This is a genomic window from Microbacterium sp. TPD7012 (genome assembly GCF_003075395.1).
Taxonomy (GTDB): domain Bacteria; phylum Actinomycetota; class Actinomycetes; order Actinomycetales; family Microbacteriaceae; genus Microbacterium.
The window spans coordinates 391,524-503,236 of the sequence record NZ_QDFV01000003.1; the positions used below are offsets into that span (position 1 = coordinate 391,524).

The 111,713-nt window shown below is 69.2% G+C and carries 114 protein-coding genes, 1 tRNA gene, 1 other RNA gene and 1 riboswitch (2 of these 117 cut by a window edge); of the genes, 35 read left to right on the forward strand and 81 right to left on the reverse strand.

The features are described 5' to 3' along the window. Positions 1 to 409: the start of an MFS transporter gene (locus tag DC434_RS10005; RefSeq protein ID WP_116635127.1), read on the reverse strand. It extends 1,127 nt beyond the left edge of the window; only the first 409 of its 1,536 coding nucleotides appear in the window; it begins with the start codon at positions 407 to 409; its stop codon lies off the left edge, out of view. Positions 410 to 472: 63 nt separating this feature from the next. Here DC434_RS10005 and DC434_RS10010 point away from each other — a divergent pair, with 63 nt between their 5' ends. Beyond that, a complete protein-coding gene (locus tag DC434_RS10010) occupies positions 473 to 1,015 on the forward strand; it encodes a TetR/AcrR family transcriptional regulator (RefSeq protein ID WP_116635128.1) in 543 nt (180 codons plus the stop codon). A gap of 66 nt (positions 1,016 to 1,081) precedes the next feature. On the opposite strand, the gene serA is transcribed toward DC434_RS10010, so the two are convergent. From serA to DC434_RS10025, 3 genes are all read right to left on the reverse strand, one after another. Continuing rightward, positions 1,082 to 2,686 (reverse strand): phosphoglycerate dehydrogenase, encoded by a 1,605-nt coding sequence (gene serA / locus DC434_RS10015; RefSeq protein ID WP_116635129.1) that lies wholly within the window; start codon positions 2,684 to 2,686, stop codon positions 1,082 to 1,084. Positions 2,687 to 2,800: 114 nt separating this feature from the next. Then, a complete protein-coding gene (locus DC434_RS10020) occupies positions 2,801 to 3,133 on the reverse strand; it encodes a hypothetical protein (protein ID WP_116635130.1) in 333 nt (110 codons plus the stop codon). Continuing rightward, positions 3,130 to 3,594, reverse strand: a complete 465-nt coding sequence (locus DC434_RS10025; RefSeq protein ID WP_116635131.1) for a hypothetical protein — start codon at positions 3,592 to 3,594, stop codon at positions 3,130 to 3,132. The genes DC434_RS10020 and DC434_RS10025 overlap by 4 nt, the downstream gene beginning before the upstream one ends. An 80-nt stretch (positions 3,595 to 3,674) precedes the next feature. On the opposite strand from DC434_RS10025, the gene DC434_RS10030 reads away from it, so the two are divergent. Then, positions 3,675 to 4,613, forward strand: coding sequence for a hypothetical protein (locus tag DC434_RS10030; RefSeq protein ID WP_116635132.1), 939 nt, complete (start codon positions 3,675 to 3,677; stop codon positions 4,611 to 4,613). 17 nt (positions 4,614 to 4,630) lie between these two features. Here DC434_RS10030 and DC434_RS10035 read toward each other — a convergent pair whose 3' ends face one another. Further along, a complete protein-coding gene (locus DC434_RS10035) occupies positions 4,631 to 5,287 on the reverse strand; it encodes a GntR family transcriptional regulator (protein WP_116635133.1) in 657 nt (218 codons plus the stop codon). 74 nt (positions 5,288 to 5,361) lie between these two features. Between DC434_RS10035 and DC434_RS10040 the strand changes: the two genes are divergently transcribed. Next, positions 5,362 to 8,196: an FAD-binding and (Fe-S)-binding domain-containing protein gene (locus DC434_RS10040; RefSeq protein ID WP_116635134.1), complete on the forward strand. Its 2,835-nt coding sequence runs from the start codon at positions 5,362 to 5,364 to the stop codon at positions 8,194 to 8,196. 65 nt (positions 8,197 to 8,261) lie between these two features. Here the strand turns inward: DC434_RS10040 and ilvC are convergent, their stop codons facing one another. From ilvC to DC434_RS10075, 7 genes are all read right to left on the reverse strand, one after another. Next, on the reverse strand, positions 8,262 to 9,290 hold the full coding sequence (gene ilvC, locus DC434_RS10045; RefSeq protein ID WP_243408881.1) for a ketol-acid reductoisomerase: 1,029 nt from the start codon (positions 9,288 to 9,290) through the stop codon (positions 8,262 to 8,264). An 83-nt stretch (positions 9,291 to 9,373) separates the two neighbouring features. After that, positions 9,374 to 9,886: an acetolactate synthase small subunit gene (ilvN, locus tag DC434_RS10050; RefSeq protein WP_116635136.1), complete on the reverse strand. Its 513-nt coding sequence runs from the start codon at positions 9,884 to 9,886 to the stop codon at positions 9,374 to 9,376. Between the two features lie 3 nt (positions 9,887 to 9,889). Beyond that, positions 9,890 to 11,692 carry an acetolactate synthase large subunit gene (locus DC434_RS10055; protein ID WP_116635137.1) on the reverse strand — a complete coding sequence of 601 codons (1,803 nt, stop codon included), beginning with the start codon at positions 11,690 to 11,692 and terminating at the stop codon, positions 9,890 to 9,892. Positions 11,693 to 11,764: 72 nt separating this feature from the next. Then, on the reverse strand, positions 11,765 to 13,483 hold the full coding sequence (gene ilvD, locus DC434_RS10060; RefSeq protein ID WP_116635138.1) for a dihydroxy-acid dehydratase: 1,719 nt from the start codon (positions 13,481 to 13,483) through the stop codon (positions 11,765 to 11,767). Positions 13,484 to 13,492: 9 nt separating this feature from the next. After that, positions 13,493 to 14,326 (reverse strand): trehalose-phosphatase, encoded by an 834-nt coding sequence (gene otsB, locus DC434_RS10065; RefSeq protein ID WP_165808046.1) that lies wholly within the window; start codon positions 14,324 to 14,326, stop codon positions 13,493 to 13,495. Next, positions 14,316 to 15,746: a trehalose-6-phosphate synthase gene (locus DC434_RS10070; RefSeq protein ID WP_116635139.1), complete on the reverse strand. Its 1,431-nt coding sequence runs from the start codon at positions 15,744 to 15,746 to the stop codon at positions 14,316 to 14,318. Before DC434_RS10070 ends, otsB begins: the two co-directional genes overlap by 11 nt. Before the next feature lie 71 nt (positions 15,747 to 15,817). Continuing rightward, entirely contained in the window at positions 15,818 to 17,083 is a 1,266-nt protein-coding gene (locus DC434_RS10075) for an MFS transporter (protein ID WP_116635140.1), read from the reverse strand. 219 nt (positions 17,084 to 17,302) lie between these two features. Here DC434_RS10075 and DC434_RS10080 point away from each other — a divergent pair, with 219 nt between their 5' ends. Beyond that, positions 17,303 to 18,508: a PLP-dependent aminotransferase family protein gene (locus tag DC434_RS10080; RefSeq protein WP_243408882.1), complete on the forward strand. Its 1,206-nt coding sequence runs from the start codon at positions 17,303 to 17,305 to the stop codon at positions 18,506 to 18,508. Positions 18,509 to 18,517: 9 nt separating this feature from the next. Next, the gene (locus DC434_RS10085) at positions 18,518 to 18,817 is read left to right on the forward strand and encodes a hypothetical protein (RefSeq protein WP_116635141.1); all 300 of its coding nucleotides are present in this window, start codon (positions 18,518 to 18,520) and stop codon (positions 18,815 to 18,817) included. A 23-nt stretch (positions 18,818 to 18,840) separates the two neighbouring features. Here the strand turns inward: DC434_RS10085 and DC434_RS10090 are convergent, their stop codons facing one another. Genes DC434_RS10090 through DC434_RS10100 form a run of 3 tightly spaced genes read right to left on the reverse strand, consistent with a single transcriptional unit; the run spans position 18,841 to position 21,491 of the window. Beyond that, positions 18,841 to 20,040, reverse strand: coding sequence for an acetyl-CoA C-acetyltransferase (locus DC434_RS10090; RefSeq protein WP_116635142.1), 1,200 nt, complete (start codon positions 20,038 to 20,040; stop codon positions 18,841 to 18,843). Then, entirely contained in the window at positions 20,033 to 20,701 is a 669-nt protein-coding gene (locus DC434_RS10095; RefSeq protein WP_207769944.1) for a 3-oxoacid CoA-transferase subunit B, read from the reverse strand. The genes DC434_RS10090 and DC434_RS10095 overlap by 8 nt, the downstream gene beginning before the upstream one ends. Before the next feature lies 1 nt (position 20,702). Then, positions 20,703 to 21,491: a CoA transferase subunit A gene (locus DC434_RS10100; RefSeq protein ID WP_116635143.1), complete on the reverse strand. Its 789-nt coding sequence runs from the start codon at positions 21,489 to 21,491 to the stop codon at positions 20,703 to 20,705. Positions 21,492 to 21,596: 105 nt separating this feature from the next. On the opposite strand from DC434_RS10100, the gene DC434_RS10105 reads away from it, so the two are divergent. Genes DC434_RS10105 through DC434_RS10120 form a run of 4 tightly spaced genes read left to right on the forward strand, consistent with a single transcriptional unit; the run spans position 21,597 to position 24,600 of the window. Continuing rightward, positions 21,597 to 22,385 carry an IclR family transcriptional regulator gene (locus tag DC434_RS10105; protein ID WP_116635144.1) on the forward strand — a complete coding sequence of 263 codons (789 nt, stop codon included), beginning with the start codon at positions 21,597 to 21,599 and terminating at the stop codon, positions 22,383 to 22,385. 37 nt (positions 22,386 to 22,422) lie between these two features. After that, positions 22,423 to 22,860, forward strand: coding sequence for a MarR family transcriptional regulator (locus tag DC434_RS10110; protein WP_116635145.1), 438 nt, complete (start codon positions 22,423 to 22,425; stop codon positions 22,858 to 22,860). Next, positions 22,857 to 24,086: an MFS transporter gene (locus DC434_RS10115; RefSeq protein ID WP_116635146.1), complete on the forward strand. Its 1,230-nt coding sequence runs from the start codon at positions 22,857 to 22,859 to the stop codon at positions 24,084 to 24,086. The genes DC434_RS10110 and DC434_RS10115 overlap by 4 nt, the downstream gene beginning before the upstream one ends. A gap of 31 nt (positions 24,087 to 24,117) precedes the next feature. Continuing rightward, positions 24,118 to 24,600 (forward strand): YbaK/EbsC family protein, encoded by a 483-nt coding sequence (locus DC434_RS10120; RefSeq protein ID WP_116635419.1) that lies wholly within the window; start codon positions 24,118 to 24,120, stop codon positions 24,598 to 24,600. A gap of 1 nt (position 24,601) precedes the next feature. Here the strand turns inward: DC434_RS10120 and DC434_RS10125 are convergent, their stop codons facing one another. The 3 genes from DC434_RS10125 to DC434_RS10135 all read right to left on the reverse strand — a co-directional run bounded on the left by DC434_RS10125 (position 24,602) and on the right by DC434_RS10135 (position 25,571). Continuing rightward, positions 24,602 to 25,012 (reverse strand): protease inhibitor I42 family protein, encoded by a 411-nt coding sequence (locus DC434_RS10125; RefSeq protein ID WP_133192792.1) that lies wholly within the window; start codon positions 25,010 to 25,012, stop codon positions 24,602 to 24,604. 44 nt (positions 25,013 to 25,056) lie between these two features. Beyond that, positions 25,057 to 25,425, reverse strand: coding sequence for a hypothetical protein (locus DC434_RS10130; protein WP_116635148.1), 369 nt, complete (start codon positions 25,423 to 25,425; stop codon positions 25,057 to 25,059). Positions 25,426 to 25,498: 73 nt separating this feature from the next. Then, positions 25,499 to 25,571: transfer RNA gene (locus tag DC434_RS10135), tRNA-Lys, on the reverse strand. Positions 25,572 to 25,725: 154 nt separating this feature from the next. On the opposite strand from DC434_RS10135, the gene hisN reads away from it, so the two are divergent. Both hisN and DC434_RS10145 read left to right on the forward strand, forming a co-directional pair. Further along, positions 25,726 to 26,523: a histidinol-phosphatase gene (gene hisN, locus DC434_RS10140; protein WP_243408883.1), complete on the forward strand. Its 798-nt coding sequence runs from the start codon at positions 25,726 to 25,728 to the stop codon at positions 26,521 to 26,523. A 19-nt stretch (positions 26,524 to 26,542) separates the two neighbouring features. Beyond that, positions 26,543 to 27,112 (forward strand): hypothetical protein, encoded by a 570-nt coding sequence (locus DC434_RS10145; RefSeq protein ID WP_116635150.1) that lies wholly within the window; start codon positions 26,543 to 26,545, stop codon positions 27,110 to 27,112. A 19-nt stretch (positions 27,113 to 27,131) separates the two neighbouring features. On the opposite strand, the gene DC434_RS10150 is transcribed toward DC434_RS10145, so the two are convergent. From DC434_RS10150 to DC434_RS10165, 4 genes are read right to left on the reverse strand one after another with little or no spacing between them, the layout of a single operon-like run. Next, complete coding sequence (locus DC434_RS10150) at positions 27,132 to 27,944, reverse strand: ABC transporter ATP-binding protein (protein WP_116635151.1); 813 nt, start codon at positions 27,942 to 27,944, stop codon at positions 27,132 to 27,134. Then, positions 27,941 to 28,984, reverse strand: coding sequence for an iron chelate uptake ABC transporter family permease subunit (locus DC434_RS10155; RefSeq protein ID WP_243408884.1), 1,044 nt, complete (start codon positions 28,982 to 28,984; stop codon positions 27,941 to 27,943). Before DC434_RS10155 ends, DC434_RS10150 begins: the two co-directional genes overlap by 4 nt. Next, a complete protein-coding gene (locus DC434_RS10160) occupies positions 28,981 to 30,024 on the reverse strand; it encodes an iron chelate uptake ABC transporter family permease subunit (protein ID WP_116635152.1) in 1,044 nt (347 codons plus the stop codon). Before DC434_RS10160 ends, DC434_RS10155 begins: the two co-directional genes overlap by 4 nt. 3 nt (positions 30,025 to 30,027) lie before the next feature. Continuing rightward, positions 30,028 to 31,074 (reverse strand): ABC transporter substrate-binding protein, encoded by a 1,047-nt coding sequence (locus DC434_RS10165; protein ID WP_165808047.1) that lies wholly within the window; start codon positions 31,072 to 31,074, stop codon positions 30,028 to 30,030. 326 nt (positions 31,075 to 31,400) lie between these two features. On the opposite strand from DC434_RS10165, the gene DC434_RS10170 reads away from it, so the two are divergent. Both DC434_RS10170 and DC434_RS10175 read left to right on the forward strand, forming a co-directional pair. Beyond that, entirely contained in the window at positions 31,401 to 32,048 is a 648-nt protein-coding gene (locus DC434_RS10170) for an AraC family transcriptional regulator (protein ID WP_133192793.1), read from the forward strand. A gap of 12 nt (positions 32,049 to 32,060) precedes the next feature. Beyond that, positions 32,061 to 32,573 carry a GNAT family N-acetyltransferase gene (locus tag DC434_RS10175; protein WP_116635155.1) on the forward strand — a complete coding sequence of 171 codons (513 nt, stop codon included), beginning with the start codon at positions 32,061 to 32,063 and terminating at the stop codon, positions 32,571 to 32,573. A 24-nt stretch (positions 32,574 to 32,597) separates the two neighbouring features. Here DC434_RS10175 and DC434_RS10180 read toward each other — a convergent pair whose 3' ends face one another. From DC434_RS10180 to DC434_RS10190, 3 genes are all read right to left on the reverse strand, one after another. Continuing rightward, the gene (locus DC434_RS10180) at positions 32,598 to 33,683 is read right to left on the reverse strand and encodes an ATP-binding protein (protein ID WP_116635156.1); all 1,086 of its coding nucleotides are present in this window, start codon (positions 33,681 to 33,683) and stop codon (positions 32,598 to 32,600) included. A 68-nt stretch (positions 33,684 to 33,751) separates the two neighbouring features. Further along, entirely contained in the window at positions 33,752 to 34,036 is a 285-nt protein-coding gene (locus DC434_RS10185; RefSeq protein WP_116635157.1) for a hypothetical protein, read from the reverse strand. A 108-nt stretch (positions 34,037 to 34,144) separates the two neighbouring features. Beyond that, positions 34,145 to 34,573: an Hsp20/alpha crystallin family protein gene (locus tag DC434_RS10190; protein ID WP_116635158.1), complete on the reverse strand. Its 429-nt coding sequence runs from the start codon at positions 34,571 to 34,573 to the stop codon at positions 34,145 to 34,147. 471 nt (positions 34,574 to 35,044) lie between these two features. On the opposite strand from DC434_RS10190, the gene DC434_RS10195 reads away from it, so the two are divergent. Continuing rightward, entirely contained in the window at positions 35,045 to 35,332 is a 288-nt protein-coding gene (locus tag DC434_RS10195) for a MerR family transcriptional regulator (RefSeq protein ID WP_116635159.1), read from the forward strand. A gap of 116 nt (positions 35,333 to 35,448) precedes the next feature. On the opposite strand, the gene ssrA is transcribed toward DC434_RS10195, so the two are convergent. Next, positions 35,449 to 35,818, reverse strand: a transfer-messenger RNA (tmRNA) gene (ssrA, locus tag DC434_RS10200). A 140-nt stretch (positions 35,819 to 35,958) separates the two neighbouring features. Between ssrA and DC434_RS10205 the strand changes: the two genes are divergently transcribed. Further along, complete coding sequence (locus DC434_RS10205) at positions 35,959 to 36,621, forward strand: SIMPL domain-containing protein (RefSeq protein ID WP_116635160.1); 663 nt, start codon at positions 35,959 to 35,961, stop codon at positions 36,619 to 36,621. Positions 36,622 to 36,633: 12 nt separating this feature from the next. Here the strand turns inward: DC434_RS10205 and hflX are convergent, their stop codons facing one another. Further along, on the reverse strand, positions 36,634 to 38,139 hold the full coding sequence (hflX, locus tag DC434_RS10210) for a GTPase HflX (protein ID WP_116635161.1): 1,506 nt from the start codon (positions 38,137 to 38,139) through the stop codon (positions 36,634 to 36,636). 67 nt (positions 38,140 to 38,206) lie between these two features. Between hflX and DC434_RS10215 the strand changes: the two genes are divergently transcribed. After that, positions 38,207 to 38,848 carry a methyltransferase gene (locus DC434_RS10215; protein WP_116635162.1) on the forward strand — a complete coding sequence of 214 codons (642 nt, stop codon included), beginning with the start codon at positions 38,207 to 38,209 and terminating at the stop codon, positions 38,846 to 38,848. Between the two features lie 38 nt (positions 38,849 to 38,886). Here the strand turns inward: DC434_RS10215 and dapF are convergent, their stop codons facing one another. The 18 genes from dapF to DC434_RS10305 all read right to left on the reverse strand — a co-directional run bounded on the left by dapF (position 38,887) and on the right by DC434_RS10305 (position 55,434). After that, a complete protein-coding gene (dapF, locus tag DC434_RS10220; RefSeq protein ID WP_116635163.1) occupies positions 38,887 to 39,759 on the reverse strand; it encodes a diaminopimelate epimerase in 873 nt (290 codons plus the stop codon). Positions 39,760 to 39,804: 45 nt separating this feature from the next. Continuing rightward, the gene (locus DC434_RS10225; RefSeq protein ID WP_116635164.1) at positions 39,805 to 40,332 is read right to left on the reverse strand and encodes a dihydrofolate reductase family protein; all 528 of its coding nucleotides are present in this window, start codon (positions 40,330 to 40,332) and stop codon (positions 39,805 to 39,807) included. A 37-nt stretch (positions 40,333 to 40,369) separates the two neighbouring features. Further along, positions 40,370 to 41,284: a tRNA (adenosine(37)-N6)-dimethylallyltransferase MiaA gene (miaA, locus tag DC434_RS10230; RefSeq protein WP_116635165.1), complete on the reverse strand. Its 915-nt coding sequence runs from the start codon at positions 41,282 to 41,284 to the stop codon at positions 40,370 to 40,372. Then, on the reverse strand, positions 41,281 to 42,828 hold the full coding sequence (miaB, locus tag DC434_RS10235; protein WP_116635166.1) for a tRNA (N6-isopentenyl adenosine(37)-C2)-methylthiotransferase MiaB: 1,548 nt from the start codon (positions 42,826 to 42,828) through the stop codon (positions 41,281 to 41,283). Before miaB ends, miaA begins: the two co-directional genes overlap by 4 nt. 48 nt (positions 42,829 to 42,876) lie before the next feature. Then, a complete protein-coding gene (locus tag DC434_RS10240; RefSeq protein WP_116635167.1) occupies positions 42,877 to 43,791 on the reverse strand; it encodes a regulatory protein RecX in 915 nt (304 codons plus the stop codon). After that, the gene (gene recA, locus DC434_RS10245; protein WP_116635168.1) at positions 43,791 to 44,840 is read right to left on the reverse strand and encodes a recombinase RecA; all 1,050 of its coding nucleotides are present in this window, start codon (positions 44,838 to 44,840) and stop codon (positions 43,791 to 43,793) included. Before recA ends, DC434_RS10240 begins: the two co-directional genes overlap by 1 nt. Positions 44,841 to 45,109: 269 nt before the next feature. Next, entirely contained in the window at positions 45,110 to 45,334 is a 225-nt protein-coding gene (locus DC434_RS10250; RefSeq protein WP_116635169.1) for a DUF3046 domain-containing protein, read from the reverse strand. A gap of 23 nt (positions 45,335 to 45,357) precedes the next feature. Beyond that, a complete protein-coding gene (locus tag DC434_RS10255; RefSeq protein WP_060925763.1) occupies positions 45,358 to 45,666 on the reverse strand; it encodes a helix-turn-helix transcriptional regulator in 309 nt (102 codons plus the stop codon). Between the two features lie 141 nt (positions 45,667 to 45,807). Next, positions 45,808 to 46,296, reverse strand: coding sequence for a nicotinamide-nucleotide amidohydrolase family protein (locus DC434_RS10260; protein ID WP_116635170.1), 489 nt, complete (start codon positions 46,294 to 46,296; stop codon positions 45,808 to 45,810). Further along, a complete protein-coding gene (gene pgsA, locus DC434_RS10265) occupies positions 46,293 to 46,868 on the reverse strand; it encodes a CDP-diacylglycerol--glycerol-3-phosphate 3-phosphatidyltransferase (protein ID WP_116635171.1) in 576 nt (191 codons plus the stop codon). Before pgsA ends, DC434_RS10260 begins: the two co-directional genes overlap by 4 nt. Then, entirely contained in the window at positions 46,868 to 49,576 is a 2,709-nt protein-coding gene (locus DC434_RS10270; protein WP_116635172.1) for a DNA translocase FtsK, read from the reverse strand. The genes pgsA and DC434_RS10270 overlap by 1 nt, the downstream gene beginning before the upstream one ends. Positions 49,577 to 49,649: 73 nt before the next feature. Continuing rightward, complete coding sequence (locus DC434_RS10275) at positions 49,650 to 50,144, reverse strand: GNAT family N-acetyltransferase (protein ID WP_116635173.1); 495 nt, start codon at positions 50,142 to 50,144, stop codon at positions 49,650 to 49,652. A gap of 74 nt (positions 50,145 to 50,218) precedes the next feature. After that, positions 50,219 to 51,895 (reverse strand): ribonuclease J, encoded by a 1,677-nt coding sequence (locus DC434_RS10280; RefSeq protein ID WP_116635174.1) that lies wholly within the window; start codon positions 51,893 to 51,895, stop codon positions 50,219 to 50,221. A gap of 53 nt (positions 51,896 to 51,948) precedes the next feature. Continuing rightward, the gene (gene dapA, locus DC434_RS10285) at positions 51,949 to 52,926 is read right to left on the reverse strand and encodes a 4-hydroxy-tetrahydrodipicolinate synthase (RefSeq protein ID WP_116635175.1); all 978 of its coding nucleotides are present in this window, start codon (positions 52,924 to 52,926) and stop codon (positions 51,949 to 51,951) included. A 28-nt stretch (positions 52,927 to 52,954) separates the two neighbouring features. Next, positions 52,955 to 53,377: an EF-Tu/IF-2/RF-3 family GTPase gene (locus DC434_RS10290; RefSeq protein WP_165808048.1), complete on the reverse strand. Its 423-nt coding sequence runs from the start codon at positions 53,375 to 53,377 to the stop codon at positions 52,955 to 52,957. A gap of 13 nt (positions 53,378 to 53,390) precedes the next feature. After that, on the reverse strand, positions 53,391 to 54,152 hold the full coding sequence (locus DC434_RS10295) for an SDR family oxidoreductase (RefSeq protein ID WP_116635177.1): 762 nt from the start codon (positions 54,150 to 54,152) through the stop codon (positions 53,391 to 53,393). Continuing rightward, a complete protein-coding gene (locus tag DC434_RS10300) occupies positions 54,152 to 54,628 on the reverse strand; it encodes a dihydrofolate reductase (RefSeq protein ID WP_116635178.1) in 477 nt (158 codons plus the stop codon). Before DC434_RS10300 ends, DC434_RS10295 begins: the two co-directional genes overlap by 1 nt. Beyond that, entirely contained in the window at positions 54,625 to 55,434 is an 810-nt protein-coding gene (locus tag DC434_RS10305; RefSeq protein ID WP_116635179.1) for a thymidylate synthase, read from the reverse strand. Before DC434_RS10305 ends, DC434_RS10300 begins: the two co-directional genes overlap by 4 nt. Positions 55,435 to 55,552: 118 nt before the next feature. On the opposite strand from DC434_RS10305, the gene DC434_RS10310 reads away from it, so the two are divergent. From DC434_RS10310 to DC434_RS10320, 3 genes are all read left to right on the forward strand, one after another. Further along, positions 55,553 to 55,966, forward strand: coding sequence for a thioredoxin family protein (locus DC434_RS10310; protein WP_116635180.1), 414 nt, complete (start codon positions 55,553 to 55,555; stop codon positions 55,964 to 55,966). Positions 55,967 to 55,988: 22 nt separating this feature from the next. Continuing rightward, the gene (locus DC434_RS10315) at positions 55,989 to 56,555 is read left to right on the forward strand and encodes a DUF4395 domain-containing protein (protein WP_116635181.1); all 567 of its coding nucleotides are present in this window, start codon (positions 55,989 to 55,991) and stop codon (positions 56,553 to 56,555) included. Positions 56,556 to 56,640: 85 nt separating this feature from the next. Continuing rightward, entirely contained in the window at positions 56,641 to 57,066 is a 426-nt protein-coding gene (locus DC434_RS10320; RefSeq protein ID WP_116635182.1) for an OsmC family peroxiredoxin, read from the forward strand. Positions 57,067 to 57,091: 25 nt separating this feature from the next. Here the strand turns inward: DC434_RS10320 and DC434_RS10325 are convergent, their stop codons facing one another. The 5 genes from DC434_RS10325 to DC434_RS10345 all read right to left on the reverse strand — a co-directional run bounded on the left by DC434_RS10325 (position 57,092) and on the right by DC434_RS10345 (position 62,526). Then, a complete protein-coding gene (locus tag DC434_RS10325; protein ID WP_243408885.1) occupies positions 57,092 to 57,529 on the reverse strand; it encodes a hypothetical protein in 438 nt (145 codons plus the stop codon). Then, a complete protein-coding gene (gene dapB, locus DC434_RS10330) occupies positions 57,526 to 58,266 on the reverse strand; it encodes a 4-hydroxy-tetrahydrodipicolinate reductase (protein ID WP_116635184.1) in 741 nt (246 codons plus the stop codon). Before dapB ends, DC434_RS10325 begins: the two co-directional genes overlap by 4 nt. A 52-nt stretch (positions 58,267 to 58,318) precedes the next feature. Beyond that, a complete protein-coding gene (locus DC434_RS10335; RefSeq protein ID WP_116635185.1) occupies positions 58,319 to 58,921 on the reverse strand; it encodes a histidine phosphatase family protein in 603 nt (200 codons plus the stop codon). Between the two features lie 70 nt (positions 58,922 to 58,991). After that, the gene (locus DC434_RS10340; protein ID WP_243408886.1) at positions 58,992 to 59,921 is read right to left on the reverse strand and encodes an aldo/keto reductase; all 930 of its coding nucleotides are present in this window, start codon (positions 59,919 to 59,921) and stop codon (positions 58,992 to 58,994) included. A gap of 328 nt (positions 59,922 to 60,249) precedes the next feature. Next, positions 60,250 to 62,526, reverse strand: coding sequence for a polyribonucleotide nucleotidyltransferase (locus DC434_RS10345; protein ID WP_116635187.1), 2,277 nt, complete (start codon positions 62,524 to 62,526; stop codon positions 60,250 to 60,252). A gap of 366 nt (positions 62,527 to 62,892) precedes the next feature. On the opposite strand from DC434_RS10345, the gene DC434_RS10350 reads away from it, so the two are divergent. Further along, complete coding sequence (locus DC434_RS10350; protein WP_116635421.1) at positions 62,893 to 64,203, forward strand: UDP-glucose/GDP-mannose dehydrogenase family protein; 1,311 nt, start codon at positions 62,893 to 62,895, stop codon at positions 64,201 to 64,203. 24 nt (positions 64,204 to 64,227) lie between these two features. Here the strand turns inward: DC434_RS10350 and DC434_RS10355 are convergent, their stop codons facing one another. Further along, complete coding sequence (locus tag DC434_RS10355; protein WP_116635188.1) at positions 64,228 to 66,171, reverse strand: GDSL-type esterase/lipase family protein; 1,944 nt, start codon at positions 66,169 to 66,171, stop codon at positions 64,228 to 64,230. A gap of 139 nt (positions 66,172 to 66,310) precedes the next feature. On the opposite strand from DC434_RS10355, the gene DC434_RS10360 reads away from it, so the two are divergent. After that, complete coding sequence (locus tag DC434_RS10360; RefSeq protein ID WP_243408887.1) at positions 66,311 to 66,895, forward strand: VTT domain-containing protein; 585 nt, start codon at positions 66,311 to 66,313, stop codon at positions 66,893 to 66,895. Between the two features lie 37 nt (positions 66,896 to 66,932). Then, entirely contained in the window at positions 66,933 to 67,109 is a 177-nt protein-coding gene (locus DC434_RS20125) for a DUF5302 domain-containing protein (protein WP_165808049.1), read from the forward strand. 78 nt (positions 67,110 to 67,187) lie between these two features. Here DC434_RS20125 and DC434_RS10365 read toward each other — a convergent pair whose 3' ends face one another. Then, positions 67,188 to 68,624: a cation:dicarboxylase symporter family transporter gene (locus DC434_RS10365; RefSeq protein WP_116635190.1), complete on the reverse strand. Its 1,437-nt coding sequence runs from the start codon at positions 68,622 to 68,624 to the stop codon at positions 67,188 to 67,190. A 147-nt stretch (positions 68,625 to 68,771) separates the two neighbouring features. Between DC434_RS10365 and DC434_RS10370 the strand changes: the two genes are divergently transcribed. Both DC434_RS10370 and DC434_RS10375 read left to right on the forward strand, forming a co-directional pair. Then, complete coding sequence (locus DC434_RS10370) at positions 68,772 to 70,055, forward strand: ATP-binding protein (protein ID WP_116635191.1); 1,284 nt, start codon at positions 68,772 to 68,774, stop codon at positions 70,053 to 70,055. Then, positions 70,052 to 70,744 carry a response regulator gene (locus DC434_RS10375; protein WP_116635192.1) on the forward strand — a complete coding sequence of 231 codons (693 nt, stop codon included), beginning with the start codon at positions 70,052 to 70,054 and terminating at the stop codon, positions 70,742 to 70,744. Before DC434_RS10370 ends, DC434_RS10375 begins: the two co-directional genes overlap by 4 nt. A gap of 4 nt (positions 70,745 to 70,748) precedes the next feature. Here DC434_RS10375 and DC434_RS10380 read toward each other — a convergent pair whose 3' ends face one another. After that, positions 70,749 to 72,101, reverse strand: coding sequence for an FAD-binding protein (locus DC434_RS10380; protein WP_116635193.1), 1,353 nt, complete (start codon positions 72,099 to 72,101; stop codon positions 70,749 to 70,751). Between the two features lie 58 nt (positions 72,102 to 72,159). Next, positions 72,160 to 72,303, forward strand: a riboswitch (FMN riboswitch). A gap of 13 nt (positions 72,304 to 72,316) precedes the next feature. On the opposite strand from DC434_RS10380, the gene DC434_RS10385 reads away from it, so the two are divergent. After that, on the forward strand, positions 72,317 to 72,751 hold the full coding sequence (locus tag DC434_RS10385; RefSeq protein ID WP_116635194.1) for a 6,7-dimethyl-8-ribityllumazine synthase: 435 nt from the start codon (positions 72,317 to 72,319) through the stop codon (positions 72,749 to 72,751). A gap of 25 nt (positions 72,752 to 72,776) precedes the next feature. Here the strand turns inward: DC434_RS10385 and DC434_RS10390 are convergent, their stop codons facing one another. Further along, entirely contained in the window at positions 72,777 to 73,421 is a 645-nt protein-coding gene (locus DC434_RS10390; RefSeq protein WP_116635195.1) for an FMN reductase, read from the reverse strand. 1 nt (position 73,422) lies between these two features. Further along, on the reverse strand, positions 73,423 to 74,649 hold the full coding sequence (locus DC434_RS10395; RefSeq protein ID WP_116635196.1) for an LLM class flavin-dependent oxidoreductase: 1,227 nt from the start codon (positions 74,647 to 74,649) through the stop codon (positions 73,423 to 73,425). A 111-nt stretch (positions 74,650 to 74,760) separates the two neighbouring features. Between DC434_RS10395 and DC434_RS10400 the strand changes: the two genes are divergently transcribed. Then, positions 74,761 to 75,891 carry an acyltransferase family protein gene (locus tag DC434_RS10400; RefSeq protein WP_116635197.1) on the forward strand — a complete coding sequence of 377 codons (1,131 nt, stop codon included), beginning with the start codon at positions 74,761 to 74,763 and terminating at the stop codon, positions 75,889 to 75,891. 9 nt (positions 75,892 to 75,900) lie between these two features. Then, positions 75,901 to 76,764, forward strand: coding sequence for a serine hydrolase (locus DC434_RS10405; RefSeq protein WP_116635198.1), 864 nt, complete (start codon positions 75,901 to 75,903; stop codon positions 76,762 to 76,764). A 4-nt stretch (positions 76,765 to 76,768) separates the two neighbouring features. On the opposite strand, the gene efeB is transcribed toward DC434_RS10405, so the two are convergent. Genes efeB through efeU form a run of 3 tightly spaced genes read right to left on the reverse strand, consistent with a single transcriptional unit; the run spans position 76,769 to position 80,279 of the window. Further along, a complete protein-coding gene (gene efeB / locus DC434_RS10410; protein WP_116635199.1) occupies positions 76,769 to 78,046 on the reverse strand; it encodes an iron uptake transporter deferrochelatase/peroxidase subunit in 1,278 nt (425 codons plus the stop codon). Positions 78,047 to 78,105: 59 nt separating this feature from the next. Beyond that, a complete protein-coding gene (efeO, locus tag DC434_RS10415; protein WP_116635200.1) occupies positions 78,106 to 79,338 on the reverse strand; it encodes an iron uptake system protein EfeO in 1,233 nt (410 codons plus the stop codon). Next, positions 79,335 to 80,279, reverse strand: a complete 945-nt coding sequence (gene efeU / locus DC434_RS10420) for an iron uptake transporter permease EfeU (RefSeq protein WP_116635201.1) — start codon at positions 80,277 to 80,279, stop codon at positions 79,335 to 79,337. The genes efeO and efeU overlap by 4 nt, the downstream gene beginning before the upstream one ends. A 121-nt stretch (positions 80,280 to 80,400) precedes the next feature. Here efeU and DC434_RS10425 point away from each other — a divergent pair, with 121 nt between their 5' ends. After that, entirely contained in the window at positions 80,401 to 81,405 is a 1,005-nt protein-coding gene (locus DC434_RS10425; protein ID WP_116635202.1) for a 2-oxoglutarate and iron-dependent oxygenase domain-containing protein, read from the forward strand. Between the two features lie 24 nt (positions 81,406 to 81,429). Here DC434_RS10425 and DC434_RS10430 read toward each other — a convergent pair whose 3' ends face one another. The 3 genes from DC434_RS10430 to rpsO form a co-directional block, all read right to left on the reverse strand. Further along, positions 81,430 to 81,771 carry a transcriptional regulator gene (locus DC434_RS10430; RefSeq protein ID WP_243408888.1) on the reverse strand — a complete coding sequence of 114 codons (342 nt, stop codon included), beginning with the start codon at positions 81,769 to 81,771 and terminating at the stop codon, positions 81,430 to 81,432. Beyond that, entirely contained in the window at positions 81,768 to 82,655 is an 888-nt protein-coding gene (locus DC434_RS10435; protein ID WP_116635204.1) for a hypothetical protein, read from the reverse strand. Before DC434_RS10435 ends, DC434_RS10430 begins: the two co-directional genes overlap by 4 nt. Positions 82,656 to 82,818: 163 nt before the next feature. Beyond that, positions 82,819 to 83,088 carry a 30S ribosomal protein S15 gene (gene rpsO / locus DC434_RS10440; protein WP_055993247.1) on the reverse strand — a complete coding sequence of 90 codons (270 nt, stop codon included), beginning with the start codon at positions 83,086 to 83,088 and terminating at the stop codon, positions 82,819 to 82,821. A 187-nt stretch (positions 83,089 to 83,275) separates the two neighbouring features. Here rpsO and DC434_RS10445 point away from each other — a divergent pair, with 187 nt between their 5' ends. Beyond that, positions 83,276 to 84,568: an MFS transporter gene (locus DC434_RS10445; RefSeq protein ID WP_116635205.1), complete on the forward strand. Its 1,293-nt coding sequence runs from the start codon at positions 83,276 to 83,278 to the stop codon at positions 84,566 to 84,568. Positions 84,569 to 84,601: 33 nt separating this feature from the next. On the opposite strand, the gene DC434_RS10450 is transcribed toward DC434_RS10445, so the two are convergent. Both DC434_RS10450 and DC434_RS10455 read right to left on the reverse strand, forming a co-directional pair. Beyond that, on the reverse strand, positions 84,602 to 85,156 hold the full coding sequence (locus tag DC434_RS10450) for a YceI family protein (RefSeq protein WP_116635206.1): 555 nt from the start codon (positions 85,154 to 85,156) through the stop codon (positions 84,602 to 84,604). A gap of 179 nt (positions 85,157 to 85,335) precedes the next feature. Next, positions 85,336 to 85,704 (reverse strand): FKBP-type peptidyl-prolyl cis-trans isomerase, encoded by a 369-nt coding sequence (locus DC434_RS10455; protein ID WP_116635207.1) that lies wholly within the window; start codon positions 85,702 to 85,704, stop codon positions 85,336 to 85,338. A gap of 99 nt (positions 85,705 to 85,803) precedes the next feature. Here DC434_RS10455 and DC434_RS10460 point away from each other — a divergent pair, with 99 nt between their 5' ends. Both DC434_RS10460 and DC434_RS10465 read left to right on the forward strand, forming a co-directional pair. Next, positions 85,804 to 86,607: a GntR family transcriptional regulator gene (locus tag DC434_RS10460; protein WP_116635208.1), complete on the forward strand. Its 804-nt coding sequence runs from the start codon at positions 85,804 to 85,806 to the stop codon at positions 86,605 to 86,607. Between the two features lie 31 nt (positions 86,608 to 86,638). Beyond that, positions 86,639 to 87,358, forward strand: coding sequence for a cache domain-containing protein (locus tag DC434_RS10465; protein WP_116635209.1), 720 nt, complete (start codon positions 86,639 to 86,641; stop codon positions 87,356 to 87,358). 92 nt (positions 87,359 to 87,450) lie between these two features. Here DC434_RS10465 and DC434_RS10470 read toward each other — a convergent pair whose 3' ends face one another. Together DC434_RS10470 and DC434_RS10475 are read right to left on the reverse strand one after the other, a co-directional pair. Further along, positions 87,451 to 88,140, reverse strand: a complete 690-nt coding sequence (locus DC434_RS10470) for an alpha/beta hydrolase (RefSeq protein WP_116635210.1) — start codon at positions 88,138 to 88,140, stop codon at positions 87,451 to 87,453. 40 nt (positions 88,141 to 88,180) lie between these two features. Further along, entirely contained in the window at positions 88,181 to 89,500 is a 1,320-nt protein-coding gene (locus DC434_RS10475; protein WP_116635211.1) for a PrsW family intramembrane metalloprotease, read from the reverse strand. Between the two features lie 89 nt (positions 89,501 to 89,589). Here DC434_RS10475 and DC434_RS10480 point away from each other — a divergent pair, with 89 nt between their 5' ends. Next, complete coding sequence (locus DC434_RS10480) at positions 89,590 to 90,459, forward strand: fumarylacetoacetate hydrolase family protein (RefSeq protein WP_116635212.1); 870 nt, start codon at positions 89,590 to 89,592, stop codon at positions 90,457 to 90,459. Positions 90,460 to 90,526: 67 nt separating this feature from the next. Here the strand turns inward: DC434_RS10480 and DC434_RS10485 are convergent, their stop codons facing one another. Then, positions 90,527 to 91,987 carry an aspartate ammonia-lyase gene (locus DC434_RS10485; protein ID WP_116635213.1) on the reverse strand — a complete coding sequence of 487 codons (1,461 nt, stop codon included), beginning with the start codon at positions 91,985 to 91,987 and terminating at the stop codon, positions 90,527 to 90,529. Positions 91,988 to 92,047: 60 nt separating this feature from the next. Further along, positions 92,048 to 92,968, reverse strand: coding sequence for a phosphodiesterase (locus DC434_RS10490; RefSeq protein ID WP_116635214.1), 921 nt, complete (start codon positions 92,966 to 92,968; stop codon positions 92,048 to 92,050). A gap of 62 nt (positions 92,969 to 93,030) precedes the next feature. Between DC434_RS10490 and DC434_RS10495 the strand changes: the two genes are divergently transcribed. Then, positions 93,031 to 93,597: a TetR/AcrR family transcriptional regulator gene (locus DC434_RS10495; protein WP_116635215.1), complete on the forward strand. Its 567-nt coding sequence runs from the start codon at positions 93,031 to 93,033 to the stop codon at positions 93,595 to 93,597. Between the two features lie 15 nt (positions 93,598 to 93,612). Here DC434_RS10495 and DC434_RS10500 read toward each other — a convergent pair whose 3' ends face one another. Together DC434_RS10500 and DC434_RS10505 are read right to left on the reverse strand one after the other, a co-directional pair. Beyond that, entirely contained in the window at positions 93,613 to 93,948 is a 336-nt protein-coding gene (locus DC434_RS10500) for a peptidase (protein ID WP_116635216.1), read from the reverse strand. Then, positions 93,945 to 95,303 carry an inorganic phosphate transporter gene (locus tag DC434_RS10505; RefSeq protein ID WP_116635217.1) on the reverse strand — a complete coding sequence of 453 codons (1,359 nt, stop codon included), beginning with the start codon at positions 95,301 to 95,303 and terminating at the stop codon, positions 93,945 to 93,947. The genes DC434_RS10500 and DC434_RS10505 overlap by 4 nt, the downstream gene beginning before the upstream one ends. 158 nt (positions 95,304 to 95,461) lie before the next feature. Here DC434_RS10505 and DC434_RS10510 point away from each other — a divergent pair, with 158 nt between their 5' ends. After that, on the forward strand, positions 95,462 to 97,588 hold the full coding sequence (locus tag DC434_RS10510) for a S9 family peptidase (protein ID WP_116635218.1): 2,127 nt from the start codon (positions 95,462 to 95,464) through the stop codon (positions 97,586 to 97,588). On the opposite strand, the gene DC434_RS10515 is transcribed toward DC434_RS10510, so the two are convergent. The 7 genes from DC434_RS10515 to DC434_RS10545 all read right to left on the reverse strand — a co-directional run bounded on the left by DC434_RS10515 (position 97,558) and on the right by DC434_RS10545 (position 104,554). Further along, positions 97,558 to 98,586 (reverse strand): 6-phosphofructokinase, encoded by a 1,029-nt coding sequence (locus tag DC434_RS10515; protein ID WP_116635219.1) that lies wholly within the window; start codon positions 98,584 to 98,586, stop codon positions 97,558 to 97,560. The genes DC434_RS10510 and DC434_RS10515 overlap by 31 nt on opposite strands. 201 nt (positions 98,587 to 98,787) lie before the next feature. Further along, positions 98,788 to 100,953, reverse strand: a complete 2,166-nt coding sequence (locus DC434_RS10520; RefSeq protein ID WP_116635220.1) for a DEAD/DEAH box helicase — start codon at positions 100,951 to 100,953, stop codon at positions 98,788 to 98,790. 210 nt (positions 100,954 to 101,163) lie between these two features. Next, on the reverse strand, positions 101,164 to 102,117 hold the full coding sequence (locus tag DC434_RS10525) for a bifunctional riboflavin kinase/FAD synthetase (RefSeq protein ID WP_116635221.1): 954 nt from the start codon (positions 102,115 to 102,117) through the stop codon (positions 101,164 to 101,166). Beyond that, positions 102,114 to 102,551: a hypothetical protein gene (locus DC434_RS10530; protein ID WP_243408889.1), complete on the reverse strand. Its 438-nt coding sequence runs from the start codon at positions 102,549 to 102,551 to the stop codon at positions 102,114 to 102,116. Before DC434_RS10530 ends, DC434_RS10525 begins: the two co-directional genes overlap by 4 nt. A 57-nt stretch (positions 102,552 to 102,608) precedes the next feature. Continuing rightward, on the reverse strand, positions 102,609 to 102,977 hold the full coding sequence (locus DC434_RS10535; RefSeq protein ID WP_116635223.1) for a hypothetical protein: 369 nt from the start codon (positions 102,975 to 102,977) through the stop codon (positions 102,609 to 102,611). Further along, positions 102,974 to 103,867, reverse strand: coding sequence for a tRNA pseudouridine(55) synthase TruB (truB, locus tag DC434_RS10540; protein WP_116635224.1), 894 nt, complete (start codon positions 103,865 to 103,867; stop codon positions 102,974 to 102,976). Before truB ends, DC434_RS10535 begins: the two co-directional genes overlap by 4 nt. Positions 103,868 to 103,912: 45 nt before the next feature. Beyond that, on the reverse strand, positions 103,913 to 104,554 hold the full coding sequence (locus DC434_RS10545) for a hypothetical protein (RefSeq protein ID WP_116635225.1): 642 nt from the start codon (positions 104,552 to 104,554) through the stop codon (positions 103,913 to 103,915). A gap of 83 nt (positions 104,555 to 104,637) precedes the next feature. On the opposite strand from DC434_RS10545, the gene DC434_RS10550 reads away from it, so the two are divergent. Continuing rightward, positions 104,638 to 105,507 carry an A/G-specific adenine glycosylase gene (locus tag DC434_RS10550; protein ID WP_243408904.1) on the forward strand — a complete coding sequence of 290 codons (870 nt, stop codon included), beginning with the start codon at positions 104,638 to 104,640 and terminating at the stop codon, positions 105,505 to 105,507. A gap of 16 nt (positions 105,508 to 105,523) precedes the next feature. On the opposite strand, the gene DC434_RS10555 is transcribed toward DC434_RS10550, so the two are convergent. The 5 genes from DC434_RS10555 to nusA form a co-directional block, all read right to left on the reverse strand. Then, entirely contained in the window at positions 105,524 to 107,596 is a 2,073-nt protein-coding gene (locus DC434_RS10555; RefSeq protein WP_116635226.1) for a helix-turn-helix transcriptional regulator, read from the reverse strand. Positions 107,597 to 107,836: 240 nt separating this feature from the next. Then, complete coding sequence (gene rbfA, locus DC434_RS10560) at positions 107,837 to 108,262, reverse strand: 30S ribosome-binding factor RbfA (RefSeq protein WP_116635227.1); 426 nt, start codon at positions 108,260 to 108,262, stop codon at positions 107,837 to 107,839. A 113-nt stretch (positions 108,263 to 108,375) separates the two neighbouring features. Next, the gene (infB, locus tag DC434_RS10565; RefSeq protein ID WP_116635228.1) at positions 108,376 to 111,114 is read right to left on the reverse strand and encodes a translation initiation factor IF-2; all 2,739 of its coding nucleotides are present in this window, start codon (positions 111,112 to 111,114) and stop codon (positions 108,376 to 108,378) included. 94 nt (positions 111,115 to 111,208) lie between these two features. Continuing rightward, complete coding sequence (locus tag DC434_RS10570; protein ID WP_116635229.1) at positions 111,209 to 111,463, reverse strand: YlxR family protein; 255 nt, start codon at positions 111,461 to 111,463, stop codon at positions 111,209 to 111,211. A 59-nt stretch (positions 111,464 to 111,522) separates the two neighbouring features. Next, positions 111,523 to 111,713 carry the final stretch of a transcription termination factor NusA gene (nusA, locus tag DC434_RS10575; RefSeq protein ID WP_116635230.1) on the reverse strand. Its footprint extends 796 nt past the window's final position, so 191 of the gene's 987 nt are visible here — the last part of the coding sequence; the start codon falls outside the window, past its right edge; the stop codon is at positions 111,523 to 111,525.

A 111,713-nucleotide genomic window follows, 5' to 3' on the forward strand; every position in this document is an offset into this window, starting at 1 on the left:
GCAGCAGCGAGAGGGTCGACGGCATGAGCATCGCACCGAAGAAACCGAGCAGCGCCCTGGCCGCGATCAGCAGCCCCGCGGTCGGCGCGAACGCGGCCAGTGCCGAGACGGCGGCGAAGCCGACGGCACCGATCAGCAGCATGCGACGCCGGCCGAACCGGTCGCCGAGGGTGCCCATCGTCACGAGGAGACCGGCGAGCACCAGCGGGTAGACGTCGATGATCCACAGCTGCTCGGCACCGGAGGGCGCGAGCGCGATGGAGATCTCGGGGAGCGCGAAGCTCAGCACCGTGTTGTCCACCGAGACGAGCAGCACCGGCAGCATGAGGACGACGAGCGCCGCCCAGCCGCGGGCCCCGACACGGGGAGCATCCGTCTCTGTCGTCGGGATCGACGCAGTACGGGTCATGGAACACCTCTCAGGATTTTGGCGGCCTCGTTAGTGAACCGTCCAGCTGGTATAGTAACAGATATGCCCCGCCCTCCCCTCGCACGTGAGAAGGTGCTCGACGCCTTCGAGTCCATCGTCATCGCCGACGGCGAGCGGGCGGCGACGCTCGACGCCACGGCCAGAGCAGCCGGTGTCTCCAAAGGCGGGCTGCTCTACCACTTCGGATCGAAGGAAGAGCTCGCGGCCGGGCTCCTGGAGCGGCTCGATACGCTGACCACTGCAGACCTCGAGGTCATGGCGGCAGCCGAGGAGGGGCCGGTCGCCTACTACATCCGCACCTCGGTCATGGAGGACGACGCCCTCGATCGCGCACTGATCGCCGCGTCGCGTCTCGCCCAGGGCGGCTCGGTCGCCGCGGCGGAGGGCCTGCGCAACAACCGGCGCCGCTGGGAGGACGCGATCCGTCCGCATGTGCGCGACCGGACGAGCCTCGACCTCGTGATGCTGCTCAGCGACGGCCTGTACTTCAACAATTCGCTCGACGTGCACGGGCCGGAGCGCCTCGTTCCCCATCACGACGAGCTCGCGGCCCTCATCGCCCTGGTCCTGAAGACCACCTCGTAGCCCCGAGCCGCCGAACGCGATGAGGGCGGAGAGGCTCTCGCCTCCCCGCCCTCATCGCACGGTGATTCAGACCTCGGTGATCTCGATCTGACGGAACAGGTCGGCGTCGATCGCGGCGCTGACGTCTTCCAGCAGCTCCTCGGACACCGGCGAGTCGAGCGTCAGCACGCTGAGCGCCTGCGCGCCGGCCGCCTGACGAGCGATCTGCATTCCGGCGATGTTGATGCCCGCTTCGCCGAATTTCTGGCCGTACACTGCGACGATGCCGGGGCGGTCGGTGTAGAGCATGACGACGTGGTGCTTCTCGATCGGCAGCTCGAGAGTGTGGTCGTTGATCCCGACCAGCTTCTCGGCCTGCTTCGGACCGGTGAGCGTTCCGGAGACCGAGAGCTGCGAGCCGTCGGAGAGCGCACCGCTGAGCGTGATCACGTTGCGGTACTCGTCGCTCACGTCGTCCTTGAGCAGACGCACCGCGATGCCGCGCTGCTCGGCGAGCAGAGGCGCGTTCACGTAGGACACGGTCTCGCTCACGATGTTCGTGAAGACGCCCTTGAGGGCGGCGAGCTTGAGCACGCTCACGTCGTAGTCGTTGAGCTCGCCGTGCACCTCGACGTCGAGGCTCGTGAGCGGCGAGGTCGCGAGCGACGCGAAGATCTGGCCGAGCTTCTCGACGAGCGAGATGCCGGGGCGGACGTACGGGTCGATGACGCCGCCGGCGACGTTGACGGCATCCGGCACGAGGTCTCCCCCGAGCGCGAGCCGCACGGACTTGGCGACCGAGACGCCCGCCTTCTCCTGCGCCTCTTCCGTGCTCGCTCCGAGGTGGGGAGTGACGACGACGTTCGGCAGGTCGAGCAGCGGCCGTGCCGATCCGCCCTCTGCGGGCGGCTCGGAGGTGAAGACATCGAGTCCGGCACCGGCGATCTCGCCGGCGACGAGCGCTTCGTGCAGAGCCTCCTCGTCGATGAGGCCACCACGCGCGACGTTCACGACGAACGCGGTCGGCTTCATCGCGGCGAACTGCTCCGCGCCGATCATGCCGGTGGTCTCCGGCGTCTTCGGCATGTGGATGGTGAGGAAGTCGGCCTCGGCGACGAGCTCGTCGAGCGACAGCAGCTGCACGCCGAGCTGCTGCGCGCGGGCGGAGGTGACGTAGGGGTCGTAGGCGACGACGCGCATGTCGAAGGCGGCGAGGCGCGCGGCGACGAGCGCCCCGATCCGGCCGAGGCCGACGATGCCGACGGTCTTCTCGAAGAGCTCGGCGCCGGTGAACGAGCTGCGCTTCCACTGCCCGGCGGCGAGCGATGCGTGCGCAGCCGGAATGCGGCGGGCGAGGCTGAGGATGTGCCCGACCGTGAGCTCGGCGGCCGAGACGATGTTGGACGTGGGCGCGTTCACGACCATGACACCGGCAGCCGTGGCGGCCTTGATGTCGACGTTGTCGAGCCCGACGCCGGCACGGGCGACGACCTTCAGCTTCGGCGCGTGGGCCAGGGCCTCTTCGTCGATGCGGGTGGCCGAGCGGATGAGCACCGCGTCCGCCTCGGCCAGCGAGGCGAAGAGCGCCTCGCGGTCGGTGCCGTCGACGTCACGGACGTCGAAGTCGGGGCCCAGAGCCTCGATCGTGGCGGGAGAGAGCACTTCGGCGATGAGCACAACGGGCTTCGGCACAGAGAATCCTTCGGGGCAGCGCGACAGGCGGGAGGGGCCGATGCGCCGCACACCATGGGGGCGCGATCACCTCAACTGTACCCGAGCGCTCGCGACGCTCCGTGCGTGTGACGCTCAGGCGCTGGGCAGGGTCAGGCTCAACGCGATCAGGCTCATCCAGAAGACGGCGACGATCCCGAGCCCTGCCAGCAGGGACAGGGCCAACTCCCCCACACGACGTCGCCGGCCGATGAGGAACGCGAAGACGAAGACGATCACGGGGAAGACCACCCCGAACAGCAGCGTGATCCAGCCGGTTCCGGTCAGGCCGGTCCGCGCCATGTTGATCAGATGCGCGACCGCGTTCCAGACCGCGTAAGCGTAGAGGAGTCCGGCGAAGCCGAGGACGACCCCGACGAGCCAGCGCGGGGAACCGGCCGCGATGGGTGCGCTCTGCGCATCGGTCATGATCCGATCACCCCCACGGTGACGAAGGGCCAGGGCACGAGGAGGACGACGCCGGCGAGCAGGAAGGCGACTCTGACCCAGGCCGCTCTCCCCCGCGTCAGCACCCACGTCGCCAGGAACCAGAGGGCGGGGGCGGCGATGGCGAGCACGAACCACGGCAGGAACATCGCATCGTCGACGAGGAACGAGGCGAGCGGCTTGAGCCGCAGCCCGCCGACCACCCAGCCGATCGTGTACAGCAGGTAGACGCCGCCGACGACGCCGAGGATGAGGAGCATCGCCGTGCTCAGCCCGGCGCGCTCCGGCTCCTCCGCCGGCGTGACGGATCCGTCGTCCTCGATCCGGCCGACATCGGCGCTGCCCTTCCCCACGGCGTTCCATCCGCGCGGCAGCGCCGGATCCTCGGGCGTCCGCGCCTCGTCGCCGTCCCAGCGGAGGGCGTCGTCGGAATCGGAAGTCATGTCCCCAGAGTAGGACACGCGGTCCACTATGCTCGGGGGCATCGGGCCGCGGAGGCCTTCGGCAGGGGGAAAGGACCGCTGTGGCTGAGAAGAAGAAGGTCGATCGCACGGAGCAGGTCGCGACGAACGCCGGCACCGGAGAACCCCCCGCTGGCTGGGTGCCGACGGCTGCCGCCAAGCAGAAGGCGACGACATTCCGCTGGATCGCCGGGGTCCTCTGGGCGATCGCGATCGCGGGCGAGGCGGTCGGCATCTTCTGGCTGCTCCGTCAGCGGGTCTTCGTCGGCGAGGACGGCACGCTCGTGCGCGACCCCGACACCGGCCTCCTCCAGGAGCAGGGCGTCACGGCGCAGTTCCCGCAGTGGGCGTTCATCGCCCTCCTCGTCCTGCTCGTCGTCATCGCCGCACTGTCGATCACCGGCTCGGTGCTCTGGAAGAAGGCGAACCGCCTGGACCCTGCGCGCAAGTCCGAGACGGTCAGGTTCTTCGTCCAGAACCAGCTCGGAGCGATCATCGCCATCGTGGCGTTCCTCCCGCTCATCATCCTGATCTTCCTGAACAAGGACATGGACAAGGGGCAGAAGACGACGGCGGGCATCGTCGGCATCGCCCTCGCGGCGCTCGCGGTCGTCCTGGGCATCGACTTCAACCCGCCGTCCGTCGAGCAGTACACCGCGGATCAGTCCGCCGTGATCCAGCTCCTCGGCCAGGACGAGGTCGTCTGGGTCGACGGCGGAGCGGTCTACCACGTCTGCGACCAGGTGTCCGCGATCCAGACGGGCAGCGAGATCCGCACCGGAACCACGGCCGAGGCCGTCGAGGCCGGCAAGATCCGCCTCACGCTGCAGTTCGCCTCCGAGCTCCGCGCCTGCGACCTGGCCGTGCCGGAGAACGCCGACGAGATCACCGAGGCCCTCCGCGCGATCCAGGCGGGGCAGGTCGACACGCTGCTGCCCGCTCCGGTCTGGGCCGATCCCGCCGACGCCCCGATCCAGGTCGAGGAGGCGCCGGCCGAGTGACGGCCGGCTGAGCGGCGTCAGTCGGCGACGACGGCCTCGACCAGTCGCTCTTCGGCCGAGGAGAGATGCGCGGCGAGGAGTGCGGCGGCACGGTCGCCCTCGCCTGCGGCGACCGCTTCGAGCATCTCGGCGTGCTGGGCGGCGATCACCGCGGCGTCCAGCAGGCGGCGGCCCTGCACCTGCGCCATGCAGAGTCGCGCCTCGTCGAGGACGCTGCGATACATCCGTGCCGTCCGCTCGCTGCCGAGCGCGTCGATGAGAGCGGTGTGGAATCGCAGATCGGGGTCGACGGTCGCCGCATCGGGACCGGGCGGCATCGCCAGGATCTCGGCGTTCGCCTCGACCGCCGACGCGGGCACGGCGCGGGTGATCGCCAGTTCGCGGAGCGCGGCGCTCTCCAGTCGGGACCGCGTGCGGTAGACGTCGCGAACGGTCTCCGGATCGATTCCCACGACGCGTGCCGAGCGGTGCGCCGTGCGGACCAGCAGACCGGTGGCGACCAGCTGCTCGATCGCCGCCTTCGCGCTGGGCCTCGCCACGCCGAACGCCTGGGACACCGCAGCCTCGGTGAGCGGCTCGCCGGAGCGGATGTCACCGCTCAGGATGCGCTCGCGGAGTCGGAGGGTGACGGCGTCGACCACGCCGACGATTCCCAGTGCAGCGTCCGTCGTCATCCGAGCAGTCTATCCAGACCTCCGCGAGTCAGTACACTTGTCAGACAATCCCTCGAGCGGAGCAGAGGAGCACCGTGCCGACCACACTCGCAGAACCGCTGGACCCCGCCCTGCTCGGGTCGTCGACCGAGGTCCACTCCCGTTCGATCGATCGATTCGCGCGAGCGCACGATGCCTCGCACTACCTCCTGATCCCCGACGCCGTCCTCTCCCCCGCGGATGCCGAGGGCGTCGCCCGGGCGTTCGGCGCCGTGCGCGCCGCGGGCCGGTCGATGACCTTCCGCTCCGGCGGCACGAGCCTCTCCGGGCAGGGCGTGAGCGGCGACATCCTCGTCGACACCCGCAGTCACTTCCGCGAGATCGCCGTCGAGGACGGTGGCGCATCGGTGCGCGTGGGACCGGGCGCCACCGTCCGCCAGGTCAACACGCGACTCGCGCGCTATCGCCGCAAGCTCGGCCCCGACCCGGCCAGCGAGATCGCGTGCACCATCGGCGGCGTGGTCGCCAACAACTCCAGCGGCATGGCCTGCGGCATCACCGAGAACTCGTACCAGACGATCGAGTCGATGCGGATCGTCCTCCCGAGCGGCACGATCCTCGACACCGGCGATCCTGAGGCGGGCGCCCTGCTCCGCGCCGCCGAACCCGCTGTCGTCGACGGGCTGCTGGCGCTCCGGGAGCGGCTCCTCGCCTCGCCGGAGCACGTCGCGTTCCTCCGGCAGCAGTTCTCCATGAAGAACACGATGGGCTACGGGCTCAACGCCCTCCTCGACTTCGACGACCCGGTGCGGATCCTCGAGCACCTCATCATCGGCTCGGAGGGCACTCTCGCCTTCGTCGCCGAAGCCCGTTTCCGGACGATCGAGATCCGGCCCGCGATCGCCACCGGATTGCTGGTGTTCGAGACGCTCTCGGCCGCGATGACGGTGCTGCCCGCTCTCGCGGACCTCGGCCTCGCCACGATCGAGTTGCTGGACGCCGCATCGCTGCGGGTCGCGCAGAGCCTGAGCGATGTGCCGGCCACGATCGCCGAGATCGATGTGCAGGGGCACGCCGCTCTCCTCGTCGAGGTCCATGCCTCCGACGACGCCGGGCTCGCGGCGGCGAGCATCTCAGCGCAGTCCCATTTCGAGTCGCTGCCGCTGGCCATCGCGCCGCGCCTCACGACGGATGCCGCGGAGCGGGCAGCGCTCTGGCACGTCAGGAAGGGCCTGTACACCGCCGTCGCCGGCGCGCGTCCCTCCGGCACGACCGCGCTCCTCGAGGACATCGTCGTGCCGGTCCCCCGCCTGCTCGCCACCTGCGAGCGGCTCATCGAGCTCTTCGCGGAGCACGGGTACGAAGGGTCCGTCATCTTCGGTCACGCGAAGGACGGGAACGTGCACTTCCTGCTCAACGAGCGCTTCGACGACCCCGCGAGCGTCGCGCGCTACCGGCGCTTCACCGACGATCTGGTCGCCCTGGTGCTGTCGCAGCAGGGATCGCTCAAGGCCGAGCACGGCACCGGACGCATCATGGCCCCGTTCGTGCGGCGCCAATACGGCGACGAGCTGACCGACATGATGTGGGAGATCAAGAGGCTCCTCGATCCCGACCTCATCCTCAACCCCGGCGTGGTCCTCTCCGACGACCCCGACTCCTACCTCGACGATCTCAAGCGGGTGCCGACCGTCGAGAGCGAGGTCGACCGCTGCGTCGAATGCGGCTACTGCGAGCCGACGTGCCCGAGCAAGAGCATCACCCTCACGCCGCGCCAGCGCATCGTGATCCGGCGGGACATGGCCTGGGCCGAGGAGCAGGGCGACACCGCGCTGCTGCAGGATCTGAAGGCCGACTACGACTACGACGGTGTGCAGACCTGCGCGGTCGACGGCATGTGCGGCGTCGCGTGCCCTGTCGACATCAACACGGGCGATCTGGTCCGACGCCTGCGCGCCGAGGAGTCATCGAAGATCGAGGACACGGTCTGGGACGCCGCCGCCAAGGGCTGGGGGGCCGTGACACGCGTCGGCGGCACCGCTCTGACCTTCGCCGCCGCGATGCCCGCTCCCCTCGTGAAAGGCGTGACCCGGGTGGGTCGCGCGATCCTCGGCGACGACACCGTGCCGCTCTACGACGGCGGGCTCCCCCGCGGCGGCACGAAGGCTCCGGCGGCGCAGAACCCTGCAGATGCCCGTGCGGTGTTCTTCGGCGCGTGCATCGGCACGATGTTCGGCGCGGAGGGCCACGGAGAGGGCTCCCGCGACGCGGTCCGCGCTCTGCTCGACCGCGCGGGCATCGCGGTCGTCATCCCGGAGGACACCGGCGGCATGTGCTGCGGCACACCCTGGAAGTCGAAGGGACATCTCGCGGGCTACGACCGGATGACGGAGCGGGTGCTCTCGTCGCTCTGGGAGGCCAGCCGGCACGGTGAGCTCCCGGTCGTGTGCGACGCGGCATCCTGCACCGAGGGACTGCACACGATGCTCGCGAAGTCCGTCGCCGAGTACCCGGAGTACGCGAAGCTCGTGATCGAGGACGCCACGACCTACATCGCGAGGGAGGTGCTCCCCCGCGTGACGGTGTCGGCGAAGCTCGACAGCGTGGCGGTGCATCCGACCTGCTCGACGACCGCGCTGGGCGCGACGGGAGCGCTCACCGAGATCGCCGCGGCCGTCGCCACCGAGGTGTTCGTCCCCGACGGATGGGGATGCTGCGCCTTCGCCGGCGACCGCGGCATGCTGCACCCCGAGCTCACCGCCAGCGCGACGGCCGTCGAATCGGCGGAGGTCCGTGCGGCGGATGCCGACCGCGGCGGATTCGATGCCTTCGTCTCGGCGAACCGCACATGCGAGATCGGTATGACCCGCGCGACCGGCCAGCCGTACCGCCACGTGGTCGAGGTGCTCGAGGAGCTCACCCGCGGCTGAGACCAGGCCGGACGATGAAAGAACGGGCGCCCCCGCAAAGAGGCGCCCGTTCTTCGTGGATCAGATCAGCGCGCAGCGCTGCCGTCGACGTAGTCCTCGTCCTGCTGCTTCCAGGCGAAGAGCGAGCGCAGCTCCTTGCCGGTGACCTCGATCGGGTGCGTCTCCTCCTTGGCGCGCAGCGCCAGGAACTCCTCGGCCCCGTTGTCCTGGTCGTCGATGAAGCGCTTGGCGAAGGCACCGGACTGGATGTCGGCGAGGACGCCCTGCATGCTCTCCTTGACGCGGGCGTCGATGACGCGGGGGCCGGAGACGTAGTCGCCGAACTCGGCGGTGTCGGAGATCGACCAGCGCTGCTTGGCGATGCCGCCCTCCCACATGAGGTCGACGATGAGCTTCAGCTCGTGCAGCACCTCGAAGTAGGCGATCTGCGGCTGGTAGCCCGCCTCGGTGAGGGTCTCGAAGCCGGCCTGCACGAGGTGGCTGACGCCACCGCAGAGCACGGCCTGCTCGCCGAACAGGTCGGTCTCGGTCTCCTCGGTGAAGGTCGTCTTGATGACGCCGGCACGCGTGCCGCCGATGGCCTTCGCGTACGAGAGGGCGACGTCCCAGGCCTGGCCCGATGCGTCGCGCTCGACGGCGATGATGTCCGGGATGCCACGGCCGGCGACGAACTCGCGGCGGACCGTGTGACCCGGCGCCTTCGGGGCGACGAGGATCACGTCGACGCCCTCGGGAGCGTCGATGTAGCCGAAGCGGATGTTGAAGCCGTGCGCGAACGCGAGGGTCTTGCCCGCGGTCAGGTTCGGCGCGATGGACTCGCTGTAGATGATGCGCTGGTGCTGGTCCGGCGCGAGGATCATGATGAGGTCGGCCCACTCGGTGGCCTCGGCGACGGTCTTGACCGCGAAGCCGGCCTCCTCGGCCTTCGCGGCGGACTTGGAGCCCTCCTTGAGGGCGATGGCGACCTCGACACCCGAGTCGCGCAGGTTCTGCGCGTGGGCGTGGCCCTGCGAGCCGTAGCCGACGATCGCGACCTTCTTGCCCTGGATGAGGGACAGGTCGGCGTCGGCGTCGTAGAAGATCTCGGTGCTCACGGTGTGTTTCTCCTTGTTCATTGCGTTTCGTCTCGCTCCGCTCGCTCAACGAGCGGCGAAACCTTTGGGATATGTGATGTCTGTCAGCCGCGCAGGACGCGCTCGGTGATGCTCTTGCCACCGCGGCCGATCGCGAGAAGGCCCGACTGGGCGATCTCCTTGATGCCGAAGGGCTCGAGCGCCTTGAGCAGGGCCTCGACCTTGCCCTTGTCGCCCGTGACCTCGACCACGAGCGCGTCGGGCGCGTAGTCGACGACCGAGGCGCGGAACAGGTTCACGACCTCGATCACGTTGGAGCGCGAGGCGTTGTCGGTGCGCACCTTGACGAGCATGTGCTCGCGCTGCACCGACGAGGCGGGGTCCAGCTCCACGATCTTGATGACGTTGATCAGCTTGTTGAGCTGCTTGGTCACCTGCTCGAGAGGAAGCTGCTCCTCCACGTCGACGACGACCGTGATCCGGGAGATCCCCGGAACCTCGGTCACGCCGACCGCGAGGGATTCGATGTTGAAGCTGCGACGGGCGAACAGCCCGGCGACACGGGTCAGAAGGCCGGGACGGTCTTCCACCAACAGGCTCAGCACGTGGGTCGACATGGATCAGTCCTCTTCGTCGAAGCTCGGCGCGTGGTCGCGCGCGTACTGGACATAGCTGTTGCTGACTCCCTGCGGGACCATCGGCCACACCATGGAGTCGGCGCTCACGACGAAGTCGATCACGACCGGACGGTCGTTGGTCTCGAGGGCGAGCTTGATGGCGGCATCCACCTCGTCCTCCTTCTCCACGCGGATCGCGAGGCAGCCGTACGCCTCGGCGAGCTTGACGAAATCGGGGATGCGGATGGTGCCGTGACCCGTGTTGAGGTCGGTGTTGGAGTGGCGACCGTCGTAGAACAGCGTCTGCCACTGCCGCACCATGCCCAGCGACGAGTTGTTGATGATCGCGACCTTGATCGGGATGTCGTTGATCGCGCAGGTCGCGAGCTCCTGATTGGTCATCTGGAAGCAGCCGTCGCCGTCGATCGCCCAGACCGGGCGGTGCGGTTCGGCGACCTTGGCGCCCATCGCGGCCGGAACCGCGTAGCCCATCGTTCCGGCGCCGCCGGAGTTCAGCCAGGCGTTGGGACGCTCGTACTTGATGAACTGCGCCGCCCACATCTGGTGCTGGCCCACGCCCGACGCGTACACGCCCTCCGGTCCGGTGAGCTCGCCGATCCGCTGGATCACGTGCTGCGGTGCGAGGAGCCCGTCGGTCGGCGGGGTGTAGCCGAGAGGGAACTCGGTGCGCAGTCCGTCGAGGTACGACCACCACTCCTCGGTGTCGGGCTGGGAGCCCGCCGTCGCACCGCGGTAGGCGGCGTCGAGGTCGGTGAGCACATCGCGCACGTCGCCCACGATCGGCACGTCGGCCGTGCGGATCTTGGAGATCTCGGCCGGGTCGATGTCGACGTGGACGACCTTCGCGTGCGGAGCGAACAGCGCGGCCTTGCCGGTCACACGGTCGTCGAAGCGGGCGCCGAGCGAGATGAGCAGGTCGGCCTCCTGCAGCGCGAGCACCGCCGGGACCGTGCCGTGCATGCCGGGCATGCCGAGGTGCTGCGGGTGCGAGTCGGGGAAGGCGCCGCGCGCCATCAGGGTGGTGACCACGGGGGCGCCCGTCGTCTCGGCGAGTGCCAGGAGTTCGGCCGACGCGCGTCCGCGGATCACTCCGCCGCCGACGTACAGCACCGGCTTCTTGGCCTCGGCGAGCAGCGCGGCCGCGGCCTGGATCTGCTTGCCGTGGGCCTTGGTCACCGGGCGGTAGCCGGGGAGGTCGACCTTGGGCGGCCAGACGAACGGCGCCATGGCCTGCTGCGCGTCCTTCGTGATGTCGACGAGCACGGGGCCGGGGCGGCCGGTCGAGGCGATCTCGTAGGCGGCGGCCAGCGCACCGGGGATATCGGCCGCGTCCTTCACGAGGAAGGAGTGCTTCGTCACCGGCATCGTGATGCCGACGATGTCGGCCTCCTGGAACGCGTCGGTCCCCATCAGCGTCGAGAACACCTGACCGGTGATCGCGAGCAGCGGGACGGAGTCCATGTAGGCGTCGGCGATCGCCGTGACGAGGTTCGTGGCTCCGGGGCCCGACGTCGCGATGCAGACGCCGACCTTGCCGGACGCCGAAGCGTATCCCTCGGCCGCGTGGCCGGCACCCTGCTCGTGGCGCACGAGGATGTGGCGGAGCTCGGACGCGTCCATCAGCGGGTCGTAGACGGGGAGGATCGCACCTCCGGGGATGCCGAAGACGTCTTTGATCCCGAGCATCTCGAGCGAGCGGACGACAGCTTCGGCGCCGGAGATCTCCGGCGCTGAAGCCTGGCGGGCGGGCGGCCTCGGCACGGCCGAGACGGAGTCAGCAGTCATGACATTCCTTCTGGTGATCTGAAGAGGAATCCGGTCCTTCGACGGGCTCAGGAACCCATCGAACGAATCGGATCAACCGGTGGTCGCTCCCTCGGCGGCGGACCGCACGAGGCGCGAGTACTTGGCGAGAACGCCTCGGGTGTAGCGCGGGGGAAGCGGCTCCCAGCCAGAGCGGCGGGAGGCGAGCTCAGCGTCGTCGACGAGTAGGTCGAGAGAGCGAGCTGCGATATCGACCCGTATCAGATCACCATCGCGCACGAAGGCGATCGGACCTGCGTCCACCGCTTCGGGTGCTATGTGGCCGATGCACAGGCCGGTTGTGCCGCCTGAGAATCGTCCGTCTGTCAAGAGTAGTACATCTTTTCCGAGGCCAGCGCCCTTGATGGCCGCGGTGATGGCCAGCATCTCCCGCATGCCGGGACCGCCCTTGGGTCCTTCGTAGCGGATGACGATGACGGTTCCCGGTTCGATCTCGCCCTCGGCGACGGCATCCATCGCCGCGCGCTCGCGCTCGAACACCCGCGCCGGTCCCTCGAAGACCGCGGCATCGAAGCCGGCCGTCTTGACGACCGCGCCCTCGGGAGCGAGCGAGCCGTGCAGGATCGTCAGACCGCCGGTGGCGTGGATCGGGTTGGCGAACGTGTGGATCACGGTGCCGTCGATCGGCTGCGGATCGAGCTCGGCGAGGTTCTCGGCAAGCGTCTTGCCCGTCACGGTGAGCGCGTCGCCGTGCAGCAGGCCTTCGTCGAGCATGGCCTTCATGATCACCGGGATGCCGCCGTGGCGGTCGACGTCGTTCATGACGTACTTGCCGAACGGCTTCATGTCGGCGACGTGCGGCACCTTGTCGCCGATGCGGTTGAAGTCGTGCAGGTTCAGGTCGACATCCGCCTCGCGGGCGATCGCGAGCAGGTGCAGCACGACGTTGGTCGAGCCGCCGAGCGCCATCGCCAGTGCGATCGCGTTCTCGAAGGCTTCCTTGGTGAGGATGTCGCGGGTGGTGATGCCCTGACGGAGCAGGTTGACCACGGCCTCGCCGGAGCGGTGCGCGTAGTAGTCCCGGCGCCGGTCGGCCGCGGGCGGTGCGGCGGAACCGGGGAGGCTGAGGCCGAGAGCCTCGGCGACGGACGCCATGGTGTTCGCGGTGTACATGCCGCCGCAGGCGCCTTCACCCGGGGCGATGGCACACTCGATGCGCTTCAGATCCTCTTCGCTCATGAGACCGGCTCGGCACGCGCCGACCGCCTCGAACGAGTCGATGATGGTGACGTCCTTCTCGGTGCCGTCCGACAGCTTCACCCATCCGGGGGCGATGGAGCCCGCGTACAGGAACACGCTCGAGAGATCGAGGCGGGCGCTGGCCATGAGCATGCCCGGGATCGACTTGTCGCAGCCGGCGAGCAGCACGGAACCGTCGAGGCGCTCGGCCATCATCACGGTCTCGACCGAGTCGGCGATGACCTCGCGCGAGACGAGCGAGAAGTGCATCCCCTCGTGGCCCATCGAGATGCCGTCCGAGACCGAGATCGTGCCGAACTGCAGCGGGTACCCGCCGCCCGAGTGCACGCCCTCCTTCGCGCCCTGGGCGAGCCGGTCGAGGCTCAGGTTGCAGGGCGTGATCTCGTTCCAGCTGGAGGCGATGCCGATCTGCGGCTTCTCCCAGTCGGCGTCGCCCATGCCGACGGCACGGAGCATGCCACGGGAGGTCGTCGCCTCGATGCCGTCGGTGACGACGCGGCTGCGGGGCTTGATGTCGATGGACGCGCGGGGATCAGGATCGAGCGAGGACATGACGGAAGTCTATTCCCGCCGCGCGGAGCGCTCGTCCGCGAGGGCCTCCAGAAGCCGGCCCATCTCTTGTGGGTTCTCCACACGCAGGATCGCGGCGCTCTCCCCCGGTCCCACACGCACGCCGAGATCGCCGTCCTGCAGCACGCCGATGGCATCCTCGTCGGTCACGTCGTCGCCCGCGAACAGGATGCCGGTGGCGTCGAAGCGCTCGCGCAGGGCGGCGACCGCGGCATCCTTCCCCTCGGTGCGCGACGAGAACTCCAGCACACGGTGTCCCGCGCGACGGCGCCAGTGCGGGAACCGCTCGGCGACGAGAGCGTCGATCTCCGCGAAGACGCGCTCCTCCGTCTCGCGGTCCGCGCGTCGGGTGTGCACGCCCATCCCGAACGTCTTGGGCTCGAACTCGGCCCCCTCGTAGCGCTCGATGATGGGCTTGGCCGCCGCCCACAGCTCCTCGCGCGCGCCGTCCTCGGTCGCCTCACCCGTCGACGCGGCTTCGCCCTCGCCCGGGAACCAGTACTGGGCGCCGTGCGACCCGGCCAGCGCGATGACGGAGTCGTCGTCGTGCTCGGTGATCACCCGGAGGTCGTGCATGCTGCGTCCGGAGACATAGGCGACCACGGTGTCGGGCAGGGCGGCGAGTCTGGCCACCTGCGTCGCGACCTCGGGGAGTGCCCGTGCCGCCATGGGATCGGGCACGAGGGGCGACGCGGTGCCGTCGAAGTCGAGGGCGACCACCAGACGGGGCGTCGCGGCGAGGGCCGACAGGTCGGCGTCGGGGGCTCCGGGGGTCCAGGCGCGGGTCACGTGCTCTCCGTTCGAGGTCAGGGTGTCAGCGTGCATCGCGCGCTGCGGTGAGGGCCGACAGGAAGGAGTCGGACCAGGCGTTCACATCGTGGTCGAGCACGCGGCGGCGCATCGACCGCATCCGCCGGGACTGCTCGCGCGGAGGCATCTCGACGGCGCGCATGATCGCCTCCTTGAGGCCCTCGATGTCATGCGGGTTCACCAGGATCGCGCTGCCCAGTTCGTCGGCGGCCCCGGCGAACTCGCTCAGCACGAGCGCGCCTCGGTTGTCGGTGCGGGTGGCGACGTACTCCTTCGCCACGAGGTTCATGCCGTCGCGCAGCGCGGTCACGAGCATCACATCGGCGGCGAGGTAGAGGGCGACCATCTCCTCGCGCGGGAAACCCTGGTGCAGGTACCGGATGGCGGTGTGCCCCATGGTGTCGGTGTCGCCGTTGATGCGGCTGACGGCGAGCTCGATCTCGTCGCGCAGGTTGGCGTAGGCGTCGACGCGCTCACGGCTCGGGCTCGCCACCTGCACGAGGGTGACGTCCTCGACCGAGAGCTGACCGGACGCCAGCAGCTCGCCGTACGCCTTGACGCGGTGGCCGATGCCCTTCGTGTAGTCGAGGCGATCGACACCGAGCAGGATCCGCTTCGGATTGCCCAGGCTCTCCCTGATCTCGGCGGCACGGGCCTGGATGTCGGGGCGCGCGGCGAGTTCCAGGTACGGCACCGTGTCGATCGAGATCGGGAAGGCCTTCACCAGAGCGCGATGCGACTCTCCCCTGTCGTCGACCTCGCCGTTGCCCGACGGCACCGTGACGGTCGAGGACTTGATCTCGTACTTCAGCCGTCGCCGGATCGCGTTGAGGAAGTTGGTGGCGTCGGTGGCACGCTGGAAGCCGATCACGTCGGCGCCCAGGAGTCCCCGCAGCACCTGTCCCCGCCACGGCAGCTGGGCGTAGAGCCCGTGCGTGGGGAACGGGATGTGGTGGAAGTACCCGATGGTCACGTCGGGGCGCAGCGCCCGGACCATCTGCGGGACGAGCTGCAGCTGGTAGTCGTGCACCCACACCGTCCCGTCCTGCGCCACGGCGGCTGCCGCGGCGTCGGCGAAGCGGCGGTTCACGGCGACGTAGGCGTCCCACCACTCGCGGTGGTACTGGGGCGGCGCGATGACGTCGTGGTAGAGCGGCCAGATCGTGTCGTTGGAGAAGCCCTCGTAGTACTCGGCGATCTCCTGCTCGCTCAGCGCGATCGGGATCAGCCGGAGGCCGCCGGACGTGAACGGCTTGAGCTCGAGATCAGCCTGCCCGGGCCAGCCGACCCAGGCGCCGTTGACGCCCTGCATCACGGGCTCGAGAGCGGCGACCAGACCGCCGGGAGACGTACGCCACACCTCTTCGCCATCGGGACCGGGGACACGGTCGACGGGAAGCCTGTTGGCGACCACGACGAAATCTGCGGCGGCCATGCGGACTCCTCACGACAGGGGAACGGATGTCCCCAGGCTACCGAGGTTGCGAGGCTGCTTCCGCCACGGCGTCAGGCGGCGACGCGCACGGCACGCGGCGTCGTGCGACTGAGGAACCAGTTGGCGAGTCCGGCGGCGAACACGAGGGCCGCCGCGATCATCGGGATCAGCAGGGCCGGGGCCGTGCCGACCCCCTCGGCGATCTCCCCGGTCGTCGCGGCACCCAGGGACTGCCCCACGACGACCCCGGAGCCGAGCATCGTCATGACGGTCGCCGAGCGGCCGAGCGGGCTGCGGGCGGCGCCGAAGCTGTATTGGGTGACGAGTGTCGGTCCGATGCCGATCCCCATGATGGCGAGCGCGACCATCATCGTGCCCGGCGAATCCACGAACACGAGCAGCACGGTGCCGGCGAGCAGGATGCCGGAGAACACCAGCCACCGCGCGCGCAGGGTGAACGCGGGCGGCAGCCAGGCGACGCCGAGCGCGAGGATCGCGGAGCCGACGCCCATCACGCCGTACAGGAGTCCGGCCTGCTCCGGCGCGCCGCGGTCGGCCATGAAGGACGTGAGCGCGGTCAGCATCGCGCCGAAGAAGACCCCCACTCCGAGGATGCCGAGCACGACGATGAGGAGCTGCGGACGGAAGAGCTCCGAGACGGCGGACGGCGCCTTGCCGTCGGCGTCGCGCTCCTGCGAGACGTGGCGGCCGCTCGGATGCAGGGCGAACGCGCCGACGAACAGCACGGTGAGGGCCGCGGCTCCGGCCAGGGGCGCCCAGGGCGCGAGCGCCGAGGCGAGGACGCCGACAAGGAAGGGCCCGAAGACGAAGACGGTCTCGTCCGCCGCGGACTCGTAGGCCATCGTGCCGGAGAGGGTGCGCGCCTGCCGGGCATCCGGCATCCGCTCGCGGATGATCGTGACCAGACGTGAGCGGGACAGCGGCGCGACCTGCGGTGCCGTCGCGCCGATGCCCGCCGCCGCCAACAGCACGAAGCCGTCCGCCGCGCTGCCGTAGACGACCAGGGTGAAGACCACGAGCATCGCGCCGTTCGCCAGCGCGAGCGCGAGGAGCACGCCGCGCTGCCCCCAGCGGTCGGCCGCCGCTCCGAGCAGCGGGCCGAAGCACGCCGTCCCGAGCCCCACGGCGGCGGAGGTGAGCCCGCCGAGCGAGAGCGACCCCCGCGCCGAGACGACGACGGTGAGCACCCCGACGACCATCATCGCGAACGGCAGTCGCGCGATGAAGGCGATCAGGAAGTACGGGAGCCCTGCCAGGCGGAAGAGGCTGGGCTCGTCGGAACGGAGCGTCGTGGTGTGCGGTGATGCGTGTGTCATGGCTCTCGCGCGTCGATGACGCGATGTCGGGTGCCGCCGCTGTCCGCGGGAATGCCCGCGGCCGGTAGTTACACGGTCTGTGCGGCCGCGGACGAGCCGCGACACCCCCATGGTATCGGGTCGCACTGGACAGCGGCAGGGAGGGCACGGACTCCGCGGCACGCGGGGCACCGCTAGTCTGGTCGACACTCCGTCGCACTCCCCTTCCAGGAGGAACCGTTGTCCGCTGCCCCGCAGACCTCCATGCCCACCCGTGCGCTCCCGGACCGCTCGCAGCGCGCGGGTTCCGCGAAGACCTCACCGGTGCGCGACCTGCTCGCGCTCACCGAGCGTCCCGAGGTCATCTCCTTCGCGGGCGGACTGCCGGCCCCCGAGCTCTTCGACCTCGACGGGATCCGCGCGTCCTTCGACGCCGTGCTGTCGTCACCCGCAGTCCTCCAGTACTCGACCTCGGAAGGCAGCACCGCTCTCCGCGAGGAGGTCGCCCGGCGCTACACCGAGGACGGCCTGGAGACCGCGGCATCCGATCTGATCGTCACCACCGGGTCGCAGCAGGGGCTCGGGCTGCTCGCGACCTCGCTGATCGACCCGGGAGACACGATCCTCGTCGAGGAGCCGTGCTACCTCGCGGCGCTGCAGACCTTCGCTCTCGCCGGGGCGCGTGTCGTCGGCGTCCCCTACGCCGGCGACCGCCTCGACCTCGACGCCCTGGAGCGTCTCGCCGCCGACACGGCGCCGAAGTTCTTCTACACCGTGCCGACGTTCCAGAACCCCACCGGTCGCACTCACGATCGGGAGGCGCGGGTGCGGATCGCCGAGATCGCGCAGCGGCACGGCATCCGGATCATCGAGGACGAGCCGTACCGTCAACTCCGCTACTCCGGTGATGCGCTGCCGTCTCTGGCGGCGTTCGCACCCGACCACGTCCTGAGCCTCGGCAGCTTCTCGAAGGTGATCGCCCCGGGGCTCAGGATCGGATGGATCCGCACGACCCCGGATGTGCGCCCGACGGTCACGATCGCGAAGCAGGCGGCAGATCTGCACACGTCGACGATCGATCAGGCCGCCGCGGCGCACTACCTCCTCTCCGGACGGGGAGAGCCGGCGCTCGACCGCATCCGCTCCGCCTACGCGGAGCGACGGAACGCCATGCTCGATGCGCTTCCCGACGTCCTTCCCTCCGGAAGCGAGTGGAACAGGCCGGACGGCGGCATGTTCGTGTGGGTGCGCCTGCCGGAGGGGATGGATGCCGCGGCCTCGCTCGGCGCCGCCCTCGCGCAGGACGTCGCCTACGTCCCCGGGGCGTCGTTCTTCTCCGGGACTCCCGATGTGCGCACTCTCCGCCTCTCCTTCACCACCTACCCTCCTGCCAGCATCAGGGAGGGGTTGTCAAGGCTCGGGACGGCCTGGGCGGCGGGCGGGTAGCGTAGGAGCATGCGCTACCTCTTCAGCACAGGACTCGTCGCCGCGATCTCCGCGGGGATCTCGCTGCTGCGCGGCACCCGCCAGGAACCCATCACCTGGCGTGCCGCCCTGTCGTGGGTGAGCTGGGGCATCACCATGGCGCTCGCAGTCGGAGCGGTCGTCGACATGAATCGCGAACGTCGCGGCGTGCTCGTCGACGCGGACTCCCCGCAGTCGGTCAAGAAGTCGAAGAAGGCGCAGCGCCTGCAGTTCCGCTCGCAGAAGGCACTCGCCGACGCGCAGGACCACGCCAAGGACCGTCGCAGCTGAGACGACCCTTGGCGCACTCCGCTCTAGCGTGTGAGGATGAGCGCCTCGCCCTGACCCCCGCCGCCGCACAGCCCGACGGCTGCGGTTCCGCCGCCTCGACGGGCCAGCTCATGGGCCAGGTGCACCACGAGCCTGTTGCCCGAAGCGCCGATCGGGTGTCCGATCGCGATGCCGCCGCCGTGGATGTTGACGATCTCGCTGTCCAGCCCGAGCTCGACCTGTGAGCGGGCGACCACAGCGCCGAACGCCTCGTTGATCTCGACGAGATCGAGGTCTGCGGGTGAGATCCCCTGCTTCTCACAAGCCCGCTCGATCGCACGAGCCGGCTGAGCCTGCAGCGAGTTGTCGGGGCCGGCCGTCTGTCCGCTCGCGCCGACGGTCACGAGCACCGGCCAGCCCTTGGACTGGGCGACCCTGCGAGACGTGACGATGACGGCGGATGCACCGTCCGAGATCTGCGAGGAGTTCCCCGCGGTGATCGAGCCGCCTTCGGCGAACGCCGCACGCAGACCGGCGAGCGTCTCGACGGTGGTCTCCGGGCGGACGCCCTCATCCTTCGTCACCAGAAGCGGCTCGCCTCTGCGCTGCGGCACCGAGACGGTCACCAGCTCGGCGTCGAAAGCACCGGCCTCCTGCGCGGCGGCCGCGCGCTGATGCGAGAGCGCGGCGACGGCATCCTGCGCCTCGCGCGTCAGCTCGTACCGCGCGTTGTGCCGCTCGGTCGACGCGCCCATGCTCTCGCGGTCGTAGGCATCCGTCAGCCCGTCGTAGGCCATGTGGTCGAGCACCTCGACGCTGCCGTAGGTCCACCCGTCGCGGGAGCCCATCAGCAGGTGCGGGGCACGTGTCATCGACTCCATGCCCGCCGCCACGACGACCTCCGCGTCGCCCGTGCGGATCATCCGCCCGGCGTCGATGATCGCGGTCAGTCCCGAGAGGCAGACCTTGTTCACCGAGTGCGCCGGCACGTCCCAGCCGATCCCGGCGCCGATCGCTGCCTGACGGGCGGCGTTCTGCCCCGACCCCGCGGCGAGCACCTGGCCGACGATGACCGCATCGATTTCGGCCGGATCGACGGACCCCTGCTCCAGTGCGCCGCGGATGGCGAAGGCGCCGAGCTGCGGCGCCGTGAAGGCGGCCAGCTGCCCCTTGAGGCGTCCCTGCGGGGTGCGCGCTGCGGCGACGATGACGATGTCGTCCTCCGCCCCGTTGCGTTCAGCCATGTTCTTCGATCCTTCCGTCGGTGAGAGCGTCCGCGATGATGAGAGGCGGCTCGGTCGCCGCGACGACCTCGTCCACGGTCACGCCGGGGGCGAGCTCCACGAGAACGAGGCCCTGTTCAGTGATGTCGATGACCGCCAGGTCTGTGATGATCCGGTCGACGACCCCTCGTCCGGTGAGCGGGAGCGAGCAGCTGTCGACGATCTTCGCGCTCCCGTCACGAGCGACGTGCTCCATCAGCACGATCACGCGGCCGGCCCCGTGCACCAGGTCCATGGCTCCGCCCGGCCCCTTGACCATCTTGCCCGGGATCATCCAGTTGGCGAGATCGCCGGATGCCGACACCTGCATCGCGCCGAGGATCGCGGCGTCGATCTTCCCGCCGCGGATCATGCCGAAGCTCGCCGCAGAGTCGAAGAACGCGGATCCCGGCAGGACCGTGACGGTCTCCTTGCCGGCGTTGATGAGGTCGGGGTCGACCGCCTCCTCGCGAGGGTAGGGACCGACGCCGAGGATGCCGTTCTCCGACTGCAGCACGACGGTGACATCGCCGGGCACGTGGTTCGGCACGAGCGTGGGAAGGCCGATGCCGAGGTTGACATAGGCGCCGTCCTCGAGCTCGGCGGCGGCCCGTGCGGCCATCTGGTCTCGGGTGAGCGCCATGTCAGGCTCCTTCCACGGCGGCAGCAGGATCGAAGACCGTGCGCCGCTCGATGCGCTTGGGGATGTCGGGGCCGACCTCGACGATGCGATGCACGTAGACGCCCGGCAGATGGATGCTGTCCGGGTCGAGGTCGCCCGGTTCCACGAGTCGCTCGACCTGCGCGATGCATACGCGACCGGCCATCGCGGCGAGCGGGTTGAAGTTGCGCGCCGCCTTGTTGAAGACGAGGTTGCCGTGGCGGTCGCCGGCGGCGGCGTGCACGAGGGAGAAGTCAGTCGTGATGGCCTCCTCGAGGACGAACTCCTTCGGCACGCCGTCCACGTCGAACGTGCGGACGTCCTTCACCGGGGAGGCCACGGCGATCGATCCGTCCGCGTTGTACCTCCGGGGCAGCCCTCCCTCGGCGACCTGCGTGCCGACCCCGGTCTGGGTGAAGAACGCGGCGATGCCGGAGCCGCCGGCCCGGAGCTTCTCGGCGAGCGTGCCCTGCGGGGTCAGTTCGAGTTCGAGCTCGCCCGAGAGGAACTGCCGCTCGAACTCCTTGTTCTCGCCGACGTACGACGAGGTCATCTTGCGGATGCGCTGTGCCGCAAGCAGGACCCCGAGGCCCCAGTCGTCCACGCCGCAGTTGTTGCTGACGACGCTGAGCCCTTTCGTCCCCTGCGCGAGCAGAGCCTCGATGAGGGCGATCGGGTTGCCGGAGAGACCGAACCCTCCGACCGCGAGAGATGAACCGTCTGTGATGTCGGAGACGGCCGCAGCCGCCGATTCCCACTGTTTGTCGATCACGCCTGCTCCTTCGAATACGCGTCCTCGTCCAGCATCCGCCTTTCTCCCCCGACGAGGGAACAACAGTCTTGCGATGTGGGCGATCTCGGAGATAGCGTCCACATTATGGAACCGGCATCCCGCACCGTCCCGGGCGCTCAGGCCATCGCCAGAGCCGCCTCCCTGCTGCGCCTCGTCACGGCGGCCGGCGCCGAGGGAGCTTCTCTGCAGGACCTGGCCCGCGCGGCGGATCTCTCGAGATCGACCGCGCACCGCCTGCTCAGCGCGCTGAAGGCCGAGGGACTGGTCGATCGAGACGGCGAGAGCACCCGCTGGATGCCGGGGCCCGAGCTCTTCCTCATGGGGTCGGTGGCGGCGGCGAGATACGACGTCACCGGGCTCGCGCGCGACATCGTTCGCTCGCTGGCCGTCAAGACCGAGGAGAGCGCGTTCTTCTCCGTGCGGCGCGCCGACGAGACGGTGTGCCTGCTGCGCGAGGAGGGATCGTTCCCGATCCGCTCGTTCGTGCTCAGTGAGGGCGTGCGGTTCCCCCTGGGTGTCGCGAGCGCGGGTCTCGCCATCCTGGCCTTCCTCCCTGACCACGATGTGGATGCGTACCTCGAACGCCATCCGGAGCTGGAGAGCAGCTGGGGCCGCGCGCACGGAGACCTCCCGCTGCGCACACGGCTGACCGAGACGAAGGAGCGCGGCTACGCCGTGAATCCGGGCTTGATCGTGGAGGGCAGCTGGGGCATGGGGGCCGCCGTATTCGATCGCGCAGGTCGCCCGGAATGGGCGCTCAGCCTCACCGGTGTGGAGTTCCGCTTCGGCCACGATCGCATCGCCGAACTCGGCCGCACGCTGCTGTCTCACGCGCACCAGCTGTCGGCGCGCATCGCGACCGCTCGGCGGTGAGAACCCGATACATACCAACAGGTATATACTTGCTGGTATGAATCGTTCGGAAGTGATCCCTTCGCTCGTGCTCTCCGGCTACGCGCTCGGGCGCATCGCCGCGCAGGATGCCGGCAACGATGCACCGGCCGCCCAGTGGCGCGTGCTGAGTCTCCTGGAACAGGCGGGAGCACAGCGCGTCGGCACTCTCGCTTCCGCCGCGCGCACGACGCAGCCCGGCATGACGCGCCTGATCGGCGGACTCGAGCGGGACGGACTCGTGCGACGCTCCCCCGACCCGGACGATTCACGGGCCATCGTCGTCGACATCACGGTGCACGGCGCCGACACGCTCTCCGCGTGGCGTCGGGAGTTCCGCGAGACGCTCGCTCCGCGCTTCGCGGGCCTGAGCGACGACGACTGGAGCGCCCTCAGCCGAGCGGCCGAGATCCTCGCCGCGCACACCACCCCCGACTCGACAGGAGAAGCACGGTGAACACCCCCGCCACCACCTCGGTATGGAAGCAGCCCGCGCAGGTCTGGGCCGTCGCGTTCGCCTGCGTCGTCGCCTTCATGGGCATCGGGCTCGTCGACCCGATCCTCCCGGCGATCGCCGAGTCCCTCAAGGCCTCGCCGGTCGAGACCGAGCTACTCTTCACGAGCTACCTGCTGGTGACGGGGCTGGCGATGCTCGTGACGAGCTGGATCTCCAGCCGGATCGGCGCCAAGGCCACACTCCTGATCGGGCTGGCGCTGATCGTCGCCTTCTCGCTCCTCTGCGCGCTCAGCGGCAGCGTCGATGCCGTCATCGGGTTCCGTGCGGGTTGGGGACTCGGCAACGCGCTCTTCATCTCCACGGCCCTCGCCACGATCGTCGGGGCGGCATCCGGCGGCAGCAGCGCGGCCATCATCCTGTATGAGGCCGCCCTCGGACTCGGCATCGCGATCGGTCCACTCCTCGGCGGCATCCTCGGCGAGCAGAGCTGGCGCGGGCCGTTCTTCGGCGTCGTCGCGCTCATGGCCATCGCCTTCGTCGCCGTGCTGGTGCTCCTGCGCGGTCCCGGTGAGAAGCGTCAGCCGGTGCCCTTCTCGGCGCCGTTCACCGCGTTGCGTCGGCCCGCGCTCGCGATCCTCGCGGTCGCCGCCCTGTTCTACAACATCGGATTCTTCGTCCTCCTGGCGTTCTCGCCGTTCCCGCTCGGATTCGGAGCGCTCGGCATCGGGTTCACGTTCTTCGGCTGGGGTGTCGCCCTCGCGGTCACGAGCGTCTGGGTCGCTCCCGTCCTGATGCGTCGGATGCCGCGGACCCGCATCATCCTCATCGTGCTGCCGCTGCTCGCGCTCGATCTCGTGGCCGCCGGGCTCGTCGTCGGAAGCGCCGGCGCCCTGGTCGCCTGCATCGTGATCGGCGGGCTGCTGCTCGGTGTGATGAACACCGTCCTGACGGAGGCCGTGATGGAGGCGACCGACCTCCCCCGCTCCGTGGCGTCGTCGGCCTACTCGGCCGTCCGCTTCCTGGGCGGCGCCATGGCTCCGCCGATCGCCGCGCTGCTGTGGCACGCGTTCAACGCGACGGTGCCGTATCTCTTCGCCGCCGTGTCCGTGCTGCTCGCCGCCCTCACGGTGTTCCTCGGGCGGCGCGTGCTCGCGCACATCGATGACGAGCCATCAGATGCGGCTGCCGAAGACGCCGAGGCGATCCTGATCGGTGATGCCGCCTGAGACGCTCGTCGGGCTTCGCTACGGTGGAGCGATGAGCGATGCCTCCTCCCTCCCCGAACGCAGCGTCATCGTGCACCGTCACCTGACGGATGCCGGCGTGGACACCGAGATCCGCGTCCTCCCCGACTCTGCTCGCACCGCGGTCGAAGCCGCGTCCGCGATCGGCTGCGAGGTCGCCGCGATCGCCAACAGCCTCGTGTTCCTCGCCGACGGCGCACCGGTACTGGTGATGACGAGCGGCGGACACCGTGCCGATCTCGTGGTGCTGGCCCGGAACATCGGCGCCGCGGAGATCGTGATGGCACCGGCATCCGTCGTCCGGTCTGCCACGGGCCAGGCGATCGGCGGAGTCGCTCCGGTGGGTCACCCTGCCGCTCTGCGCACCTTCGTCGACGAGGACCTGCAGCGGTTCGACGTGATCTGGGCCGCAGCCGGACACCCGCACACGGTCATGCCGCTGACCTTCGACGAACTCCGTCGGATCACCGACGGTCAGGTCATCACGGTCGTGTGAGTCACTTCACCGTGACTTCGATCTTCGCCGTCTTCTGATCTTCCGGGTCCTCCGGGATCTCCCCACGGAAGCGGTACTCGAACTCGATCACGGTCGTCCCCTCCCCCGCCGGCGCGAATCGGTACGTGACCTCGCTGGGCGCACCGGTCATGCCGTCCTCGCCGAGATAGCGCGAGCGCTCCTCCCCGCGGCCGAGTACAGCGGCATCGGGCTCCTGCGTGATCTCCCAGTCCTCACCCACCGAGGAGTTGACCTCGCCGAAGTCGATGACGAGCGCCTCACCCGGGGCGAGAGTGACGGAGTCCGCCGTGTGGTCGATGACCTTCTCAGCCGCGCCGGCGCAGGACGCGAGTCCCGCTGCAACGGCGATCGCGCCGACCAGGATCACTGCGGACCGAATGAATCCGTGCATCGCACTCCCCCTCCGAGATGAGGATCACGGTATCGCATGTCGCGTCAGAGGAGCGGCGCGAACGATGCGGGGACCGTCACGTTCGGCGGGACCCCGATGAACAGGGGCGCGACCTGTTCCGGCGTGTAACCGGCGATGCCGCAGCCGACCGGTGTGAGCAGGAACCGCAGTTCCGGGTGCACCGACGCATAGGCGATGAAGGCGCGCGCCTCGCTCTCGAGCACGTCCAGCCCGCTCATCGTGTCGATCGCGTAGGTCTGACCGTGGCGCCCGTTGCCCTCACCCCACACCGCGCCGAACCTCTCATGGGCGATGCGCGCCGCGCCGCCGCCATGCAGGCCTCCCGCATTCGAACCGAACACGAAGACCTCATCCGGACGCAGCTCGGAGATGCGCTCAGGGGTGGTTTCCATAGCGGAACACTACGCCGCAGCCGCGAAAGCAGAAAAGCCCCGGAAACTGGCGAGAGTTTCCGAGGCTGATCCGTGCACCCCCTCGGACTTGAACCGAGAACCCACTGATTAAGAGTCAGTTGCTCTGCCGATTGAGCTAGAGGTGCGTGGCCCGGGATGACCCCGACCGAGGAATTACATTACCAGCCGATGGGCCCGAGGCGAAATCGAGGTCACCCCGGGCGTGGCAGACGCCGGACGGGCCCGAAACCTGGCGGAACGTCCCTCTGGCCGCCTCGCACGAACGACTATTCTGGGACCGTGACCGCCTCCCCCAGCGACGACCTCCTCACCCGCGACCTCGAGCTCGCGCTCCGCCTCGCGGATGCCGCCGATGCCCAGTCGCTCCCGCGTTTCGACTCCGCGGACCTCGAGATCTCGACGAAGGCCGACAACTCGCACGTGACCGACGCCGACCTCGCGACCGAGCGCGCGATCCGCGGCATCCTCGAGGCCGAGCGCCCCGACGACGGCATCTTCGGCGAGGAGTTCGGAGCGCAGGGCAGCACGCAGCGCCAGTGGATCATCGACCCGATCGACGGCACGGCGAACTTCCTCCGTGGCGTCCCGCTGTGGGGCACGATGATCGCCCTCGCGATCGACGGAGTCCCCCAGGTCGGGGTCGTGAGCATGCCGGCGTTCGGGCGACGCTGGTGGGCGTCCACGGGCAACGGCGCATGGACGTCGACCCCCGAAGGGCCCCGACGGATCCAGGCGTCCTCAGTGGCCGCACTGGACGATGCCAGCGTCAGCTTCCAGAGCATCGCGCAGTGGTCGCGCGCCGGACACCGCGATGCGCTCCTCACGCTCGCGGATCACGTCTGGCGCGATCGCGCGTACGGCGACGTCTACGCCTACATGCTCCTGGCCGAGGGCCGCATCGACATGGTCGCCGAGTTCGACGTCAAGGAGTACGACATCGCGGCAGCCGTCCCGATCGTCCGGGAAGCGGGCGGACGCATGACGTCGTTCGACGGCGAGGACACGATCTCCGCCCGCTCGACCCTCGCCACCAACGGCGTCCTCCACGATGCCTTCCTGACGCTCCTGCACGACTGATCGGACTGCGAGGCCCGCCATGCTCCGCCGCATCATCTCCGCCGTCGCCGGTGGGCTGGTGGCGCTCGGCGCACTGGCAGCCTGTGCGGCGCCGTCGGATCCGCCGGCCTCCTCGCCCTCCGCGTCGACGGCGAGGACACCTGACACGGACGGTGGTCCGACGGGCTCCCCCTCCGCGACCGCACCGGGCGAGGAGATCTCCTGCGAGACGATGATCTCGCCGGGAACGGTGGACGCGCTCTCGGCGGCCGGATGGACCGCGCAGCCGAAGGAGTTCGTGATCGGCGGCGTCGAACTCACCGCCGGAATGCTGTGCTTCTGGGCGGACTACTCGGTCGGCTCCGACCACGGACAGCTCTACGGGTGGTCGCCGATCACCGCCGACCAGGCCGCCGAGGCCCAGGAGGCACTGGCTGCCGGCAAGTGGCGCCGTGAGGAGGGCCCGCAGGGCGTGTACTTCACCGAGGACCCCGAGTACTCGATGGGCACCGACGACGACGGCTACGGCATGACCTACCTGTTCGGCGACGGCTGGGTGAAGGTGTCCGACACCCGGCAGGGTCTCATCCTCGTCACCTGGTCCGGCTGAACCGAACGCCTCCGTGCGCTCAGCGATCCTCCGCGGAGCGCACACGACCGATCGGCACGACACTGGGCTTGCCGGTGATCGGATCGGGCACGACCACGCACGGGAGGCCGAAGACCTCCTCGACGAGCTCAGCGGTCACGATGTCGGACGGGCGTCCCTCCGCCACCACCTCGCCGTCCTTCATCGCGATGAGGTGCGTGGCATAGCGGGCGGCGTGATTCAGATCGTGCAGGACCGCGACCAGCGTGCTCCCTCCCTCGTGCAGGTCGGTCAGCAGCTCGAGGAGCTCGATCTGATGTGCGATGTCGAGGAACGTCGTCGGCTCATCGAGGAGCAGGAGCGGCGTCTGCTGCGCGAGGACCATCGCGACCCAGACCCGCTGGCGCTGTCCTCCCGAGAGCTCGTCGACGAGTCGTGCGGAGAGCTCCGTGATCCCGGTCGCCGCCATCGCCTCGTCGACCGCGGTCTGATCGTCGTCCGACCACGGTCGCATCAACGTCTGGTGGGGATATCGACCTCGCGCCACGAGGTCCGACACGCGGATGCCGTCCGGGGCGAGCGAACTCTGCGGGAGGAGACCGACCCGGCGCGCGACCTCCTTGGCGCGGTAGCTGTGGATCTCCTTCCCGTCGAGGACCACATCGCCCTTCTCCGGCCGGATGAGGCGCGAGAGCGCACGCAGCAGCGTGGACTTGCCGCAGGCATTGGGACCGACGATCACCGTGAAGGAGCCGTCGGGAATCGCGACGGTCAGGTCGGTGGAGATCGTCCTGCGGTCGTAGCCGATCGTCACCCCTTCGGCGTGCAGACGGGTCGAGGGCTTTCCGGTCATCGACGGAATCCTTCCTTGATGAGCAGCCAGGCGAAGTAGCCGCCGCCCAGCACCACGGTGACGAGACCCACGGTGATCTCGAAGCGCTGGCCGATGAAGTCCGCGGCGAGGAGCAGCACCGCACCGGTCAGGCCCGCGCTCACCATGTCGAGTCCGGGAGACCGGACGAGTCTCCGGGCGACCTGAGGGGCGACGAGAGCGACGAACGAGATGGGCCCGGCGGCCGCCGTCACGATCGCAGTGAGCGATACGCCGAGCACCGTCATGATCAATCGTGATCGCTCGAGGCCGACGCCGAGCGCTCTGGCAGCGTCGTCCCCGAGCTCGAGCTGGGCGAATCCGCGCCGCACCATCGCGACGAGCGGAAGGACGACGACCAGCACGAGAGCGAACGGCAGCAGCTGCTCGGCTCCGAGGGCCGAGAAAGAGCCGAAGCCCCAGGCGATCGCGGCTCGTGCCTCCTGGGCGCCGGTGCTGATCAGCAGGTAGCTGTTGATGCCGACGAGGAAGGCCGAGAGCCCGATGCCGACGATGATGAAGCGGAATCCCTGGATACCGCCGCGATAGGCCAGAACGTAGACGAGCAGCGCCGTGACCACCCCGCCGAGAACGGCGCCGGTGGCGATCAGCGTGTAGGAGACGCTGCCGAGAACGAGCATGACGACGAGCGCGCCGGTGTACGACCCGGCGTCGAAGCCGATGACATCCGGGCTGCCGAGAGGATTGCGAGTCAGAGATTGGAAGATCGCGCCGCTCACCCCCAGTGCGATCCCCCCGAGCACGGCGAAGAGAACCCGGGGCAGACGCCACTCGAGGACCAGCTTGCGGACGTTGCCCTCCCCGGATCCGGTCAGCGCGGAGAGGACCTGCGCGAGATCGAGCTGGAACGTTCCGATGGCGAGGGCCGCCATACCGAGTACGACGAGCACGAGGACGAGGACGATGCGCACGACGAGGGTGCGCATCTCGATGCGCCAGATCGCCCCGCCCATCCGGACGGAGAGCACGCGCGGCGGTGCGTCGACGGTGAGCGCGCTCACAACCCGCTCACCTTCTTGCGTCGTGCGAGGGCGATCAGCACGGGCGCCCCGACGATGGCGGTGACGATGCTCACCTGCAGCTCGCCCGAGGGGAGCACGACACGACCGATGACATCGGAGAACAGGAGCATGCTCGGCGCGACCACGGCGGAGAAGGGGATGATCCAGCGCTGATCCGGGCCGGTGAACCATCGCACGGCGTGCGGCACCATGAGTCCGATGAACGCGATGGGGCCGGCGACGGCGGTGGCTCCGCCGGCCAGGACGGTCACTCCCACCACGGACAGGATCCTGGTGCGCACGAGGCGGGCGCCCAGCGTGCGCCCCAGGTCGTCACCGAGCGCGATCGCATTCAGCGGACGGGCGAGGAGGAAGGACAGCAGGAGGCCCGCCCCGATCAGGGGTGCGATGACCGCGAGTGCGCTCTCATCGCGCCCTCCGAGGCTGCCGAGGCCCCAGAAGCGCAAGGTGCTGAACACCTCCATGTTCTTCAGGATCACGATCGAGGTGATCCCGCTGAGGACGGCGCCGATCGCGACTCCGGCCAGCGTCATCCGGCCGGGAGAGGGACCGCCCCGACCGGCGGCGCCGATCAGATAGACGACGAGCGTCACGACGAGCGCCCCGCCCAGAGCGAACCACACGTACGCGCTCGGACCGCGGACTCCGAGCAGGCCGATGCCCATGGTGACCGCGAACGTCGCACCGGCGTTGACCCCGAGGATGCCCGGATCAGCCAGCGGATTACGGGTGAAGGCCTGGATCAGGGCACCGCACACTCCGAGCGCGGGACCGACGACGAGTCCCACGATCGTGCGCGGCAGACGCGAGTCGCGGACGATCGCCTGGGCATCCGACCCGTCGAAGTCCACGAGCGCGCCGATGGCCGTCGCGGGCGGGAGCGCCTTCGCGCCGACCATCAGGCTCAGCAGCACCGCGATGAGGAGGACGATGATCGCGAGAGCGAGACCGCCCGCTCGAGATGCCGCGCCGCGGGACGTCGGAAGACGTTCCGCGGCGCGGCTCGACACGGCGGTCATCGATCAGTTCGACGAGGGGACGCCCGAGGAGAGCGCGTCTGCGAGGTCATCGATGGTCGCCGGGATGCTGAGCACGCTCGGTGCCGTGGTCGCCCATCCGAGTCGTTGGTCCTGGAAGAAGTAGTACGAGCCGTCTGCGATCGGCGCCCAGCGAGCGAGCAGCGGATCCTCGACGGTGTGCGCGACCTCGTCCGGAGTGTTCGCCCACCCGACGTGGAACTGCGACTCGATGTCGCCGACCTCTTCCAGGCTGACGTTCGCGAAGAACTCCTCGGTGCTGTCCTCGAGCGCGGCCACGTCGGGCGACGACACGAAGCCGAGCTGTTCGAGCAGCGGCACCCGCGGGTCGCGCGGCAGGTAGAGGCCGATCGAGGTCTCGCCTTCGGCGACGAACCAGCCATAGGTGAACACCACGTCCTGGAACTCCGGGTGCGCCTCGGCGGCGGCGGCGATCGCGGCGTCGGCCTCGTCGAGCAGGACCTGTGCTTCCTCCTCCTTGTCGAGAATCGATCCGATCGTGAGGGTGAGCTCTTCGCGATCCGACGCCCACATCGATTCGGCGAATCCGACGGTCGGGGCGATCTCGGAGAGACGCTCGTAATCGGTCTCGGTGATCCCCGAGTGGTTCGCGAGGATCACATCCGGTCCGAGGGCGAGGATCTGCTCGAAGTCGTATTCCGCGGCGTCGGTGAAGGAGATGATCTCGGGCAGCTCTCCGCCCAGCTCCTCGACCTTGTCGGCGAACCACGGCAGGTACGTGTCGACGTTCCCCCAGCTGAAGTCCTCGACGCCGACGGGCACCTCGCCGAGGGCGGCCACCACATCCTGCGAGTACCAGCCGAGGGTGACGATGCGCTCCGGCTTCTCGTCGATCGTCGTCTCCCCGTACGCGTGCTCGACGGTCAGGGGGTACACCCCGGAGCCACCGGATGATGCGGCATCCCCCTGGGACGAGTCGGCCCCCGCACAGGCGGAGAGGGCGGATGCGGCGACGATGAGCGCGGTGAGCGCGACGAGCGCTCGCGGGGCGCGCCGGAGGGGGCGGGACATGGGACTCCTCGGGTGGAAGGCAGGGATGACGCGCTCCAACATAGTGAAGGCTTACCTTATTTGCTATCGTCCTGAGAGGACTCCTATCTGCTTCGAACTCCCGTGGCCTGTCCGCTGGAGACGATCCATGGCCGTTGCGAACGGCAGAAGGGCGGGATGCTGTGCTTGGAACGACATCCGAGAATCTGGAGGCGCATCGGGAGAGAGTCGCGTCCGATCAGTATTTCGAGCCGCATCTGCACGACACGGACCAGTTGGCGTGGATCCCGGGCGGTGCTCGCGTCGTCATCGGTCGATCGCGATGGCACCTTCACGCCGATCATCTCGTGTGGATCCCCGCCCTCACCGAGCATGAGATGCGGATGGTCGGCGCGGGCGAAATGTTCAGCATCTACCTCGATCAGTCCCTGCGCCTCCCCCAGGACCGCTGGGACCGTCCGCTCGTCCTCCCCGTCGACACCGTCGGCGTGGCGATCATGCAGGACCTGTGCGCGCACGCCACCGAGGATCGTCGTCTGCAGGCGTCGGTCGCGCTCCTGCTCGAGATCCTGTCGGCCACGGACGAGAGCTACGACGCCCTGACGGTGCCCTCCGATTCCCGCGCGCGGACCGTGGCCGACGCCATCCTGCACGAGCCCCACATCGACCGGGACCTCGGCGCATGGGCTCGCGACCTCGGAATCAGCACGAAGACCCTGCACCGGGCGTTCCTGGCAGACACCGGGCTCTCCTTCAGCGAGTGGCGCACTCGCGCGCGGGTGTACGCCGCCGAGCGGCTGCTCGTCGACGGCCTGCCCGTCACGGACGCCGCGGAGATGGTCGGATACCGCACAGCCACCGGCTTCATCAAGGCGTTCCGGCAGGTCTTCGGATCGACCCCCGCTGCGTACATCCGCGCGAAGCGCAGAGCGCGCAGCGCCGGTGCTCCACGGATCTCGGGGAACTCCCGGCCGCGGAATGTCCCTGCCCCGTGACAGGCTGACGACGTGGAATCCCTCTCGCTTCGGCCCTGGCACGACGACGACCTGCCTCTGCTCCGCCGCGCGAACACGCCGGAGATGACGTCGCATCTCAACGGCCCGGAGACCGACGAACAGGTGGCCGATCGCCATGCGCGCTACCTGCGGTATGCGCAGACCGGCGAGGCGCGGATGTTCGCGATCCTGCTCGACGCGGAGCCCGTCGGCTCGATCGGCTACTGGAGGCTGCGCTGGAAGGAGCAGGAGGTGTGGGAGACCGGGTGGTTCGTCCTCCCGGAGGCGCAGGGGCATCGTGTCGCCGCGCGCGCTCTCGGGCTCCTGATCGACGACGCCCGCCGCCACCCCGAGAGGCGTGGCAAACTGGTCGCGTTCCCGTCGGTGGAGAATCCGCCGTCCAACGCCGTGTGCCGGCGCGCCGGCTTCGTCCTGACGGGATCGGAGACGGAGACGTTCCGCGGGACACAGCTGACGATGAACGAGTGGGAGTTCGATCTCACCGCGCCGCCCATCACCGTCTAGCGGGCGACGCATCCGCGCACCGCATCAGCTCCGCAGTGGCACCCGGACGTCTCCCCCGGACTCCTGGGTGAGCCGCTCCCCCATCTGCACGAAGGTCGGCGACGCGATGAATCCGCCGGCGAAGAGAGCCTGACCCTGCGCGAACGTCTGCGCGCGGCGGATCACCTCGTCCGATGCGAAGCCGAAGACCTCCGCGAGCTCGGCCAGATCGCGCGGCGCGTTCACCCGCATCAGCGCCAGGTTGTCGCACTGGGAGAGCACGTTCGGATGGATCTTGGTCGGCCGCTGTGTCGACAGGAGGAGCCAGAGCCCGAACTTCCTGCCCTCAGCGGCGATCTGGACGAGCTTCGCCGTCAGCTCCCTCTCCACAGCGGTGGAGGGTTCCGGCGAGCAGAGGTTGTGCGCCTCGTCGATGACGATGAGCACGGGTCGACGTTCCTCGCGTCGCGCCCAGAGGTGCTCCAGCACCGCGAGGGCGGCGACCTTTGGCTCCGCCGGATGGTCGAAGCCGCCGAGGTCGAGAACGGTGGCACGGGGCCGCTCCTGGACGTCGTCGACGACGGATGCCGCACCGCGGGACCAGAGATCCCACTCGAGCACCTGCAGGTTCTCCATGCGGTTCGCCAGACGCGCCTGCATCGGGTCTCCGCTCGCACGGAGGCCTCGGATCATCTGTGCTGTATCGAAGGTCTCGGAGACCATCTCCAGGTGCAGGAGGATGTTGTACTCCTCGGCGTCCGCGATGGGATCGATCTGCAGTACGGCAGCCTTCGATGCCGGGGAGAGGTCGACGTATCGCACCCGCAGCGGGTCTCCGTCGGCATGACCCGAGCGGAACACCCGCACATCGAGCCCGGAGATGCGGCTCGCCTCGGCCTCTCCGGCGGATGAGCGCACTTCGCGCAGGCGCACGAAATCGGCATTGGGGTCCAGGATGAGCAAGGGCAGGTCGGTGTGGAGCAGCAGCTGCTCGAGCACGACACCGAGCGCGTACGTCTTGCCGCTGCCGCTCTGACCGCACCAGAACGTGTGCCGATTGAACCTCCGCGGATCCAGTTGCACCTGCGCGGCGTCATCGTCGATCGCTGCGCCGATCGTCAGCTCCGGCATACGGGGACCTCCTCCTGCTCCTCCCCAGAGTGCACCCTCCGCCGCGCGCAGGGAAGAGGCGATCCTCGTCAGGCAGACAGGAGCGGCGGACGGTGCGGAATCGGGACCGGCCGGGTGGCGCGGCTGCGGCTCTCCATCCGTCGGACCTCTTCGAAAGCATCGATCGGGGACATGTAGCGGCTGGCGAGCGGGATCCGACGCATCCACATGACCTCGACCTCGTACTCGTCGACCTCGTAGACGCAGCCGACGGTGCGTCGAGGGTCCTCGGCTCCGTACCTGTGGTCGAGGATCAGCCATTCTCTTTCCGCTACTTTTCGGAGTTCGAACCGCGCGTCAGCCAGTTCGGTCATCTCTTCCTCCTGTGGGGGTTCGTGATGGGGCAGCGAGAGCGTGGGCGGTCGAGGGAGAACCGGATTCGACCGCCCACGCTCGGACCGGGCGCAGAGTCCCGAATCAGGTCAGGCGGTCACAGCCCTCGCGCTGTGAGATCCCGCAGACTCGATCCGGACCTTGCGTGGCTTCGCGCGCTCGGCGACGGGGATCATCACGCTGAGCACGCCGTTGTCGTACGTGGCGCTGATTCCCTGCGCGTCCACATCGTCGCCGATGGTGAAGCGACGCACGTACGAGCCGAATGGTCGCTCCTGCGCCAGCCATCGGGAGTTGTCACGATTCGCCTCCGTCCGCTCCGCGCGGATCGTGAGGAGATGGCCGTCCACATCCACATCGACCGACCCCGGATCCACTCCGGGGAGGTCGGCGTTGAGAACGTATCGATCGCCTTCACGGAACAGGTCCACGGGCATCAGGCGGGGCTGCCTGCTGGTATCGAAGACGCTCTGAGCGATCCGGTCCAACTGGCTGAAGGGATCAAACGACATCGACATGGTGAAAGAGTCTCCTTCCGATGAACGACGGCGTGACATGCCGTCAGAGATTCTGATCGACGAAGATGGCCGCGCGCGGCCGGATCTGACGGAGGTGCGCGCACCCTCTCCGCGAGCGCGTACTCCCACAGCGTGCGAGTCGGCGACGTCATCCGCCGGATCCGGGGGCCGCGCCCTTCTCGGAATCGGGGGGTCACGACAGCCGTTCTCACGGGCGAGAGCCCGGAGACGATCCGGTCGAATTCCGCCCGGACCCATTCCGTATCCGCGCAGAGGATGTCCGCGAACTCGGCGCTCGCGTCATCTACCGCGCTTCGCACTCCCACGGCAATCACCTCCATACCTGTCATCGCCAACTGTCGCGGTACCGGCGGGCTCGGCACCTCGACCCTGAGAGATCTGGATTACTTGATGCATATTTTGTACACCCAGATGTTGACGAAATGCAAGTGCAGCGAGCAGAATTCATGCATGGAGTCGTCATCCCGCACCCGACCGGTGTACACGATGAGCATCGCGGCCGAGCTGCTCGACCTGCCTCCCGCGACCCTGCGGCTGTACGAGCGGAAGGGCCTCGTGGATCCCGCGCGCACCGACGGCGGAACACGCCGCTACAGCGCGGACGACATCGATCGAATGCGCCGTATCGCCGATCTCCAGACGGACGGAGTGAATCTCGCCGGCATCGGGAAGGTGATGGGGCTGCAGGACGAGAACGCTGAGCTCAAGGCCACTCTCGACAGCCGGACGCGCGAATAGCCCGCGAGCGTGTTACGCGTGCGCATCGCGTACCGGCGGACGCGTGTTCCACGGACGCGAAAGGCCCGCCTCCTCGGTCTCCCGGGGAGGCGGGCCTTTCACCCGCGACAACGGCTTGGTGGAGCTGGGGGGAATCGAACCCCCGTCCAACGCTGCTAATCCACGCCTTCTCCGGGCGCAGTCTGCGAAGACGTTCTGCTCGGCTCCGACCTTTGTCACAGACACCTAAGTCGACGAGCCCAGCCTGGGAAGAGTCCCGCGTGACGTCCAGACGCCATCACACAGCAAGATTCCTAGATGACGCCAGGGTCCGTGTCGGAATCACACACGGTCTGACGGACTATCGGGCTCGCTTATGCAGCGAGGGCGAAGTCGTTGCGCTTGGTTTCGGCAACTATTTTTTTGCAGAGAGCGTTTACGAGATAACTCTGCATCCTCGGCCCGCTTCTCGTGGATACACAGGCGCTGTCGAAACCGATCAGCCCCGTGGTCCTTCTCTCGAAGGAGCCGTTGTCGCACTGTGGAATTTTCGCCCGGGTGCGGAACACCCGAGCATCTCAGACTACAACGTCCGGAGCGTCTTCGCCATTCCGCGGAGGCCCGACCCGCTGGCGTAGAGTCACCCCATGAGCGAAGTCACGGTCACCGTCCGCGGCGAGCACGAGGCGCGTGTCGCGCCCGAGCGCGCAACCATCCGCGTCAGCGTGCGAGCGGAGGGGCCTGAGCGCACTTCCGTCGTCGAGCAGGTGATGCGTCTCGCCGAACCGGTGCGCGGAAGCATCACCGAACGAGCGGATGCCGGCAGCGTCGTCGATTGGACGAGCAAGCGGCTGTCCGTGCGCGCGGAGCGCCCCTGGAACAACGAGGGCAAGCGCCTCGCACCCGTCTACTACGCCAGCATCGACTTCACCGCGACCTTCGTCGAGGCATCCGAGCTCTCCATCTGGGTGTCGGACATCTCCCCCTGGGACGGCGTCGAGGTCGGCTGGGTCAACTGGCATCTCACGCCGGAGACCAGCGCGCGGATCGAACGCGAGGTCGCAGCGCAGGCCGTCGGCGTCGCCGTCACGCGCGCCGAGACCTATGCCCACGCGCTCGGAATCGAAGGTGTCACTCCGCTCGAGATCGCCGACGTCGGACTCATCTCGAGCGGCCAGCCCGCGCCTCCCGCCCCGATGATGAAGGTGCGCGGTGCGGCGTTCGCCGCGGACTCGGCGCCCGCGATGGAATACGAGCCGGAGGACATCGTGATCTCCGCAACGGTCGAGGCGCGCTTCCTCGCCCGGTGACGGGGGTCCGCCTCAGCGGGTGAAGGGCTCCAGCTCCGCAGCGAGACGCTCGGAGACGCGCGCGTGCACGGCGGTCCCGTCCTCCTGGTGATCGACCGAGAGCAGCATGCCCGTCTCGTGGATCGCCGCGATCAGATCGCCGCGGTCGTACGGGACGACCGCGCGAACCTCGACGGCCGGCTTCGGGAGGGCCTCCTCGATCGCGGCGCGGAGTTCGGCGATGCCCTCGCCGGACCGCGACGAGACGAAGTGCGCGTGCGGCTGCAGGCCCCGCAGCACCAGGCGCTCGTCCTCGCCGATGAGGTCGGCCTTGTTGAAGACCACGATCTCCGGCAGGTCGCGGACGCCGACATCGCCCATCACATCGCGCACGGTCTGCAGCTGGCCCGCAGGATCGGGGTGTGATCCGTCGACGACGTGCAGCACGACGTCGGCCTGCCCGACCTCTTCCAGCGTCGAGCGGAACGCCTCCACCAGCTGATGCGGGAGGTTTCGGACGAATCCGACGGTGTCGGTGATCGTGTAGACGCGGCCGTCCTCGGTCTCCGACCGGCGGACGGTGGCATCGAGGGTGGCGAACAGTGCGTTCTCGACCAGCACACCGGCGCTCGTCAGGGCGTTGAGGAGACTAGACTTCCCGGCGTTCGTGTAGCCGGCGATCGCGACGGACGGGATCGTGTTGCGTTTGCGCTCAGCGCGCTTGGCTTCGCGAGCCGGACCGAAGTCGCGGATCTGCTTGCGCAGCAGCGCCATCTTCGTGCGGATGCGACGTCGGTCGAGCTCGATCTTGGTCTCACCGGGGCCACGCGAACCCATACCGGCACCACCGGCGCCGACCTGGCCGCCGGCCTGACGGCTCATCGAGTCACCCCAGCCGCGGAGACGGGGAAGGAGATACTCGAGCTGCGCGAGCTCGACCTGCGCCTTGCCCTCTCGGCTCTTCGCATGCTGGCTGAAGATGTCGAGGATCACCGTGGTGCGATCGATGACCTTGACCTTGACGACGTCTTCCAGTGCACGCCGCTGGCTCGGGGCCAGCTCGGTGTCGGCGATCACGGTGTCGGCGCCGACGGCTGCGACGATGTCCTTGAGCTCCTGCGCCTTGCCCCGGCCGAGGTACGTGGCGGCATCCGGATGAGGACGGCGCTGGAGCACACCGTCGAGCACGACGGCGCCGGCGGTCTCGGCGAGAGCGGCGAGCTCGCGCAGCGAGTTCTCGGCATCCTCCTGAGCACCCTGCGGGTAGACGCCCACCAGCACGACGTTCTCCAGCCGGAGCTGCCGGTACTCGACCTCGGTGACGTCCTCGAGCTCGGTCGAGAGCCCGCCGACACGGCGCAGCGCGTGGCGATCCTCGAGATCCCACTGATTGCCGTCCGTCGTGGAGTGCGTCGCCGTCGATTCGTCCTGCAGCGCCTGCGCGGCACCGAAGACACGCACCTCGGATCGCTTCTCTGCGTTCGCGAGCACGCGGTCGAGCGCCTCGTCATCGGTGGAGTGGGTCGTGGTCTCCGTCATCCGTTCCTGATCTCTGCTTTCGTTGCGAGCCTTAACCTTAGCCCGGGCGGTCCGGTACGCTCACCGTATGGGGTCTGAACATTACTTCACTGCGGCCCCGGCAAGCCCCGAGAATCTGCGCTCGATCCGTGTGTCGCTCGCAGGCCGTGAGCTGGATGTCACCACCGCGGGTGGAGTCTTCAGCCCGGATCGGCTGGATGCCGGCACCGCCGTGCTACTCGCCAACATGCCCCCGGTACCTCCGGGCGGCAACCTGCTCGACCTCGGCAGCGGCTGGGGACCGATCAGTCTCTCGATGGCCCTCGCCGCTCCGCACGCGACGGTCTGGGCCGTCGACGTGAACGAGCGAGCCCTCAATCTCGTCCGCCGCAATGCCGCGGCTCTCGGGCTCACCAATGTCAACGCCTCGCTGCCCGACGATGTTCCCGGCGACGTCACATTCCGCACGATCCGCTCGAACCCCCCGATCCGTGTGGGCAAGAACGAACTGCACGGCCTGCTGGAGCGCTGGATCCCCCGACTCGACGACCGCAGCGACGCCTGGCTCGTGGTGCAGCGGAACCTCGGTGCGGATTCGCTCCAGCGATGGATCGGCGCGACCTTCCATCCCGGCTACAGCGTCTTCCGCACCGCCACGGGCAAGGGCTATCGCATCCTCAAGGTGCGCAAGCACGGCAGCCCGCCGACCGAGCCCATCGCCGTCGCCTGACGCCGTATTCGCCTGGCGCGGCGCTCGCCTGAGGCCCGTCAGACGAGGTCGACCTCGCCCTGGAACACCAGCTGCGCGGGGCCGGCCAGTCCGACGTGCTCGCCGTCTTCCGCCGGGAACATGCGCACGCTCAGCGTGCCGCCGGGAACCTCGACCTGCCAGTTGTTCGGGGCCTGCTCGCCGGCCCAGTAGCGCACCGCGAGTGCCGTCGCAGCGATTCCGGTGCCGCAGCTGAGGGTCTCGCCGACACCACGCTCGAAGACGCGCATGCGCACGTGTCCGATCCCGTCGCGGACCAGCGGCTCGCCCGGCACGACGAACTCGATATTGGCGCCGGCCGGCAGCGCAGGCTCCAGGTCCGGAGCACGGTGCAGCTCCACCGAGGCGAGCTCGGCCTCCGAGGCGAGAGCGACGACCACGTGGGGGTTGCCGACGTCGATGCCGAGGCCGGGACGTGTGACGGGGAGCCCGTCCACACGCACCAGGGGGTCGTCGCCGGAGAGCTTCCACAGGCCGAGATCGACCTGATACCCGGTCGCGCTCCGCGTCACATCGCGCACGCCCGCGCGCGTTCCGATCGGCAGCGTCGAACCCTGCTCGATCGTGGCGAGTCCCGCGCGCACGAGGAAGTGGGCGAACACCCGGATGCCGTTGCCGCACATCTCGGCGATCGAGCCGTCAGCGTTGCGGTAGTCCATGAACCACTCGGCGTCGGGCTCTTCCGCGAGTGCGGCCGCCCCCTCGGCGATCGCGGAGGACCGCACGACCCGAAGGATTCCGTCGGCACCGATTCCGAAGTGCCGATCGCAGAGGACGGCGACCTGCTCGACGGTCAGATCGAGCTCCCCGTCGGGGTCGGCGATGATGATGAAGTCATTGCCCGTGCCGTGTCCTTTGGTGAATGCGACCATGAGCCCAGTCTAGGGATTGCACGAGGGCGGCTCGCTCCACGCCTCTCAGGCGCGCAGCACGCGGTACCGTCCGCAGAGGAAGCTGCGATTGCGCGCGACGTCGAGGAGTTCGAGATCGAGTTCGCGCGGGAGCAGCGGAGCGCCGGAGCCGAGCGTCACCGGCGCGTACTGCACCCAGACCTCGTCGAGCAGTCCGGCATCGGCGAACTGTCCGGCGAGGTCTCCGCCGCCGATGACCCAGAGATCCTTGCCACCGGCGGCCTCGACCATCTCGGCGTGCACCTCGGAGATCTCGCCCTGGGTCAGACGGATGTCGGCCCCGTCGGGAACCTCGAGGTGACGGTGGGTGAACACCCACGCCGGCTGGGCGTATCCCCAGCGGCCTTCCTCGTGCCGCATGACCCATTCATAGGTCGACGCCCCCATGGCGAGCGCGCCGATCGTCTTCTCGAAGCCCTGATAGGCCATCGGCCCCTCGGGGTCGATGTCCTGCTTCAGGAGCCAGTCGAGCGAGTGCTCGGACGTCGCGATGAATCCGTCGAGGCTGGACGCCGTGAAGAAGTGTGTCGTCATTCCGACAGCGTCGCATCGACCTCCGACATCGTGCCCGTCAGACGCCGACGATCCCGTCGAGGCCGGCGGGCGCTTCCCGCCACTCCACCTCGCGGTACCGCTTGAACCAGGAGACCTGTCTTCGGGCGTAGCGTCGCGTGAGCGCCTGCGTCTCGGCGATCGCCTCCCCTTCGGACAGGCGTCCGTCGAGCTGTCCGAGCGCCTGCGCATAGCCGATGGCGCGACTCGCGGTCACCCCCTGCTCGAGACCCTGACGGCGGAGCTCGGCGACCTCGTCGACGAGCCCCGCCTCCCACATCCTCTCGACGCGCGCATCGAGGCGCTCGACCAGTGCCGGGCGATCGACGTGCAGGCCGATGATGCGGGTCTGCGGGTGCCAGAGGGTCGGATGCTCCGGGAGCGCCGCCCCGTGGGTGCTGCCGCCCTGCTCGAGCACTTCGAGCGCACGGACGACACGTCGACCGTTCCGAGGGTCGATGCGTCGAGCGGTGATCGGGTCGCGGGCCCGGAGCCGTTCGAGGAGGGCGTCCGGTCCGTCGGCCTCCAGTTCCCTCTCGAGGCGTTCACGGATGGCCGGGTCGCGCGGAGGGAAGTGGAACTCGTAGACCACGCTCGAGACGTAGAGACCTGAGCCCCCGACGAGGATCGCGTCTCCGCCGCGTCCGTGGATCGCGCCGATCGCCGTCCGCGCCTGCGGCTGGTACCAGGCGACAGCGGCCTCCTGATCGACCTCGCGCACATCGAAGAGGTGATGCGGGATCCCTCTCCGCTCCGCGAGCGGCAGCTTGGCCGTACCGATGTCCATGCCGCGATAGAGCTGCATGGCATCCGCGTTGACGATCTCGGCGGGATTGCCTTTCGAGCGCAGCGCCTCAGCGAGGTCGAGGGCGAGGTCGCTCTTGCCGGTGCCGGTCGCCCCGACGACGGCCCAGAGTCGCGGGCCGTCGGTCACACGCCGACGCGCAGTGTCGGAAGGCCGAGCGACACGGCCCGCGGGCCGCCATCCGCGCTCGGGGCCGGCACAGCGCACGACTCGGACTGCGCGCGATCCCACGCATCTCCGCCGCGCGTCCGCCGGATCCGCAGCGGCGCACCCGTGGGGTCGTCGGCGAGCAGGTGGAAGGGCGCCGCATGCGTGACCGTCACGGTGACGACGTCGCCCGGTCGCGGAAGGTCCGATCCGGGGGTCACCTCGAAGTGCACGAGACGGTTGTCCTCCCCTCGGCCGGTGAGACGGTGCGTCTCGGCATCCTTCTTCCCCTCGCCGGTCGAGACGAGCACGTGGATCTCGCGACCGATCTGCTTCTGGTTCTCCTCCAGCGAGATGCGCTCCTGCAGGGCGATCAGACGGTTGTACCGGGCCTGGACGATATCTTTCGGGACCTGATCCTCCATCGTGGCGGCGGGTGTGCCCTCACGGATCGAGTACTGGAACGTGAAAGCCCCCGAGAAGCGCGCCTGCTCCACGACGCGCATCGTGTCCTCGAAGTCCTCCTCGGTCTCGCCCGGGAAGCCGACGATGATGTCGGTCGTGATCGCGGCATGCGGGATGCGGTCGCGGACCCGGTCGAGGATGCCGAGGAACCGCTCGCTGCGGTACGAGCGGCGCATCGCCTTGAGGATGCGGTCGCTTCCGGATTGCAGCGGCATGTGGAGCTGGGGCATCACGCTCGGCGTCTCGGCCATGGCGTCGATCACATCGTCGGTGAAGGCGGCGGGATGAGGGCTCGTGAACCGGATGCGCTCGAGGCCCTCGATCTCTCCCGCCGCTCGCAGCAGCTTTCCGAACGCCTGACGGTCGCCGAACTCGACACCGTACGAGTTCACGTTCTGTCCGAGCAGGGTGACCTCGATCGCACCGTCGTCGACGAGCAGCCGGATCTCGTTCAGGATGTCGCCGGGACGACGATCCTTCTCCTTGCCGCGCAGGCTCGGCACGATGCAGAAGGTGCAGGTGTTGTTGCAGCCCACGGAGATCGAGACCCAGCCGCTGTGCGCGGAATCGCGCTTGGTCGGCAGCGTGGACGGGAAGACCTCGAGAGACTCGAGGATCTCGAGCTCGGCATCGCCGTTGTGGCGTGCACGCTCGAGAAGACCGGGCAGCGAGCCCATGTTGTGCGTGCCGAACACGACGTCCACCCACGGCGCCTTGTCGAGCACGGCCTGCTTGTCCATCTGCGCGAGGCAGCCGCCCACGGCGATCTGCATGCCGTCCTTGCGGCGCTTCACGGAGGCGAGGTGCCCGAGCGTGCCGTACAGCTTGCCGGCAGCGTTGTCGCGCACCGCGCACGTGTTGATGATGACCACATCGGCCTCTGCGCCCTCGGACGCGCGCACGTACCCCGCGCTCTCCAGCGACCCGGACAGACGCTCCGAGTCGTGGACGTTCATCTGGCACCCGAAGGTGCGCACTTCATAGGAACGCTGTCGGCCGTCGACATCGATGGCTGCCGACGACGCGCTGATGATCGTCGGTTCACTGCGCGGGATAGTCATGATCCTCCCATTGTACGAGCGGATCAGGGACGGGAGGAGCGTCGCAGCTCAGTCGGAATCCACGAATCGGACGCCGGACGTCGACCCTCCGGACGAGACCTCGCGCAATGCCGCCTTCGCCGCGTTCATCGCCACCGCGCCGTTGTATCCGCGACGCGAGAGCTGCCCCACCAGGCGACGTACGGCGGTGTCGTTGTCGAGTCTGGCCATCGACCGCGCCTTGGAGCGCGCGTAATCGAGAGCGCGCTCGGCGTCGTCGTCCGGCAGCTCATCGAGGGCCGCGTCGATGACGTCGCGGGACAGTCCGCGCTGAGACAGAGCCCGCGAGAGCGCGACCCGCCCCTGCCCCTTGCGCTCGACTCCGGATGTGACGAGCAGACCGGCGAGAACGGCGTCATCGAGATACCGTCGCCGGCAGAAGTCGTCGATCACGTCTTCGATCTGCCCGGAGTCGAGATCATGCCCCTTGAGCACGAGCCTGGCCTCCGAGATCGACAGCGACTTCGCGCGGAGTTTGCGCAGCAGCGCCTCTTCGGCCGTCGCGCGGATCTCACCCGGAGATCGCACCAGCTCCGCGCTGTCGCGATCACCATCGTCCTGGAGGTCGTGCAACGCGCGAAGACGCGGCGCCGATCTCTCCGGAGCGCGCTCCTCCAGCGCACCCGAGTCGAGGTCGCCGCTGTTCGATGCCGCCGTCCTCGCCGCTGTTCCTCTGGCGGGATGGCGATCGCTGGGCGTGCCTGCGTCGCGAGCGTCGTCGAAGCGCGACGGCTCGGGCTGCGCATCCCAGGTCGAACGCCAGAGACCCGCATCGCCGGTACGACGCGGGACCACCTTCTCCGCGCGATCAGCGTCATCGTCAGAGACCTTCGCCGGCACCGCCTTGCGACCCCCGGCCTTGCTGCCGAAGAGAGGGATGATGGGGGCGATCCGCTCGGAATCGCCCCCATGCGTGTCAGTCATCAGGCCGGACGACGCTCGGCGAGCTCGTCAGCAGCCGCGGGGGCCGCGGACTGCCCGCCGATGCCGAGCTTCTGCTTGATCTGCGTCTCGATCGCCAGCGCGATGTCGGGGTTGTTGAGCAGGAACGTACGCGCGTTCTCCTTGCCCTGACCCAGCTGGTCGCCGTCGTAGGTGTACCACGAACCGGACTTCTTCACGATGGCGTGCTCGACCCCGAAGTCGATCAGGCTGCCTTCGCGCGAGATGCCGACACCGTAGAGGATGTCGAACTCGGCCTGCTTGAAGGGCGGGGCCATCTTGTTCTTCACGACCTTGACCCTGGTGCGGTTGCCCACCGCGTCAGTGCCGTCCTTCAGCGTCTCGATCCGGCGGATGTCCATGCGGACCGAGGCGTAGAACTTCAGCGCCTTACCACCCGCCGTGGTCTCGGGCGAGCCGAAGAAGACGCCGATCTTCTCACGCAGCTGGTTGATGAAGATCATCGTGGTGTTCGTCTGGTTGAGACCACCGGTGAGCTTTCGCAGAGCCTGCGACATCAGTCGCGCCTGCAGACCCACGTGCGAGTCACCCATCTCACCCTCGATCTCGGCGCGGGGCACGAGTGCCGCCACGGAGTCGATCACGATGAGGTCGATCGCACCCGAGCGCACGAGCATGTCGGCGATCTCGAGTGCCTGCTCACCCGTGTCGGGCTGGGAGACGAGGAGCGCGTCGATGTCGACGCCGAGCTTGGCGGCGTAGTCGGGGTCGAGCGCGTGCTCGGCATCGATGAAGGCGGCGATGCCACCCGCGCGCTGTGCGTTCGCGATCGCGTGCAGGGTGAGGGTCGTCTTACCGGACGACTCCGGGCCGTAGATCTCGACGATGCGACCACGCGGGAGACCGCCGACGCCGAGGGCGACGTCGAGGGCGATGGAGCCGGTCGGGATGACCGCCACGGGGGCGCGCTCATCGCTGCCCAGCCGCATGACGGAGCCCTTGCCGAACTGACGGTCGATCTGGGCGAGTGCTGTCTCGAGGGACTTCTCGCGGTCGGCGGGTGATGGCATGGTCTGCTCCTTCTGCTCGCGTGGTGCCGCCTGTAGGCTGCCGCGGCGCTCCCGATTGGGAGCAACTCTCCGACAAGGCGTATGGCTCTGGGCCTGTTCTTCACCGTACGAGGAGCCACCGACATTGCGTCGAAGCATCCGCGAACCGTGTGGAACGAAACTCAGAGACCACTTGTGCAGAAGACTACGCCCGCTTCGAACAGATCTTCGACGACACGCCGTCATCGGCGTGTCGGATACCGCACGACTCGAACGAGCTGCCGCCGACGTCAGCGACGCCGCGGCTCCTGACGCCCGACGCCGTGTCGCCGGTTCTCCGGCACGTCCATCTCGGCGCAGAGCGCCAGCCAGATGTCGCGGGGCGGCGCGCCGTCCGCGAGCGCCTCCACGGCCGTCCGATTGCCGAGCGCGCCGAGCACGAGGTCATTGACCAGCGATGACGCGCGGGCCTGGAACTCCGTCTCGACGGCGCGAAGGAACTCGCTGCGACGCATCCTGTCTCCGAGCCGGCAGAAGGTCAGTGCAGGGAGAGCTCGGGCTCGATCGACGCCACGAGGTCGTCGGGGACGACATCCGGGAAGACCTGGATGCCCTCGAGCACGGAGATGCGATCGCCGACCTCGCGCATGATCGTCGAGATGGGCACATCGAGCGCATCGGCGACCGAGGCGAGAATCTCGCTCGATGCCTCCTTCTGACCCCGCTCGACCTCACTGAGGTATCCGAGCGCGACCGAAGCCTTGCTTGCGACCTGCCGGAGGGTGCGCCCCTTCTGCAGGCGGAAGTCCCTCAGCACATCGCCGATTTCCTGTCGTACAAGAATCATCGGAACCTCCTCCCCGTTCGATCCATCGAGTTCCCCCTCGATGAGACAGCCAGTCTAGTCCCCCTGGCTTGCACAGAATCTACCCCTGCACTCTGTGGTTTCAATGTGAGCACATCGGAGATAACCGCGGAATGCGCGCAACTATTCCTGGAGGATCTCGAGAAGGAAATCGAGTGCGGCCGCGACCGAACCTGCCCGGATCGCGGCGCGGTCGCCGCCGAGGTGCAGCTCTCGCGTCTGCGAGGCGATCGGGGTGACGACGCCGATGTGCACCGTGCCGACCGGTTGCCCGTCCGGCGAATCCGGACCGGCGATCCCGGTCGTCGACACTCCGACATCAGCCGGTCGCCCACCGACGCCGACGGCACGTCGCACGCCGTCGGCCATCTGCCGCGCGACGTCCGGAAACACGGGTCCGTGCTGCGCCAGCGTCGCGGCGTCGACACCGAGAACGGTGTGCTTGACGGGCGTCGCGTAGGCGACCACTCCCCCGAGCAGGACCGCGGACGCACCGGGCACCGAGACCAGCTCGGCGCAGAGCGCTCCGCCGGTGAGGGATTCCGCCACGCCCAGCGTCCAGCCCCGGCTCTTCAGCGCGGACAGCACGGCGGCCGCCGGGGAATCGCTCACGACTTCTGCCGTACCCCTCTGACCTGCGCGACGATGTAGTCGATCCCGCTGGCCACCGTGAGCACCAGGACGACGATCATCAGCAGGAAGGTCACCAGCGTCCACGGACCGAGGCCGATGACGACATGGAGCGGCAGCAGAGCCCAGCCCAGGGCCACGCCCTGGAAGGCGGTCTTGATCTTGCCCATCCACGCGGCGGCGACCACATGCTCGCTGGCCACCATGAGCCGGTGCACCGTGATGCCCCACTCTCGGATGAGGATGACGGCGACGATCCACCAGTCGACCTCACCGAGGATCGCGAGCCCGATGAAGCCCGCGCCGGTGAGCATCTTGTCGGCGATCGGATCCCAGAGCTTTCCGAAGTCGCTGACGATCTCGTACTTGCGGGCGAGGTAGCCGTCGACCCAGTCCGTGGAGATGCCCACGATGAACAGGATCGCGGCGGTCCAGCGCAGCGCAGGATCGGGGAGGCCGTAGGTGCCGCCGAGCAGCAGCAGGATGAAGAAGACGACGGCCAGGGGGATGCGGGCGATCGTGATGGCGTTGGGCAGCTGCCGCGGAATGGCCATCAGTCGCGACCCGTCAGGCCCCAGGCGTCTTCGTCGCCCTCGGCCTCCACCACCGGAAGCCCGCTGTACTGCGCCTCGACCGGATCATGCGCGGGAGCCGCGGACGCGGCCGATGTCACGGGAGGCGCCGGAGCCGCGGCGGGAGCGTCTTCGCCGCGGAGCTTGGCCATCACCTGCGGAAGCTGTTCGGCCGTCGCGAGCACGTCGCGCGCCTTCGAACCCTCCGACGGGCCGACGATCTCCCGCGACTCCAGCAGATCCATCAGACGACCGGCCTTCGCGAAGCCGACGCGCAGCTTGCGCTGCAGCATCGACGTGGAGCCGAACTGGGACGACACGATGAGCTCGGCGGCCGCGAGCAGCAGTTCGAGGTCGTCGCCGATGTCCTCGTCGACCTCCTTCTTCTTCGTGGGCTCGAGGGCCTCCTGCACGTCGGGACGGTAGTCCGGGCGCGCCTGGCGCGTGACGTGCTTGACGACCGCGTCGATCTCCTTCTCGTCGACCCAGGCGCCCTGCAGGCGGAAGGGCTTGGAGGATCCCATCGGAGAGAACAGGGCGTCACCCTGACCGATGAGCTTGTCGGCGCCGGGGCTGTCGAGGATCACGCGGCTGTCCGTGACGCTGGTGACGGCGAAGGCGAGCCGCGAGGGCACGTTCGCCTTGATCAGGCCGGTCACGACGTCGACGCTGGGTCGCTGCGTGGCGAGGACGAGGTGGATGCCCGAGGCACGGGCGAGCTGGGTGATGCGCACGATCGAATCCTCGACGTCGCGCGGCGCGACCATCATCAGGTCGGCCAGCTCGTCGACGACGACCAGGAGGTACGGGTAGGGCTTGAGAACGCGCTCGCTCCCGACCGGAAGCTCGACCTCACCGGCGCGCACGGCGCGGTTGAAGTCGTCGATGTGGCGGTACCCGAACGACGCGAGGTCGTCGTACCGCATGTCCATCTCCTTCACGACCCACTGCAGCGCCTCGGCCGCCTTCTTCGGGTTCGTGATGATGGGCGTGATCAGGTGCGGCACGCCCGCGTAGCTCGTGAGCTCCACGCGCTTGGGGTCGATCAGGACCATGCGCACGTCGGCCGGCCGTGCCCGCATCAGCAGGCTCGTGATCATCGAGTTCACGAAGCTGGACTTACCCGAGCCGGTCGAACCGGCCACGAGGAGGTGGGGCATCTTCGCGAGGTTGGCGATCACGATGTTGCCGCCGACGTCCTTGCCGACGCCGATCGTCATCGGGTGCGTGCTCTTCAGCGCCGCAGGAGAGCGCAGCACGTCGCCGAGCGCGACCATCTCCTTGTCGGCGTTCGGGATCTCGATGCCGATGGCGCTCTTGCCGGGGATCGGCGAGAGGATGCGGACGTCGTTCGACGCCACGGCGTAGGCGAAGTTGTTGCTCAGCTGCAGGATCTTCTCGACCTTGACGCCGTGACCGACCTCGACCTCGTACTGCGTGACCGTCGGACCGCGCGAGAAGCCCGTCACCTTCGCATCGACCTTGAACTGCGTGAGGACGCTCGTGATCTGCTCGATGACCTTGTCGGTCGCCTCGGAGCGCATGACCGGCGCCGGGCCCTCGACCAGCAGACCGGGCGACGGAAGGATGTACGGGGCCACAGGCGCCTGCGGCCCACGGTCCCCCGGTCCCTCGGTGCCGAATCCGTCGAGGCCGGGCAGCTCGGGCATCTCGCCCGTGTCGGACTCGTCGTCGAGCAGCGCCGTGGCCTGCTGCTCCGCGAGCGAGTCGGTGACGGAGCGGACATCGGTCAGCACTTCTGTGGCCGCGTCGTAGGGGTTCTCCACCACCACGGCCTGATCGTATGCGGGGGTCGGCTCGGCGGTGTTCAGCAGAGCGGTGATGTCGTCGGAGCCGAGGGTTCCCTCGTCGGGATCCTCTTCCCTGCCCGTCTTGTTCCTTCGCCACCACGGCAGAACGTCCGGGTCGTCGACCTTGTCGGCCTCGTCGATCGCCGCCGCATCCTTCGCGGGCTTCTCGGCGCGCTCCGCGTCGAACATCCAGGCGTAGAGGTCGCCGAGGCGGGCCCCGATGCGGTTCGGCGGGGTCTTGGTGAGGATCAGGACGCTCAGCGCGGCGAGAAGCGCCAGCACGATGTAGGCGGGGATGTCGGTGAGGTAGGTCAACGGTTGACCCAGCATCCATCCGAAGAGCCCACCCGACTCGCTGAGCGCGAGCATGCCCTCCTTGGGCTGCGGGCGGGCTCCGGCGACGTGGCAGATGCCTGCGAGCGTCAGCACGAACAGGCCGAAGCCGATCCCGATGCGCCCGTTGTCGTGCACGGACGATGGATGCCGGAACAGCCAGCCCGCGAGCAGGAGCAGCAGCACCGGCATGACGAAGGCGACGCGTCCGATCAGTCCTCCGACCGAGAACGCACTGATGTTCGCGGCGACGTCGTTGCCGATGAAGAACCATTCGTTGACGGCACCGGCGACCGCGAGCAGCACCAGCAGGAACGGGAAGCCGTCGCGACGGTCGTCCTTCTCGAGGCTCTCCGGGCCGAAGGCGCGGAACAGTCCTCCGACGCCGTGCGCCAGACCCGTCCAGGCGCGGACGGCGACGGGCGGCCGTTCCTGCTCGTCGATGTACTTCTTGGGCGTGGGCTGGGCCTTGGGAGCCGTCTGCCGCTTGGGGCGCGACGGTGCGCTCGCGGACGCACGCTCAGTCTTCGTGGAACTCCTGGCCATGCTCTCACGTTACGACGGACAGCCGACATATCCGCGCAATGACGCGGCTTCTCGCCGATCCCGCTCGGGCGGATCAGGCGGTGCGCCGCACCATGGTGTCGCGGACCGTGCCCTCCGTCGTGACGTTGAACCCCTCGGAGCGATACAGGTTGCGGGCGAAGTTGTCGCGCTCGACGCTGAGGCTGATGCGCGCGTACCCCTGTGCGCTCGCCAGCTCGACGATGCCCCGCAGCAGCGTACGACCGACGCCGCGAGCCCGCCAGAGCGGATGGACGCCGATGATGAGCTCCGGCACCCCGGCGCCGACGAACCCGAATCCCGGCTCGTTCTGGGGCAGCATCCGGTACCAGGCGGCACCGACCGGCACGCCGTCGTCGCCGACGGCGATCAGTCCTTCGTCCGCGGCGCGCTTCCAGCCCGCGAGGTACCGGCGATGGTCCGCGGACGTCAGCACCTCATGTCGCGGGCGCACTCCCCCGGCGCGCCAGTTCGCGGCCTCGACGAGCATGTCGCCGAGGAAGACCGCGTCGGGTTGCGTCGCCCGCCGGGTGGAGAAGCCCGAGAACATGTGGTGAGCCTAGAGGGCGGCTGTTACGACGATGTGTCGGTCAACCGTGAGTGCGCGTGCGACGGCGCGGACCCTCACGCCTCGATGACCAGCGGGACGATCATCGGACGCCGACGCAGCTTCTGGTTCACCCAGCGTCCGATCGTCCGGCGCACCACCTGCGACAGCGCATGCGTGTCGCGGACGCCGTTCCCTGCGGCCTCCTTGAGCGCGGCGACGATCTTCGGGGCGACGTCGTCGAAGACGGAGTCATCCTCGGCGACGCCGCGGGCATGGATCTCCGGTCCCGAGATGATGCGTCCGGTGCCGGCATCCACCACGACGATGACGGAGATGAACCCCTCCTCGCCGAGGATGCGCCGGTCCTTGAGATCGGCATCCGTGATCTCGCCGACCGTCGAGCCGTCGACGTACACGAAGCCGAGGTCCAGCTGCCCGGTGACACGCGCGGTGCCGTCCTTCAGGTCGATCACGGTGCCGTTCGCGGCGATGATCGTGTTCTCCTCCGGGATGCCGGTGTCCTGGGCGAGCTTCGCGTTCGCGATCAGGTGACGGTACTCGCCGTGCACGGGGAGGACGTTCTTCGGCTTCAGGATGTTGTAGCAGTAGAGCAGCTCGCCCGCCGCGGCGTGACCGGAGACGTGCACCTTGGCATTGGCCTTGTGCACGACGTTCGCACCGAGCTTCGTGAGGCCGTCGATCACGCGGTAGACCGCGTTCTCGTTACCAGGGATGAGGCTGGAGGCGAGGATGACGGTGTCTCCCTCGCTCACCTCGATCGCGTGGTCGAGGTTGGCCATGCGGCTCAGCACGGCCATCGGCTCGCCCTGCGATCCGGTGGACATGTAGACGATCTGGTCGTCGGGGAGGTCGCGGGCCTTCTTGTAGTCGATCAGGACGCCGGCCGGGACCTTGAGGTACCCGAGCTGCTCGGCGATCGTCATGTTGCGGACCATGCTGCGCCCGAGGAACGCCACACGGCGCCCGTTCGCGTAGGCGGCGTCGATGACCTGCTGCACGCGGTGCACGTGGCTCGAGAAGCTCGCCACGATGACGCGGCGGGGCGCCTTGGCGATGACCTGATCGAGCACCGGTCCGATCGACCGCTCGGTCGGCGTGAAGCCGGGCACGTCGGCGTTGGTGGAGTCGACCAGGAACAGGTCGACGCCCTCCTCGCCGAGGCGGGAGAAGGCGCGGAGGTCGGTGATCCGGCCGTCCAGCGGCAGCTGGTCCATCTTGAAGTCGCCCGTCGCGAGCACCATGCCCGCGGGGGTGCGGATCGCGACGGCGAGAGCGTCGGGGATCGAGTGGTTCACGGCGACGAACTCGAGGTCGAACGGGCCGACGCGCTCCTCCTGGCCCCCGGTGACCGTCAGGGTGAAGGCCTTGATGCGGTGCTCCTTGAGCTTCGCCTCGACCAGCGCGAGCGTCAGGCCCGACCCGATCAGAGGGATGTCGCTCTTCAGACGCAACAGATACGGGACGGCGCCGATGTGGTCCTCATGGCCGTGCGTGAGCACCACGCCGACGATGTCGTCGAGGCGATCGCGGATCGGCTCGAAGTCGGGCAGGATCAGGTCGACGCCCGGCTGGTGCTCCTCCGGGAAGAGCACGCCGCAGTCGACGATCAGGATCTTGCCGTCGTACTCGAACATGGTCATGTTCCGACCGATCTCGCCGAGGCCGCCGATCGGGATGACCCGAAGCGTCCCTTCGTCGAGAGCGGACGGTTCTGACAGGGGGATGGACATGCTGTCTCCTCAGTCGGACACTGTGCGCGTCCGTTCGTTCATGGCGACGCGGCTCAGCGCGTCGTGCCGTGCACCTTCGGCAGGGCACCACCCGCAGCCGCATTGCGGTCGGGTCGGAAGTTCGAGAAATCGGCACCGGGCACGTCCTGGACGAGGTCGAGCTCGTCTTCGATGAGCGCGGCCTCCCATTCCTCCGGGCCGACGAGGGGCAGACGCACCCGGGGGCTCGAGATGCGACCGAGGCCGTGCAGGATGTACTTGGCCGCGACGGTGCCGGGCACGTGGGTCATCACCGCGCGCACCAGCGGCTCGAGGCGCTTGTGCTCCGCCGTCGCCGTGGCCAGATCGCCGGCGTTCACCGCATCGATGATGGTGCGGTACGGAGCGGCCGCGACGTTGGCCGTCACGCCGATGAGGCCGGTCGCACCGATCGCGAGGTGCGGAAGGACGTTCGCGTCGTCGCCGGAGAAGTACATCAGGTCGGTCTGGTTGAGCACGCGGCTCACCTCGGAGAAGTCACCCTTGGCGTCTTTCACCGCGAGGATGTTGGGGTGCTTCGCCAGGCGCAGGATCGTCTCGTACTTGATCGGCACGCCGGTGCGGCCGGGGATGTCGTAGAGGATCACCGGCAGATCGGTCGCATCCGCGACCAGCCGGAAGTGCGTGAGGATGCCCGCCTGCGTCGGCTTGTTGTAGTAGGGCGTGACGATCATGATGCCGTCGGCGCCGGCCTTCTCGCTGGCCTTGTACAGCTCGATGGCGTGCGCGGTCTCGTTCGAGCCGCCACCCGTGATGATCTTCGCGCGGCCGGCGGCGACCGACTTCCCGACCTCGACGAGCTTGAGCTTCTCGGGGTCCGTGAGGGTCGAGGTCTCGCCGGTCGTTCCCGTCACGACGATGCCGTCCGCACCCGCGGTGATCACGTCATCGATGTGCTTCTCGACGGCGGGCCAATCGACTTCACCGTCGGCCGTCATCGGAGTGACGAGCGCGACGAGAACCTGTCCGAAGGGGTTGCCCGAGTGCGTCATGCCACCAGCGTATCGGTTCGGATGCCGCTCACCCAGACGAGCCGACCCGGATGACGTCACCACGAGCCACGTCGGTCTTGCCGCGCAGCAGCACCCCGATCATGGTGCCGGCGGATGCCGCGTCCGCGCGCTTGCGGAACATCTCGATGCCGGTGATCTCCGTGTCGGCCACCGGAGCCCCTTCCCGGAGCACGACGACGGCGTCGCCGACCCTGATCGTCCCCGTCGTGACGGTGCCGGTCGCGACCTGGCCGCGGCCCGTGATCGTGAAGACGTCCTCGACGGCGAGCTCGGCTGCACCGGCGCCTGCGCTGATGAAAGCGGATTGCTCCCGCGTCGCCGTTCCGCCGTTCGCGAGAGCGGCCAGGCGCACCGCCTCCGCCTCGTTGTACTGCCGCAGGATCTCGTTCGCATCCTGCGGATCGTGTCGCCGCCTGCGGAACCATCCCACGCCGGGCTCCCGTTCAGACGCGACCGCGGCGGGCGACGCCGGACGTGAGCGCGCTCGGGAGGATGCTCGCCAGCGCCACGATCGCCTTGTAGCGCAGCGACGGGATGGACACGGACCGCCCGAGCGCGGCATCCCGCAGCCCTGCCCGCACGACGTCGCGGGCGTCCAGCCACAGGAAGGCGGGAACACCCTCCTGGCCCACCGCGAGCCCCATGCGCTCATGGAACGTGGTGTGGGTGAATCCGGGGCAGACCGCTGTGACGGTGACGCCGTCTCGGGCGTACTCGGCATTCGCCCAGCGGCTGAAGCCGATCAACCAGGACTTGCAGGCGGAGTACGTGGAGCGGGAGATGAATCCGGCCACCGAGGCGACGTTGATGATGCGTCCGCCGCGACCCCGCATCGTCTGCAGTGCCGCGTGCATCAGCCGCATCGAGGCCTCGACGTGCACGCGCAAGTGGCGGACCTCGTCGTCGATGTCGTTGTCGGCGAACTGCAGCGGCAGCCCGAAGCCGGCGTTGTTCACGAGGAGGTCGACCGGGTCGGCGGCATTCCGCAGCCGGTCGGCGACCTTCGCGACGCCTTCATCTTCGGCGAGATCCGCGACGAGCACCTCGACGGCGACACCGTGCGCGCTCCGCAGTTCGGCGGCCAGGGCGTCCAGCGCATCCTTGGACCGTGCGACGAGGATCAGGTCCGCGCGACGGCGGGCGAGCTGGCGGGCGAACTCGGCGCCGAGTCCGGCGCTGGCTCCGGTGATCAGCGCGGTGGGCATCAGCGCTCGTATCCGAGGAAGCGGTACCGCACTCCCGTGCGCGAGGTCTGCCACTCCCCCTCGTCGACCAGACGCCACCCGGCCTTGGAGGGGGCGTACGCGTCACCGTCGACGGCGAGATCGAGCTCGGTCACTTCGAGACGGTCGGCATCCGCGATGACGAGACGGAAGATCTCCGCCCCGCCGATGATCCACACCTTGTCCTTGCCGCGCACGGACTCCGCGACGTTCGCCGCACGGTGCGCGCCCTCCGCCGTCCAGTCCTGCTGGCGGGTGATCACGATGTTCTCCCGGCCCTCCAGCGGTCGGAACCGTTCCGGCAGAGAATCCCAGGTCTTGCGCCCCATCACGACCGGAGCGCCGAGCGTGACCTCCTTGAAGTGCGCGAGGTCCTCCGGCACGTGCCACGGCATCCCGCCCTCGGCGCCGATCACTCCGCCCTGAGCCTCCGCCCAGATCAGACCCACCCAGGTCATACCGCCACCGCCGCGCGGATCGGGGCGTGGTGCTGGTAGTCCTCCACGACGAAGTCCTCGTAGCGGTAGTCGAGGATCGACTCCGGGGTGCGGCCGAACCGGAGCGTCGGGTAGGCGAACGGCTCGCGCGTGAGCTGCTCGCGCACCTGCTCGAGGTGGTTGTCGTAGATGTGGCAGTCGCCGCCCGTCCAGACGAAGTCGCCCGGCTCGAGACCGACCTGCTGGGCGATCATCATCGTGAGCAGCGCGTACGACGCGATGTTGAACGGCACCCCGAGGAACATGTCGGCGCTGCGCTGGTACAGCTGGCAGGACAGCTTGCCGTCGGCGACGTAGAACTGGAAGAGCGCATGGCAGGGCGCGAGCGCCATGTCGGGGATGTCGGCGGGGTTCCAGGCGGACACGATGAGGCGGCGCGAGTCCGGAGTCTGGCGGATCTGCTCGATCACCTGGGAGAGCTGGTCGATGCTCTCGCCGGCGGGCGTCGGCCAGGAGCGCCACTGCACCCCGTACACCGGCCCGAGATCGCCCGTCTCGTCGGCCCATTCGTCCCAGATGCTGACGCCGTTCTCCTGCAGCCACCGCACGTTGGAATCACCGCGCAGGAACCAGAGGAGCTCGTACGCGATCGACTTGAAATGCACCCGCTTCGTGGTGATCAGCGGGAAGCCCTGGGAGAGGTCGAAGCGGATCTGCCGCCCGAAGACGCTCGTGGTCCCCGTGCCCGTGCGATCCGACTTGTGCGTGCCGCTCTCCAGCACGTCGCGGAGCAGGTCTTCGTAGGGTGTCGGGACGGCTGCGCTCATGACAGCCACGATACCCGTCGACCGTCGGCCGCGGGCGGATGCCGTCCCGCTCGCGCGCCGATCGTCACGGTCGGAAACATCGGCCCTCGACCCCCTCGGGGCGACGTACTCTCGACGCATGTCGCCAGCACTCGCGGGAGGGATCGCAGCAGCACTCCTGGTGCTCGCCACGATCATCGGAGTGACCCTGCGCCGCCGCGACGGACGCAGGCTGGATGCTGGCGCGCTCCGTTTCGACCGGGCGGATGCAGCATCCGCCGAGTTCGGCTCCCGCGCGACGCTCGTGCAGTTCAGCACCGAGATGTGCGCGCGGTGCCCCCAGGTCCGGCGGATGCTGCATGCCTACGCCTCCGACCACGACGGGCTGAGCCACGTCGAGATCGATCTGACCCACCGACCGGACCTCTCGGCCCGGTACAAGGTGCTGCAGACCCCCACGACGTTCGTGATCGACGCCTCCGGCGCCGTCCGCGCGCGATTCCACGGCGTCCCGCATCGTCACGCCCTCACCGAAGCCGTCGCCTCCGTCTGAGGCCCCGAAGACTGGAGCACCCATGACCTCTCCCGCAGGCATCGATCCGCGTGGCCCGCGCTTCGCCGCCACGATCACGGCCGTGCTCCTCCTGGTCGCGACGTTCCTGGCGCTGATCGGCATCTCGACGGCGCAGGCGACCGGCTGGTTCGCGTACCAGCCCCTGGCGGACGCGACCTTCGTCCCCGGCACCTGGGCGATCGCATCGGCATCGCTCGCCCAGCGCGCCCTCGACCCTGGCTTCCTCGTCACCGTCGTCATCGCCCTCCTGTTCCTCTGGAGCGTCGTCTCCCCGGCGACCGCCCCGTGGGGCGTGCTGTTCCGCCGCCTCGTGCGCCCGCGTCTCGCGCCGCCCGCCGAGCTCGAGGACCCCCGCCCGCCGCGCTTCTCGCAGGGTGTCGGGCTCTTCGTCGTCGGCATCGGCCTGGTCCTGCATCTGATCGGCGTGCCCTGGGCGCTCCCGATCGCCACAGCGGCGGCCTTCATCGCGGCGTTCCTGAACGCCGCCTTCGCGTTCTGCCTCGGCTGCCAGCTGTACCTGCTGCTGCAGCGCGCCGGCATCATCGGTCGGGCAGCGTCGACCGCCTGATCCCTGTTCCGTCCGGTCGGCCCGGTCGATAGGCTGGCCGCGACGCATCCCGCACACCGAGCGGGGCGCGAGAACCGGAGGAATCATGCCCGTCACCAGCGAAGCCGCCAGCACGTGGACCGGATCGCTCATGGAAGGGTCGGGCACCGTCGCGTTCTCTTCATCGAACCTCGGCACCTTCCCGATCAACTGGAAGGCCCGCAGCGAGGGCAGCGACACGACCACGACCCCGGAGGAGCTCATCGCCGCGGCGCACTCGTCCTGCTTCAGCATGGCGCTCTCGCACGCCCTCGCCGAGAACGGGACCCCGCCGGAGAAGGTCAACACCAGCGCGTCCGTGACGTTCAAGCCGGGCGTCGGGATCACCGGCAGCCACCTCAACGTGAACGCGGTCGTCCCGGGTCTGTCGCCGGAGAGGTTCCAGGAGATAGCCGCCGAGGCCAAGGTCGGCTGCCCCGTGTCTCAGGCGCTCGCCGGCATCGAGATCACCCTCGAGGCCACGCTGGCCTGAGGCCGGTACCCGCTCGTCGTCGGGGTCAGCGTCGAGCGAGGCGGATCGCCTCGCGGATGCTGGCCCTGGCGTCTTTCCGCCTCCCGGCCGCATCCTGGACGACGCCCAGCCGATAGCGGGCACGCCAATCGTCCGTCGCGGCCTCGGAGGCGGCCGCATAGCGCGCGATCAGTGGATCGGCGTCCGCGCGGGCGATCCGTCCGCTCGGGGTCAGCTCGGTCTCCACGGGAGGCATCCCCCCTTCGGCGTCCAGCGTGCGCCCCAGTCGATCGGCGGCGAAGCCGAACTGCATCTCGCGGATGAGCGCCCAGGCGCCGATCGGGGCGAGCACGAGCAGCGTGATGCCCATCCCGATCGAGATCGGCGAGCCGACCGAGATGAACATCACGGCGAGCCAGATCGCGACCGCCAGGTAGACGAGCAGGGCCGCGGCCATGAGCCCGACGCCGATCCGCGACATCATGCTCGGATGCCGATGTCGATCATGTGCTCCAACCCCACGACCACGCCCTTCGCCTCGCGGGCGAACGGCACGGCGAGCCGGATGCCGGGGGCGTATGCGAGCGCGGGATCGACCGTGTCGTGCGTGAAGGTGAGGGACTCGCCGGGGCCCGAGAGGATGACCTCCTGCTTGGCCACCACACCGGGGCGACGCAGCGAGTGGATCGGCACGCTGCCGACCTGCTGACCCCGGGCGCGCTGATCCGCGTGCGGGGCGCTCACCGGTCCCTGCTCGGCGCGAGCAGCGGCGATGAGCTCAGCGGTGCGCACCGCCGTGCCACTGGGCGAATCGATCTTGGTCTCCTGATGCGCCTCGATGATCTCGGCCGAGCCGAAGAACGGGGCCGCGGCCGCGGCGAGGGCCGAGCCGAGGACAGAGCCGAGGGAGAAGTTCGGGATGAAGACCACGCCGGTGCCGGCCGCCTCGACGAGCGGCCGCACGAGCGCGATCCGCTCCGCCGACCACCCCGACGTCGCCACGAGCACGTTGATGCCGCGCTCGACGGCGGAACGCACGACGTCGATGCTGATCTGAGGCGTCGACGCGTCCACGACGAGGTCGGCACCCTCCAACTCGGAGAGATCGCTCGACGAGGTCAGCACACGGCTCACCTCGAAGCCCTCGAGATCATCGATCACCGCGTGGATGATCTTCCCGAGCTTCCCGGTTCCGCCGACGAGTGCTACCTGCGAGGTCATGCGTCCAGTCTAAGGAGCGGGCGGACGCCTTCCGGCCGGGGCGCGCGGGGCGTCAGACGGGCATCGGGTCCGGGATGCCCGTCCGCAGCTCGAACGGCAGGTGTCCGGTGTCGTTGTGGTTGAGCAGCGTCCACGGTCGCCCCTGCTTCTGCGCGATGATCGTCAGTCCGCAGTGCGCCTGGTTGAGTGTCATCCAGCGCCATTCCGGTGCACCGAGCACCTCGCGGACGAACCAGGAGATCACGAAGTTGTGCGTGATGAGGACCTCGTGCACCTCGCCGTTCTTGCGCATCAGGAACTCGTTGACGGCATCCGCCATCTGCGCGCGACCGGCATCGATCTCCGCGTCGGAGATCGACCCGAAGAACGGCTCGAACGCGGCAGGCGTCTCCTCCGTCATCCCGGTGGGGACGCAGTCGAAGAGCAGCGCGGTCGGTTCGGGATCGACGGACGGGAGCCGACCGGCGATCGCACGGGCGGTCTCGTTGGCCCGCAGCAGCGGCGAATGCCAGACGGCGTCGAGCGGCAGACCGGACAGCCGGTCGGCGATCAGCTCGGCCTGCCGCTGCCCGCGCGGCGACAGGGGTCCGTCGGCGAGGCCGTGCTCGGCATCCTGATGTTCACCATGTCTGACCAGATATATGTAGTGCGTCACAAACTCGCTCGCTTCATCGCCAGCATCCGCCGGACCTCCCTTCCACCCTATGTCACGGGTGGGACGATGCTCAGTTGCCGGCGCGCGTGAGCTCGGCGACCTGGGCACGCGAGAGCGTGACCCCCGCGCCCTGCATGAGCTCGTCGACGTGCTCGGTCGCGAAGGTGTTCACGATCGGGGCGGCGACCGTGCGCTGGGCCAGCAGCCAGGCGATCGAGACCGCGGCCACCGGGACCGCGAGTTCCGTGGCCACCTGATCCAGCGCGCGGAGGATCTTGATCCCCCGACGGTTGAGATGACCGCGCAACTGCTCGCCGCGGACGCCCTGCGACGTCAGCGCCTTGCTCCGATGACGACCGGACAGGAAGCCGTGCTCGAGCGCGTGCGAGGGCGTGACGGCGAGGTTCTGCGCCCCGGCGACGAGGCGGAGGTCACCTTCGAACGGCTGCCGACGGAGCAGGTTGTACGGCGCGTCGATCACCTCGATGCGCGGGTAGCCGGCCGACGCCAGGATCCGCGCCTCCACGAGCTTCTCCGGTGCGAAGCCGAATGCGCCGACGGCACCGATCTTGCCCGCGTCCTTGAGCCATTCGACCGTCGCGAGAGTGTCTTCGACGTTCGTCGTCCTGTCGAGGGTCGCGTCGAGGTAGAGCACATCGATGCGGTCGACGCCGAGCCGCGTGAGCGACCCCTCGACGGCGCGGACGAGGTTCACGGAGCCGAGACCGGGGTTGTCGGCATGTGCTCCGATGCGCACGCTCAGGATCGCCCGATCGCGCTGTCCGCGCGACCGCAGCCACTGACCGAGGATGTGCTCGCTCCGACCGCCGGAGAAGCCGTCGGCCGTGTGGATCGCGTTGCCGCCGAACTCCACGTAGCGGTCGAGGATGCCGTGGCTCGTCTCGAGGTCGACGTTCCAGCCGAACTCCGCGGCTCCCAGCATGAGCGGGAACGTGTCGAAGCCGGTCTCGCCGAGCGGCATCCGCACCGTCTCTCCCACGCCGGGTCCGACGATCGGGATCGGTGCGGAGGGATGCTCGATGGAGGCGGGTTCCGTGCCCCTCTGGGCTCGCTCGTCCGACGCTCCCGCGCCTACGCTGAACAACCGCATACTCTCACCCCCGCGTCGATCGATGCGTTCCGATCTCCGTCACTGCCTGTGGTGCACCCCCCGGTGCGTACTTCGAGGGTAAGGGACTTCGGCGAACGTCCCGACCAATCCAGGGAACGGCGCGAAAACTTCCGATAACGGTTTGGTCACGCCGCAGACGACGGAACCCGAGCCCATCCTGTGCGGATGGACCCGGGTTCCGGTTCGAGCGTGGAGCTTACTCGGCGGCTGCGTCCTCGGCGGGCGCGGCCTCGGCGGCAGGTGCGTCGTCGAGCACGGGCTCGAGCGACAGCTTGCCGCGGTCGTCGATCTTCGTGATCTTCACGAGGATCTTCTGGCCGACCGAGAGGACGTCGTCGACGTTCTCGACGCGCTTGCCACCGGCGAGCTTGCGCACCTCGGTGACGTGGAGCAGGCCGTCCTTGCCCGGGAGCAGCGAGACGAAGGCGCCGAAGGTGGCGATCTTCACGACGGTTCCGAGGAACTGCTCGCCGATCTCGGGGTTGGTCGGGTTGGCGATCGCGTTGACCTGCGCACGAGCGGCCTCGGCCGAGGGGCCGTCGGTCGCGCCGATGTAGACGGTGCCGTCCTCCTCGATGGAGATCTGCGCGCCGGTCTCGTCCTGGATCGCGTTGATCGTCTTGCCCTTCGGGCCGATCAGCTCGCCGATCTTGTCGACCGGGATCTGCACGCTGATGACGCGAGGCGCGGTCGGCGCCATCTCGTCGGGAGCGTCGATCGCAGCGTTCAGGACGTTGAGGATCGTCAGACGAGCCTCGCGAGCCTGGGTCAGCGCGCCGGCGAGCACCGACGACGGGATGCCGTCGAGCTTCGTGTCGAGCTGGATCGCCGTGACGAACTCGCTCGTTCCGGCGACCTTGAAGTCCATGTCGCCGAGTGCGTCCTCGGCACCCAGGATGTCGGTCAGCGCGGCGTAGCGCGTCTCACCGTCGACCTCGTCGGAGACGAGGCCCATCGCGATGCCGGCGACGGCGGCGCGCAGCGGCACACCCGCGTTCAGCAGCGACAGGGTCGAGGCGCAGACGGAGCCCATCGAGGTCGAGCCGTTGGAGCTCAGCGCCTCGGACACCTGACGGATCGCGTACGGGAACTCCTCGCGGCTCGGCAGCACCGGCACGAGCGCGCGCTCGGCCAGGAAGCCGTGCCCGATCTCGCGACGCTTCGGCGAACCGACCCGGCCGGTCTCGCCGGTCGAGTAGGGCGGGAAGTTGTAGTGGTGCATGTAGCGCTTGCTCGTCGTGGGCGACAGCGAGTCGATCTGCTGCTCCATCTTGAGCATGTTCAGCGTGGTGACACCCATGATCTGGGTCTCGCCGCGCTGGAAGATCGCGGAGCCGTGGACGCGCGGGATGACCTGCACCTCGGCGTCGAGCGGACGGATGTCCGCCAGGCCGCGACCGTCGATGCGAGCACCTTCGGTGAGGATGCGACCGCGCACGATCTTCTTCGTGACCGACTTGTACGCCGCGGAGAACTCGAGCGGGGCCGCAGCCGGGAGCGATCCCGACTCGGTGGCCTCGATGAGCTCGGCCTTGACGCGATCCTTGATCGCGTCGTCCGCCGTCTGACGCTCGGTCTTGTCGGCGATCTGGTACACGCCGACGAGCTCGTCGTAGGAGCGGCCGGCGACGAAGTCGTAGACCTCCTGGCTGTACGCCGGGAAGACCGGGTACACGCCCGGCTCCTTCGACGCGGTCGCCGCGAGCTCGGCCTGAGCCTTGACGAGCTGGGCGATGAACGGCTTCGAGGCCTCGAGGCCCTGGGCCACGATCTCCTCGTTCGGCTTGGTGGCGCCGGCCTTGATGAGGTTCCAGCTGCCCTCGGTGGCCTCGGCCTCGACCATCATGATGGCGACGTCTTCCGTGCCATCGGCCTTGGTGACGACGCGACCGGCGACGATCAGGTCGAAGACCGCTTCGCCCACCTGCTCGGCGGTCGGGAACGCGACCCACTGGTCGGCGTGCTCGCCGTGGCCGGGGATGAACGCGAGACGCACACCGGCGACCGGGCCCGAGAACGGCAGACCCGAGATCTGCGTCGACGCGGACGCGGCGTTGATGGCGAGAGCGTCGTAGAACTCGCCGGGAGCGATCGACAGCACGGTGATGACGATCTGGACCTCGTTGCGCAGGCCGTCGACGAACGACGGACGCAGCGGACGGTCGATCAGACGGCAGACGAGGATCGCCTCGGTGGAGGGGCGGCCCTCGCGACGGAAGAACGAGCCGGGGATCTTGCCCGCGGCGTAGGAGCGCTCCTCGACGTCGACCGTCAGCGGGAAGAAGTCGAAGCCCTCGCGCGGGTTCTTGCCTGCGCTGGTGGCCGAGAGGAGCATGGTCTCGCCGTCGAGGTACGCGGCGACTGCGCCCTGAGCCTGCTGCGCGAGGCGGCCGGTCTCGAAGCGGATGGTGCGGGTGCCGAAGCGGCCGTTGTCGAGAACGGCCTCGGTGGCGGTGATTTCAGGACCTTCCAAGAGGTCTCTCCTTCTTTGTTTAGACTCGCGAATCCGTATGACGCGCGAGCGCATTCAAGAGGAGCGGAAACAGCAGGGTTCGGGCGCGCGGGCACTCCCGCGAACATCGCCTGCGCTGGCCACCAGTAGAAAGCCACCCGACATCTTCGTGCCGAGGAACCCACCACAGGGGACCAGCTTCTCCGCCGCTCGCTCCATGAGTCGATATGAAATTGTGCGATCGACACAGATCGATCCCGTCCACCCTACCAGCGAGGCCCTCGGAATCCCGCGCCTGGAGCCGCTCGGCGGATCGGACACGTCCCGTCCATGAGGCGTTCACCGCACGGATGCCGGGGCGTGGGCGGCATCCGCTGTGCTGGGGCGATGCGCATGTCAGTGATCGGCTGCGGCTACCTCGGTGCCGTCCACGCCGCCGCCATGGCCTCGATCGGACACGATGTCGTCGGCATCGACGTCGACGAGGGGAAGGTCGCCGCACTGGCCGCGGGGACGGCGCCGTTCTTCGAGCCTCGGCTCGCCGAGCTGCTCTCGGACGGCCTGGCATCCGGACGGCTGCGCTTCAGCAGCGACATCGCGGATGCCGCGGGTGCGGACGTGCACTTCCTCGCGGTCGGCACGCCCCAGACGGCGGGAGGACACGCGGCGGACCTCCGATACGTCGACACGGCCGTGGAGAGCCTGCTCCCCCACCTCCGCGCCGGGGACGTCGTCGCGGGGAAGTCGACGGTCCCGGTCGGCACCGCGGCGCGACTGGCCGAGCGCCTGACGCGCACAGGGGCCGCCCTCGTCTGGAATCCGGAGTTCCTCCGCGAAGGCTGGGCCGTCCACGACACGCTCACCCCGGACCGGCTCGTAGTCGGCGCCGCCCCGGACGCCGACGGCTCTCGGGCGGTCGACGTGCTCCGCGAGGCCTACGCGGACGCGATCGCGTCGGGCACGCCGTTCCTGGTGACCGATCTGGCCACCGCCGAGCTCGTCAAGGGCGCGGCGAACGCCTTCCTCGCCACGAAGATCTCGTTCATCAACGCGATGGCCGAGATCGCCGAGGCGGCCGGCGCCGACGTCACCCTCCTCGCCGACGCTCTCGGGCATGACGGCCGCATCGGGCGGCGCTACCTCGGCTCGGGCATCGGCTTCGGCGGCGGCTGTCTCCCCAAGGACATCCGCGCCTTCGCCGCCAGAGCGGAGGAGCTCGGGCGCGGCGAGGCCGTGGGATTCCTCCGCGAGGTCGACGCCATCAACCTGCGGCGACGCGACCGGGCCGTGCAGCTCGTCGTCGACGCGCTCGGCGGCCTCGTCTTCGGTCGACGGATCGCGGTGCTGGGCGCGGCCTTCAAGCCGTTCAGCGATGACATCCGCGACTCGCCGGCCCTCGACGTCGCCGTGCGCCTGCGCGGGCTCGGCGCCGATGTCGTGGTGACCGACCCGGCGGCGATCGACAACGCGCAGGCCGCGCATCCCCAGCTCGGCTACGCGAGGGAGCGCGACGACGCGCTACGCGAGGCCGACGCGGTCGTGATCGTCACCGAGTGGGACGAGTACCGCCGCGACCTCTCCCCCGCGCATGCCGGTGGCCTCGTCCGCGGACGGATCGTCATCGACGGGCGCAACTGCCTCGATGCCGCAGCGTGGCGCGCGGCCGGCTGGCAGTACCACGGCATGGGTCGGCGCTGAGGCGTCTCGCCTCGCGGCGCGCACTCAACGGTCGGAGAGCACTCCGCGCACGGCCGCGGACCGGCCGAGATACACATAGTCGTCGTGCTTCGCAGAGCGGCCGTCGCCGGCGGCGCGGCCGTGCAGGCGGCGCCAGACCCAGGGCAGGGCGTGCCGTCGCCACCACACGCCCGCGCCGATCGTCTCGTTCTCGTGCAGCGCCGCGTCGAGTGCGCCGAGCGCGTCGGCATCCGGGACGCCGAGCACCTCCGCCGCGCGGTAGGCGAGGAAGCGGTGTCCTCGGCTGCTCAGGTGCACGAGGTCCTCGCCCCAGTTCGGACGGTCCGGCAGCGACGGATGCAGATCGGTGTCGATCAGGATCGCTCCCGTGCGCGCGGCGACCCCCGCGAGGGCGGTCGCGAAGGCGGAGAACCGTCGCGTGTAGATGGATGCGGCGCGCCGCCCCGGCAGGAAGGGCGTCACCAGCACCACATCGGCACCGATGTCGCGGAGCCGGACCACCGCCTCCTCGAGGCTCACCGCCAAGCCGGCGACGTCGGCGCGGTGCTTCACCAGGTCGTTCGCACCGACGAGGATCGACACGAGGTCCGGCCGCAGTTCCAGGGCCCGCTCCAGCTGCGTGCCGCAGACGTCTCCGACGCGCTTCGAGCGGATCGCGAGGTTCGCATAGTGCAGGCCGCCGCGCGCGGCGAGGAGCAGCGCGAGCCGGTCGGCCCAGCCGCGCAGGGCCCCGTCCGGAGCCGGATCGCAGAGCCCTTCGGTGAGCGAGTCGCCGAGGGCCACGTAGCGACGCCATCTCCGCGGCGAGGCAGGTGCGGCGACCTCCGGGCGCACCACACGGCGAGCGCGAGCACCGGCATCCACCCGATGCAGCGTCCGCGCGTCCTCGAAGTGTCCGAGCAGCTGGTCGCACACACTCGTCCAGCTGCGCCCCTGCACGGCGTCGCGTCCTGCTTCGCCGAAGGCACGCCGCTTGCGGGCGTCCCCCGCGAGATCGGCGACGCGCATGCGGAGATCGGCGAGGTCGCCCGGCCGGTAGAGCCAGCCGTCGACGCCCATGCGCACGAGGTCGAGCGGACCGCCACGGCCGGTCGCGATGACCGGCACTCCGCTCGCGTGAGCCTCCTGCAGGGTCTGCCCGAACGTCTCGCTCTCCCCCGGGTGCACGAACAGGTCGAACGAGGCCATCGCCGCGGCGAGCGCTTCGCCGTCGAGATGTCCGAGGAAGACGGCATCCGGCAGCAGGCTCTCCAACCGGGAACGGCTGGGTCCCTCGCCCACGATCACGAGTCGCGTCCCTGGCAGGTCGTGTAGCGCCGCGAGGTCCTCGACCTGCTTCTCCGGAGCGAGCCTGCCGACATAGCCGATCACGACGTCCGCTCCCCAGCCGGCGCGCAGCGCGCCGTCACGGCGGGCGGGCTGGAACCGCTCGGCATCCACTCCGCGGCCCCAGCGGCGCACGCGGTCGATGCCGAGCGCGGCCAGCTGCTGGGCCGACTCCGCCGAGGGGGCGAGCGTCAGGGTCGCGCGCCGGTGGAGCCGGGCGATGTGCGTCTGGGCGATGCCCGTGGTCGCGGCGATGCCGTAGCGCTCCGTGTAGGCGGCGACGTCGGTCTGGTAGGCGGCGACGGATGCCGTATCGAGCCGTTCCGCCGCGAGCACGCCGCGCCACCCGAGCGCGAATGGCGAGGCGAGATGGACGACGTCCGGCTCGAATCGGCGAAGGGAGGTCGCGACGCGGTGCGCCGTCGAGGTGCCGACCCGGACGTTCCGATAGCCCGGCAGCGCGAGGCTCGGGATGGCCTCGATGCGCGCGCCGTCCACGGTCTCCGGGATGCCGACGGCGGCGGGGGCGATGACATGCGCGTCGTGCCCCCGGCGCTCGAGGTGTCGCAGGATCTGCAGCACCGATCCGGTCACGCCGTTCATGTGCGGAAGGAAGGACTCCGTGATGATCGCTACTCTCACATCCTCAGGATGACGGCGCCGCGGCCCTGCGCTCCCCCGAATCGGCCCTCGCCACCAGATGTTCACCGGATGCTGGATCGCAGGTCACCCGCTATCCGGTCTTTGGTTCCCGTTCACCGTCGACGTGCACAGTGAGCCCGTGCCGACCGATGTGCTCGCCGAATCGCTCACCGGACCCTGGAGCCTCATGCTGATGAGCCTCCTCGTCCTCGGGGACGCCTTCTTCGTGGTCGTCCCCGGCGAGATCGCGGTGACGGCGCTCGGAGCGCTCGCGGTCACGAACGGCGCCCCCGCGCTGTGGGCGGTGATCGTGTGCGCGGCCGGTGCCGCCGCACTCGGCGATGCGTGCTGCTATCTGATCGGGCGGCTGGTCGGCACGGACCGCTGGCGCTGGATGCGGGCGCCGCGCGTACGGCAGGCGCTCGAGTGGGCAGGGCGCCGCCTCGAGAGCGGCACCGCCACCGTGCTCTTCACAGCGCGCTTCGTGCCCTTCGCGCGGCTCGCGATCAACCTCGTCGCCGGAGCATCGCGGATCCACCCGCCGCGCTATCTCGCACTCGTCGCGATCGCCGCGACCGCGTGGGCCGCCTACCAGGCGGCCGTGGGAGCCGCCGTCGCCGCCGTCGTCCCCGGAGGGCCTCTCGTCGCGGTGCCGGTGTCGATCGCGGTGGCGGTGGGCGTCGGCGCCCTGATCGACCTCGCCCTGCGCCGCAGCCGGCCCTGACCTCCCCCTCACGGCGAGCGTGCTCTAGGCTCGGGGCATGAGCACCGAAGAAGGCGCCACCTCCTCCGAGGAGATGAAGCGCAAGTTCAAGGAAGCGCTCGAGAAGAAGAACGCGCAGCACCGACAGGGCGAGTCGCACCTCGACGGCGATTCCGCCGTGCACGGCGCGGCCGCCCCGCAGACGCGGCGCGAGTTCCGACGCAAGAGCGGTTGACCACACGGATGCGGGGGCCGGAATCATCCGGCCCCCGCATCCCTCTCTCCGCTCTGCGGCCTCGCTCTTCAGATCAGCTCAGCGCTGTGCGGCACGGTCCCTGGCCCGCTGCTCCTTCGCCGCCATCTCCGACACGGCCGAGTCGCTGAGCCCCTGCACCCCGACGGCCTGCGGAGCATCCGACATCCCGTGCCCGTCGACGCCGTCCATCATGGACTCGTCGAACGGCAGCTCCCCGCTGAGCACCCGGCGGGTGCGGTCGCGGTCGATCTGCTTGGTCCACGTGCCGATGAGGAGCGTGGCCACCGCGTTGCCCGTGAAGTTCGTCAGGGCGCGCCCCTCCGACATGAAGCGGTCGATGCCGACGATCACCCCGACGCCGTCGACGAGGTCCGGGCGGTAGGCCTGCAGCCCGCCCGCCAGCGTGGCGAGACCGGCGCCGGTGACGCCCGCCGCGCCCTTGCTCGCGATGATCATGAAGACGAGGAGGCCGATCTGCTCGCCGATCGACATCGGCTGGCCCATGCCCGTCGCGATGAACAGAGAGGCCATCGTCAGGTAGATCGCCGTGCCGTCGAGGTTGAACGAGTATCCGGTCGGGACGGTGATGCCCACCACCGGCTTCGAGACGCCGACGTGCTCCATCTTCGCGATCAGACGCGGCAGCGCCGACTCCGAGGACGAGGTGCCGACGATCAGCAGGTACTCGCGAGCCAGGTACTTCATGAGCGAGAAGATGTTGACCCGCGTCACCGCCCACAGCAGCGTGCCGAGCACCACCACGATGAACAGGATGCACGTGATGTAGAAGGCGACCATCAGGATGCCGAGGCTCCAGATCGCGGAGATCCCGGTCTTGCCGACCACGGCCGCGATCGCGCCGAACGCGCCGATCGGCGCGAGCCACAGGATCATGCCGAGGATGCGGAACACGAGCTTCTGCAGCTGCTTGACCGCCTCCATGATCGGGGCACCGCGGTCGCCCAGCCCCTGCAGGGCGAAGCCGACGAGCAGGGCGATGAACAACACCTGCAGCACGCTCTCACCCGTGAAGGCGGAGAAGAACGTGGCCGGGATGATGGCGAGGATGAACTCCTGCGTGGTCTTCGCCTCGCCCTCGGCCTCATACGAGGAGGCCGCCATGTCGAGCCCGGATCCCGGGTGGATGAGGTTGCCGACGACGAGGCCGATCGCGAGCGCGAACGTCGACATGATCATGAAGTACAGCAGCGCCAGACCGCCGATCTTCCCGACCGTCGCCGCCTTCGCGATGGATCCGACCCCGACGACGATCGTGCAGAAGATGATCGGCGCGATCATCATCTTGATCAGCGCCACGAACCCCTTGCCGAGAGCCTCGAACCCCTGCCCGACCTCGGGCCAGATGAGGCCGACGAGTGCGCCGAGCACGACCGCGATGATCACCGCCACGTACAGCCACGTGTGCCGATCCCAGGCCTGCTTGCCGCGCCGCGAGTTGAACCCCGGCAGACGGAACCCCGTTGTGATGGCCATGTCTTCTCCTTGATCATGAACGTCGTCGTGTCATGTGTGCGGCGGCATCCTCGTCGCCGATGACATTCACCGTCGCGGACTTCACACCGCGACGCGATTTGTGGTCGTATTGGTCACTACCGAGATCGCCGACGACCGGAGGATGCGATGGCACACGCCTCTGACGGCCGCAGCACCGCGTCGCGCGTGTTCGTCGTGCTCCTCGGGGTCGCGGTCGTCATCGGCGTGCTCGTCGCCGTCTTCCTCGTCGTGGAGGCGCAGCGAGCCATCCGCGCCGAGGCGGAGCGGGTGACGGCCGCCACCGCCGTCTCTCTCGCGGCCGCGCCGGACGTCGTCTCCGCACTGGGTGCCGGAGACGACGACGCCGCGACACGCCTGCTCGAGCCTTATGCGATGACGGTCGTGGAGGACGCCGGCCTCGACTTCATCACCGTCATGACCGCGGATGGCGTGCGCGTCACCCACCCCGACCTCGCACAGATCGGCGGGCGCTATCTCGGCACGATCCCCTCGACCCCTCGGACCCTCACCGAGGAGTTCACCGGCACCCTCGGGCCGTCCGTCCGCACGATCGTGCCGGTCCTGGACCCCGACGGCACCCTGATCGGCTGGGTGGCGGCGGGAGTGACGACCGAGGCGATCTCCGACACGCTCATCCGCCGTCTCCCCCTCACGCTCGGGATCACCCTGGGGCTCGTGGCGCTCGGCGCGTGCGGCGCCCTGATCGCTCGCCGCGTCACTCGACGCATCGCGGGAGACCTCCCGCCCGGCCAGCTGCGCGACGCGGTGTCGTCCTACGAGTCCATCCGCACCCTCGGCGAGGCGCTGCGCGCGCAGACCCACGAGCACGGGAACCGTATGCACACCGCGGTCGCTCTTCTCGAGCTCGGTCGCAGCGACGAGGCGATCGAGATCCTCACCGAGACCTCACGCCAGAGCCAGTCCCTCGTCGACCAGGTCACGGCCCGGCGCCAGGGCGACCCCGCGGTCGGTGCCCTGCTGCTGGGGAAGGCATCGCAGGCGAAGGAGCGCGGCATCGACTGGCGGGTGCGGATCGACCCGGAGACCCCGCGCTCGCCGCTCTCGACGGTCGACAGCGTGTCGGTGCTCGGCAATCTCGTGGACAACGCGATGGATGCCGCGGCGGAGTCCGACGACCGCTGGGTGGGCGTCTCCCTCTCGCCGGCCGCGGATGGCGGGATCGTGCTCGAGGTCTCGGACAGCGGACCGGGTGTCCCGAGCGACCGTCGTGAGCAGATCTTCCAGCAGGGCTACTCCACCAAGCCCGCCGATGCGCAGGGGCGCGGCATCGGTCTGGCGCTCGTGCGATCGGTCGTCACGGGCGTCGGCGGCACGGTGACCCTGGAGGGCGATCCCACGACCTTCCGCGTCATCCTGCCCGCAGCGGGAGCGCGGAGGCGCCCATCATGATCCGGACGCTCATCGTCGACGACGACGCTCTGACCCTCGAACTCCATCGCGACTACCTCGCACGCCTCGACGGGTTCGAGGCCTCCGGAGAGTGCAGCGGAGCACGCGCCGCGGTGAGCGCGGTGCTGGATCGCCGAGGCGCGGACGCCTTCGACCTCGTCCTGCTCGACATCACGATGCCGGACGGCTCCGGCATCGACGTCCTGCGCGCCCTCCGCGCCAGGGCGGCTTCCGTCGACGTGATCGCGATCACCGGAGTGCGCGACGCCGAGACCGTCCGGCAGATGGCGGCACTGGGCGTCTTCCAGTACCTCGTGAAGCCCTTCCCCTTCGCCGTGTTCAAGGAGCGGATGGAGCAGTACCGGTCGTACCGCGCTCAGGCCCGCACCACCGACGGTGAGGCGACGCAGGCCGAGATCGACGCTCTGCTCGGCCGCGCGACCGGCGCGATCCCGCTGCCGAAGGGCTTGTCGGTGGGCTCTCTGGACCGCGTGACCGCTGCGCTGCGCTCGTCGGGCCCGCTGTCGGCGAGCGAGGCGGCCGAGCACCTCGGCATGTCCCGCGTGGCCGTGCGACGCTACCTCGAGCACCTGGCCGCCGAGGGTGTGCTCAGCCGCACGGCGCGGTACGGCGCGCGCGGTCGCCCCGAGACCGAGTATCGCTGGAACCGGGGCGGCGACGACGCCTGAGAGCTCAGCGCGGAAGACGCCCCGCGTGCAGTGCACCATCGGGATCGACGACGGCACGGAGCGCACGCAGCCGCTCGAGGTCCGCCGCGGTCCCGCAGCGCTCGAGCGTCTGCCCCGGCACGAGGAACGTCGGCACCGTCTGCGGGGCCTCCGCTCGCGCCAGCACCTCGACGAAGCCTGCGAGGCTCGCGTCCCCCGGTTCGCGCGGAGCGCCGGGGAACAGCGGGGCGAGCGCGTGGAGCAGCCAGCCGGCCGAGGCCAGGGTCGCGAAACCGCTGCGCCGTGGCGCGTCGAGCGCGCCGCCCAGCATCCGGATGTCGATCCCGATGATCGGAGCCTGCTCCGGGAGCTCACGGAACTCCACGAGCGCATCGATCGTGGCGTCGTCCAGCGACGTGAGCGCCATGGACGCGCCACGGCCCGGAGTCGGCTCGGTCGGCTCGTTGGACGCGGCCACGAGGGCGCCGGGAGACGTGGCCCCGATCGTCTCGTGCTGCACGACACCCGCGCCGCGGAGCCGATCGATGAGGTCGCCCGCGTCGCCGTCGACGGACAGCGCCTGCACCTCGAGGAAGCTGCGCCCGCGGATCGCCTCGGGCAGCTGCGGCGCGTCGGGCATGCGCATCGAGTTCATGAAGACGTTCAACGTCGCCGGTGCGTCGACGGAGAGGTCGCGCACCGCCCGGATGACGGCAGCCGCGTCCGACACGGCGAACGTGAGGCTCGCACCCCACAGCGCTGGTGTGCGCACCAGATCGATCTCGAGCGCCGTGACGATCCCGACGATGCCGCCCGCACCCCGCAGCGCCCACATGAGCTCGGGATCGCTGTCGTCGTCGACGCGCTCGTGGGATCCGTCCGCGCGCAGCACCCAGGCCGCGCGCAGGTTGTCGGAGCCGAGACCCGCCGTGCGGCTGAACCACGAGTGCCCGCCGCCGAGCGTGTACCCGGCCACGCTGACGACCGGGCTCGTGCCGGCCGGCGCCGCCCAGCCGGTGCCCTCGAGGGCGTCGACGACAGCGCCCCAGCGCACACCGCTGCCCACACGGAGGATCCCGGCATCCACGTCGACGTCGAGCGCATCGAACGCCGACATCCGCACGATCACAGCACCGTCGAGATCGCCCGATGCTCCGTGTCCGCTCGGCTGGATCGCGAGGCGGAAGCCCGACGCGCGCGCGGCGCCGAGCAGGGTGCGCAGATCGGCGACATCTGCGGGAGCGGCGACGGCGAGGGGCCGCTGATCGATCGCGAGGTTCCACGGCTGTCTCGCGCCATCGAACTCGGGGTCGCCGAGGCGGAACAGAGAGCCGCTCAGTCGGTCACGAAGCGCATCGAACGAGGAGATCGAGGTCATGACGCCACGGTAGGACACCCCTCGGACATTCGACGATGCCCAGTGGTAGCCTCGTGCCGAATGTCCTCAGGGCGGGGTGAGATTCCCCACCGGCGGTGTCACGGCGAGGCCGTGGAGCCCGCGAGCGGAGTCCATGGTGGAGTCTGCAGACCCGGTGCGATTCCGGGGCCGACGGTCACAGTCCGGATGGAAGAGGACGAGAAGGAGCAGTCATCATGCCCAGAATCGCCATCGTCGCCGCGCAGTGGCACGCCGAGATCGTCGATCAGGCCGTCGAGTCCTTCGAGGCAAGGCTCGCGTCACTCGGCTTCGACGACGTCACCGTCCTGCGGGTACCCGGAGCCTTCGAGATCCCGCTGCACGTGCAGCGGCTCGCCCGCAGCGGTCGGGTCGACGCCATCGCCACCTGTGCGCTCGTCGTGGACGGTGGCATCTACCGCCATGACTTCGTGGCATCGACGGTCGTCGACGCGCTGATGCGCGTGCAGCTGGAGACGGACGTGCCGGTGTTCTCGGCGGTCCTCACGCCGCACAACTTCCACGAGCACGAGGAGCACCGCGAGTACTTCCGCCGTCACTTCTCCGTCAAGGGCGCCGAGCTCGCCGACGCGGTCGTGAAGACGCTCGCCGGACTCGACGCCCTCGCCTGATCGGCCGCGAAGGCGGACATTCGCGTCACTCCCCGGCGAGACCGCCCAGCAGGTGACCGAACGACCGTCCTTCGCCCAGGTACGTGGCCGGGTCGTACGGGTCGGCGGCCGAGGCGGCGTCGCGCCGGGCGACCGCGTCCACGAGCTCGCGTGCGCCCTTCTCGACGCGCTTCGCGAGCGGGGCGACGTCGTCTCCGGCGCCTCCCCAGTCGCTCGAGGCCGCGAACACGCCCGTCGAGACGGCGTCGGCGTGCAGGTAGGCGAACAGCGGGCGTATCGCGTAGTCGATCGCCAGCGAGTGACGGGCGGTGCCGGCGTTCGCACCGATGAGGACCGGTTTGCCGGTCAGCGCGTCGGGGTCGAGCACGTCGATGAACGATTTGAAGAGACCCGAGTAGCTGGTCGAGAAGATGGGCGTCACCACGATGAGCGCGTCGGCCGACACCACGGTGTTGATCGCCGTCTCCAGCGCGGGGGGCGCGAATCCGGTGAGCAGGTTGTTCGTGATGTCGTGCGCGTAGTCGCGCAGCTCGATGACGTCGACGCTCGTCTCGATGTCGCGCTCGCGGAGCGCCTTGACCGTCTCGGCGGCCAGGCGATCCGCGAGCATCCGCGTGGACGAGGGATTCGAGAGACCGGCCGAGACGACGGCGATGCGGCGCAAGGTCATCTCAGGCCTCCTTCCGGCTGAGCCCGAAGGCCGCTCCGGCCGGTGCCGGCGTGTCCTGGTAGGGCGAGTCGCCGGTCAGGTTGTCGCCGCGGTTCGCACCGGGGCGGGCCTGACGGGTCGGTCCGTCGCCGTACTCCGCCTTCACGCGCGCGGCATGGGTGGGAGCATCCGGCACGGCCTCCGGACGCCCCTTGGCGAGCTCCTTGCGCAGCACGGGGACGACCTCGGAGCCGAGGATGTCGAGCTGCTCGAGCACGATCTTGAGCGGAAGCCCGGCGTGGTCGATCAGGAAGAGCTGGCGCTGGTAGTCGCCGTAGTGCTCGCGCATGGCGGCGTAGCGATCGATGATCTGCTGCGGCGATCCCACCGTCAGCGGGGTCATCTCGGTGAAGTCCTCCATGCTCGGACCGTGACCGTAGACCGGGGCGTTGTCGAAGTACGGGCGGAACTGGTTCGCCGCGTCCTGCGAGTTCGCGGCCATGAACACCTGCCCGCCGAGACCGACGATCGCCTGCTCCGGGGTGCCGTGTCCGTAGTGCGCGTAGCGCTGGCGGTACAGCTCGATCAGGCGCTGGTAGTGCTCCTTCGGCCAGAAGATGTTGTTCGCGAAGAAGCCGTCGCCGTAGTAGGCGGCCTGCTCCGCGATCTCCGGGGTGCGGATCGAGCCGTGCCAGACGAAGGGCGCGATGCCGTCGAGGGGCCGGGGCGTGGAGGTGAACCCCTGCAGCGGCGTGCGGAACTTGCCCTCCCAGTCGACGACGTCCTCTCGCCACAGCTTGTGCAGCAGCGCGTAGTTCTCGATCGCGAGCGGGAGTCCCTGACGGATGTCCTGGCCGAACCACGGGTACACCGGGCCCGTGTTGCCGCGACCGAGCATGAGGTCCATGCGGCCGTCGGACACGTGCTGCAGCATCGAGTACTCCTCGGCGATGCGCACCGGGTCGTTCGTCGTGATGAGCGTGGTCGAGGTGGAGACGATCAGACGCTCGGTCCGCGCCGCGAGGGCGGCGAGGAAGGTCGTGGGGCTCGATGACCAGAACGGCGGGTTGTGGTGCTCGCCGATCGCGAACACGTCGAGACCGACCTCTTCGGCGTGCGTGGCGATGGTCAGCGTCGCCTTGATCCGCTCCTGCTCGCTGGGCGTGATGCCCGTGGTGGGATCGCGGGTGATGTCGCTGACCGACATGATGCCGAACTGCATCGCCTGCGCGCCTGACTGCTCGCTCATGATTGCTCCATTTTCCTCGAAGCGGATGACCGTGCATCCGTTTCTATTCATTTGAATGTATATGAGTCAACGCGATGCGGACAACTTTATTCCCGACGGTAGCCTCGGAGGATGAGCAACGCAGCCGCGGCCTCCTCCGGCCCTCCGACCGCGTCGACGGCGCGCCCTCGTCGCCGCGTCCCGTTCTGGGACAACGCCCGCTACGCGTGCATCGTGCTGGTGGTGCTGGGCCACGCGATCCAGCGACTCATCTACGACTCCGACATCGCGTTCGCGTTCTACCTGGCCCTCTACGCGTTCCACATGCCCGCATTCGCGATCATCTCCGGCTACTTCTCGAAGTCCGGTTCGCCGACCAGGACGCAGATGGCCAGGGTCATCACCGACATCCTGGTGCCGTACCTCATCTTCGAGGTGCTGTGGACGCTCACCAAGTGGCTCGTCGAAGGGCAGGCCAACCCCAACATCACCAAGCCGTCCTGGACGCTCTGGTTCCTTCTCGCACTGGGGATCTTCCGCCTGGTGCTCCCCTACCTCGCCCTGCTGCGCTGGCCGCTGGCCTGGACGATCGTGATCTCGATCGGCGTCGGGTACCTGCCCAACGTCGACAGCACGTTCTCGCTCTCGCGGACGCTCGGCCTGCTGCCGTTCTTCGCGTTCGGATGGTGGCTCCGGGAGCGCGACATCGTCGCCCGGTTCCGCCTCCTCGACTTCCGCCCCTGGTGGGTGCGGGTCGCGGCCGTCGCGGTGCTCGCGTCGACGGGCTGGGCGGCATGGAACTGGCTTCCGGTGTGGCAGGCGATCGACCTGCGGCACTGGCTGTTCTACGAGGACTCGTACGCCGACCTCGGCGGCGAGCAATGGTGGGCCGGCGGCCTCCGGTTCGCGCTCATGCTGCTCGCCGTCGTCCTCTGCGCCGCGTTCTTCGCGCTCATCCCCCGCGGGACCTACTGGTGGACGCACTTCGGCCAGTACACGATGTACGTTTTCCTCCTGCACTCGTTCGTGCTGTACCCCTTCCGCGAGTCCGGCGCCCTGCGCGACCTCGAGCCGACCTGGATCTGGCTGCCTCTCGTCACGATCCTGTCCGTCGTCGTCGCGCTGGCGCTGGCGACGAAACCCGTGCGTCGCCTGTTCCGCCCGCTGGTCGAACCGCGGCCGAAGTGGCTGTTCGCCGACCCCGCTCTCGCCTCCCGCGAGGGGCGGAGGAACGACCCGACCGGATCGCGCCGACCGCGATAGCCTGAACGGATGCTCCGCGCCTCGACCATCCGTGATCGGATCGTCCGGCACGTGGAGGCATCCGGCTTCGGAGCGCACGGACTGCACGTCCTCATCGGCGCGGAAGCGGCGGACCACCGTTGGACCCCCGACATCCGCGAGGACGTGCATTCCGCGGCGAAGGGCGTCTGCGTCCTGGCGGCCGGTATCGCCGCCGACGAGGGGCTCATCGATCTCGACGCCCCGATCGGGGTCTACGTCGGCGACGTCGATCTCGGCCCCGGGGTCGATCGCGTGACGCTCCGCCGCCTGCTGACCATGACGAGCGGCGTCGACCTGCCGTGGTCGGAGACGATGATGACCGACTGGCCCGACCTCGCGATCGAGTTCCTGGGCCGCCCGTCACGGGGACCGGTGTTCCAGTACTCGAACGCCAGCACCTACACGGCGATGGCCGTGCTCGCGCGTCGGGTCGGCGATGTCGCCGAGTATCTCGATCCGCGGCTGTTCCGTCCGCTCGGCGTCCACGACGTCGCCTGGGAGCGCTGCCCGAACGGCCGGATCGTCGCCGGCGGAGGGCTCGCGCTGCGCACCGAGGAGCTGGCTCGCATCGGCGCGCTGATCCGCGATCGCGGCATGCGGGAGGGGACGAGGCTGATCTCGGCGGAGTGGATCGACGCGATGCACTCCTCCTGGGTCGTGGCGGGAGCGACGCCCGGTTACGACCGCTACGCGCTCGCGGGCTGGGGCGGACCGGGTCGCGCATGGCGGCTGCACGGCGCCTACGGCCAGCTGCTCATCTTCGTGGACGATGCCGTGGTGACCATCACGGCGGACGATCATCCGGGCGCCGACGCCATGGCGACCGCCGTCGTGCGGATGCTCGAGGGCTGACGCGCTAGGCGAAGAGCTCGGCGCCCACGTAGGAGCCGGGCTTCACACCGGCGGGGATCGCCCAGATGCCCGAGCCGACATGCCGGATGTACTCGTTCAGGAGATCGGTCGACAGGCGGCGCTGCAGGGTGATGAACTGCGCGGGGTCGCGCTGGTAGGACAGGAAGAAGAGCCCGGCGTCGAGCCTGCCCAGCTCGTTGTTGCCGTCGACGTAGTTGTAGCCGCGGCGGAGGATGCGGATGCCCTCGTTCTGCTCCGGGTGGGCGAGGCGCACGTGGCTGTTCGCATCGATCGATGCGCCGCCGAAGTCGGGCGCCGTGAACTCGTCACCCCCGGAGAGCGGCGCGCCCTCCCCCTTGTCCCGGCCGATGATCGTGTCCTGCTCGGCGAGACGGACACGGTCCCACGTCTCGATGAGCATCGCGATCTTGCGGGCCACCAGGTACGACCCGCCCGTGAGCCAGGCCGGCTCGTCGTCGGACGCGACCCACACGTGATCATCGAGTGCTGCCGCATCGTCGGCCAGGATGTTCGCTGTGCCGTCCTTGAACCCGAAGAGGTTCCGCGGGGTCGCCTGGGCGGAGGTGGTGCGCGACGTCTTGCCGAATCCCAGCTGCGACCACCGCAGCCGCGCACGGCCGAAAGCGATCCGGCTGAGGTTGCGGATCGCGTGCACCGCGACCTGCGGGTCGTCGGCGCACGCCTGGACGCAGAGGTCGCCGTGCGACGCCTGCGGGTTCAGGTCGTCTCCGAGGAAGGCCGGCAGGCGCTCCAGGCCGGATGGACGGAGGGACGCGACGCCGTAGCGGTCGCCGTCCTCGTTCTCGAAGAGTCCTGGCCCGAATCCGAAGGTGATCGTGAGACCGGCGGCCGGAAGCCCCAGCGCCTCGCCGGTGTCATCCGGGGGCGCCTCCGCCGGACCGCCGACCGCGCCGCTGGCGCTCACCTCGAGCCCCTGCGTCATACGCGCGGCCGCGTACGACCAGTCCTGCAGCAGCGAGATGAGGTCGTCGCGATCCGTGCGCGGCATCATGTCGAAGCTCGCGAAGTGGAGGTGGTCCTGCACGGATGTCGTGATGCCGGCCTGGTGCGCGCCGAAGAACTCATGCACGGGTTGCGCGTCGGCGTGTGCGCGCTCACGCCCGATCGCCACGCCGCCCGCGAGGCCGGCACCGGCACCCACCGCCAGTCCTGCGACACCTCCGCCGATGGCGAGGCCGAGCAGGCCGCGCCTGCTCAGCCCTGCCGGAGGGGATGCCGCAGCCGTGTCGGCCGTCGCCATGTCGGCTGCGGCATCCTCTTCTGGTTCGTTCACGTCCGCGATCGTACCGGCTCGGGCGATCAGTCGAGGACCGTGCCGGTCAGCTGCGACAGCGGCTCGGCCAGCGCGTTGATCAGATCGGTGAACTCGCGCTTGTCCGCCTCGGTGAGCTGCGAGTACCCGACGAACCCGTCGGTCAGCGAACCGTGCGCGGCGAGCGACTCCTCGAGCGCCGCGTAGCCGGCTTCGATCTCCTCGACGAGAGCCTTGCCGTCATCGCCCTGCGCGGTGGCGAAGTCCTGCACGAGGGAGAACGCCATCTTGGAGCCCTCGACGTTCGCGGCGAAGTCGTACAGGTCGGTCCCGGACCACCAGTCCTCCTCGCCGGAGATCTTGCCCGTCGCGACCTCGTCGAGCAGCGCGATCGCGCCGTTGGAGATGCCGCCGATGCCCTGGTCGTCCAGCGCCGTGGTGAAGTCGTCCGAGTGGACGTAGTCGTAGAGCTCCTGGGCATCGGCGAGCAGAAGGTCGCCGAAGTCTGCCCGCTCCTGCGGAGTCGACGGCGCCCAGTCCTGCCAGGCGGGGGTCTCTCCGTCGGCGTTCAGCGCGTCCTGCGCGGGCACCCAGAGGTCCTTCTCGATGCGGTGGAAGCCGGTCCAGTCCAGACCCTCGGCGACCGCGTCGACCTCGCGGTAGTCGATGCGCGGGTCGAGATCGCCCAGCGCCTCGGCGACGGGCTCGATGCGCTCGTAGTACGCGCGCACCTGCGGGAAGAGCGCACGCGCCGTCTCGTCGTCTCCCGACTCGTATGCGGCGACGAAGTCCTCGACGGCCGGCACGAGCTGGCCGACCTGGTCCTTCACGAAGGCCGCGTACAGATCGACCGCCTTCTGCTTCTGCTCGGCGTCGGGGCCGTCGACCGACACGCGGTCACCCGTGACGGTGAACGCCGCCTTTCCGACGCCCTCGCCGATCATGCCCGGCTTGCAGAGCGTGAAGTAGTCACCCGGCTGCGCCACGACGGTCAGCGTGCGGGATGCCGCGGGTGCGATGTTCTCGACCTCGCCGACGATGCGCAGTCCGTCCTCCGCGAGCAGGTAGAACTCCGAGACCTGGTCGGTGTCGTTCGTCACGTCGAACGTCAGCGTCCCGCTCTTCGCCGTCGCCGCCGACACGGCGCAGTCCGCGTCTGTCGAGGAGACGTCGAAGGCCGCTGCGGCGTCGACGTCGCTCTTCGCGACGCAACCGCTCAGGACGAGTGCGGCGGCGCCGGTGGCGGCCACCGCCCCGAGGATCCGATGGAAGGTGGTCATGCTGCTCCTTGTGGTGAGTGAGATGCCGTTGCGAGCTGCGGATCCGTCGACGCACGCGGCGTCGACGGTCGCCGCGAGCGGAGACCGCGGATGTACAGGTATCCGACGATGAGGATGTAGAGCGTCCACGCGATCACCTGCAGCCAGGTCATCGCGGGCATGAACCCGACGGTGGCCTGCAGGATCGCCGCGAGCGGTCCGCCGGGCGCGATCGTCGCCGAGACGTCGAACGCCCAGCCGAACGGCAGGCCCGCCCAGCCGACCGCCACACCGCCCGTGACCGGGTCGATCGGAGCCGCCGCGGTGAACGGCCCGGGAAGGGCGCCGGCCTCCTGGAGGTCCATGAGCGCATAGGCGAGCACGCCGGCCGCGACGATGACGAGGAAGCCGCCGGTCCAGGCGAAGAATCGGCGCAGGTCCAGCTTCACGGCGCCGCGGGAGATCAGCCAGCCGACGATGACGGCGGTGACGAGCCCGAGGAGCGCTCCGAGCAGGGCGGAGGGCGCGTCGCCGAACGACTGCACCATCGACCACAGGAGCAGGGTCGTCTCGATCCCCTCGCGGGCGACGGAGACGAAGCCGATCGCGATGAGGGCCCAGAGCCCGCCGACGGTGAGCGCGCGGTCGATGCCGCCCTCGAGAGTCGCCTTCATCGTGCGGCCCGCACGCTGCATCCAGAAGATCATCCAGGTCACCATGCCGACCGCGAGCAGCGAGAGGCCGCCGCCGATCAGTTCCTGGGCGGTGAAGGTGAGCTCGTACGCACCGAAGGTGAGCACCGCTCCGATCCCGAGGGCGAGAGCGATCGCGAGCCCGACACCGGCCCAGAGCTTCGGGAGCGCGTCCTGGCGTCCGAGCCGACGGAGGTAGGCGACGAGGATGCCGACGACGAGCGCGGCTTCGAGGCCCTCGCGAAGGCCGATAAGGAAGGTGGCGAGCACGGAATGATCGACTCTCTGGTGAACACTGAGGTAAGGCATCCCTTACTCACGAGACTCTAGCACTGGGTAATGCGACGCAACACACGCCCGCCACCCCCGAAAGCCGACGTAGCCTCGGTCCATGGCTGAACTCTCGCTCCCCATCCTCGACCTCTCCCAGCTCGACGAAGGCCCCGAAGCCGCCGCTCGCTTCCGGGACGATCTGCGCGCGGCGACGCACGACGTCGGATTCTTCTATCTCACCGGCACGGGCATCTCCCCCGAGCTGGAAGCGCGGCTCCACCGTGCGGCGCTCGACTTCTTCGCCCTCCCCGAAGCCGACAAGCTCGCGATCGAGAACGTGAAGAGCCCGCATTTCCGCGGATACACGCGCGTCGGCGGCGAACGGACGCAGGGAAAGGTCGACTGGCGCGAGCAGATCGACATCGGGCCGGAGCGCGAGCCCGTCTCGGGCGGGCCCGCATTCAACCGCCTCACCGGCCCGAACCTGTGGCCCGAGGCGCAGCCCGAGCTCCGGGGCGTGGTCACCGAATGGCACGACACGCTCACCGCGATCGCCCGCAAACTGCTGGGCGCGTGGGCCGTGACGCTCGGAGCAGAGGAGACCTACTTCGACGGTCCCTTCCGTGACCCCTCCACCCTGATCAAGATCGTGCGCTATCCCGGTTCCCACGAGCCCGAGCCGCAGCAGGGCGTGGGCGCGCACAAGGACTCCGGCGTGCTGACGCTGCTCTGGGTCGAACCGGGCAAGGGCGGTCTTCAGGTCGAGCGCGACGGCGAATGGGTGTCGGCTCCTCCGGTCGACGGCGCTTTCGTCGTCAACATCGGCGAGCTTCTCGAATACGCGACCGGCGGGTATCTCAAAGCGACGAATCATCGGGTCATCTCTCCTCGTGCACCCGAGGAGCGCATCTCGATCCCGTTCTTCTTCAACCCCGCGCTCGATCAGCAGCTCCCGTTGCTCGAGCTCCCTGCCGATCTGGCCGCCGCCGCCACGGGCGTCACCGATGATCCGAGCAACCCGATTCACGCGACCTACGGCGAGAACGCCCTGAAGTCCCGGCTGCGCGCGCATCCCGACGTGGCGGCGATCCACCACCCCGACCTCGTGGGCGCTCCCGCCTGACCGCTGTCGGCACAGCAGAGGAGCTCAGGGCATCCGCTGCCCGCCGAGCTCGACGATCTCGCGCAGTGCACGCAGGTGCCCGTCGAAGGCGCTGAGCCCCGCTGCGGTCGAGCGCACCCACGTGCGCGGGCGGGTGCCCACGTATCCCTTGCGGCCGGTGACGTAGCCGGCCTGCTGCAGATGACTGATCGCCTTGCTGAGGGCGGAGTCGCTCGCCTGCAGGATCTCCGCGAGAGTGGCGAAGTCGAGCTCGATCCCCTCGCCGAGCGACGCCATCAGGGAGAAACGGATGGGCGTGGAGAAGTTGTCGTCGAGGCGGGTTCTCGGATGCGCGGGGCCTCGAGCCTCCACACGATCAGCCATCATGACCGTCGACTGTCGCGCGCGCGCCGCTGCTCCGGGAGCACGGCGGATCCGATCAGCAGGGCAGCGACCAGGGCGCCGCAGAGGAGGTAGGTCGACGTCGCCATCGGCCCCGAGTAGACCGTCTGCACGTTCGCCCACAGCATCACCACGACGGTCAGCGCGTACGCCAGGAACTGCGGCCATCGCCAGTACCTGCCGAGAGCGGCCGGTCCGGCATCCGTCCTCCACGCGATGAACCAGCCGACGACGATCATCATCAGCACCAGCGTCACGATGGACGTGGTCAGATCATCGCCGACGCCGATCGACAGCGTGGCCAGCGCCAGCAGCAGCCCGACGGATGCCGTGGCGATGCGCGTCCCGAGCGGGATCGGATCGCGCGCGGGGCGTGCGGCGGGAGCGCTTCCGCGCGTCTTCCAGAGCTGAGCGACTCCGACCCCTCCGAATCCGACGAGCATGATCGCGCCGGGGATGAAATACGCCCACATCGGTCGCGCTTCGGGTGAGATCAGCAGGGCGAAGAACGTTCCGACGACCGCGAGGGCGAAGAGGACGACGAAGACCATGTACCACCGTGTGGACCGTGGAGTGCGCCACTGCAGACCGTTCCGCTCGCCCACGCCCGCGATGATCTGCGATGTGACGAGGAGAAGGAAGAGAAGCGGCTGTGCGGCAGACGCCTCCGCCCGCACGACCAGGAGATACGCGGTGAAGATGGCCGCGGTCACCACCGCCGTGACGATCGACTGCCAGGCGACGGCGCGCCGGTCGATCCGCTCCTCACGGCGCTGCTCGATCACCTCGATCTCGTCGAGGTAGAGTCGTGCGACCTCAGGAGACGGAGGGTCGAGCGGCCCGGATCCGTGCATCGGCCTCTGCTCCATGGCGAACCTCGGCTTCCTCTTTCCAGGTGGAAAGCTCTACTACTTTCCTAATGGAAACCTTTTGAGACGTCAACCCTCCCCGGACGCGATGAAGGCCGCCCCACACCGTGGGGCGGCCTTCTCAAGAATGTTCTGCGCGATTGAACGCTGGGTTCGCTCTGCCTTATCGGCGGAGTCCGAGACGCTCGATCAGCGAGCGGTAGCGCTCGATGTCGATGTCCTGGAGGTAGCCGAGCAGACGACGGCGCTGACCGACGAGCAGGAACAGCCCACGACGCGAGTGGTGGTCGTGCTTGTGCTCCTTGAGGTGCTCGGTGAGGTCCTTGATGCGCTGCGTCAGCATTGCGACCTGCACCTCGGGGGATCCGGTGTCACCGGGGTGCGTCGCGTACTCTTCGATGATCGCCTTCTTGACGTCTGCTTCCAGTGCCATAGATTCGATCCCCTTTCAGCTTGTTGCGCGGCGCCCGACGCCTGATGCGAGGGCTCTCTTTATCCGCGGCCGATCAAACGGCAACCTGAAGAGTCTACCAGCCGCGGACTTCCTCGGGTGACATGCGGTCCGGAGTGCACCCGTCGGCGCTCGGCTAGTCTCGGAAGGTGCAGAAGAGGGCCTTCGAGTGAGCGCAGCGCGCGGACACCTGATCGACCTCACCCCGTTGAAGTCCAGCCCCGCGTTCGCACGGATGTGGATCGGCTCCACACTCGCGGGCATCGGCGGTCAGCTCACGATCGTGACAGTGATGCTGCACGTGTTCGCGCTCACGCAGAGCACCTTCGCCGTCGCGATGATCGCCGTCGCGGGACTCGTCCCGATGATCCTCGCCGGCCTCTACGGCGGAATGCTCGCCGATGCGTTCGATCGCCGCCGCGTCGCCCTCATCGCCGCAACGGTCACGTTCACCTCGACCGCACTGCTCGCGGCTCTGACCTGGACCGGCGCCGAGACGATCTGGTGGCTCTACGCGCTCAGCATCGTCAACTCCGCCGCGAACTCGGTCGGCATGGCCACCCGCACGGCGATCGTGCCGCGCCTCATCCCGCGCGACATGCTCGCGTCGGCATCCGCACTCAACGGGGTGGCATTCGGTGTCACGGTCATGGCCGGCCCCGCTCTCGCGGGTCTTCTCGTCGCACTCACCGGCTACGGCTGGACCTACGCGATCGACGTCGTGCTGATGCTGTCGATGTTCCTCGGCCTGTGGACGCTGCCCGCGCTCCGCCCGGAGGGCGACATCGTCCGTCCGGGGCTGGCATCGCTCGTCGACGGATGGCGATTCCTGCGCCGGGCGAGCAACATCCGCACGCAGTACATCATCGACATCATCGCGATGACCTTCGGGCAGCCGCTGGTGCTCTTCCCCGCGCTCGGGACGGTGATCCTCGGCGGCGGAGCCGTCACGACGGGAATCCTGACCGCGGCGGTCGCCGTCGGCACGTTCGCGTCGAGCCTCCTGTCCGGCCGCGTGGTGCACTACCGCTGGCACGGCCGCGGCATCGAGCGGGCCGTCGAGGCCTACGGGGCCTCGATCCTCCTGTTCGGGGTCGTGCTGCTCATCGGCGCCCTCTCCGGCTCCGCGACCGAGCACTCCCCTCATGTCGCGCTGATCGTCGCGGCATGCGTCGCGCTCGCCCTCTCCGGCGCCTCGGACAACGTCAGCTCGATCTACCGCAACACGATGATGCAGGCGGCTGTGCCCGACACCATGCGCGGGCGGCTTCAGGGTGTCTTCATCGTCGTGGTCACCGGTGGGCCGCGCGTCGGAGCCCTCTACGCCGGCACGCTCGCGACCGTGACCGCACTCTGGTTCCCCCCGCTGCTCGGCGGCATCCTCGTGATCGCGCTGGTCGCTCTGCTGGCACGCCGCAGCGGTCGATTCCACGACTACGACGCAGAGAACCCCGAGCCCTGAGGCCCGGGGTTCTCCGAGTGCGATCTGACGCGATCAGTCCTGCTGCAGAGCGCCCTGCAGGTCGAGGTTGATCGTCACGTCCTTGCCGACGAGCACGCCGCCGGTCTCGAGTGCGGCGTTCCAGGTGAGACCGAAGTCCTCGCGGTTGATCACGGTCTTGGCGGATGCTCCGGCCTTGTAGTTGCCGTAGGGGTCGGTGCCGAAGCCGCCGAAGTCGAGCTCGAAGCTGACGGGCTTGGTGATGCCGCGGATGGTGAGGTCTCCGTCGACGAACAGCTCGTCGCCCTTGACGTGCGCGCCGGTGGAGACGAACTCCATGGTCGGGAAGTTCTCGGTGTCGAAGAAGTCACCGGAACGGAGGTGCGCATCGCGACCCTCGTCGTTCGTGTCGATCGAGGTGACGTCGACGGAGGCCTCGACCTTGGCCTCCAGCGGGTTCTCCGGGGCGATCAGCGTGGCGTTCTTGACGCCGAACGTCCCGCGCACCTTGGAGATCATCATGTGGCGGACGCTGAAGGTCACCTCGCTGTGCGCGGGGTCGAGGACCCAGGTGCCGGAGCGGTAACCGGGGATGTCGATGCTGGTCATGTTTTCTCCTCTGGAGACGTCAGCCGCTTCTGCGGCAAGGGACAGGGGCCGCGTGCGCGGCATCATCCGTTCCAACTTGCATTCAGGCGCATATATTCCCGTGCATGCAGATCTCTTCGGCACAGAAGAGGCGCCCCGCTCCCGAAGGAGCGAGGCGCCTCATCCGGCATCGTGCGGACTCAGCCGACGGCGACGAGATCGATGATGAAGATCAGCGTCTTGCCGGAGAGGAAGTGGCCGCCTCCGACGGGACCGTATGCGAGGTGCGGCGGGATGACCAGCTCGCGGCGTCCGCCGACCTTCATGCCGGGGATGCCGTCCTGCCAGCCCTGGATCAGGCCGCGGAGGGGGAACTGAATGGTCTCGCCGCGACCCCAGGACGAGTCGAACTCCTCGCCGGAGTCGAACTCGACGCCGGCGTAGTGGACGGTCACGGTGTCACCGGGCTTCGCCTCGGCTCCGTCACCCTCGATGAGGTCGCGGATGACGAGCTCCGCGGGGGCGGGGCCGGTGGGGGCGTCGAACTCGGGCTTTGTGCGATCAGTCATGCCTCCATCCAACCCGAGCCGCGCTGACGGGTCAACGCGGGGGCACCTGCTCACAGCGAACACTTCGACAAGCGGCTGATGACAAGGCAGAATCGCAGGATGGAATCGGTTTCGTCACCTCAGGAGGTCGCCGATTCCGTCGCGCCTGCGCCCAGCGCAGCTCCGGCGCGCCAGCATCCTCACCGCCTGCAGGGCGTGCTGTTCCAGCCGATCGGCGACGAGGGTCGCGCCGAGCTCGTGGAGCGCCGACTGGTCGACGCCATCACGCGCGGCCACCTGCGCGCCGGCGAGCGCCTCCCCTCGGAAGCCGAGCTGGCGAGGAGCCTCGGAGTGGCGCCGGTCACCGTCCGCGAGGCCCTGCTCGCGATCCGCGAACGCGGACTGGTGGTCACGCGCCGCGGAAGGAACGGCGGCAGCTTCGTCGCCGCGCACGCCGATCCCCTCTCCTTCGCGCGCGAATCCGTCCGCTCGTCGTCCCGGGTGGCACTCCGCGACCTCGGCGCCCACTACGCCGCCATCACCGGAGCGGGCGTGCGTCTCGCGGCACGACGAGCCGATGCGTCAGAGGCCCAGCAGGTCCGGCGACGGATGGAGCGACTCGACGAGCTCGACGGCGAATCGCAGCGGCGCCTCCTGGATGACGTCCAGATCGAGATCGTCGCGCTGAGCCAGTCGGCGCGGCTGACGCGCGAGCAGATGAAGCTGCAGGCGGAGTTCTCGCCGTACCTGCGGCTCGTCGCGCACACGTCGGAGGACCAGCGCCGGCAGGCTGCGCACCTCGCCGCGGTCGTCGACGCGGTCGGAACGGCCGACGCCGACGCCGCCGGCGCGCGCACCGACACGATGGTCGCGGAGATCATCGACGCCCTGATCCAGCTGCAGGCGCACCCGAGGAACGGCTGACGATGCCGGAGAACGCCACCCGGAGGACACGATGACGACAGGAACCGGCACCGCGACCCGCGCCGCCGCGACCATCGTCGAGGAGTACTTCTCCTCGCCGATACGCACGCTCCTCGGCTGGGTCGGACCGTTCGCCGCCCAGGTCGCCGAGGCGAAGAGCTCCGGCCCGCTGACCAGCTCCCGGATCGACGCGCTCGTGGAGCCGCACGCGCTCCGAACGCTCGGCCTCCGGGATGCCCCCGTCTACGGTGCCGGATTCATCGCGGCGATCGATCTGCCGTCCGACGCCCGCAACCACCTCGCCTGGTGGCAGGGCGAGGATCGCCGGCAGCTGGTGCTCGCCGCGCAGTCTCTCAACAAGGAGAACATCGACTACAGCGCACTCGAGTGGTACCGCCTCCCGATGGAGACGGGCGAGCCGCACATCGCCGGACCGTACGTCGACTACCTGTGCAGCGACGAGTACACCATCACGGTCGCCGCACCCGCGGAGGTCGACGGCGTGCGCATCGGCGTCGCGGGGCTCGACATGCTCGTCGCCGAGGTCGAGCGGGATCTCCTACCCCGCTTCGCCGCTCTCGGTCGCGAGGTCACCCTCATCAACGGCATCGGTCGCGTCGTGGTCTCGACGGACCCGCGGTGCGCGACCGGCGATGCGGTGCGCAGCGGACGGTGGGCGGAGCTCCCCCGGTTCGCCTGCGCCGACGTCGCGCTGACCGTGATCGTCGAGCCCGACCCAACTGACCCTTGACACCCCGCAGGGCCGGGTGCACCCTGTTTACAGACCAACTCAGCGCCCGGGAGACATGCAGGCATCGCCGCAGCACCGGGCGCTGAGTCTTGCTATCGGACCTCGTCCGCGTAGCTCACCAGCAGCTCGGCGATCTCCTCCGGCCGGCTCAGCATGGCGCAGTGGCCGCCGGGCACCTCGTCCGCGAGGATGCCGAGGCGTCGGCGCGCCAGATCGCGGAGGAAGTCCGCCGGGAAGAAGCGGTCATCTGCGCACACGATGAACCGTGTCGGCACGTCGGGCCATTCCGCGAGCGGCCAGGGCGCCGCCATCGCCGCCGCAGAGGGGTGCGCGCGCTCCCTGCTCAGCGCCTCGTCGGCCAGTTCGCGCGGGACGTCGTGATAGAAGCTCACATACGGGTCGTCGTTGCCGGTCAGGCCGCCGTCGCGGGCGGACTGCTCGCCGACGGCGATGCCGTACCCGCTCGCCTCCCACCAGTCCTCCGGAGGCTCCCCCGGGGTGGGGATCATCCCGGCCAGCAGCACCAGGGCGTCGGCAGGGAGCCGCGCGGCGACGATAGGCGCTGTGAAGCCCCCGAACGAGTGCCCGACCACGACCACGTCGCGTCGGTCCCCGACGGCCGCCACGACCGCGTCCGCGTAGTCCTCGAGGGTGAGCGCGTCGTCGTCGGCCGGGAGGTCGGGCGCCACCACGTCGTGTCCCCGTGCCGCCAACGCCGCGGCCACGAGATGCCACGACCAGCCGACGTCGCCACCGCCATGGATCAATGCGAACGTGGTCATCGCGCACCGCCTCTCCTGCGAGAAGGGTACGCCCGGAACGTCAGTATGCGAGCAGGGCCGCCCTGGTCGCCCTCGTGCGGATGAGCAACGCCCGCTCATCCTCGGCGGCCAGCGGATCCCGTCCGGTGATCGCCCGCTGCCGGACCGCCGCGAGGGCCGTCGCGTCCTTGATGAACTCGCGCATGAGCGGTCGCCGATCGCCGCGCAGCTGCGCCGCCCAGGTGAGTCCGACCTTGCGTCCGGCCGGCGTCGCCAGCATCGTGACCTCCTCGGGCGTGAACCAGCCCGCGGCCGCGTACTCGCCGAGACGCGACTTCGTCAGTCGCGCCTCCTCTCTGCGCAACGCGATGATCCCGAAGATGAAGCCGAGGAAGAGCGGCACCTGAAGCGTGAAGTACAGGCCGAAGAAATCCGCGAACGTGGCGGATCCGTTCCACAGTGCATGCAGGAGGATCGCCCCCAGCATGCCGAGGAGTCCCGCTCCGAGCGCGACTCCCGCCGAGGAGTACCGTCGTGCGGCGAGGCCGATCGCGAAACCGGTCAAGGCGGTGAACATCGCGTGCGCGAAGGGAGAGAGCAGCGCGCGCACCACGAAGGTGACCGTGAGCTGCGACCCGCCGCCCTCGATCAGACTGATCGCGAAGTACTGGATGTTCTCGGTGAAGGCGAACCCGGCGCCGACCAGGGCGCCGTACACGACGCCGTCGACCGGGCCGTCGAACGCCCGACGGGCCACGAGGAAGATCAGGAAGACTCCGAGGCCCTTCCAGAACTCCTCCACGATCGGCGCCTGCACGACCGCGGAGAACGTGTCGTCGCGCAGGCCGACCAGGAAGGTCAGGCCGATGTCGACGAGGAGCGTGAGGCCGATCGCCGCGACGGCGCCCCAGGCGATCGCGAAGATGACGAGACGCTTCGGCTCGGGATCCCAGCGGTCGATCATCCGCACACCGAGGAAGACGATCGTCAGCGGGATGAGGGCGAGCACCAGACCGATCACGGATGCCATCGGTCCCAGCGCCCAGCCGAAGTAGCCGATGAGCGCCAGGAGCAGGAAGCCCAGGAACGCGAACAGCCACAGCGAGACGGTGCGCCCCTTCTTCGTCGGCACCGGGAGCGCCGGCAGCGACGGTGCCGGGGCGGGCGCGACAGGCGCGGGCGGCGTGTACGGCGTCGGCTGCGCCAGAGCGGACGCGTATGCCGGCTGCGCCGAGAACTGCGGAGGGGTGTACGGCGACTGCGCGTACTGCGGAGAGGAGTACTGCGGAGCAGCGTACTGCGGCGGATTCGCGGGCTGCGCGGGCGGCGGCGTGTAGGGCGACGGCTGCTGCGGCTGCTGGGGAGGTCCTCCGAAACTCATAGCTGAAGCATATGGGGCACAAGCGATATCGCTTCGTTCTGGCGAAGTCCTCCACGCGGCGGTCCCGCGCCACCGGGTAGCGTAGAACCATGCGGTTCGCTCATCTGCGCCGTCCGGACTCCCCTCTCGCGGTTCTCGCCGTGATCCAGGATTCGGACGCCATCCTCGTCTCTGATCTCCTCAACGATGCTCCTGCGACTCTGCAGCAGCTCATCGAGAGAGGTGACGGGGTGCTCGACGAGCTGCGGATTGCTCTGGCCGGTGGCATCGCACCGCGGCATCCGCTCGGCGACTGGGAGTTCTCCTCCGCGGTGCTCGCTCCCCCGGCGGTCCTGGCCGTCGGGCTCAACTACGCCGCGCACTCCAGCGAGCTCGGCCTCAAGACCGATGCCGCGCCGACCGTCTTCACGCTCTGGCCGAACTCCCTGACCGGCCACGAGCAGACCACGTCGTGGAGCCGCGACCTCAGCGAGGCCGTCGACTACGAGGCGGAGCTCGGGGTGATCATCGGAGCGCCCGCGAAGGACGTGAGCGAGGCCGAGGCGCTCTCGCACGTCTGGGGCTACACCGTGGTCAACGACATCACCGCTCGGAACATCCAGTTCTCCGAGGCTCAGTGGTGCCGGTGCAAGTCGTTCGACGGCTTCACGCCGACCGGCCCGTTCGCCGTCACCGCCGACGAGATCGCCGATCCGCAGGACCTGCACATCTGGGCGGTCGTCGACGGGCACACCGTGCAGGACGCCAGCACCGGGCAGATGGTGCGATCGGTCGCCGAACTGATCGCGCATCTGTCGCAGTCCGTGACCCTCCCGCCGGGCACCCTGATCTCCACCGGAAGCCCGGGCGGCGCCGGTTACTCCCGCGATCCGCAGATCTTCCTGCGCGACCACTCGACGGTCACGGTCGGCATCGACGGGATCGGGGAGCTCACCACCCACTGCCGCATCACCGACTGAGCGCACTCGCTCACACGCAGAAGGGGACGGATGCGAGCGGCATCCGTCCCCTTCTGCGTGTGTCGACTCAGATCTCGACCAGGTCCTCCGGCGTGATCACGGGGATCGCCGCCGTGATCGCCTCGAGACCGGAGAGCCGCGCCGGCGACAGCTGCTTCACGACCTCTTCCCGCGACATCAGGCCGGCCTCGACGACCAGATCGGCCACGTTGCGGTTCGTCAGCAGGGCGGTCTTCGCGAGGGCGGCGGCCGCCGCGTAGCCGATGAACGGCGTCAGAGCGGTGATGACGCCCACCGAGGCGCCGACCATGGCGCCGAGGCGGTCGCGGTTCGCGGTGATGCCGTCGACGCAGTTGACGCGCAGCGTCCACATCGCCTGACGCATCCAGGTGATGGACTGGAAGATCGAGTGCGCGATCACGGGCTCGAACGCGTTCAGCTGCAGCTGTCCGGCCTCGGCGGCCATCGTGACGGTCATGTCCGCGCCGGCGACGGCGAACGCCACCTGGTTGACGACCTCGGGGATGACCGGGTTGACCTTGCCGGGCATGATGCTCGAGCCCGCCTGCATCGCGGGCAGGTTGATCTCGCCGAAGCCGGCCTGCGGCCCGGAGGAGAGCAGACGGAGGTCGTTGCAGATCTTCGACAGCTTCATCGCATTGCGCTTGAGCGTCGACGAGAACGACATGAACGAGCCGGTGTCGCTCGTGGCCTCGACGAGGTCGGCCGACGTCTTCAGGTCGAGCGACGTGATCTCGCGCAAGTGCTTGAGCACGGCCGGCGCGTAGTCCGGGTGCGTCGTGATCCCGGTGCCGATGGCCGTCGCGCCCATGTTGATCTCGAACATGAGCGAGGCGTTCTCGGTCAGACGGGTGTGATCGAAGCCGAGCGTCGACGCGAAGCCGTGGAACTCCTGCCCGAGCGTCATCGGCACGGCATCCTGCAGCTGCGTGCGGCCGACCTTGAGCACGTCGTGGAACTCGCGGGACTTGCCGAGGAACGACAGGCGCAGCAGGTCGAGCTCCTCGAGCAGCGAGCGCAGCGTGAGCGACAGGCCGATCTTCACGGCCGTCGGGTACACGTCGTTCGTCGACTGGCTGCGGTTGGTGTGGTCGATCGGCGAGAGGAAGGCGTAGTCGCCCTTCTCCCGGCCCGCCATCTCGAGCGCGATGTTGGTGATGACCTCGTTCGCGTTCATGTTGGTCGAGGTGCCGGCACCTCCCTGGATCACGCCGACGGTGAACTGCTCGTGGAACTCGCCGTCGATCACGCGCTGGGCTGCGCGGTCGATGAGGTCCGCACGCTCGGGGTCGAGGACGCCGATCTCCCGGTTCGCCCGTGCGCTCGCCTGCTTTACCATCGCCAGCGCGATCACCAGATCGGGGTAGACCGAGATCGGGCGTTTGGTGATCGGGAAGTTCGCGTCGGCGCGGGCGGTGTGGATGCCCCAGTACGCGTCGACGGGGATCTCCATGCTCCCGAGGGAATCGGTCTCGGTGCGGGTCAGGGCAGGCGCGGCAGAAGCCATGTCACATCCTTGTGGGTCGTGGCGGGTGAGTGTGTGGGGGATGCGTCCAGTCTACGCGGCTCACCGTCCGGGTTTCCGGGAGAAGGCTTCGAGCCGCCCCTCCGGGGTGAGTCCCGCCATGCGCTCCAGCCACTCCTCGGAGAAGTAGCTCCCCGTCGCCGCATCCGTCACCGGGACGACCGAGTGCGTGATCGTGTCGGGGTGCACGTGCACGAGCTGGAAGGCCTGCGCGGCATCCATCCCGTTGACGTCCGCGGCCGGCAGGGCGACGTTCATCGTGTAGCACGTCGCAGACGCGACGCTCACCGGGACGCCGGCGAACGTGCCGTGCGAGGAGTAGTGCAGATGCCCGGCGAGGATGCCGCGCACATCGCTCCCCCGGATGATGTCGGCGAGCTCGTCCTGGTGACGCAGCTCCAGGATGTCGAAGAGCGGCAGGTGGCTCGGCAGCGGCGGATGATGCATCGCCAGCAGCGTGCCGTGCGGCGCCGGCACGGCGAGGACCTCTCGCAGCCAGTTCCGCTGCGCCGCGTCCAGATCTCCGTGGTGCCACCCGGGAACGCTCGTGTCCAGGGCGACGACGCGCAGCCCGTCGAGATCCCAGACGCCGGTGACGGGCTCCTCGGTCGGCGCCAGATCGAGCAGATCGCGCCGCAGCGCAGGGCGCTCGTCGTGATTGCCCGCAACCCAGATGACCGGGGCGCCCAGCTCGGCCGCGACCGGCTCGACCGCGGCGCGCAGGCGGCGGTAGGCGTCCGGCTCCCCCAGGTCGGCGAGATCACCGGTGACGACGATGGCGGCGGGGTTCGGATGCACGGCGCGGATCGCAGCGAGCGTCCGCGCGAAGTTCGCCTCGACGTCGTAGCGCCCGCCGAGACGCGCGCCTCCCGCGAGGAAGTGCGGATCGCTGACATGGATGAGGACGTGAGACGCGGGCCGGTGTCGGCCGAACGCGTACGCGCTGCCTGTTCCTGCTGACATGGCATCAGCCTATGCGCCCCCACCGACTACTGCGTCTGTAGTGCTCACACTAGGATTCGTTCATGGCCAAGAACGAGAGCCGACGACGCACCATCGCGGATGCCGGCCTGACCGTGCTCGCGCGAGACGGATCCCGTGGACTCACCCACCGCGCGGTCGATGTCGCCGCCGCCGTCCCGACCGGAACCACGTCCAACTACTTCCGCAGCCGCGACGCCCTCGTGGCAGGACTCGTCGAGCGCATCGGAGAGCGCCTGGCTCCGACGCCGGAGGACCTCGAGCGCCGCGCCTCCGCCACGCCGGGACCGGCGCTGTTCGCCGACTACGTCCGCGACATCGTCCGACGCCTCAGCGACGACCGCGACGTCACGATCGCCCTGTTCGAACTGCGTCTGGAGAGCAGCCGCCGCCCCGAGGTCGCCGCGGTCCTCGGAGCGTGGCAGCGCGCCGGCCTCGACGGCGACGTCGCGTTCAACGCGGCGGCGGGTCTGCCCGGGGGCCGACGCGAGATCGCGCTGTTCCACTACGCGATCGACGGCCTCCTGCTGGATCGGCTGACCTCGCCGATCGATCCGGACACCTCGACCGACGACATCGTCGACGCCCTGGTGGCCGGGCTGCTGCGTTGAGACGGCGGCCGAGGGTCAGTGACCGAGGACGATGATCAGGATGCCGGCGACGACCGCGGCGGCGCACATCACGAAGCAGCCGTAGGCGCCCACGAGTGAGAGCGACTTCTGCGACTCTGTCAGCGGGCTCTTCTTGGCCGCCTTCGCGGCCTGCTTCGCCGCCCGCTTGAGCTCCTTCTCGGAGATGACGGTGATCGCATCGGTGAACTCCGCGGGGCTCACCACCGGAGCGCGCCCGCTGCGCACGAGCAGTCGGAGACCGAGCGCGTAGAACGTGACGATGGCGGTGGCGCCGATCAGAGCGGCGGCGAACACCTGGAGGAAGGCGAGCCAGTCGATGGACACGTTCATGCGGAATCTCCGTCCCGGCCAGCATCCACGGGCTTCGGGCTCTTCCCGGACTTCGAAGCCCCCTTGGCCTCGGCCTTCTTCTTCGCCCGCGCCTTGGCCTCGGCCTTGGCCTTCTCCCTGGCCTCGGCACGCGCCTTCGCCTCCGCCTTCGCGCGCTCGATGCGCTGCTGACGACGCGTCGGCGGCGGCGTGTCGGGAACCTCCACCGCCAGGTGGGATTCGGCGACGTCGCTCATCGCGTTCGCGTGCGTCACCGCGTTGCGGCGCGAGCGCATGAAGAGACCGAGGATGATGAGCACGGCGATGACGGCGTCGATCGCGACGCCCCAGTTGCCGAGCCACACGACGAGCAGAGCGGCCAGTGCACCCACGCCACCCGCGGCCGGCAGCGTGAGCAGCCAGCCGACGCCGATGCGTCCGGCGGTGCGCCAGCGCACCGTGGACCCCCGGCGTCCGAGGCCGGAGCCGATGACCGATCCGGAGGCGACCTGGGTGGTCGAGAGGGCGAATCCGAGCGCGCTCGAGGCGAGGATCGTGGCGGCGGTCGAGCTCTCCGCCGCGAAGCCCTGCGCGGGCTTGACGTCGGTGAGCCCCTTGCCGAGCGTGCGGATGATGCGCCACCCGCCGAGGTAGGTACCCAGGGCGATGGTGAAGGCGCACGCGATGATCACCCAGAGCTCGGGCTCATGGTGGGCCCCGGACTGCCAGCCGATCGTGATCATCGCGAGAGTGATCACGCCCATGGTCTTCTGCGCGTCGTTGGTGCCGTGCGCGAGCGCGACCAGCGACGACGTGAAGATCTGGCCCCAGCGGAATCCGTCGCGACCGTCGGGCTTCCCGTCGTATCGACGGGTGATCGAGTACGCGATCTTGGTCGCCGCGAAGGCGATGATCCCGGCCGTGACCGGGGCGATCAGCGCCGGGAGCACGATCTTCGACAGCACGGCGCCGAAGTCGATGCCGCCGAGACCTGCGCCCACGAGCGTGGCCCCGATCAGTCCGCCGAACAGGGCGTGCGAGGAGCTCGACGGCAGGCCGAGGAGCCACGTCAGCATGTTCCAGGTGATGGCGCCGATGAGTCCGGCGAAGATCAGCGAGAGGAAGAGATCGGCGCCGGCGGCGATGATCGCGTCCTCCTTGATGATGCCACCCGAGATCGTCTTCGAGACCTCCGTCGAGAGGAAGGCTCCGATGAGGTTCAGGACGGCCGCGAGGAGGACGGCGGTCTTGGGCTTCAGCGCACCGGTGGCGATGGGCGTGGCCATCGCGTTCGCGGTGTCGTGAAACCCGTTGGTGAAGTCGAAGAACAGTGCCAGCGCGATGACAAGCACGACGATGAGGGCTGCGGTTTCCACCGTTCGCTTTCGGTCGTTTGAGGAAGAAAAGGAGATGTCGACGGGATCGACGTGATGAACGAAGAGTTCACCGTGGGTTTCACTTCCGTTTACCGGCCCCGCTAAATCCTCCCACCCTCCCCCGCGCCGGTCAACTCGACCTGGGATAGCGTGGGACGGTGACCGACGCCCCCACCGCAGACCGCCGCTCCACCACTCGCACCCACCACGGAGACGCGTTCGACGATCCGTACGAGTGGCTCCGCGCGAAGGAGTCCGCCGAGGTGATCGAGCACCTCGAGGCGGAGAACGCCCACACCGAGGCGGAGACCGCGCATCTCGCCGATCTCCGCGAGAAGCTGTTCGAGGAGATCAAGGGCAGGGTGCAGGAGACCGACCTGTCGGTGCCCACCCGTCGCGGAGAATGGTGGTACTACAGCCGCACCGAGGAGGGCGCGCAGTACGGCATCCACTGCCGGGCCGCCGCTGCCCCCGGCGACTGGACTCCCCCGGTTCTGGAGCCCGGCGTGCCCGTTCCCGGGGAGGTCGTCCTGCTGGACGGGAACGTCGAGGCCGAGGGCCATGAGTTCTTCTCGCTCGGGGCCTTCGACACCTCGGACGACGCGACCAAGCTGCTCTGGTCCACCGACTTCGAGGGCGACGAGCTCTACACGGTGCACGTGCGCGATCTGACGACGGGCATCACGCTCGACGACGTGATCCCGAACACCGGCGGCGCCTTCTTCACGCCGGACGGCACCGGCGTCATCTACACCACGCGGGACGAGGCCTGGCGGCCCGACACCCTGTGGCTCCATCGCCTGGGAACCCCCGTCTCCGAGGACGTCACGCTGTTCCACGAGCCGGATGAGAAGTTCTGGCTGGGGGCGGGGATCACGCGCAGCCGCCGCTACCTCGTGATCGGGGTCGGGTCGAGCATCACCGGCGAGGAGTATCTCGTCGACCTCGCCGGAGATCTCACGGCCGAGCCGCAGCTCGTATGGCCGCGGGTCGAGGGCGTCGAGTACTCGCTCGAGCACGCCGTCGTCGACGGCGAGGATCGCCTGCTGATCCTGCACAACGATGGGGCCCTCGACTTCGAGCTCGTCTCGGTCGCGGCATCCGACCCCCAGGGCGAGCGGCGCGTGGTGATCGCGCACGAGCCGGGCCGTCGACTCCTCGGAATGGATGCGTTCCGCGATTTCGCGACGGTCGAGTACCGCAGCGGAGGGCTCGAGCGCGTCGGCCTGCTGGACTACGCGACGGACGCCGTCGAGGAGATCTCCTTCGACGAGCCGCTGTACTCGGCCGGTGTCAGCGGCAACCCGGAGTGGCACTCGCCGTTCCTGCGACTCGGGTACACGTCGTTCGTGACCCCCGGCACCGTGTACGACCTCGATCTGGCCTCCCGCGAACTGGTGCTGCGCAAGCAGGTCGCCGTGCTCGGCGGGTACGACCCGACGGAGTACGGACAGCGGCGGGAGTGGGCGACGGCCTCCGACGGCACGCAGGTGCCGATCTCGCTGGTCTGGAAGCGCGCGTTCGGCGACCCCGGATCGGCACCGCGACCGGTGCACCTCTACGGCTACGGCTCCTACGAGCACTCGATCGATCCGGGTTTCTCCGTCGCCCGGCTCTCCGAGCTCGACCGCGGGGTCGTCTTCGCGGTGGCACACGTCCGCGGCGGCGGCGAGATGGGCCGCCAGTGGTACGAGGACGGCAAGCTGCTGCACAAGCGGAACACGTTCACGGACTTCGTCTCCTGCGGCCAGCACCTCGTCTCGACCGGCGTGACCACCCCGCAGCAGCTGGTGGCCGAGGGCGGCAGCGCGGGCGGTCTGCTGATGGGCGCGGTCGCGAATCTCGCTCCCGAGCTGTTCGCCGGCATCCTCGCCGCGGTCCCCTTCGTGGATGCGCTGACGACGATCCTCGACCCCTCACTGCCGTTGACCGTGATCGAGTGGGACGAGTGGGGCGACCCGCTGCACGACCCGGAGGTCTACGCGTACATGAAGTCGTACACGCCCTATGAGAACGTCCGCGACGGCGTCGCCTATCCGCGCATCCTCGCCGTGACATCGCTCAACGACACCCGTGTGCTCTATGTGGAGCCCGCGAAGTGGGTCGCCCGGCTCCGTGAGGCCGGCGCATCCGACGTCCTCCTGAAGTGCGAGATGATCGCCGGCCACGGCGGCGTCAGCGGACGCTACAACTCCTGGAAGGAGCGCGCGTTCGAGCTCGCCTGGCTGCTCGACACGCTCGGCCTGGCGGGCGCTCAGCCGAAGAGGGCAGCGGCCTCGTCGTAGCGGTAGCGCGGCACGGTGTGGAGCTCGCCGAGAGCGTCGGCGAAGGGCACGCGCACGATGTCGGTGCCCTGCATCGCCACCATCTGGCCCCAGGCGCCTTCGACGATCGCGTCTGCGGCATGCAGGCCGAGGCGCGTCGCGAGCACGCGGTCGAACGCCGAGGGCGACCCGCCGCGCTGGATGTGTCCGAGGATCGTGGCGCGCGTCTCGATTCCGGTGATGCGCTCGATCTCCGGCGCGAGCTGATCGCCGATGCCGCCCAGACGCGGACGGTTGAACGCGTCGAGGCCCTTGTCGCTGTACGCCTCTTCCATGCCGAGGAGCTTGAACCCCTCGGAGACGACGACCAGGGGCGCACGACCACGGTCGTGCGCGCTCGTGACGAGCGCCGTGATGTCGTCGATCGACATCGGCACCTCGGGGATGCAGATGACATGCGCCCCTGCCGCCATGCCGGCGTGCAGAGCGATCCAGCCGACGTGACGGCCCATGACCTCGGCGACCATGCAGCGCTGGTGCGAGTCTCCCGTGGTGCGCAGCCGGTCCATCGCGTCGGTGGCGATGTTCACGGCCGTGTCGAAGCCGAAGGAGTAGTCCGTGGCCTGCAGGTCGTTGTCGATCGTCTTCGGGACGCCGAGCACCTTGATGCCGTCCTTCGACAGGCGATCGGCGGCCGCGAGCGTGCCCTCGCCGCCGATCGCGACGATGCCGTCGATCTTGTGACCGTAGAGCGTCTTCGCGATGTTCTCGGCGCCGCCGCGCTCCCCCTCGTAGGGGTTCGTGCGGCTCGTCCCGAGGATCGTGCCGCCCACCTTGGAGAGACCCTTCACCTCGTGCCGGGTCAGCGGCATGAAGTCGCCTTCGACGACGCCGCGCCAGCCGTCGCGGATGCCGACGAACTCGAGGTCGTACGTGGTGGTGCCCTTGAGGACGATGCCGCGGATGACCGCGTTGAGTCCGGGGCAGTCGCCGCCGCTCGTCAGGATGCCGATCTTCATGCTGGTGCCTTCCGACGTTCGGGGAAAGGGGGAAAGGCGACGCTGCCTGCGATCGACACTAGTGCCACCGTGCGGTTCGGCGCCATTCGAGAGCGGCGAAAACCGATGATCTTTACGACGTCGAGACCGACCGTCGCAGAACTTCACGACACATCCGGTTTCGGACCCGAAATCGCCGTTAAGAAACCGGGTTCTTGACGCCTATGCCGCGCCCAGCGCCTGCCGCAGCAGGTGCATGAGGGCCGCCAGCTGCACCGGCTCCGCCGCCACGTCGTCGATCGCCTCGCCGTCGAGAGCGCGCGCCGCGAGCCCCTGCTTCTGGTCGATGAGCTCGGCGATCTTCGTGTCGATCGTGTGCGCGGCGATGATCCGCCACGCGGTGACCGGCTCGTCCTGTCCGATGCGGTGCACGCGGTCGATCGCCTGGGTCTGCTCGGCGGCCGTCCACGACAGCTCGGCCAGCACGACGTTGGACGCGGCCTGCATGTTGAGCCCGACGCCTGCGGCGGTGAGCGAGCAGACGGCGATGCCGACGTCGGGATCGCCGTTGAAGTCGTCGATCGCCTGCTGACGCGCCGTCGACGTCTGATCTCCGCGGATCGACACCGACCGGATCCCCGCGGCGGCGAAGTGCGCCTCCGCCTGATCCATCACGTCGACGTGCTTCGCGAAGAACACGACCTTGCCGACCGAGCGCTGCAGCTGTGCTGCGTAGTCGGCGGCGAGCTGCGCCTTGGCCTGACCGATGCGGCGAACCATCGTGAAGACGTTGTCTCCGCCGGTTCCGGCGGCCTTCGACTCCTCGAGCTCGTTCTGCGCGACGAGGCGCACGATGTCCTCGTCGATCTCGCCCGGGGCCCCCTTCGACGAGCTCAGGGACCCAGCAGAGGAGGAACGGGCCTCGATGATGCGGCGGTAGCGAGCGGCGAGCCGCTCCCCCAGCTCGCGCTCGGCCTGACGGATGCTGCGCCCGAACTCGTCGTCGAGCTGCACGGGCAGATCGGCGATCAGCTTGTCGGGGAGGTCGGCCGCGACGTCCTTCTTCTTGCGACGGACGATCCCCATGGAGATCACGGCGTCGCGTGCCTCGGGATAGAACGCCTTGTCCGCGGGGGTGAACCCGGTCGCGTCGAGCTTCTCCATCAGCTCGGGTCCGGGCTTCTCGCCCGTGGTCCAGCCGAGGAACCGCCAGATCGCGTCGAAGTCCTCGACGTCGTTGATCAGCGGGGTTCCGGTGAGAGCGAGCATGAGCGGGTCGCCGCCGGGCGTGCGCTCGCGCATCCGCGTCGCGAGCGAGAGCACGTTCTGCGACCGCTGCGACGAGAGGTTCTTGATGAAGTGCGCCTCGTCGACGACCATGCCGCGCAGACCGATCGAGCCGAGCCACGAGAGGTGGCGGTCGAGGATCTCGTAGTTGACGATGAAGACGTCCGCGAAGGCGTCGATGTCCTGGCCGTCGCCCTGGATGACCGTGGCACGGCGCTGGGGCGTCCACCGCTCGACCTCGCGGGCCCAGTTCATCTTCACGACGTTCGGGACGACCGCGAGCAGCGGATAGGCGCCGGCGACGGAGGCGGCGAGCAGCGACTGCGCCGTCTTGCCGAGTCCCGGCTCGTCGGCCAGCAGGAAGCTGCGGTGACCGGCGCGCACGGCTTCGAGGAAGCGGGACTGGTGCACCATCACCTCGAGGCCCTTGGGCGAGAGGTGGTCGTACTCGGGGGCAGGGGGCAGCTCCATCGTGGCAGCGGCTCCGCCCGCTCCGGTCTCGAACGCCTTGTAGAGCGGGCCCATCAGCTCCCACCCGTCGAGGCGACGACGCGGAGTCGAGGTGCTGCGCGGGGTCAGGTCCGGCGCGAGGAAGGGGTTCGCCAGCTGTCGGGACTCGACCGACGGAGGCGTGACCTGGCGCTCGGCGATCGCCGCGGGCACCGAGGAGATCTGCACGGGAGCCGCATCCGCGATGATGAGCTCCTCCGGTGCCAGCTCGGCTCCGGACTCGAGCAGCCAGTCTCGACGCATCCGCTTGGCGACCGGCGATGTCGCCTGGTCGGCTTCGAGGAGCTGGATCAGCGAGGTGTCGCGCGCGGCGGTCTTCGCGAGGATGGTCGCGACGCCGTCGAGCCGCTTGAGCAGCTCCGCGCGGGCGGGGTCGCCGATCTCGGCATCCGCCTTCACCCTGGCGCGCTCCTCGCGCACCAGGAACGCGATCACCTGGAACTTGACCCGATTGGTCGGGCCGAGCTTCCCTCGCTGCGACTTCGCCTCGATCTCGCGCACCTTGCGCGCGAGGATCGGGATGAGCGGGGCCTCGTCGTCTCGACGGGACGTCTTCTTGCGCCGCGTGGCGGCGGTTGCCGTGGTCGGCATGCTCCTCCTGAGCGTGAAGGCCCCGGCATCCTCATGAAGCCGTGAGCCGTTCTCGATGTCCGCGTGTGGCGTGAGCCAGGACCGTACGAACAGTAGTTCCGGTTCCCGCCGATGCACGCGATGCGCGTGAGGATCGGTTCGAACCGGTCACCAGTCTATGCCATCCGACCCCGGCGACGGAGGATTTCGTCACCGGAGCACGTCACGAGCTCAGCGGACAGCCCCGGTCAGCACCCGTCGCGCGTCCGCGACGTCGACGGCGATCTGGGCCGAGAGCTTGTCGATGCCCTCGTACGCGACCATGCCGCGCAGCCGCTCGACGAACTCGACGGTGACGTCGTGACCGTAGAGATCGAGGCTCGTCTCGTCGAGCACGTGCGCTTCGACCTGGCGCTCGAGCACGTCGTCGAAGGTCGGGTTGGTCCCGACCGAGATGGCCGACGGATGACGGATGCCGGTGTCATGGTCGATGAGCCATCCGGCGTAGACCCCGTCAGCGGGGACGAACGCGTCGACGATCGTCGAGAGGTTCGCGGTGGGGAAGCCGAGCTCCCGACCGCGCTTGAGCCCGTGGACGACTTCGCCGCGCACGTCGGGATGACGCCCGAGCACACGCGCAGCCTCCGTGACATCGCCGTCGATCAGCAGTTCGCGGATCCACGTCGACGAGACGCGCCGGGGCGACCCCGGCAGATACACGTCGTCGACGACCTCGACGGAGAAGCCATGCGCCGGCCCGAGTTCCCGGAGCAGCGCAGGCGTGCCCGCTCCCCCGCGACCGAACCGGAAGTCCTGCCCCACGAGGACCGTGGACACCTTCAGCGCGCCGACGAGGATGTCGACGACGAAGTCCTCGGCGCTGCGCGCCGCGAGCTCCTCGTCGAAGGTGAGCACGAGCGTCGCGTCGAGACCGAGTTCCCCGAGGAGCTCGAGCTTGCGGTCGACCGTCACGACGTTCTCCGGGCACCGATCGGGGCGGAGGACGGCGAGGGGGTTCCGGTCGAAGGTCACGGCGACCGCGCGGCTGCCCGACGCGGCTGCCGCCTCGTTCAGGCGGCGGATGACCGCTCGGTGGCCGGCGTGGACGCCGTCGAACTTGCCGATCGCCACCGCGCTGGGGCCGAAGTCGTCCGGCACCTCGGCGGGACTGCGGAACACGATCACGCGGTGACCTCGATCGGACGATCCGCGGCGGACGGCTGGTGCGTGCGGAGCCACCAGATGCCGAACACCGGCAGCACCAGCGGGATGAACAGGTATCCGCGCCCGAAGAGCGACCACACGGTCTCGTGCTGGAACAGAGCGGGAAGGAGGATGCTGAGCAGTCCGACGACGAGCACCCCGGTGAGCTCGAACACGATGGCGATCCAGGCGACCGTGTACCACCCTCGACGGCGCGCGAGGATGAGGGCGAGGGTGGCGAGGATGTAGACCACCGCAGCGAGTGCGGACAGCGAGTACGCGAGCGGCGCCTCGTCGAAACGCCGGACGATCTGCACGAAGCTGCGCCCCGTGGCGGCCAGCGCCATGACGGCGTAGACGATCACGAGGACGCGACCGATTCCGGTCATCCGAGTGGAGGGGGTGGTGGTGCTCATAGCGCATTCCATCTTAGAGCCGCGTGGGGATGCGGGACTCCGCCGGCGCTTCCGGCGTCATGCGATCTGCACGGTCCAGATGACCTGCATGCGCCAGAGCATGATCGCGATGGCCAGGGCGGCCACACCGAGGATCACCGTGCTCCACCTGCTGCGCTCCATCAGCGCCCACAGCACCGCCCCGACCGGCAGCAGCACCGCCGAGACCAGGTACACCCAGTACTCGAGCAGGTCGCCGGTGGGCGGATTGCCGGCCAACGGCGCGACGATCGCCGCGATCACCTGCACCACCAGGAGCAGCTCCACGAGCGCGAGGGCGCCGACGCTGACGTCGCTCGGTCGGCGGCCCGCGAGTCCGGCGACGATGCAGAAGGCGCCGGCGGCGACGGCCACGACGATCTGGACGACGGTCAGCCACAGGATCATCGCGCCACCTCCGGCATGTTCATGGCGCTCTTCAGATCGGCGCCCCGTCGTTCGACGATGCCCACCAGCGTGCCGTCCTCGTCGATCGCGGCGGCGAGAGCGCCGTCGAGGCGCGCGGCCTGATCGGCGAGCCTCTTGCCGTGCCGGAGGTCGCGCGCCTCGTCCGTCGATACCGTCAGAGGCTGGAGGATGCGCGCGGCGGCCTGGGCGGGCGTCAGCGTCGTCGCGTCGGCGAGGTCGTCGAGCACGACGGCATCCGACACCGCGAACGGACCCACCCGTGTGCGGCGCAGCGACGTGAGGTGACCGCCCACGCCGAGCGCCGCGCCGAGGTCGCGCGCGAGCGCGCGGATGTAGGTGCCGGACGAGCAGTCGACGACCACATCGAGGTCGAGGACGCCGTCCCCCTGACGTCTTGAGAGCACGTCGAACCGCGAGACGGTGACATCGCGTGCGGCGAGCACGACGTCCTCCCCCGCGCGCACACGGTCGTAGGCGCGGCGTCCGTCGACCTTGATCGCCGACACGGCGCTGGGGACCTGCGAGATCTCCCCGGTCAGCGCCGCGACGCCGGCGTGGATGGCGGTCTCGGTCACGGCATCCCATGCCTCCGGATCGGCCACCCCGACGATCTCGCCGTCGGCGTCGTCGGTGCCGGTCGTCTGCCCCAGACGGATCGTCGCCTCGTAGGTCTTGTCTGCGCCGACGACGTAGGTGAGCAGACGCGTCGCGCCCTCGATGCCGATCACCAGCAGTCCGGTGGCCATCGGATCGAGTGTGCCGGCGTGCCCCACCTTCCGCGTACCGAACGCGCGGCGCGTGCGGGCGACGACGTCATGACTGGTCAGCCCTGCGGGCTTGTCGACGAGGAGGATGCCGGGCGAGACCATCCCCCCAGCCTACGATGCGGGCCGCGTGCCGCCGTCACCCGACGATCAGCCGCACACCTCGTATGAGGGCGCGTCCCGCGACGTGACCGTCACGCTGCTCGCCTGGTCCTCGCCGTCTCGGAACTGGAAGAAGACGTGCCCGTCGGCATCACCGGGAAGGCGCATCCATGTGCCGCTCCCGATCTCATCCGATCCCTGCTCCGCGTCCGGGTATTCCGTGAGCACCTCCGCGGTCGACGCGCCGACGCCCAGTCCCTCCGCGGTCCGAGGACCCTGGACGCTGCCGAGGTCCTCCGCGGCCGAGTACACCGACACCTCGCTGACGGGCGCCGTGTCGGATTCGGTGCCGCGCACGAAGTACGCACCGTAGGACGAGTCCGCCGCCGTCCACCACGCCGTCCAGGAGCAGACGTCGTCGTTCTTCCAGGTGTCAGGGAGCATTCCGAGCACGGCGGCGAAGTCGCCGCCCAGCTCCGCGGGCCCGATCCCCGCCTCGCTGATGACCCAGGTCGCAGGGTCGGCGGGATCGGCCTCGGGAGTCGCGGTCGGCGTCGGCGTCGGCTCCGTCGAGGCGGTGGGTCCGGCCGAAGGCTCCTCCGCGGTCGAAGGCGCGCATCCGGTCAGGATGCCGAGGACGGCGGCCGCCGCGACCGCGGAGAAGACCCGTCGCATGTCGTTCGTTCGCATCGCCGCTCTCCGGTTCTCGAGCACGCGTCGCGCTCGCCTAGGCTGTCGTCGTGCCCGTGACCCCCTCACACCCTCTCGAGGAGATCGTCCGGCCGGTGCTCCGATGGTATCGACTCGGTGCCCGTGATCTCCCCTGGCGCCGCGCGGCGTTTCATGAGGAGTTCGGCGCATGGGGCGTGCTGGTGAGCGAGTTCATGCTGCAGCAGACTCCGGTCGCCCGCGTGATCCCGCACCTCGAGGCGTGGCTGGCGCGCTGGCCCACGCCTCCGGCGATGGCCGAGGCCTCCGCGGCGGACGTCGTGCAGCAGTGGGCCAACCTCGGGTACCCGCGCCGCGCACTGTGGCTGCATCGCGCCGCCGTCGAGGTGACAGCGCGCCACGGCGGCGTCGTCCCGCGCGACGTCGACGCGCTCCTCGCACTCTCCGGCATCGGCGACTACACAGCCAGGGCGGTCGCCGTCTTCGCATACGGAGACCGCCATCCCGTCGTGGACACCAACACGCGCCGCGTGCTCGCCAGGGCGGTGGAGGGTCGCGCGCAGCCCGCGCCGCCCTCCCGCCGGGACCTGACGCTGATGGAGTCGCTCCTGCCCTCGGACGACGTCGACGCCGCGGCCTTCAACGCCGGCGCGATGGAGCTGGGCGCGACGGTGTGCACGGCGCGATCCCCGCGCTGCGAGGTCTGTCCTCTCGCCGGCACCTGCGCCTGGCTCGCCGCGGGACGGCCCGACACCGGCGACACCCGCCGACGCCAGGCGGCGTACGAGGGTTCGGACCGGCAGGCACGTGGCGCGGTCCTGCGGCTGCTGCGCGATGCCGCGCCCGCTCCGGTGCCGCTGCACACGGTCCTGCACGACTGGCCGGATGCGCGACAGCGCGATCGGGCGATCGACTCCCTGATCGCCGACGGGCTCGCGGAGGCGGACGGAGAATCGATCTCCCTGCCGCGCTGACAGACCGCCTCGCGGCTCAGACGTGCCGATTGGTGCGGTGCGCGAGCGCCGTGAGCTCCACCCGCCGACGCACGTCGAGCTTGGCGAAGACGCGCCCCAGGTGCACCTCGACCGTCCGGACGGAGACGCTCAGGGCCGCGGCGATGTCCTTGTTCCCCGCGCCGCCCACAGCGAGCATCGCCACCTCCACCTCGCGTGCGGTCAGCAGCTGCGACCAGACGTGTCGGCACGACGACAGAGGGTCCGTGGGGACATCCGCCTCGGCCCCGTGCGGCTCCAGGCGATCGAGCCGATCCCTGACGGCCCGCGCCCAGGCGGCCGCCCCGGCGAGTTCGAAGAGATGCCGGGCGATCCGCAGATGACCTCGCGCGGCGACGACGTCATCGCGGATGGCGCACTGGACGCCGAGCATGGTCTCGACGCGCGCTCTCGCGAAGGGCGAACGCAGGGTCCGGGCGGCGGCGTGCACCTCGTCGCGCTCGGACCGCCAGCGCGCGTCGGTCGTGGTCGCGATCCTGATCCGGAGTTCGTGCGCGAGGAAGACCTCCGGCGGCGCGACGATGCTCGGAGCATCCGAACCGGTCTCCGCGGTCGCGGCGACCTCGTCGAGACCGGGCACCGAGAGGGTCGTCTGCGGTGCCCCCAGGTCGAGCCAGAGCCGCATCGACGCGGCGGCATCGTCGAACGCACCGGCGAGGAACGACGCGATCGCCCTGTCGACCAGGACGTCGATCCTCGTCGCCGGCGGGAGCGCGGCCGTGAGGCAACGGGAGACCGGACCGATCTCGCCGCGCACCGCGAGATCCAATCGGCGTGCGAGCACGACCCCCAGGCCGGCGAACGGCATCGCGATCGGGAGCTCACGCGCGGCGAGCAGGATCCGTTCGCGAGCACGACCGATGTCGCCGCGCCACACGAGCAGCAGCACCTCGACGACCGACCGATAGGCCCGGACCACCGGGCTGAACTCGAAGCCGGCCACGAGGGAGTCCGGTTGCTCATCCATGATCGCGTCCGCTGCCAGGGTCCGCAGTCCGAGGTCGACATCCCCGTCGACGGCCGCGCGCAACGCGCTGAGCATCCGTCCGCTGAGCGGCCCGGTTCCGGTGATCTCGTCGAGGTCGCGGTCTCCGACGAGAAGCCAGCTCAGGGCGATCACCGGATCGCGGAGCTCACGCTCAGCGCCGACGCGTGCCGCGCCGACACGCAGAGCATCCAGCCATCGGCGCATTCCCGGGCGATCGCCGCGCTCCGCGCAGAGCACGGCGGCGAGGGCGGCTGCACGGGTCCACGAATACCAATCGCCGGTGTCGTCCGTGCGGGGGCGGAGGGAGCTCGGGTCCACGTCCGGCACCGCACCCTGAAGATGCGTGCGGGCGGTGATCAATCCCGCGAGCCCCTGCAGCCGGTGGCGCTCGGTGCCGTCGGGGAACAGGCTCCCCAGCCACTCCGCGGCTTCCACCGTGAACCCCGCGCCCACTGAGGCCGCGCCCGCGACGAGCCGCGCCTCATCCCGGTCGGCGCCCTCCGCATGCTTCGTCGCCTCCCGCGCGAGGAGCAGAGCACGCTCCGGATGGCCGGCTTCCGACAGCTCCCGGGCGATCCGGGTGAGTTCGGCGGCGGCGCGCGGGTCCTGCTCGAGCGAGGCCCGCGCCCGGTGCCAGTCCGCACTCACCGCATCACCCCGATTCCGGAAGACCCGGCTGAGCCGATCGTGCACGGCGCCGACGACGGCGGCGTCCGTCCTCGCCTGGACCCAGATCGCCAGACGCGTGTCCGTGAACCGCACTCTCCCTGCCCGGACGATCAGGTGCCGAGCGACCGGAGCCGCCGAGATCTCGAGCGCGGACCGACCGTCGAACGTCAACAGCGGATCGAGTCGGTCGTCGAGCGTGACGGAGAGCGCGAGGAGGAGGTCGCGATCTCGCGCCGGGAGGAGGAGGTCGTGAAAGCGGGCGGCGATCGCCGGGACGACCGGAAGCGGCGTCGGCAGCGGGCGCAGCCCCGCCCGCTGCGCCGGCAGCAGGCGCTCCACGACCTCACGGATGGCCGGCACGTCGCCCTGCAGCTCGACGGCCAGTCGAGACACGACGTGGGGCGCGCATCCCCACCCGCGGGAGAGCAGATCGTCGAGAAGCGCCTCGATGACCTCCGGCGTGGCCGGGAGGCCCCTCTGCGCGTTCGAACCCTCGATGCCGATCCCCCTCAGCTCGGCGGGATGCGATCCCGCAGAGGCGAGGCTAGCAACGGGGAGTCTCCGGCGGAGCGTCTCACCGACGTTGTATATCGGTCGACGTTCCTGCCGGAGCAGACCTGCAGCCGGACGAGGTCAGTCCTGCTCGTCCTCGGTGCGATAGGGGTCGGCGTCGCCGGCGTGCGATGCCGAGGAGGCGAGCTTCGCGACCTCTGCATCGCGCTCCTGCGCCTCACGCAGGAGAGCGCCGATGTGGTCGGCGTTCTCCGGGAGCGCATCGGGGATGAACTCGAGCGTCGGCACGAGCCGCGTACTGAGCTGTCGTCCGACCTCGCTGCGCAGCATGCCCGTGGCCGAGGTGAGCGCTGCACCGCTGGCGATGCGCTCCTCCTCCGTGCCCAGCACCGTGTAGAACACGGAGGCATGCTGGAGGTCGCCGCTGACGCGGACGTCGGTGAGGGTGACGAAGCCGAGGCGCGGGTCGCGCAGCCCCTTCTCCAGCCGCTCGGCGAGGATCACGCGGATCCGGTCCGCCAGACGAGCCTGTCGTTCACCAGCCATTGTTCTCTCCTAAGACCTGGCGGTCGTTGAGCGAGCGAAGCGAGACGAAACGCCCTGTAGAAGACGTCTCGTCTCGTCGCTTCGCTCCTCGCTCAACGACCGCGGTGGTTTGATCAGCCGCGAGGCTTCTCGACGAGCTCGGTCGTCTCGATCTCGTCACCGATCTGGATGTCGTTGAACTTGCCGAGACCGATACCGGCCTCGTAGTCCGTGCGAACCTCGGTGACGTCGTCCTTGAAGCGGCGCAGCGACTCGATGGCGAGGCCATCGGCCACCACGACACCGTCGCGGATGACACGTGCCTTGGCGTTTCGCGTGATCGTTCCCGACCGCACGATGACACCGGCGATGTTGCCGAACTTCGACGAGCGGAAGACCTCGCGGATCTCGGCGACGCCCGACTGGACCTCTTCGAACTCCGGCTTGAGCATGCCCTTGAGCGAGCTCTCGATCTCATCGATGGCGTTGTAGATCACCGAGTAGAACCGGATGTCGACGCCCTCGCGCTGAGCGCGCTCACGCGCCTTCGTGTCGGGACGCACGTTGAAGCCCACGATGATCGCGTTGTCGATCGTCGCGAGGTTCACGTCGGACTCGGTGATCGCACCGACTCCGCGGTGGATGATGCGCAGCTGCACCGAGTCGTCGACCTCGATCTTGAGGAGCGACTCCTCGAGCGCCTCGACAGCACCCGACACGTCGCCCTTGATGATGAGGTTGAGCGACTCGACCTTGCCCTCTTCGAGTGCACGGGTGAAGTCCTCGAGCGAGATGCGCTTGCGGGCCTTGGCCAGCTGAGCGTTGCGCTCGACCGCTTCACGCTTCTCAGCGATCTGACGGGCCATGCGGTCCTCGTCTGTGACGATGAACACGTCGCCGGCGCGCGGCACGGAGTTCAGACCCTGCACCTGCACGGGACGCGACGGGTAGGCCTCGAGGACCTGCTCGCCGTTCTCGTCGGCCATCGCACGCACGCGTCCGTAGGCCGTACCCGCGACGATCGCGTCGCCGACCCGGAGCGTTCCGGACTGGATGAGCACCGTGGCGACCGAACCGCGACCCTTGTCGAGCTTCGCCTCGATGGCGACACCGCGAGCGGCCTTGTTCGGGTTGGCCGTCAGGTCGAGACCGGCGTCGGCGGTGAGCAGCACCGCATCCAGGAGGTCCTGGATGCCGGTGTTGGCTCGCGCCGAGACGTCGACGAACATGACGTCGCCACCGAACTCCTCCGCGACCAGACCGTACTCGGTGAGCTGCTGGCGCACCTTGGACGGGTTGGCGTCGGGCTTGTCGACCTTGTTCACGGCGACCACGATCGGCACGTTCGCCGCCTGGGCGTGGTTCAGGGCCTCCACCGTCTGCGGCATGATGCCGTCGTCGGCCGCGACCACGAGGATCGCGAGGTCCGTGACCTGCGCACCACGGGCACGCATGGCGGTGAACGCCTCGTGACCGGGGGTGTCGATGAACGTGATGGCACGTTCGATGCCCTCGTGCTCCGTCCACACCTGGTAGGCACCGATGTGCTGGGTGATGCCTCCGGCCTCACCCTCGATGACGTTGGTCTGGCGGATCGCGTCGAGAAGGCGCGTCTTACCGTGGTCGACGTGACCCATGACGGTGACGACCGGCGGACGGATCTCGAGGTCGTCCTCGCTCTCCTCCTCCAGCTCCTGCTCGAGGTTGAGACCGAAGCCCTCGAGGAGCTCCTTGTCCTCGTCCTCGGGCGAGACCATCTGGATCTTGTAGCCGAGCTCGGCGCCCAGGACCTCGAAGGTCGCCTCGTCCAGCGACTCGGTGGCCGTGGCCATCTCGCCGAGGTTGAAGAGGATGGTGACGAGGGTTCCCGGCTGCACGGTGTAGCCGGTCAGCGTCTCGATCTTGTCGGCGAAGTCCGCGATGGATGCGCCGCGACGCATGCGGATGATCTCCCCGTTGCCACGGGTGACGTTGACGCCACCGACGACCGGGGCGCTCCGCATCTCGAATTCCTGCCGCTTCGCCCGCCGCGACTTGCGCTGCTTGCTCTTGCCGCCGCCCTTGCCGAAGGCACCGGCGGTACCACCACCGGGACCGCGGCCACGGCCGCCGCCACCACCGGGACGACCGGCGAAACCGCCACCGGGACGTGCACCGGGGCCGCCTGCACCACCGGGTCCACCCGCGCCGCCGGGACGACCGGGGCCGCCGGGACGCTGCTGGAACGGTGCGCCGCCGGGACGACCGCCACCACCGGGGCGACCTGCGCCACCGGGACGCGGGGAACCGGGACGCGGGGCGCCCGGACGCGGAGCGCCGGGGCGAGGCGCCTGCGGGCGCGGGATGTTTCCGGGCGTCGGGCTCGGGCGCTGGCCCATGCCCTGCGCGGAAGCGAAGGGGTTGTTGCCCGGACGGGGACCCGCCGGACGCTGGCCCATCCCCTGCGAAGAGGAGAACGGGTTGTTGCCGGGGCGCGGGGCACCGGGCTTCGGGGCGCCGCCGTCATCGGACTTCGCCGGTGCCGGCTCGGCTGCCGGAGCGGGGGTCTCCGCGGCGGGAGCAGGTGCTTCCGGAGCGGGGGCCGCCGGAGCGGGAGTCTCGGGGGCGGGCTTCGGGCCGGGCTTGGGGCCCGGGGTCGGAGCCTGCTTGGCGGCGGGCTTCGCTGCGGGCTTGGCCGCAGGCGCGGCATCCGCACCGGCCTTGAGCGAGCCGTCGGCCTCGATCGCCGCACGCAGCTTGCGCGCCACCGGCGGTTCGATGGTCGAGGACGGGCTCTTCACGAACTCGCCGAGTTCCTTGAGCTTTGCAAGAGCGACCTTGCTGTCGACGCCGAGTTCGGCGGCGATCTCATGTACGCGTGGTTTACCAGCCACAATTCTCCTGTCTGAGTCGGTCCACCCAGACAGGGCAGACCACTAGTCGCGGACGGGTCTCATTTCGAGCCGTTCACTTTGTTTCCATAGCTGTTCAGCCTTTGTTTCTTGGTGGGTGCTGTTCGAAGGTCCGCGTGTCCAGCTGAGTGGACACGCGCAGTGCTCGTCCGAATGCGCGACGCCGCAGAGCGGCATCCATGCATTCCTGTGTCGGATGCAGCCACGCGCCTCTCCCCGGCAGAACGGCACGCTCGTCGATGACGAGCACGTTGTTCTGGGACACCACTCTGAGAAGAGAGGAGCGGGGAGCACGCGTGCGACAGCCGACGCACGTTCGTACGGGTTCCATCTTACACCTGCGTTCCCTCGCCCCTCTCCCCGCGTGGTGCGAGTCGGGACGAGATCCGGTCAGTCGTCGAGGACGCTGTCGGGCTGGATGTCGATCTTGGCTCCGGTGAGCTTGGCGGCCAGGCGGGCGTTCTGCCCCTCCTTGCCGATCGCGAGCGACAGCTGGTAGTCGGGCACCAGGGCGCGCACGGCCTTGGTGCCGGCGTCGAGCACGAAGGCGCTCGTCACCTTGGCAGGCGACAGGGCGTGCG

Coding starts and splice junctions, on each gene's coding strand:
- DC434_RS10405 (WP_116635198.1), top strand. CDS start 75,901: ATGCTCCGCGCCTCGACCATCCGTGATCGGATCGTCCGGCACGTGGAG.
- DC434_RS10145 (WP_116635150.1), top strand. CDS start 26,543: ATGCTCCGCCGCATCATCTCCGCCGTCGCCGGTGGGCTGGTGGCGCTC.
- DC434_RS10495 (WP_116635215.1), top strand. CDS start 93,031: ATGGCCAAGAACGAGAGCCGACGACGCACCATCGCGGATGCCGGCCTG.
- DC434_RS10395 (WP_116635196.1), bottom strand. CDS start 74,649: ATGAGCGAGCAGTCAGGCGCGCAGGCGATGCAGTTCGGCATCATGTCG.
- DC434_RS10515 (WP_116635219.1), bottom strand. CDS start 98,586: ATGAAGATCGGCATCCTGACGAGCGGCGGCGACTGCCCCGGACTCAAC.
- DC434_RS10425 (WP_116635202.1), top strand. CDS start 80,401: ATGGCTGAACTCTCGCTCCCCATCCTCGACCTCTCCCAGCTCGACGAA.
- DC434_RS10400 (WP_116635197.1), top strand. CDS start 74,761: ATGAGCAACGCAGCCGCGGCCTCCTCCGGCCCTCCGACCGCGTCGACG.
- DC434_RS10465 (WP_116635209.1), top strand. CDS start 86,639: ATGACGACAGGAACCGGCACCGCGACCCGCGCCGCCGCGACCATCGTC.
- DC434_RS10025 (WP_116635131.1), bottom strand. CDS start 3,594: ATGACTTCCGATTCCGACGACGCCCTCCGCTGGGACGGCGACGAGGCG.
- DC434_RS10370 (WP_116635191.1), top strand. CDS start 68,772: ATGGCACACGCCTCTGACGGCCGCAGCACCGCGTCGCGCGTGTTCGTC.
- DC434_RS10250 (WP_116635169.1), bottom strand. CDS start 45,334: ATGCGTCGCAGCGAGTTCCTTCGCGCCGTCGAGACGGAGTTCCAGGCC.
- DC434_RS10105 (WP_116635144.1), top strand. CDS start 21,597: ATGGAACCGGCATCCCGCACCGTCCCGGGCGCTCAGGCCATCGCCAGA.
- DC434_RS10150 (WP_116635151.1), bottom strand. CDS start 27,944: ATGACCGGAAAGCCCTCGACCCGTCTGCACGCCGAAGGGGTGACGATC.
- DC434_RS10485 (WP_116635213.1), bottom strand. CDS start 91,987: ATGGCTTCTGCCGCGCCTGCCCTGACCCGCACCGAGACCGATTCCCTC.
- DC434_RS10315 (WP_116635181.1), top strand. CDS start 55,989: ATGACCTCTCCCGCAGGCATCGATCCGCGTGGCCCGCGCTTCGCCGCC.
- ilvD (WP_116635138.1), bottom strand. CDS start 13,483: ATGTCCTCGCTCGATCCTGATCCCCGCGCGTCCATCGACATCAAGCCC.
- dapF (WP_116635163.1), bottom strand. CDS start 39,759: ATGGTCGCATTCACCAAAGGACACGGCACGGGCAATGACTTCATCATC.
- otsB (WP_165808046.1), bottom strand. CDS start 14,326: ATGCACGCTGACACCCTGACCTCGAACGGAGAGCACGTGACCCGCGCC.
- pgsA (WP_116635171.1), bottom strand. CDS start 46,868: ATGGCCATTCCGCGGCAGCTGCCCAACGCCATCACGATCGCCCGCATC.
- DC434_RS10110 (WP_116635145.1), top strand. CDS start 22,423: ATGAATCGTTCGGAAGTGATCCCTTCGCTCGTGCTCTCCGGCTACGCG.
- DC434_RS10010 (WP_116635128.1), top strand. CDS start 473: ATGCCCCGCCCTCCCCTCGCACGTGAGAAGGTGCTCGACGCCTTCGAG.
- DC434_RS10270 (WP_116635172.1), bottom strand. CDS start 49,576: ATGGCCAGGAGTTCCACGAAGACTGAGCGTGCGTCCGCGAGCGCACCG.
- DC434_RS10075 (WP_116635140.1), bottom strand. CDS start 17,083: ATGACACACGCATCACCGCACACCACGACGCTCCGTTCCGACGAGCCC.
- DC434_RS10185 (WP_116635157.1), bottom strand. CDS start 34,036: ATGACCGAACTGGCTGACGCGCGGTTCGAACTCCGAAAAGTAGCGGAA.
- DC434_RS10090 (WP_116635142.1), bottom strand. CDS start 20,040: ATGGCTGAACGCAACGGGGCGGAGGACGACATCGTCATCGTCGCCGCA.
- DC434_RS10435 (WP_116635204.1), bottom strand. CDS start 82,655: ATGGAGCAGAGGCCGATGCACGGATCCGGGCCGCTCGACCCTCCGTCT.
- hflX (WP_116635161.1), bottom strand. CDS start 38,139: ATGACGGAGACCACGACCCACTCCACCGATGACGAGGCGCTCGACCGC.
- DC434_RS10530 (WP_243408889.1), bottom strand. CDS start 102,551: ATGAGCACCACCACCCCCTCCACTCGGATGACCGGAATCGGTCGCGTC.
- DC434_RS10455 (WP_116635207.1), bottom strand. CDS start 85,704: ATGACTGATCGCACAAAGCCCGAGTTCGACGCCCCCACCGGCCCCGCC.
- DC434_RS10500 (WP_116635216.1), bottom strand. CDS start 93,948: ATGAACGTGTCCATCGACTGGCTCGCCTTCCTCCAGGTGTTCGCCGCC.
- DC434_RS10390 (WP_116635195.1), bottom strand. CDS start 73,421: ATGACCTTGCGCCGCATCGCCGTCGTCTCGGCCGGTCTCTCGAATCCC.
- DC434_RS10095 (WP_207769944.1), bottom strand. CDS start 20,701: ATGGCGCTCACCCGAGACCAGATGGCCGCACGGGCCGCCGCCGAGCTC.
- DC434_RS10180 (WP_116635156.1), bottom strand. CDS start 33,683: ATGCCGGAGCTGACGATCGGCGCAGCGATCGACGATGACGCCGCGCAG.
- DC434_RS10365 (WP_116635190.1), bottom strand. CDS start 68,624: ATGGCCATCACAACGGGGTTCCGTCTGCCGGGGTTCAACTCGCGGCGC.
- DC434_RS10120 (WP_116635419.1), top strand. CDS start 24,118: ATGAGCGATGCCTCCTCCCTCCCCGAACGCAGCGTCATCGTGCACCGT.
- DC434_RS10545 (WP_116635225.1), bottom strand. CDS start 104,554: ATGCGAACGAACGACATGCGACGGGTCTTCTCCGCGGTCGCGGCGGCC.
- dapA (WP_116635175.1), bottom strand. CDS start 52,926: ATGACGCACTCGGGCAACCCCTTCGGACAGGTTCTCGTCGCGCTCGTC.
- DC434_RS10035 (WP_116635133.1), bottom strand. CDS start 5,287: ATGACGACGGACGCTGCACTGGGAATCGTCGGCGTGGTCGACGCCGTC.
- DC434_RS10305 (WP_116635179.1), bottom strand. CDS start 55,434: ATGAGCGCAGCCGTCCCGACACCCTACGAAGACCTGCTCCGCGACGTG.
- DC434_RS10320 (WP_116635182.1), top strand. CDS start 56,641: ATGCCCGTCACCAGCGAAGCCGCCAGCACGTGGACCGGATCGCTCATG.
- DC434_RS10380 (WP_116635193.1), bottom strand. CDS start 72,101: ATGACCTCGATCTCCTCGTTCGATGCGCTTCGTGACCGACTGAGCGGC.
- DC434_RS10470 (WP_116635210.1), bottom strand. CDS start 88,140: ATGACCACGTTCGCATTGATCCATGGCGGTGGCGACGTCGGCTGGTCG.
- DC434_RS10375 (WP_116635192.1), top strand. CDS start 70,052: ATGATCCGGACGCTCATCGTCGACGACGACGCTCTGACCCTCGAACTC.
- DC434_RS10085 (WP_116635141.1), top strand. CDS start 18,518: ATGCGCTACCTCTTCAGCACAGGACTCGTCGCCGCGATCTCCGCGGGG.
- dapB (WP_116635184.1), bottom strand. CDS start 58,266: ATGACCTCGCAGGTAGCACTCGTCGGCGGAACCGGGAAGCTCGGGAAG.
- DC434_RS10480 (WP_116635212.1), top strand. CDS start 89,590: ATGCGGTTCGCTCATCTGCGCCGTCCGGACTCCCCTCTCGCGGTTCTC.
- DC434_RS10460 (WP_116635208.1), top strand. CDS start 85,804: ATGGAATCGGTTTCGTCACCTCAGGAGGTCGCCGATTCCGTCGCGCCT.
- efeO (WP_116635200.1), bottom strand. CDS start 79,338: ATGACCACCTTCCATCGGATCCTCGGGGCGGTGGCCGCCACCGGCGCC.
- DC434_RS10125 (WP_133192792.1), bottom strand. CDS start 25,012: ATGCACGGATTCATTCGGTCCGCAGTGATCCTGGTCGGCGCGATCGCC.
- DC434_RS10055 (WP_116635137.1), bottom strand. CDS start 11,692: ATGACTGCTGACTCCGTCTCGGCCGTGCCGAGGCCGCCCGCCCGCCAG.
- DC434_RS10070 (WP_116635139.1), bottom strand. CDS start 15,746: ATGGCCGCCGCAGATTTCGTCGTGGTCGCCAACAGGCTTCCCGTCGAC.
- DC434_RS10255 (WP_060925763.1), bottom strand. CDS start 45,666: ATGATTCTTGTACGACAGGAAATCGGCGATGTGCTGAGGGACTTCCGC.
- rbfA (WP_116635227.1), bottom strand. CDS start 108,262: ATGGCTGGTGAACGACAGGCTCGTCTGGCGGACCGGATCCGCGTGATC.
- miaB (WP_116635166.1), bottom strand. CDS start 42,828: ATGACTATCCCGCGCAGTGAACCGACGATCATCAGCGCGTCGTCGGCA.
- truB (WP_116635224.1), bottom strand. CDS start 103,867: ATGGTCTCGCCCGGCATCCTCCTCGTCGACAAGCCCGCAGGGCTGACC.
- DC434_RS10295 (WP_116635177.1), bottom strand. CDS start 54,152: ATGCCCACCGCGCTGATCACCGGAGCCAGCGCCGGACTCGGCGCCGAG.
- DC434_RS20125 (WP_165808049.1), top strand. CDS start 66,933: ATGAGCACCGAAGAAGGCGCCACCTCCTCCGAGGAGATGAAGCGCAAG.
- DC434_RS10430 (WP_243408888.1), bottom strand. CDS start 81,771: ATGATGGCTGATCGTGTGGAGGCTCGAGGCCCCGCGCATCCGAGAACC.
- DC434_RS10130 (WP_116635148.1), bottom strand. CDS start 25,425: ATGGAAACCACCCCTGAGCGCATCTCCGAGCTGCGTCCGGATGAGGTC.
- DC434_RS10160 (WP_116635152.1), bottom strand. CDS start 30,024: ATGACCGCCGTGTCGAGCCGCGCCGCGGAACGTCTTCCGACGTCCCGC.
- DC434_RS10020 (WP_116635130.1), bottom strand. CDS start 3,133: ATGACCGATGCGCAGAGCGCACCCATCGCGGCCGGTTCCCCGCGCTGG.
- DC434_RS10450 (WP_116635206.1), bottom strand. CDS start 85,156: ATGACCAGCATCGACATCCCCGGTTACCGCTCCGGCACCTGGGTCCTC.
- DC434_RS10385 (WP_116635194.1), top strand. CDS start 72,317: ATGCCCAGAATCGCCATCGTCGCCGCGCAGTGGCACGCCGAGATCGTC.
- DC434_RS10275 (WP_116635173.1), bottom strand. CDS start 50,144: ATGTTCTCGGGCTTCTCCACCCGGCGGGCGACGCAACCCGACGCGGTC.
- DC434_RS10225 (WP_116635164.1), bottom strand. CDS start 40,332: ATGACGACACACTTCTTCACGGCGTCCAGCCTCGACGGATTCATCGCG.
- rpsO (WP_055993247.1), bottom strand. CDS start 83,088: ATGGCACTGGAAGCAGACGTCAAGAAGGCGATCATCGAAGAGTACGCG.
- DC434_RS10570 (WP_116635229.1), bottom strand. CDS start 111,463: ATGGAACCCGTACGAACGTGCGTCGGCTGTCGCACGCGTGCTCCCCGC.
- DC434_RS10165 (WP_165808047.1), bottom strand. CDS start 31,074: ATGTCCCGCCCCCTCCGGCGCGCCCCGCGAGCGCTCGTCGCGCTCACC.
- DC434_RS10280 (WP_116635174.1), bottom strand. CDS start 51,895: ATGTCCATCCCCCTGTCAGAACCGTCCGCTCTCGACGAAGGGACGCTT.
- DC434_RS10240 (WP_116635167.1), bottom strand. CDS start 43,791: ATGACTGACACGCATGGGGGCGATTCCGAGCGGATCGCCCCCATCATC.
- ilvN (WP_116635136.1), bottom strand. CDS start 9,886: ATGTCGACCCACGTGCTGAGCCTGTTGGTGGAAGACCGTCCCGGCCTT.
- recA (WP_116635168.1), bottom strand. CDS start 44,840: ATGCCATCACCCGCCGACCGCGAGAAGTCCCTCGAGACAGCACTCGCC.
- DC434_RS10215 (WP_116635162.1), top strand. CDS start 38,207: ATGGGGTCTGAACATTACTTCACTGCGGCCCCGGCAAGCCCCGAGAAT.
- DC434_RS10325 (WP_243408885.1), bottom strand. CDS start 57,529: ATGATGTCGCGGATCGGCGTCGGGCTCATGGCCGCGGCCCTGCTCGTC.
- DC434_RS10300 (WP_116635178.1), bottom strand. CDS start 54,628: ATGACCTGGGTGGGTCTGATCTGGGCGGAGGCTCAGGGCGGAGTGATC.
- DC434_RS10475 (WP_116635211.1), bottom strand. CDS start 89,500: ATGAGTTTCGGAGGACCTCCCCAGCAGCCGCAGCAGCCGTCGCCCTAC.
- DC434_RS10490 (WP_116635214.1), bottom strand. CDS start 92,968: ATGTCAGCAGGAACAGGCAGCGCGTACGCGTTCGGCCGACACCGGCCC.
- DC434_RS10535 (WP_116635223.1), bottom strand. CDS start 102,977: ATGATCCTGTGGCTGACCGTCGTCCAGATCGTCGTGGCCGTCGCCGCC.
- DC434_RS10350 (WP_116635421.1), top strand. CDS start 62,893: ATGCGCATGTCAGTGATCGGCTGCGGCTACCTCGGTGCCGTCCACGCC.
- DC434_RS10310 (WP_116635180.1), top strand. CDS start 55,553: ATGTCGCCAGCACTCGCGGGAGGGATCGCAGCAGCACTCCTGGTGCTC.
- DC434_RS10520 (WP_116635220.1), bottom strand. CDS start 100,953: ATGCCGACCACGGCAACCGCCGCCACGCGGCGCAAGAAGACGTCCCGT.
- efeB (WP_116635199.1), bottom strand. CDS start 78,046: ATGGCGACGGCCGACACGGCTGCGGCATCCCCTCCGGCAGGGCTGAGC.
- DC434_RS10190 (WP_116635158.1), bottom strand. CDS start 34,573: ATGTCGATGTCGTTTGATCCCTTCAGCCAGTTGGACCGGATCGCTCAG.
- DC434_RS10205 (WP_116635160.1), top strand. CDS start 35,959: ATGAGCGAAGTCACGGTCACCGTCCGCGGCGAGCACGAGGCGCGTGTC.
- DC434_RS10195 (WP_116635159.1), top strand. CDS start 35,045: ATGGAGTCGTCATCCCGCACCCGACCGGTGTACACGATGAGCATCGCG.